Genomic DNA, 115,343 nt, shown 5'->3' with positions numbered 1-115,343 from the left:
AAAGCACCAAAGCTAATTAAGTTGACAATATGTTCAAGGTCAAGAAAACCTGCTGATAACGCAACAACACCGACAATCAAAATATTATAAGTCGGGGTATGTAATTTTGGACTAATATGACCAAAAATCTTTTTGTTAATGACACCATCACGACCCATTACATACATCAAACGGGATACCCCAGCGTGTGCAGAAATACCAGAAGCCAGTACAGCAATGACTGCAAAATACAACACTAACTTTTTAAATGCGATGCCTGTAATTGCCGTTAGAATGGTTGCATTGCCAAGTGCTTCAAGCATCACAGGTTGAGATTCATCCAGCGGATTAAAGTAAAGATTGGCATTACTTGGGAAAAATAACTGAATAAAATAGGTACTAAAAATAAAGATAATACCCGCGATCAACGCTGTAGAGAAAATTGCTTTTGGTAAGGTTTTTTCAGCATCTTTGGTTTCTTCTGCAAGGGATGATAACGCATCAAACCCTGTGAAAGAGAAACAAAGAATCGTTGCACCACCGATTAACGCACCAATTGCAGTCATTTCACTCCAGAATGGAGCAAGTGACCATAATTCAGCTTTATCTGGGTTTAAGGTGCCATCTGCGTAAATACCCTGAGTTAATAGTAAGTAAACTTCATAAACAAAGTAGAAGATGATCGCAAGTTGCACCACTACAATGGTACTGTTAAATCGAGCAACAAAACGTGAACCAAACAAGTTGATCACAGTCATAATTGCCGTCAGTGCAATGACCCAGATCCAGTTATTCACATCTGGGAATAAGGCTCTTAAGTAAATATCAGCCAAAATGATGTTGACGAGTGGCGATAATAAATAATCTAACCAAGAAGACCAGCCAACCATAAAGCCGACATTCGGGTGAATCGATTTTTGCGCATAGGTATAAGCAGACCCTGACGAAGGGTAGCGCTTGATCATATGACCATAACTGATAGAGGTCAGGAGAATGGCAACAAGCGCAAAAATATAAGAAGTTGGAACATGTCCATGGCTTCCGTCTGACACTAAACCAAAGGTATCAAATAAGGTAAGTGGCTGAATATACGCTAGACCAATAATGATAATATGCCACAGCACAAGATTTTTTTTCAGTTTTGCTGTGGATTGAGTCCCAGAGATATCTGTCAACGGCGTTATCCTCTTAATCGTTGATCAAGGATCAGTCATATTTATAAGGATCGTTTGAGACGAACGATCCCCCCTAAGAATAAAACAAAAGTGCGCCAATCTACTCTAAAAGGTCACATTTGTCAGTAACTTTGTTGGCTTTTTTAGCAGAAAACGTGCCATCTTGATCAAAAAATAAGTGACTGCCCATTCTGCAAGATAAAAGCCCGATGTTTAGATAAACATCAGGCTATTTACTATCGGGGGCTGTCAACATTTCATCTGTAGACTACATCACTGCAAACATAGACTTAGTGCCAATAGCTCCCTCTATATTGTCGCAATTTTAGACAATTACCAAGCTTTTTCTAAGATTGACTTTAAATCTTTAAAGGTTGCTTCTTTCGGATTGAAAATAATTGAGCCGTCATTGAGCGCTTTTTCGGCAACTTCATCCAGCTGTGCTTGAGTAACTTTACCTGTTTCACTCAAGGTACGTGGAAGCTTAGTCAAATGATAGACACGATCACGCATGGTATTTAACGTCTCTATGGCCTTATCCGCACGCTGGTTTGCAGGGGTCTGTGCGTAAATATCAGCACCAGCAAGTGGCAATAATAGATCGGCAATCTTTTCACCATTCACTTCCTTGTTGTATTCCAAAACATAAGGAAGAAAGAGATTCATACATAAGCCATGAGGCAAATGCGCTACTGCACCTAAAGCATGACCAAGAGAATGTACAATACCAACCATCGAGTTAGAAAATGCAATACCAGCCATTGTTGAGGCTTGAGCAAGTTCTAAGCGACCTGTTGCATCACTAGGATGGTCCAGTACATCAAATAAACTTGTACTGATCTTTTTGATGGCAGCAGTTGCATACGCATCGGAAATTGGATTTGCTGCGATACAGGTATAGGCTTCTACAGCATGTGTCATGGCATCCATCGCTGTCATTGCTGTCAGATGTGGTGGCAAAGTTTGGGTCATACGCGGATCGAGAATCGCCGCATGTGGCATTAGGTAATTTGAGGCAAATGCCATTTTCACATTTTTTTGATTGTCTGATACGACCGCAGCCAAGGTCACTTCTGAGCCTGTACCAGACGTGGTAGGAATCACAAAAAATGGTTTAAGTGGGCGAGGGAGGTTGTGTGCACCTGAATACTTAAGTAAATCATCGCCACCCTCAGAGACTAAAATATTGGCTGTTTTAGAGGTATCAATAACCGAGCCACCACCCACAGCAATAATCGCATCACAGTTATTTTCACGATACGCTTGTGCTGCAGCACGAACTGTTTCAAGGCTTGAATCAGGTGGAACATCATCGAAAATAATGCCAATTTCAATATCAGTAGATTCAAATGCAGCTTCAATAGGTGCTAAAAGGTGATTGGCACGCACACCTTTATCGGTGATGATCATTGGGCGTTTAGCGCCTAATGATGCAAGTTCGAAAGGAATATGTTCGAGTGCAGCATGACCAGCGATCACTTTTACAGGACAGAAAAATTCGTAATATGGTTTAGCCATGTGTTAAGCACTCCCTTTTAAATATGATTGGGCAACTTTAAGATAGATATTTGCAGCGCCCGCTAATTTTTCTTTTAAGCTTAATTCTGATGGATATTCTTTTACCGCGAGTTCAGCAACCAGTTTAGGTAAAATTAATGCTTCCATTTTATTCAGACAACGCACTAAACGGATGGCGTGTGCCACATCTCCATCTGCGATCATACGGTCATTTGCAAAAGCTTGAGCTGTACTTTCCTGAAATGAAAAGACTAAAAAAGCATGATGAACATGTTTGAAAATAATCGATAGATCAGGCTTAGCGTCTAAAGATTTAACCAATTCAAGTTGCTTGTTTTGATTGACTCTGGCAATAAATGAAGCGCCGTTTGGAAAAACTTTCATTGATAATGTAAAACCAACAGGGAGTACAGATACTTCATGTTTAATTTCATCATCAACTTGACTCGCCATGACCAAACCTCTGCCAATCACATCCATCATGAGTTTGACATAGGCTTGTTCTAAAGCGGGTTTGATAGATTTACTTGAAATCACTCGTTAGTCCCTTATATAAAATTGTACTTTTGTTTTAGAGTAATTACTCTAATTTGTTTTCAGATAAAAATAAAGCGATTTATTTGTGAATGACTTCATGGTCATTTGATTTTTTGTCGATGACTTCAATATCATTAAAGTAACCACTCTGTTGAAAATACTCAATCACATCTTTTGATAGTTGCTCGTAATCAGGGTAGTTTTTAATCAAATCGCTGACACGGACCATTTCTAAACCTGCATAACCACATGGGTTAATGGTATGGAAGCCATCTAAGTTACAATCAATATTTAATGCTAACCCGTGATAACTACGTCCTCTGCGGATTTTAAAGCCCAGTGAACCAATTTTACGTTCGTTGACATAAACACCTGGTGCATCAGCTTTGGCATAGGCATCGACATCATATTTCTTGAGCAGATTGATCATTAAGTTCTCTGCATAAGTGACCAATGTACGCACATTCCATTTCAAGCGATTTAAATCAAACATGAAATAAATCACCATTTGACCAGGACCATGCCAGGTAACTTGTCCACCACGATCTGATTGAACAACAGGGATATCACTGTGCATTAAAATATGTTCAGGTTTGCCAGCTTGCCCCTGAGTCAGTACGTCAGGATGTTGCAAGATCCAAAGTTGATCTGGAGAGTTTTCATCACGTTGTTCAGTAAAAGATTTCATTTCCTGAAAACGCTCGGCATAAGGTGTTAAGTCTTGATATTGACGAATAATCAGATGTGGTTTTAGAACAGCATCGTTCACAGACAAGTGCCCTTAAAATATAGAAATCGCTTTAATTATAAAGAAATTTAGTTTGGAAAAGTGAAAGCAATTGCTGATCATTTGCAAATAAGCCAGCAGGGCATATTCTCCGATAAAATCAGGGTGCAAAAAAACACGCCATTGTGGCGTGTTTTTTAATTCATTTCAGCATTACAAGGCAGTACGAATATGTTCGCAAGCAGCAAGGTCAGCATACAAGGCATGCACTTGCTCAAGCTCTTCAAAACGTAATTGAGCCGTAATCGAATGATATTTACCAGTACGTGATGGTTGTACAACAAGTGTCGCTTCATTAAATTCAGGGAAATGTTTTACCAAAATTTCAACTACAGCACCACGTAATTCTTCACCCGCATTACCAATCAATTTAATTGGGTAATCCATTGGAAAAACCCAAAGATATTCTTGTAATTCGCGAGATGGAGTGCGGTCTAACATTTTTTCACCTCTAATTTATCAACAATGCCTGCATAAGTGCAGGCATTGTGTTTCTCTTAAATACTTAATGGGGTTACTCGATTGATTTTCAAGTCCCGAAAGTATTCATAGATTGAACAAATTCAACTTAGTCATTTTCAAGGAACGAACGTAAATGTTCTGAACGAGAAGGATGACGAAGTTTACGTAAAGCTTTGGCTTCAATTTGACGAATACGTTCACGTGTTACATCAAACTGTTTACCTACTTCTTCCAAAGTGTGGTCAGTCGGCATGTCGATACCAAAACGCATTTTTAAGACTTTCGCTTCACGTTCAGTTAAATTTTCAAGTACTTCACGTGTTGCTTCTTTTAAGCCTTCTGAAGTCGCAGCATCTACTGGTGAAGTGATGTTACTATCTTCAATGAAATCACCAAGATGAGAATCTTCATCATCACCGATTGGCGTTTCCATAGAAATTGGCTCTTTAGCAATCTTAAGCACCTTACGCACTTTAACTTCGTCCATTTCTAGACGTTCACCTAATTCTTCAGGAGTCGGTTCACGACCCATTTCTTGAAGTAATTGGCGAGATACACGGTTGATCTTGTTAATCGTTTCGATCATATGTACAGGGATACGAATCGTACGTGCTTGGTCCGCGATTGAACGCGTAATCGCCTGACGAATCCACCATGTTGCATAGGTCGAGAACTTATAACCACGACGGTATTCAAACTTGTCTACCGCTTTCATCAAACCAATGTTACCTTCTTGAATTAAATCCAAGAATTGTAAACCACGATTTGTGTATTTTTTCGCAATTGAAATTACCAAACGTAAGTTGGCTTCAACCATTTCTTTCTTGGCACGACGAGCTTTGGCTTCACCAATCGCCATACGTTTAGAAATGTCTTTAATTTCTTTTACGTTTAGATCTAGGTCTTTTTCAATATCAGCAATCTTTTGTTGGAATGCCAATACATCTGGACGAACTTTTTCTAAATAGCCTTTTAGTTCAGCAGGTGCTTTTGCAATTTGTTCATCTAACCAAGCAGGATTTGATTCTTGACCTGGGAATGATGTACGGAATTGTGTACGATCCATACGACCACGACGAACTGCATAACGCATCACTTCACGTTCAGAGGTACGAATTTGTTCGTGCGTACCACGAATCATTTCTGAAATGATGTCAAATAAACGCGGTGTAAATTTAAACATCATAAACACAGTAGCCAGTGCTTCCATTGCCTCAGTACCTTGAGTACTGTTACGGCCATGTTGCGCAATTGCGACTTTTGCACTGTTCCAAACTGCTTCTAGCTCTTCAAAACGCGCTTTCGCAATTTCAGGATCTGGACCAGATTCACCTTCAGAATCGTCATCACTTTCAGACTCTTCTTCTTCGTCTTCATCATCCAGCTTCACTTCTTTAGTTGGTTTTGCAGAAGTATCTTCTTCTTCAACGATAACTTCAGCTTCGTCTTCTAAAACTTCTGGAATCACTTCGTCAGATTCAGGATCTAAATAGCCTGATAAAATATCGGCAAGGCGACGTTCGCCAGTTTCATAATCTTTATATTCTTGTAAAACAACTTCTACAGCATTTGGCCAGTAAGCAATTGAATGTAAAACGTCACGAATACCTTCTTCAATACGTTTGGCAATACTAATTTCGCCTTCACGTGTTAAAAGTTCAACGGTACCCATTTCACGCATATACATACGTACTGGGTCAGTGGTACGACCTGGCTCATTTTCTACAGAGGCAAGTACTGCAGCAGCTTCTTCTTCTGCAACTTCATCGCCAGCTTCGCTATTCCCTTCGAACATTGCATCGTCAGTTTCAGGTGCACGTTCATGAACTGGAATACCAACGTCTTGAAGCATTTGGATAATGTCTTCAATCTGTTCGCTTTCGGTGATCGAGTCTGGGAGATGATCGTTAACCTCAGCGTAGGTTAAGTAACCTTGTTCTTTGCCTCGGCTAATAAGAGCCGCTACTTGGGAAGTAGGGGAATGCATTTCGCTCATCTTTACTCTCTTCTCGTTGAATCTGTGGCAATGAAAAACCGTGCGTAATCGCACAATCTGTTAAAATATATCTTTGAATAGCTCGCATATTCCATCGGAAGAAATCAGCATAAAACTGTCCGATAAAATATTCAGAATTTAAATTCAATCAAATAGGTGGGGGTGAAATTGTTATTTTCAAGATCATCCCGTGCGATTTCTATTCAGAAAATGTCATAAAATAGTAAGACGCAGGGTGGATTATATCATTACATAAAATAGGGCTCGAAAAAAGCCCAAATTCGCATTTAAATGTAAAAAAAACGGAAAAAACTTGACAAGTTTTCTGAAGACAGATAAATAGCGCCTAGACCCATTCACTTTTTTTCATTATGAGGTAGTTTTAGTGTCTTCTACAGATTTTGAACTAGATGATAACTACGGTGATGATGATGTTAGTTTCGATGAGTCATCAAGCAAAATTAGCGCCAAAGAATCTTTAGAAAAGCGACGTTTGATCGATGATTTACTTGCTCAACGTCGTTTAGAAAAAGATTTAAAAGATTTTGATTATGACATTGATGATGACGATGATTTTGATGACGAAGATTAAAAATTCATTGGGCATGGCGTGGGAAAATGCTATGCTTAAATCTGATACAAATTTACTGGAAACAAAATGAGTGCTTTAGATTTAGACCTACTGAGTGATTATCTAGATGGTGACCAAAATGAATTTGGTCTAGATTTCGCAGCGACTCATGGTTTCTTATGCGCAATTGCGGTTGGTCCTACTTTTGATAAATGGCTTGATGAGCTATTTGATAATAATCAAAAGAAAGTTCCAGCAGAAATCATTGTACAAATCAAAGCATGGCTTGAAGCGATTCGTCAAAACTTAGCCAATGAAGAAGGAATTACATTTCCTTTTGAAATTGAAGAAGCTGATGTTGAATCAAGCTTAGGCGACTGGAGTGTTGGCTTTGTCGATGCAATGTTCCTGAATGAAGAAGCTTGGTTTGCACCAGAATATGAAGATCAAGTTGTTGATCTCACACTACCAATGATGGTGTTCAGTGGTATTGATGATGAAGATCCTCAAATGGAATCTTTCCGCCGCAACGGCCAGTTAATGGACGAGATTGCTGAAGAAATTCCTGAAAATCTAAATGAAATTTATTTGATGTACCACACACCAAATTAATTTGCGCGTATAAAAAAAGCATGCTCACTGAAAAGTGGCATGCTTTTTTTGTTGGTGATTTACGCCAATAGTTAAAACCGTGCAAATAATAGGCTACAACCTAAAATAAACAGTAAAAGGCCAATCACACGATTGATCACCATTTGGCGATCTAAAATTTTATTTCGTATGCGGGGATGTGCACAAAATAAGGCAATCAAACCAAACAAAATGACTCAATGAAATAAAGGCACCATAAGCAAAAAGCTGAATGGTCGAATTTCCTGTAGAAGTCATCAGCTGAGCAAATAAACTGATTACAAATAAAGTTGTTTTGGGATTTAGGCTATTGGTTAAAAAACCATGTTTAAACGCTTGCCAGCTACTGATACCAACACCAATTTCATCCAGTTTTATTTTTGCCTGCGTGAATGTTTTATAGCCAAGATAAATTAAATAAGCAGCGCCAATATATTGAATTGTTTGTAAAAGATAGGGCATATGATTTTTTAAAAAACCCAGGCCAAGTAGGCTATAACCCACATGTATCCAAACACCGCAAGCAATACCTAAAGCAGTGCTTAATCCAATATTTCGACCATATAAATAACTGTTTCGTGTCACGATAGCAAAATCAGCGCCAGGACTTATTACTGCCAAGCAGGTGATTAAGATCACAGCAATCATTTCATTCACTCATGTATCCTTTTTTACACAGTTTTAATTATTTTTATATTTTTCATATATTTGTATTGGGTTAAAGCGATAATATTTTGATGAAATGCATGATTTTTTGGAATGTATAGTGCTTGCCGTTGAATTCACTCAAATTTCTCAATCGCTCGGAAGTTTTGCTCACATCGAATGTGTGGTGATTTTTTACGATAGCAGTACTGTATTGATTACGATTGGATGATTTCTATACAGTTATGCTGTTTATATATGGTGATCGTGTTTCAATTGGTCGGCATTGGTGAAACGGGGGAGTATAAGAAAATATAAACAATAGGTTTCTTTTATAAAGCCTGTTAAAACTCATAAATCAACAGATAGTGCCTCTCATCCTAGCTTTTCCTAAGCGAGAAGAAACTATCAGGCTTCATTTCGCATGATCATTTTGATTTATGAACGCTCTAATGTCTTTGTGGTTATTTTGGGAATTCGCTGATTATTTGTCAGACAGCTAATCTTAAGAGCTAATGTTAAGAACACAGAGCTCGGCCAAGCAAACACAAATTTGTCTGCTTGACTCAATCCACACAAATCTCAATGTACAAAAATAGTGAGTTTTAACTGAATGCTGGGTGCACAATAATTTTTAGCGTGCTTTTGATTTTTTATAGAAAAAATAAGCAACTAAAATTAATACAATGACAATGATCACATAGCCAACACGACTAAAAATTTGTTGCATGAGTTCTATATTGTTTCCAAAATAATAACCAACACATGCAAGAAAAGTGGTCCAGATGATTGTCCCTACGCTGCTATACAGCATAAATTTCCAAAAGGGCATATGACTCATGCCTGCAGGGATACTAATCAAAGAACGAACTGCGGGAACCATTCGCCCAAAGAAAACCACGCGATGTCCATATTTTTCAAACCAATCTAAAGCTTTTTTGACATCTTCAGATTTGATAAAAAGGTATTTACCGTAGCGGTCAACCCAATTAAAAATGCTTTGATTTGGGATTTTTCGACCCACCCAATACAACAACGCGGCAGCAAGCAGTGAACCGAAGCTTCCTGCGATAATTACACCCGATAATAATAATTGACCTTTAGATGCAGCAAACCCAGCTGATGGCATAATCACTTCTGAGGGAATCGGCGGGAAAACATTGTCTAAAAACATCAAAAGAGCTATACCGAAGTAACCAAGTTGCTCCATGATCGAAATAATCCAATCAGTCATTTTATATATAAAAATAGGGCGTTATGAACATGGTATGGTTTTCATTTATCAAAATATAGTGAGAATTTGTTGTGTTGTTAAAATATCTAAATAAAAACCGCAGCCAATAAGCTGCGGTTGAGTGAAGCATTTTAAAATTGATTGAGATTAAAGACGTTTGCGTTTTGCAGCAGTAATTTGTGATTGACGCATACGGAAACCTTCTTTTTGTTTCTCAGATGTTTTATCAATACAATATTTGCAAGAAACACCATGTTCATAACTTGGTAAATCAGCTTCTTCAGGAACAAGTGGCCAACCACATGCATGACATTTAATATTTTCGCCTTCTTCCATACCATGCGTCACCGCAGTACGACCATCAAATACGAAACATTCACCTTCCCACATACTTTCATCAGCAGGGGTTTCTTCAAGGTATTTTAAAATACCGCCTTTAAGGTGATACACCTCGTTAAAACCTTCTTGAAGCAGTAGCGATGTTGATTTTTCACAACGAATACCGCCTGTACAGAACATCGCAATTTTCTTATCTTTATGCTGTTCAAGTTCTTTTTTTACGTATTCTGGAAATTCACGAAAGGTTTCTGTTTTAGGATCAATCGCGCCTTTAAAAGTACCCGCTTTATATTCATAATCATTACGTGTATCAATCAAAATCACGTCATCACGTGCAATCAGTTCGTTCCATTGTTTTGGATCAAGATAATGTCCAACAAGATCACGAGGTTTCACCTCTACACCTAAAGTTACGATTTCGTTCTTTAGCTTAATCTTCATTTTACGGAATGGCTTTTCATCACTATGTGATTCTTTATATTCCATACTATTAAAGCCTTCATTCAATAAGAATTGATGAATGACATCAATTGCTTGACGATCGCCAGCAACAGTTCCGTTAATTCCTTCACCTGCAATAATGAGAGTACCGCAAAGATTGATGGTTTTTACCAAGTCTAAAAGACGTTGTTGAAGATCAGCAGGATCTTGAACTTCTTTGAATTGATAAAGTGCTGCAACAACCCAACCAGAGGTCGCTTGCTGTTCTACAGGTGCAAGCTGTTCTACAGTAGCGTTCATGGAGTACTCCAAATATTTAAGATAGAATAAAATTTAAGGCGCATATTTTAGCGTGATTTACATGAATATGCGAGAAAACCCTAGTCTTTGTAGTGTTTTTTTATTCCCTGAAAAAAATATGGGTTTTTATACTAAATATAGTGCTTTAAAATATTTTATATACCATATATAGTATTGCGAAATGATTATTTCGTGCCGAAAAAGTGTGTCACATCGTTGATGTAAGGAGTAAATTTTGAGTAACGAACGTCGGATACCCACCTTAACGCCATGCGCTGGTCGTTGTTCAACGGTATTTGGTGATTCTGTTTGTCGTGGTTGCCGTCGTTTTAATCATGAAGTGATCCAATGGAATACATATGATTCAGCGCAACGTTTAGCCGTTTGGAAGAGGCTGGATGCACAGCTCGATCAAATTTTAATTCCGATGCTGCCTTTTGCCGATTTAAGACATATTGAAGGTTTTATTTTGGGTAAACGTATACGAGTGATGGATTCTGCTTCTAAAGGGCGCAAGTTGTATCATGCATTAAAAATTTGTGAAAAAAATAAACATCTCGCAGAAGAGAGTGGTTTGGGAATTCAAGCGAAACAGGTAAAACCGCTTTGGGATGAGTTTGAACGTCGTGTATTGGCCTTGGCCAATGCAAGTTATGATTTCGCATGGTTACGTGCAGACGGTATTCGTCAAAGTATTTTACATTTGGAAGATGTTTAAACTTATTTCTTCAATGATTTATTATTCATCAGCTTGATATTTTGGCTATTTAATTTTAATCAGTGCCACTTATAAAAAATTAAAACTAAAACTGGCGCTGTTATTTCATGGCACTTTAACCAAGATTACCTAATCAATATTAAAAAGCCAGTCCAAAGATTTGAACTGGCTTTTTTACTCTGTCTAAATGTGATGACTTAAAATATTTTCTTAGACATTGTGTTTTAAACGATACTGAACCAATTCTTCAATGGTAATAAGCGTTAAATGATGCGTTTGAGCATATGCTAAAACTTGAATGCCTGAAGCCATTGTTCCATCAGGGTTGGTCACTTCACATAACACACCAGCGGGTTTTAACCCGGCTAAACGTGCCAAATCAATAGAACCTTCTGTATGTCCACGACGGGTTAATACACCACCATTACGACCACGCAATGGAAAAACATGACCAGGGCGATTCAAATCGCTTGCGACAGCACCTGTTTTAATTGCAGCATGAATAGTAGTGGTACGGTCTTTTGCAGAAACGCCTGTTGTTACACCTTGTGCTGCTTCAATGGTAATGGTAAAAGCCGTTTTAAATTGACTTGAATTGTCCTGAACCATCGGTGGGAGTTCAAGGTGATCTGCTAGATCATCGGTAATGGTTAAGCAGACAATACCTGAACCATCACGAATCATACGTGCCATGGTTTCAACATTGAGGGTTTCTGCTGCAACAATTAAATCTGCTTCATTTTCACGATCAAAATCGTCCATGACCAAAACAGGTTTGCCTTGGCGCATATCTTCGATTGCTTGTTCGATACGTTGGTCTGCAGGGGATAGTGCAGAAAAGAAAATTTCGGGTTGAATTAAACTAGACATTGAAACGCTCTCGTAAAGTTAAAATACGGTTGAACATTTCAGGACATTTGAAATAGTGGCGTTACAAAACCTTTTCCAATAGCGAATATTGAAATTTTTAAGCTGTGACGTCGTCTTCTTTCATCCGGACTATACCGTCGGCTTTGGCATTTCACCAAATCTGCGAATCACGATTAAGCGTGATAAGCTCGTGGGCTGTTGGCTCAGGATTGAAAATCCGTCCAATTTACCACCGGTGGGGAATTACACCCCGCCCTGAAGCGATGTGCATTTATTATAGACACTTTTTTACTAAATGGATGCTTTTTTTTAGAATGATCAGTACTATAGATAGAACAATAGTTGCTATAGAAAATAATTAAACTTATACATTTAAAAGAATATTTGTGGTCATAGTGATCAACAAATAGCAAAGCATAAAATAAGGAGACTCAGCTTGATCACGATTCAGCAAGATGTCTATTCATGGCGTAATGATGATTTTGTTAAACACTTACAGGTTTTGGGATTTGCTCTAATTGCAGTCAGTATTTTATATTTGACCGCTGCAAATTGGTTTATGTTGCCTCAGTCTTTTCAATTGGCAATTCCACAAATATTCTTGTTACTCAGTGCTGTAGCCAGTATTTTTTTAGTTCAGCATGATTATTTAGCCCAGTGTTTGCATACAATAAGTGGCTTGATGATTGGTTTAAGTTTGGCTGTCATTGGTCAAATTTATCAAATAGGGGCAGATAGTTATTTACTATTTTTAATCTGGTCTATTTTATTACTGCCGTGGTTGTATCGTCCAAATATTGGTGTTTTTACATTGCTCTGTATTGTCAGCCAACTCACCTTATTTTTGTTTTTTAAACAAACATTTTGGGCTGATGAATATCCTGTCACATTTTTATTTAGCTTAAATCTCCTTTCATTATTTCAGTTTTATTTTTGTCTTCGTTGTTATCAAAAGCTGCGTTATCTCTTTGTCTTATGGTTTGGCATTCTTTCAATTTGGCATATGGGGCTATTTTTATATGGTGACAGTAATTTAGCATTCGTAACAGCCATGGTTTTTACATGGATAGACCTTAAGATCGCTTATTTAATATCATCATTTTTTCTACTTTCTGTCGCATTAACTTATTTTTATCGAAAAAGAGATCAGTTATGTAGTGTGCTTTCAGCAGTAGGTTTAGGGATTACGTTTACGCTGGTGATTTTCAAATGGATGAATAGTCTGTTTCGTGAATCCGAAGTGCTCGAATTATTTTCAATTGCACTGGTGGTTTTTGCTTGGTTTGCGCTGATTACTTTTTTATTGATTAAGCTTATCCCTCAAAACAAATTTAACAATATTCCTATCGCAGTGGGTGCATGGATTGCAGGTGTTTTATTGGCATCATTGATGCTGACATTTTGGGGCAATTTTTCCTTGATCATGGGGGCCATTTTTGTGGTATTGGCTGCCTTTATTTTAAGAAGCAAACAAGCTTTATTTTTAAGGCAGTTTGCTTATTGTATATGGGTCGCAGGGCAAAATGCTGTGATTTTCCACACGTTTGAATTAACTGACCAATTCTTTCCAATTTTCTTTATTCAATTTGCCATGCTGTGTCTCAGTTATTTTATTCGCAGCCATTGGTTCTTTATTTTTATCCAACTATTTGCCTTATATTTATCAGGTATTGCGTTGATTTGGGATTTAAACGTTCTGCTTGGATTTAATCGTTTTGTTGAAAACTTTTCATTTCTGCTCTTGCTGAGTTATGGATTTTATCTGGTAATGATTTGGGTGCATCGTATTCAACCCAGTCAATATCAACGCAGTTTAGCATTGGCGAATTTATTGATTATTCTATCATCTTTGGGTTTTTATACACTATTTGGACAATATGAATTAGAGAAAATTAGATACCTTCCTATTCTCAGCTTGGGGCTACCTATTTTGTGGTTGGCTTTGTTTATGGTGTTGAGGATTCGCAATCAATTTAGCTTGATTGCTCAATTGATTTTATTGGCTTTTGCTGCAGTACTGATATTTTATGGTTATTTTGAAATTTTTATTTGTATCGCCATACTTTCATGGGCATTGTCACAGCACGATAAGATTGTCTATGGTTTTGCTTTAGTGACTTTGGCGTTAACCCTATGGTTTATTTACTACGCGTTGAATGTCAGCTTCCTTGTTAAAAGTCTAAGTATGTTTAGCTCAGGATTAATTTTGTTGATACTGACTTGGGTGCTGCATAAATTCCAAGCAAAAGAGGGAGTAAATACATGAAAAAATTCATTCCTCTTTGTCTTGCTTTAATCTGTATTGTTCTTTTTCTAGGCATCATTTTTAAGAATGAACAGCATCTGAAGAATAGTCAGAGTATATATGTCCACTTACAACCTGTTGATCCACGTTCGTTAATACAAGGTGATTATATGGTGCTGAGTTATCAACTTTACTTTGCACCTCAAAAGCTAAATCAGGGCGATCAGAACAATGTAGATCCAAGTGATAGTGATGAAAATCATATCTTTTCAGGGCATTATTTTGATCAAGTGATTGAAAATAAGCCTTCGGTTACGGCTTATGTTGAATTGGATCAACATAAAAAGGTGGCACATACTTATTTTGAAAAGCCTAAAGATGCGCAAACTGTAAAATTGATTTTGAAAAACCCTGATAATCGGCATAGATCACTTTATCCTGCATCCAATAGCTTTTTATTTGCAGAAGGCTTAGCTGAATGTTATCAGCAAGCAACGTATGCTGAGTTTAAGGTGGATCAGCAGGGCAATGCGATTCTTGCATCTTTACGAGGAGAGCATTTACAAGATTTAGAGTGTGAGAATAAACAACGCTGGCGTGATGGATTTCGTTCTGAAAGAACTGAATAATTGAAGTCTAAATTATTCACTATAACGGATACTTGCTAAGGCAACATCGAATAATATGCATGAAATAAGTGCTTTGAATAAATGGTGGATTAAGTCAGTTTGAATTTAGTCTTATTGGTTTTCATAGCCATAATATGTATGGATAGTCGTTGTGAAAAATAACCAGATCAAATTTTCCCATATGATTATTTTTCTAATACTATTTATTTTTGTTTTATCTACATTTTATTCAGGTCGCTTGAATAAGTCATATTCAAATAGTCCAGAAATAATCAATTTTAGAGGAATTAAAAATAAGTATTTTATCCAATATTCTCCAGAATTTATTCCATCATTGATTAGGCCTGGTAACGCATCTGCTTCAATACGGATACATCGAGATAATTTGTCTAGTGAAGAAATGACACGGATACAACAACAACTTGTTTCTGATGGCTGGAGAAGAATAAAGGATGAAGGTAGGTATTTTCAATATTGTTTAAATAAGACACAAATATTAAATATTGGATCTCCTGTCACTTTGAAAAAGAGAAGTGGTGAAATTATTCAGAATGATAAGGTTAACTCATGGATTATTAGTCTGTATTATAATGATAATGGTATAAATAGCTGTTATTGAAAATAATTAAGTGAAATAGACATAAAAAACCCGCATCATTGCGGGTCTTTAATCATCTGTGTGCAATTATGCAACTTGAACAGGGATACAGTTTGCTGTGTGATTTACTGTATTGTCTGGATTTGCATATACAAGACGTGGTTTATGCGCATCTGCTTCAGCATTGGTAAAATCACCAAATGTGGCAATAATCATTAAATCACCAACATCAGCTTGAAGTGCAGCGCCACCATTGACTGAAATGATGCCTGAACCTTCTTCGCCACGAATCGCATAGGTTGTAAAGCGCTTACCATTAGTCACGTTCCACATATGAATTTCTTCATATTCACGGATACCAGCTAAATCCAAAAGAATACCGTCGATTGCACAAGAACCTTCATAATGTAATTCTGCTTGTGTAACAACACAACGATGGATTTTTGCTTTTAATAAACGAGATAGCATGATTTGCGTCTCCAGAGTAGCCCTTACAATTGTTATCTTGTGTTGAATCAACAATTTTCAATGGGGGGATGCATTTGAAAGCGCATTTTGCTCTTAAAAATGAATCATGGCAAGAAAAATTGTTGAACAAAGAACATAAAATTTAGGTTGAAATTATGCTTTATAAGCATTGATTTGATTCATTGCTTGCTGAATCTCACCATTAACCAATAATTTTGTTTTGCCTAAAGCATGGTGTATTGCATCATCCATTAAAGTCTGTTCACTGCTTGGTGCTTTACCAAGTACATGTCCTGAAACTTTTTCTTTAGCGCCGGGATGACCAATGCCAATACGTAAGCGATGAAAATTAGAACCAATATGAGGAACAATGTCACGTAGACCATTGTGACCACCATGTCCACCGCCAGTTTTTAAACGAATGACGCCCGGATTCATATCCAGTTCATCATGAGCGATGAGAATTTCTTCTGGTTTAATTTGGTAGAATTTTGCAAAGGGAACAACACTTTGACCAGAAAGGTTCATAAATGTTGTGGGCAATAGTAGACGAACATCTTGTCCTTCAATATTACCACGACCACTGATTCCTTTATATTTTGAATCAGTTTTTAATGTAATACCATATTGTTCTGCAAGGCGTTCGACGAACCAAAAGCCTGCATTATGGCGGGTTTGGGCATATTCAGAACCTGGATTACCCAAACCAATAATCAGTGAAAGTTTACTCACTCATTTACACCATTTAACACTTATGCGCGTTTAAAGTCAGCGTGCATTGGAGTGTTTTTAGCTGGGTGACGTTGTAAAGCTTGGATTTTAACGCTTTCAACTTTACCTTCGATGTTAAGATCAATAACTTCTTCAAAGAAAGAGTTATTTTCTAAAGCTTTAACAAGCTCGCGAAGTTCTAAAGTAACCGCTACAGGTTCAGCAGAACCACCATAGATGATTGCTGGAACTTTATTTTGAAGACGAAGGCGGCGGCTCGAACCTTTCCCTTGAACTGCTTCTTCACGTGCTACTGCATTTAATACGAAGTTTGCCATGATGACATTTCCTCATTGAGTGTAATTGACTGAACTTTCGACCAGCCCAGTGATATAAAGCCCTACCAAAGAGTAGGGCTTTGAAAATTTGGCGCTATTATAGATAAGAATCGAACATTGCGCTAATAGATTCTTCGTTGTTAATACGACGAATTGTTTCAGCAACCATACTTGCTACTGAAACTTGGCGAATCTTACCAAGTTTTAATGCTTCATCTGAAAGTGGAATTGTGTCAGTAACAACCAATTCATCAATTACAGATTTGCTTAAATTTTCGAGTGCTTTACCTGAAAGTACAGGATGCGTTGCATAAGCAACCACTTTACGTGCACCAAAAGTTTTTAGTGCATCGGCAGCTTTACACAAAGTACCAGCTGTATCAACCATGTCATCAACAATCACACAGTCACGATCACGTACATCACCAATCAAATGCATCACTTGTGATTCATTGGCTTTTTGACGACGTTTATCAATGATTGCAAGGTCGATATCACCCATTTGTTTTGCAACAGCACGTGCACGAACTACACCACCAACGTCAGGTGAAACCACCATCAAGTTATGATGTTGTTGTTGACGTAAGTCAGCAAGCAAAGCAGGTGTACCGTAGATGTTATCTACAGGAATATCAAAGAAACCTTGGATTTGGTCAGCATGCAAGTCGATCATTACAACACGGTCAATACCCACAGTGGTGAGCATGTCTGCTACAACTTTTGCAGTAATTGGAACACGAGTTGAACGAGGACGACGGTCTTGGCGTGCATAACCGAAGTATGGAATTACAGCAGTAATACGACCAGCACTTGCACGACGCAAAGCATCTGCCATTACTAAGATTTCCATAAGGTTATCATTCGTAGGGGCACAAGTGGGCTGTACGATAAACACGTCTTTACCACGCACATTTTCAGTAATTTCGACAGTGATTTCACCATCAGAAAATTTACCTACAGCAGCAGCTCCCAGAGGGATGTGCAAATGGCTAACGACTTTTTGGGCGAATTGTGGATGCGCAGTTCCACTAAAAACGACAAGATTGGGCATGAAGCACCCTTGGCGGTTGGCAGATTTGAATTAGATGGCAGGGGCGGCTGGATTCGAACCAACGGATGCCGAGATCAAAACCCGGTGCCTTACCACTTGGCGACGCCCCTAATGCGGCAGAATTTTAGTGTTTTTGCATGTCTCTGTCAAGGTAAATCAACATTAAATACAAATTACTACGTTCTGTCTTTTTTGAGAAAATGGCAGGGGCGGCTGGATTCGAACCAACGGATGCCGAGATCAAAACCCGGTGCCTTACCACTTGGCGACGCCCCTAATTTGATGTTGTATTTAATGGCAGGGGCGGCTGGATTCGAACCAACGGATGCCGAGATCAAAACCCGGTGCCTTACCACTTGGCGACGCCCCTAAAATACAACGATCTACAGATGAAAAATGATGGCAGGGGCGGCTGGATTCGAACCAACGGATGCCGAGATCAAAACCCGGTGCCTTACCACTTGGCGACGCCCCTATCATTACACTGTAAAATGAGTGAGTGGTGATTCATTCAAACTGTTGACCAAATAGGCTTTGCAGGGTGAATGATTTAAAACATCATCAATCTTCATTTGTTCAGTGACTTCAACAAAAACACAAGCACCTGTACCTGTAAGCTTTGCTGTACCGAACTGATCTAAATACTGCATTGCTTCATCAACTTCAGGATATAAATTTCTTGCCAGTGGCTCAAAATCATTTCTAAAATTGGATGGCTTTAGCTGATAGGCGCAAAATTTAGTAGGCTTCGTATCTCTTGTCAATGTTTTTTGCGAAAAAAGTCGTTGAGTGCTGATAAAACAATCAGGTTTTAACACAATGTATTGTTTTTGATCTAAGTCTATGAATGTTAAGTGTTCACCTATACCTTCTGCCCAAGCATTACGACCATGAACAAAGATTGGAACATCTGCACCCAATTTAACCCCAAGCTCAGCCAGTTGTTCAGTATTTAAACCGCACTGCCAAAGTTGATTGACCACAATCAATGTGGTGGCAGCATTGGAAGAACCACCACCTAGACCTGCACCCATTGGAATATTCTTTTCGATACGAATTTTTAAACCAGTCGGCTGTGTAGCATAAGGTTTTAAAATTTGAATCGCTTTATAGATCAGATTATGTTCCAAATCGACGTTACTCAAACCTTCAAGACTGATTTCTGCTTGAGAATGTTCTGTTTGGATGAATTCTAACCAGTCATACAAATCAATCAGCTGAAAAATACTTTGCAACTCGTGATAGCCATTTTCACGACGACCTGTGATATGCAAAAACAAATTTAATTTTGCTGGAGAGGGAACACGAATCATAGATTTCATTGTCTAAGGTATAGATTTAGCGGTTTTGAATCACCATTGTAATACGATTTTCCTGACCAGATTCAAGTTGTTGTTTTAAAATCAGCTTATTGGGCAAGCTCGCTTGATTGTTATAACTAAAATCTACAGTCCAGCCATCTTCAATGATTTGAGCAATACGTTGAGTATTATCTCGGGTGATTTGTGCATTTTCAGTGGCAGGGTAAGCTTGAACCCAATCGACAATATGCGTAATAGGTGCAGTCCAGCCTGTGGCTTTTTCAAGCAGCTCTTCTGGTGTTTCAGCCGAAATCGAACCTGTTTTAGCGCTATTGAGGGTAACTTCTCCAGATTTTCCTTCAATAATAGTTTTGCCAATACCTAAGATCCCATTCAACTGGATGTTAAAATCTTGTTGGTCTTGTGTCCATGTGTAGAACGCACTGCCAGACTGTTTCGGTGTTTTTACCCCAATTTTCCCTTCAAGATTAAATTGATTTGACGGTTTTTGCAGGGACGTTGTGGTATCAGTGGGTGCTGTAAGCGTTGGTGTGGTTTGTGCTGGCTTTACGACTTGTTGACAACCTGTGAGTGTAAAAGCGGTTACAGCAGTTAGGGTGCAAAAGATCTGTGGAATGTGACGCATACAAGTCATTAACTCTTTTTAATATGTTGCGGTAATATTAATGAATCTAGTTGATTTAATTGAGGATCATTTGGATGATTTTGTTTGAGTTGTTGTAACACTTCATTAAATTGAGCTAAGGCACCTTGCATATACAAAGATTTTGCATACCGAATACCAATGTTTACACTATGACTCAAATTATAAGCTTTCGATAAAATGTTTGAGGCAGCATCAAAATCATTTTGCAAGAATGTGATATATCCCAGCGTATCTAAAATCGAGGCCTGATCTGGCGCAGAATCTAAGGCATGTTCTGCATACTTTCGCGCTTCATCTAAACGTCTATTTTGTAGTGCAAGCGTATAGGCATAAGCATTTAAATAAGCAGGATTATTTGGCTCTAAAGTTAAGAGTTGTTTCAATGCTTTATCAAGTAAATCACGATCCTCGAATGGATCAAGAAGCAATATTTCTGAATAGAGAATTTCAGGATCATCAGGCAAGTTTTTCACTGCTTCAGTGAGTAATCTCAGCGCTGCTTTTTTATTGCCCATGCGTTTTAAAATCTCGGCTTGAGCTTGATATAAGAAACTTGCATGTTGTGGATAATTGACGCGCTCTTGGGTTAAAAACCGTAAAGCATCATTCATCTTGTCCTGTCTTTCAAAAATCGAGACCAGATTACGGCGTGAAACCGTATATAAGTTTCCATCAACCAAACGATAATAGGCTTTTGCCGTTTCATCATTTTGTTTTCGTTCAGCATTTACTGCCAAATAAAAATATGCTTCGTTTTGATAACGTGACGAGTAGCGTAACTCCACTAAATACTGTTCAGCTTGATCCAGCTTTTTTAAATCAATCGCAGTTAACCCTGCAATAAATAGAGCCTCTTCAGCATCTGGCCAGGCTTGGATAATCGATTCTAATTTGCTTAAGGCCAATTCAGATTGATGAATCTTGATCAGATATTTGACTTCTGCCAGACGGATATCATAGTTGTACTTGTTTTTACGACTGCTTCGATCATACCAATTTAAAGTCGCTTCTTGGTCACCCAAAGCCTCTAATAAGTTGGCTTTCATCAGAATAAAGCCAGTCACTTTTGAACGTTTTTTTAACGCTTTATTGACGGTTTTTAAGGCTTGTTCGATCTCATCGTTTTGTGCTTCCAAACCCGCAATTAGAATTAAAACAGAAGGATTATTTTTTTCTTTACTTGCTCTCAGTGTACTGAGCAGATTTTGACGATCTACTTCTGATTCTGGTGCAATTCCTTCTAAAATCTTTTCTAAATCAGCGTTGGGGTCAATATTGAGAATACTGTCCAGAGTCTCCGCTGCAAGTTCATATTCATGTGATTTGAGCGCGATATGTGCCAAATAAAATTTTGCAGGAACGTCCTCAGGTTCTTGTACAACCCAATGGGTGGCAATGTCTAAAGCTGCTTTTAAATCGTTTTGTTCAATTGCAACATTCAAGGCACGTTGCTTAATGGTGGTTGAATTACTACGAATTGCGAGCACAGTATAATTGTGTAAAGCAGTTGCAGTATCATTATAAGCCAATGAAAATTCAGCAATAATACTTTGTTTTAATGCATTAGTATTATATTTAGCATGATAAAATTCTCCAGATGCTCTAATATGAGCACTAGAAGCCATGCTACCAACCAGTAAGAATGTGGTAGAATATTGCTTAATTGTCATGCCGCTTAAGCGGTTGTTTATTTGACGCAATTTTTCCGAATCCAAGTATGCTTTTTATGACACCGTTATTGCACAATAGCACAAATTTAGCGAAATGATGATCTGATATGTCTTTCTTTGCATTGGGTGTCAACCATCAAACTGCTTCTGTTGAGCTACGTGAGCAAATCGCTTTTAATCCAGAACGATTAAAAGATTTATTTGCCGTAGAAAGCCTTCGCCAAAATTTGAATGATATGGTGGTGGTGTCAACATGTAACCGCACTGAAGTCTATGCCATGGCTGAAAATGCCGATATGGTATTAAATTGGCTCGCCCAAACCAATGGTATTGATGTAAAGCAATTGTCAAATCATGTATATCGTTATGAAAATACTGATGCAGTTTCGCACTTAATGCGGGTTGCGAGTGGTTTAGATTCGTTGATGCTGGGTGAACCGCAAATTCTTGGGCAGGTTAAAACAGCACTATCAATCGCAAAAGATGCTGAAATCGTCTCGCAAAACCTGAATCAAATATTTGAATATGCTTTTTATGCAGCCAAACGTGTACGTTCTGAAACGGCAGTCGGCAGTCATGCTGTCTCAATGGGATATGCTGTTGCTCAACTCGCATTGCAAGTGTTTAGTAAGCCTGAACAGCTTACAGTCATGGTGGTTGCCGCAGGTGAAATGAACAGCTTGGTGGCAAAACATTTGGCTGAAATGGGCGTTGCAAAAATCCTGATTTGTAATCGAAGCCGTGAACGGGCAGAGAAATTAGCACAAGAAATAGCGCATCGTGTTGAAGTGGAGATTATTCCATTTGATGAACTCACTACTCAGCTTTATCGTGCGGATGTAATTTCCAGTTGTACAGGCAGTTTGCATCAAGTCATTGCTTATGCAGATGTGAAATTCGCTTTAAAAAAACGTCGTTATCAACAAATGCTTATGGTCGATTTAGCTGTACCTCGTGATATAGATCCAAAAGTTGAAAGTTTGGATGGTGTGTATTTATACGGTGTGGATGATCTACAAAGTGTAATTGATGAAAATTTAGCACAACGACGTCAAGCTGCGGTCGAAGCAGAGGTTATGGTCAATCAACTGGTGACTCAGTTGGTGACACAGCAAAAAGTAAAAGAAGCAGGTGGGACGATTCAACAGTTTCGTGAGCACGGTGAAGAACAACGCCAGATGGAGTTGTCGCATGCCTTAGAGCGTATTCAGGCAGGTGAGGATACGCAACATGTACTTGAGGATTTTGCACATCGTTTGACGCAAAAGTTATTGCACCCATCTTCAATTTTGTTACGTCAAGCAGCGCAGGATGAAGATCCTTCACATTTTGAATGGATGAAAGAAAATATTCAGGATATTTTTGAACAAGAAAGAAAACCAAAAACGAAGTGATTATTTTTTAAAACGAATGTGATTTAATATTTTTGCTTCACCAGCTATTATTGATGTATATACTAGTGCGATCAAATTAGAATAATGAAATTAAGGCAATTAAAATCCTTAAAACTTTATATATATTCATATCATTGTGTTTGTCAGTAGAATGCTTTGCAAAGCCTGTAAAAGACAGTGATGTATTATTGAACCAAGCAATCAAGGATCTACATAGCCTCTCTACTCAGGGTGGAATTATGGGGGTAATTGATTCAGTTGATCGATGCTATAAGAATCCCAAAAAACCTAAACTATATTGCTTTTATCTAGATTACTCAGGGCGGATATTTGATGCACTTATGGTCGAGAGTATAAATGCACACTCAGATTCTAATTACCCTACCAACGCGTTTTTTAGTGATGAAAACTTTCAAAAACGTATATTTATAAACCTATATAAGCCTTATGGCTCCTCAATGGAAGAGGCCAATAGCCATATGAATTTTTTGTATTACAAAATACTTGATAAGCTCAATGAAGCGGTTATAGAAAATTAATGATGTACTAACTTTAAACTAATTTGTTTAGTCAGTTCATTGAGTTGTTTACGTAAATTACGTGATTCACTCAATGAGGTTGGTGCTTTAAGCTTTAATTTTAAATATTTCTCTTGTAAGGCCAAAGAGTAATCTGAAGCCAATTTATCTGCCATTTCAGGCGCCTCAGCCAAAGCCTGAATATTGGTGCGTTGTATGATTTCAGAGAGTTCCAAATGATAAGCACCACATGCACCTAAAATATAATAGGTTGCAAGTTCTTGATCATCTGGTAGATCGTCAAAGACACGGTCAAATACTGCTAAGATTTGCGCCAATAATTCATCTGGATGAATCAATGCACGTAATACTTCAAAGTGAATATATAAAAATGGATGTTGCATCAAAATCGCAACAGCAAAGTCTTCATCTTTGGTGCGAATATTAAATGACAACGAGGCATCTAAGCTGACTTGAGGTTGCCATTTTCGATTAAAACCTAACTTTTCTTTAAAAAACTGTCTTAATAAATAGCGGTAAGAACCTTGTTTAGGTAATAATTCAGTCAGTTGATTGAGTTCAGCCATCACCTGACTTTTACCTTCAGGTGTAGCAACATCATAGTTTTGACTCAATAAAGCAAAGACAAAATCCGATAATAAAGGGGATTGTTGCCATATCCGTTGAAACGTTTCAAAACCTTCCTTACGAATCAATGAATCTGGGTCATGTTCTTTGGGTAGAACAAAAAATTTAAGTTCACGACCATCATTCAATAACGGTAGCGCAATTTCTAAGGTTCGACGTGCTGCTTTTTGTCCAGCGGCATCACCATCAAATGCAATCGTAATTTGATTGTTCTGCTTAAATAAAATAGTCAAATGATCTGCATTACTGGCCGTACCTAATGTTGCTGTCGCACCAGAAATCCCGTTTTGTTGTAAGGCGATCACATCCATATAGCCTTCAACCATGAGCCAATTTTGCGCACGGTCTTTCCGACCTTCATACAAGCCGTAAAGCAGCTGATTTTTATGAAAGACTTCAGAATCAGGTGAGTTAATATATTTCGGTTTGATTTCGTCATTCAATGCGCGACCACCGAAACCGACGACACGACCTTTGTTGTCTCGAATCGGGAAAATCACCCGATCACGCAACAAATCGAAGTCACGTCCACTATCACTGGTACGAATCAGACCCAGCAGTTTTAAACCTTCAATATCTTGGGGGAAGGCTTTTTCTAAATGTTGCCAATCTTCTGGTGCATAGCCTAAACGCCAATATTGGATCGTTTCAGTACTTAAACCACGATGTTTAAAATAATTCTGTGCCACTTTACTGTTTGGTAATTGGCGTTCATAAAACTGCGCAATATTTTCTAACAGATCATAAAGATTGCCATCTTGTGGAATCTGGTTAAAACCTGCTGAGTCAAACTGGGTTGGATCGAAATGCTCAGGATCTGGATATTGGCTAAAGGCTTCAAAAGGATCAATTTCAAGTGGCTGAACAGAATCTGTTTTTTTATCAGCGGGTTTAGAATCGACTACTTTATCTTCTACAGCCTTCACTGCAGGTTTTGGTTTGGATACTTCGCGTTTATACGACAGTTTTTTATTGTCATGATTGTCTTTGGGAAGTTCGACACCTGCATGGCTGGAGAGTTCTTTCATGACATCGACAAAATTTCGATTATCAATATCCATTAAGAAGCGAATGGCATTGCCATTTGCCTGACAGCCAAAGCAGTGATAATACTGTTTATCACGGTAGACATGAAAAGAGGGTGACTTTTCCTGATGAAAAGGGCAACAGCCTGAATAGGTGCGACCAGTTTTTTTCAATTTCACACGTTGACCAATCAAATCGACAATATCTGTGCGATCCAAAATTTGATCTATCGTGTGCTGAGGAATAGCCATAAATTTAATGTCATGTATCGTTTAAACCAATTTAAAGTTTAACGTAGTTTTGAGTCTAAAAATATCTATGAATAAAAAAGACGGGTAAAAACCCGTCTTGATTTGTCGCAATCAATATTTATTTACGTTGTCCATCATACAAACTTTCATCTGCACGTGCTGGTTCTTTAGACACTTCACGATTTGGACGATCAAGTAAGCCAAAACTCACTTTATTTAACAAGCTTGATTTTTGTTCTGCTTGATCAGACGTATCAGAACTCGCTTCTTGTGATACTTCTGCTTTATCACCACGACCTAAAATACCTAATGTTGCACGGTTCCACCAGCTCGCTTCTTTACGTGCTGCGCGTATATTCACTTCACCATTAGATTTAACAAGGTTCGGGTAGTTTTGCTTAAGCACGCCAATGTACTGTTGTGAAGTTTCTTTATCGCCCAACTTGTCATAACCATATGCCATTGTTGCTAAGGCTTCAGGAACTTGAGGCGTTTGAGGATAGTGTTCAATCACCCATTGTGAACGTTCAATCGCAGCCAAATATGCTTTACGTTTAATATTGAAACGTGCAGTATTCATTTCACTTTCAGCCAGTTCTTGGCCGATGTATTTCATTCGTTGTGCAGCATCAACTGAATATTGACTTGAAGGATAGCGACGAATTAAGTCGACAAAATTTTGATAGGCAATTTTTAAATAACCTACATCACGATGTGCTTGTTTTAGTGAGGTATAGCGAAGCAAGCTGTCATAATTTTGCTCCATATTGGCTACACCACGGACATAGTAAGCATAATCTAAATTCGGATGTTGAGGATTTAAACGAATAAAACGATCTGCCAGTGCAATTGTGCCTTCATAATCTTTTTGCTTAAATTTTGTGTAAAGCAATTCAAGCTGAGCTTGTTGTGCGTATTGCCCAGTCGGGAAATAAGTATCCATTGCTTCTAACGCTTTTGCAGCATCGCCATATTGCCCACGGTCTAATGATTTTATCGCATTATTGTAATAAGTCTGCTCATTTGATTTCGGGCCTGTATCAACAACATCCTTCTTCGGATTGCTGCTACAGCCGACAAATGCAGTTGCTAAGCCTACAGTTAAAGCAAGCATTGTGACTTTATAACGTGGTAGCGACATAAAAATTCCTCTGTTTATACGGGCAATAGGCTACAATTGCGCTATTAAACCACTTTTGTCCGAATGAGCAAATGACTTCAGCACACTCTTCTAATTCTAATTTCCCAGAAAATGATTTCAATTTACTTGAAGATTCTGAGGATGCAGATAATCATAATTCTGCGCCGACTGCAACACGTTTATCGTTGCAATTTCAACTGGATGAAAGCTATTTAGGGCAACGTATTGACCAAGTCGCAGCACTGGTTTGGAACGAGTTTTCTCGTGAAAAACTCAAGCAGTGGATGAAAGAAGGTCATTTGTTGGTAAATGGTAACATTGTCAAGCCTAAGTATAAATGCGAAGGCAATGAACTTCTATGTTTAGATGTTGAATTGGAAGCACAAACGTCGGCACAACCTGAAAATATCCCTTTAAACATTGTTTATGAAGATGACGATATCATGGTCATCAATAAACCTGTTGGTATGGTTGTTCATCCTGGTGCGGGTAATCCAAATGGTACTTTGGTGAACGCCTTGCTTTATCATTACCCAAAATCTGCCGAATTAACTCGTGCAGGTTTAGTGCATCGTATTGATAAAGACACCAGCGGTTTATTGGTTGTTGCTAAAAATTTGGAAGCGCAATTTTCTTTAAGTAAACAATTGGCTAAAAAAACAGTTTACCGTGTATATGACTTGATTTGTTATGGTCATATTATTGCGGGTGGAACGATTGATGAACCGATTAAGCGCCATCCTGTAGATCGTGTAAAAATGGCTATTTTACCGGGTGGTCGTGATGCGGTGACGCATTATAATGTTAAAGAACGTTTTCAACATTTCACCCGAGTACAGGCACAACTTGAAACAGGGCGTACTCATCAAATTCGGATTCATTTCACCTATATTGGTTATCCATTGGTGGGTGATCCAGTCTATGTTAGCCGTGTTAAAGTTCCAGCAGGTGCTTCTGAAAAACTGAGTAGTGCATTGCGTAACTTTAAACGCCAAGCTTTACATGCCTCTAAATTGGGCCTAGTTCACCCGCGTACACAAGAAGAAATGATGTTTGAAGCACCATGGTCAGACGACTTCGTTGAGTTGGTTGAAGTTTTACGCTCTGAAAATAAAGCATATTGATTGATTTGCATGATAAAACTGCTCAATGCGAGCAGTTTTATAAAATGATTTAGTTACCACAAACATCTTTTGTACCTGTAGGAAATGTATTGGTAAATTTTGATTTATCCGTGACCAATTCTAATGACATGGTTTTATTTAGGTATGGAGAGTCCGCTTCAAAACCACTGAATAGTGCTTGAGGTTGAAAAGTGAGTGACTTAATTTTTGAATTAATCGTAGCTACATAACCTAAATTTTGTTTATTTAAAATAAATCCAATTTGATTAGCGTTTTGATTGATATACACCCCTACATTTTGGTTAGCTGATGCGTCGTAAGGTTGTAGATAGGCATAGGTAATATCATTTTGATTTGAGATGGGATTCTTTTGCATCACCCAAATCAATAAAGGTTTTTTATAGTTCTGTATTGCTGAATTATTTCCATACATAATGGCTATAACACCTATGGTTTGATTATTTTGATCAAACATTAATAAATTCATACCTTTGCCGATATTATTGGTCCCTGTTAATTCATTTGAAATCGTAGCAATATTAAATTCAAATCCAAAAATACCCGTATTTGCAATCGGGAGTGTTCCTGTCGCAATATTATTGCTGGAGCTGAAATTGCTATGGGTTGCTGAATATGTGATTTGATTGGGTGCATTCAGTATCTTATAAGAAACTTTTTGACCAGATGCTGTAGGAAATTTTTGTGCTGCTGGATTGGCTGGCTCAGGCAAAAAACCTTCTAAATCATAACGACAGAGTGCAAATCCTTGCGTGCTGATAACACTCAGACTCAATAAAACAGCAAGCTTTAATTTTTTCATGGTTTATCCTTATTTTTAAGTTTTAATTAATATTATTGGATTTGATTAAAAAAACAACACTATATTAAGTTGAAATGTTTAGTTTTGTTAATCAACAAAATGGACAAGAAGATTGGTTTTGGATTGAGTAAATTTGTTATAGTTATTGAGTCGTGAAAATGATTTGAAGAGGAAATGAGTCACATGCAATTTGTTCAAGGATTACCTCAAGGTGTATATGCAGGCCAGACACATATACATCATGTAAAGGCTTTGCCATCTGTACAGCCTGAGCTTGAAGGTTTTAATTTGGCATTGCATGTAAATGACGATCCTCAACGGATACAACAGCACCGTATGATTTTATTGAATGAATTTGCAGAATTGGGTGTTAGTAAAATCACATGGATGACGCAAACCCACAGCACAATATGTCATACCATTAATGAAGAAATGACTTTTAGCGCATTGGAGGGGGATGGTTTGGTCACACAGACTCAGGGGCATGCCTTGATGATGATGACCGCTGATTGTTTACCCGTTGTTTTAGGTAATGCTGCAGGTACTGAGGTTGCAAACTTACATGCAGGTTGGCGTGGTTTAGCAGGGGGAATTATTGAAAATACCATTGCCAATATGAAATCCCCACCTACTTGGGCTTGGTTGGGTGCTGCAATCAGCCAACCTTGTTTTGAAATTGGCGCAGAGGTGAAAGCTGCTTTCTGTTCTAAATATGCTGAACTAGACACTGCATTTATAGAGAGTGAGCAAGCGGGTAAGCACTATGCGGATTTGTATGCGATTGCGCGTTATATTCTTAAACAGCATGGGGTGAATGTGATTACTGGGGGAGATCAGTGTTCTTATCGTCAAAATCAAGATTTCTATTCTTATCGTCGCCATGCAAAAACAGGGCGTATGGCTACTTTTGTATTTATTCGGAATTAAATCTATATTTTTAAATAGATTTATCGTTGTTTTAAGCACTTTGTCATAGGTTTTCTGAACATTACAAGAATTGTTTAAAAATGAATTGATGTTAAACTTGACCAAATTTGTTTGTTTTCAATTGATATGTCTTTATCTGCTAAATCTATCGCGATCGTTTACCACAGTCCATTTGGTCATACTGCCAAAGTTGCGGATTATATTGCACAAGGTGTAGAAAAGATCGGTGTAACCGTTCATAAAATGGATATTGAGCATATTGATTGGGATATTTTAGATCAAGCGAATGCCATTATTTTTGGTTCACCGACTTATATGGGAAGTGTTACAGGTCCATTTAAAATGTTTATGGATTCAACATCTCAACGTTGGAAAAATCGTGATTGGCAGGGCAAACTTGCTGCCGCATTTACCAACTCAGGTGGTTTAAGTGGGGATAAGTTATCTGTACTACAACAGATTAATATCTTTGCAATGCAGCATGGCATGTTATGGTCTGGACTCCCTTTAATGCCTACAGGTGTTAAACCTACAGATTTAAATCGTATGGCGGGTTATTTAGGGTTAATGACACAATCAGATAATGCACCTGTTGAAATTACACCACCCTCTGGTGACTTGCTAACCGCAACATGGTTTGGAGAGTATATTGCCTTACTCATAAATAAAATTACGTCATAGTTGTTTGATGTAATTACATAAAAAAACAAAAAATATCATAAATAAAAAGCCTTTAGAATCATTGTAAAAGTTGAATTATTGAGTGAAATATTTTGTTAATTGGAGGCTAAACTGAGTTTTGCCTTTTTTTTATTGTCGTTTTCATATAATTTTTACCAATAAGAAAAAATCTGAGAAGATGATATGGATATTAAGGATGGAAAAATAATTAAAATCATAGGGATGTTTTTAACTTATGGTCTGTTGTTTTCTCCAGTTTATTGTTTTGCAAACTCTTTTCAGTCTGAGGGATTAACTGAATTAAATGACACTGAGCTTTCTAAGGTTAGTGGTCAAGCCCTGATGAGTTTGAGTTATATTGCACCTAATGATTCAGTCAATAAAATGCAAGGGCAAGGTGTCGGTTTTTATAAACTTGGACTTGAAGCTGATCTTGAACTAAATGCCAATATTAAAAAATTACAGCTCGGTTGTGGTGGGGTAAATGGTGCAGGTGGCTGTGACATTGATATTGATAATTTAAGTCTTTCAGGTATAGCGGATACACGTGAAGGACGTGTAGGTTCAAGTGCAAAATTGACCAATCCATTTATAGAGTTTGCGATAAAAAATCCCAATTCTGCGTCTACAAGAGAAGTAGTCGGTCTACGATTAAGTGCTGAAAAAGCATTAGGTTTGTTAACGGCAGGTACTGAAAACTCTGATTTGCCAAATGGTATTAATAGTCTTAGCGGTGCTTTAAAAATTAAAGCAACAACAGGTAGTGCTAATACGACTGCACGGAATTTACAATATGCTGATACAGATATGTCTATTAAAGGAAACATTAAATTAGGTATTCTTCCAACAGCAAGTTTTCAGACAAATGATTATAATCTCGGACTGCAATCGACTGGTGCTACATTGGCTGTTAATGGGAAAACTTTATACGGTAATCGTATGAATAGTGCCCTTTTGACTGGAACAGCTAAAATTGATGAACTATTTTTTAGCGGTACAATTAAGCCAATTCTTGCTGGTATTGATTTATCATTTTTAACATTGAATGCAAGTGGCAGTATATCGGGTTTAACTGCAAATTTAGATATTAATCAAAGCTTAGGGTATATTCATAAGTTGCAATTGAATAATCCATTCTCTTTATCATTACAACAACAGTCTGTGTGGTGGCCAAATGCTGAAATTGCTGCTCAAAGAGGATGGTGGTTAGCGATTGAAGATGAGATTGATATTGGTAAAGTAACGCCATCGAATACGATTGATGTAACAAATGATGTTTTAAAACAAGTTGTACCTAGTTTAAATGCCTATCTTGCTAAATCAGAGAATACTGTGGAATGCCCTGGTTTAATTGGTTTGTCTTGTATTGCGAGTGAGGTAGCGATAGGGCAAATTAATTTATCAGGTTCAAATCCACTATATTTCCCGATTAAAGATTTGAAATTGGCGACTCAAGATTTTGCGCCTAACTGTTATGGGAATCTAAAATTCTGTTAAATCTTTGAGATTAAAGAAAGCCTCCAGATGGAGGTTTTTTTATTTGGTATAGTTGGGATGCCTTACATCGTCACAGTCAATAATTCACTTATTGGAAATGCATTATGCTCTATTGACTTATGATCTGCTTTGAAAACTTATTGCGATATTATTAAGTATAAATATACAATTATTAAAATTAGTTACATAAATTAATATAAGTAAAAACCCTTTAGAATCATTGTGAAAATGATATGAATTTGTATAAAAATTATAAAATATAAATATTTGCGACGAAGTGTTATTTGCTTTAGTTAGTACTTAGTATATTTTTTATCCATAATAAGATCTGAGAAGATGATATGGATATTAAAAGAAATAGAAGGATTGATAAGAAAATCATTAAAATTACAAAGTTGGCTCTAATTTGTATTGGTTTATTTTCTTCAATCTATTGTTTTGCAAGCACTCTACATTCTGAGAGCTTAATCCAATTAAATGATTCTGAGCTTTCGGATGTGAGTGGGCAGGCACTAATGAGTTTGAGTTATATTGCGCCTAATGACTCAATCAATAACATGCAAGGGCAAGGTGTTGGTTTTTATAAACTTGGACTAGAGGCAGAGCTTGAATTGAATGCCAACATTAAAAAGTTACAGCTCGGTTGTGGAGGGGTAAATGGAGCAGGCGGTTGCGACATTGATATTGATAATTTAAGTCTTTCAGGTATAGCAGATACGCGTGAAGGGCGTGTGGGTTCAAGTGCAAAATTAACCAATCCGTTTATAGAGTTTGCGATAAAAAACCCCAATTCTGCATCAACACGAGAAGTGGTTGGCCTACGTTTAAGTGCTGAAAAAGTCTTAGGCTTATTAACAACAGGAATAGAGAACTCTGATCTCCCCAATGGAATAAATAGTTTAAGTGGGGCAATAAAAATTAAGGCTACGACAGGAACGGGATTCACAGCTCCAAGAGCAATGACATTTAATGATACAGGAATGGTTATGAGTGGCAGAATTAGAATAGCTTTTTTTGAACCGAGTTTTAATACAAATGACTATAATTTACAGTTGCAATCAACTAAAGCGAATTTATTGATCAATGGTACAACATTAACAGGAACGCGTTTAACTTCTGCGAAACTAACAGGAACTGCATTTATTGATAATTTAAACTTTGGTGGAAATATTAATGCAAGGGTAAGCCTACCATTAATTTCATTGTTTACATTGCCTATCAGGGCAACTGGATTTATATCAGGTTTACAGGCTGATTTGGATATCGATGAAAATCTGGGTTATATTCATAAACTCCCTTTAAATAACCCTTTCTCTTTATCACTACAGTCAACTCAGGTTCACTGGCCTAAAGCTGAATATGCTGCGAATCGTGGATGGTGGTTAGCCATAGAAGATGAAATTGATATTGGAAAAGTTATACCTAAAAATCAGATTGATATAACGAATGATATCCTTAAACAAGTTGTACCAAGTATTAATATTGCTTTGGATAAGACGCCACCAACCTGCCAGGCTGTTATCGGATGTTTGTTTGCTGGTTTGAATATTGGTGAAGTAAATTTATCGTCGGCAACCCCCCTGTATTTCCCAATTAAGGATTTACCATTAGCAACTCAAGACTTTGCTCCAAACTGTTATGGTTCTTTAAAATTCTGTTAAAAGATTGCTAAAAGAAAAACCTCCATTTCGGAGGTTTTTCGTATATCAAACAGATTATTTATGCATGATTCGTGATTTATCACGTTGCCAATCGCGATCTTTTTCAGTGGCACGTTTGTCATGTAACTGCTTACCTTTTACCAAAGCAATCTCAAGTTTAGCCAAATGACCTTTCCAGTAACACGCCAAAGGTACGCAGGTATAACCTTTTTGATTGACAGCACCCAGTAGTTTTTCAAGCTCACGGCGTGAGAGCAACAGTTTACGAGTACGTGTCGCTTCAGGGACTACGTGAGTAGATGCTGAAAGTAAAGGTTGAATTTGAGCACCGAAGAGAAATGCTTCATTATTTTTAAAGGTGATATAGCTTTCAGTAATGGTCATTCGCCCAGCACGTAATGACTTGACTTCCCAACCTTGTAACGAAAGCCCAGCTTCAAATTTTTCTTCAATAAAATAATCGTGGCGTGCACGTTTATTTTGTGCAATCGTCCCACTATTATTTTTTTTAACGACAATGTTTTTCGACATAATACAAATATTCCAAGAATAGCCTTATTTTGCCTCAAACTTGGCTTCAGGTGAAGTCATTTCACAATTAAAGCCAAAGCTAAATCAAAAGAGGTTATTCGCTAATATTTAAGTTTTTGTTAAACTATAGCCCTACATAACAAACTAGAGTACAAATGGATGTCTAAAACTCGTGTCATCTATCCAGGAACTTTTGATCCAATTACCAATGGCCATGTTGATTTAGTCGCACGTGCTTCACGAATGTTTGATGAAGTTGTGGTCGCAATTGCTATTGGGCATCATAAAAATCCAGTCTTTAGTTTGGAAGAACGTGTAGAGTTAGCAAAGATATCACTCAAACATTTACCCAATGTTGAGTTTGTCGGTTTTGATGGGTTATTGGTAAATTTTGCACGTGAACAACATGCTACAGCAGTGTTACGTGGCTTAAGAGCTGTTTCAGATTTTGAATATGAATTTCAGCTTGCGAATATGAATCGTCAGCTTGATCATGATTTTGAAACAGTATTTTTAACACCATCAGAGCAATTTTCATTTATTTCTTCGACGATGGTTCGAGAAATAGCACGATTGAAAGGCGATGTGGCAAAGTTTGTTCCTCAATGCGTTGTCGAAGCCTTCCATCGTAAACATCAACAAGGTTGGTAGCGTGTCTTTAATTATCACTGATGAATGTATCAATTGTGATGTATGCGAGCCTGTATGTCCAAATGATGCCATTTTTATGGGGGAGGAGATTTATGAAATCCATCCAAACCTATGTACAGAATGCGTCGGGCATTTTGATCAGCCACAGTGTGCGCTTTTCTGTCCAGTCGACTGTATTCCGCTCGATCCGAACCATGTAGAGAGCCAAGACGACTTGATGGAAAAGTATAAAAAACTAATTGCTCAAAAAAGCGCAAGCAATTAGCCGAGAAATTTGTTAGGATACGCCCCGAAGTGAGCCAGACGATCGCTGCTGTGGAGATCTCCGTGATTGAAGCAGGGGAGGAAAGTCCGGGCTTCATAGGGCAAGGTGCCAGGTAACGCCTGGGCGGTGTGAACCGACGGAAAGTGCAGCAGAGAGTAGACCGCCTTCAATATCGTTTCTTTTCGGAGAAATGGAAGGTAAGGGTGAAAGGGTGCGGTAAGAGCGCACCGCATGGCTGGTAACAGTTCATGGCATGGTAAACCCCACCGGAAGCAAGACCAAATAGGGATCCTATAGGCATGGCCCATGCTGGATCCGGGTAGGTCGCTTGAGCGTATGAGTGATCATGCGCCTAGAGGAATGATCGTTCTAGACAGAACCCGGCTTATCGGCTCACTTCGATGAATTTTATTTTAATTAGTGCTTGACGTAACATTGTTTACAGCAGATAATGCGCGCACAGTTTTAGGCTATGTAGCTCAGTTGGTTAGAGCACCGCACTCATAATGCGGGGGTCACAGGTTCAAGTCCCGTCATAGCCACCATTTTTATAGACCACGTTTCCAAAAACGTGGTCTTTTTTTATCTACAAGATTTAAACTTTAACAGCGAGACTTGGTCTTGTTTAAAAACCAAGGTTCATCCCTGTACTATCCCCAATATAACTTAAGCTAATTTTAGGCGTCTTTTTATAATCATAAAGCGTTGTTTTTGATAATTTAGCCAAGCCAAATTGATAAGAAAAGTTAAATTGCACCTGATTGATGTTGTATTGCGTTAACACCTCAGCGTGTTGTTGATTAATCTTTTCTAGCAATGTTTCAGCACGATCAAGGTCATCGAGATAATCTGGCTCATTCACATTTAAAATTAAAACCTGATTTGTGGATTCAGCCTCTCCAATGAAGGTATGGCGACTTTCAACTTGAGCATTTTTAATGTCATCAGAGATCAAACTAAAATTATTGGCTGACATTGTTTTGCTTTGGGAATAACTCCATAAATTGACAGAAAAAATCACAATGGTTAACAGCGCAATGATGTAGTAATGAATGTTCCATACAGATTGGCGTGGAATATTGGATTGAGCGTTTCTGAGGATTTGAGTTTCACTGAGTAGATCGTGCAGAGATTGTTGGCTATTTCCATTAAAAATTGCCAAGTAGAAACAGGCAAAAACAATACTTTGAAAAAATGCCACAAGCAGACTGAGTAAAAGATGCTGAGTTGAATATGTTTGTAAATAACCTGCAAAGCAAAATGGAATGATAAAGATACTTGATCTAACCAGAGAATGCATAAATGGAATTGAAGTACCATTTAAGTCTTTTACCTTAATTTTACCCAGAATTTTCCCAATGGTTTTACCATTACCTATCTGGCTGTTAAAAGCAGCAAAATAAAATAGACAGAGGAGCGTACCTATACATTGGAAAATAAAAGGAGAATTTTCAAAATATGGGTAGAGTATTTTGCCCGTCACTAAACAGGCTACGCCGACGGTAATACAGTCGATGATAAATGCGAATATTCGAGGAAATATAGGGGCGGCTTTTTGAGTTTCAGTAGTAATTTCAGACATGGTGTTGGTTTAATTAAGTTTATGAAAATATTAATAATTAATGTAAATTTATTATATTATAAGTTTTTTAATGAAAAATAACCAGAAAAATATAGTTGAGCTATCAAGCTTTTTAGCAAGATGTATTGAACTTTGAGTTATTTGTAAATGGGCGATTTATAGATGATTTATAAATTTTAGGCATAAAAAAACCAGCTTATCGCTGGGTTCTTTATTGCACCATTTTAATAAGACTTAAAATGGTGCCCGAGGCCAGACTCGAACTGGCACGCTTTGTGGGCGGGGGATTTTAAATCCCCTGTGTCTACCGATTTCACCACTCGGGCATGTGCGCAATAATAAAGGACAGTTTTTCTCTTGGCAAGCGTATTTATGTCGATTTGCTTTCTTTTCAATCAATTCATGTGCTTATGTTTGAAAATAAAGCATTTTAAGCAGTTGAATGGGTATTTTGTCATGATTTTTTCATCAATTTGAGATTAAAGCGAAATATTAAGCCTTTAAATTGATTGGATAAAAAAACTTAGAGGAAACCAACTTCAATGCCAAACTCAATTTCACGCCGTGAACTTATTCAAAAGTCATTAGCCAGTTTTGGGGCATTATCTATACCAGTGTCGTTGACTGCTTGTGGGAGTGATAACAACGACTCAACATCTCCTACTACAAAAGTTGAATTTTTGCATGGTGTTGCCAGTGGCGACCCATTAAAAGATCGTGTGATTTTGTGGACACGTATTACGCCGCAGGATACGTCTTTGCGTTTAGAAGTGGTTTGGGAAATTGCCACAGACGATAAATTTACGCAAGTGATCAATACTGGAAAAGTACAAACAGCATCAGCTCAGGATTTTACCGTTAAAGTCGATGCAGACAAGCTTAAGTCTGGGCAAGCTTATTATTATCGTTTTAAATTCGGTTCGGTGATTTCGCCAGCAGGGCGTACCAAAACATTACCTGAAACCACCAGTTCGGTGCAGTTTGCGGTGTGTTCATGTTCAAACTATCCTGCTGGCTATTTCTATGTGTATAAGGAAATGGCAAAACAAGAGGTCGATGCGATCATCCATTTGGGGGATTACATCTATGAATATGGTAAAGATGGATATGCCACAGAAGAGGCGGTAAAGCTGGGTCGTACACTCGCTGCTGACAATGATAAAGAAATTATCAAGTTGGATGATTACCGTAAGCGTTATGCACTTTACCATACTGACAGTGATTTACAGGCTGCACATGCACGTCATCCTTTTATCGTGATTTGGGACGACCATGAACTGGCAAATGATGCATGGAAAGACGGTGCAGAAAACCATCAAGCCAATGAAGGAAATTTCTTAGACCGTAAATTGGCAGCTTTACAGGCCTATTTTGAATGGATGCCGATTCGTCCTGTATCTGCAACAGATCATTTGAATATTTATCGCCAATTTGACTTTGGTTCATTGGTACAATTGACCATGTTAGATACGCGTATTTTGGCTCGTGACAAGCAACTTGATTATGCCAATTATATGACGGCTTCTGGTTTAGATATCGCTAAGTTCCAGACAGATTTAACCAGTACTACGCGCACACTGATGGGTTATACCCAGCGTGAGTGGTTACAAAAGAAGCTGGCACAATCTACAGCGACTTGGAATGTGTTGGGACAGCAAGTTTTGATGGCAAAAATGTTAATCCCTGCTGAATTGCTATTGTCTTTATCTGCAATTACCAGTGGAAATGTTACCGCCGAAACTTTGGCAAAAATGAATCAGCAGATCATTGAGTTAGTTACTTTAAAAGTTCGCTTGAAAAGTGGTGATCCAACATTAACCGCCACAGAAAAAGCCCGTGTAACCACAGTTGCACCCTATAATTTGGATGCTTGGGATGGCTACTATGCAGAACGTGAAATTTTATATGGCACATTCAAAGCATTAAATAAGAAAGTTGTGGTGTTGGCGGGGGATACCCATAATGCATGGTCTGCTGACTTGCATACTCAAGCGGGTGATTTTGTTGGGGTTGAATTGGCAACCAGTTCGGTCTCTTCACCAGGGATGGAAAAGTATTTAAGTATTCCTTTGGCACAGTTACAACAGTTTGAAATGGCCTTCACCACGCTCATTGATGAATTGAATTACACCAATTTAAATCAACGAGGCTACTTAAAAGTCAGCTTTACAGCACAACAGGTACAAGCGGATTGGATTTTCTTAAATAGCATTAAGGAAAAAACCTATATGGTGGATACGGCTCGTGCTCATCAAGTGGTTTTAAATAACAATTTGGTTGATGTGAAGACTGTTCAGAAAAGTGCATAAATTTTCAAGCCTAAAAAAGCCGAGTTTAGATCACTCGGCTTTTTTAATGCTATAGATGGATTACATCATACTGTCCATATAGGCATCTAAATCTTCATATTTATAGGTTTTACACATTTCATTTTCATATTTTAATAGTTCTAAATGTAATTCTAAAAAGGTGACTAAGCGCTTTTGATAAAATTGATATTTCTCAGAATCTTTGGCTAAGAATCGCATTTTGAATTTGGCTTTCTTGGCTTGTTTATAAGCCCATAAACAGCTTTTTCGAATCTGTTGTAATTGGTAATATTCAGTGTCTTTGGTGCTATCTCTAAATAAATTTTCTTTATAAAATTTAACAAAACCAAAGCTCATTGCAAAGAAAAATAACAGACCTTGCAGTAGGGTGCTTTCTATAAAATAAAGATTGAGGGCTTGCAGGACGATCAGTACCGCAAGCTTAAGCGGAATATTATTGAGTTGTTGGTATAAATGCGTCGAACTGTGTTTTATTTGTTTGATAATGATCGGAACAATAATCATAAAAAATAACATAATCGCTAAAGCGGCAATGCCATTGGCTTGAAAGCTATCGAATTGAGGAAAATGATTTGCAATATACTGACCTAAACTAAAATAGATGCTGCAAAAAATCATAATCGACAAAATCCAAGGAATAAATTCCTTTGCTTCATCTAAAAGCCCTTTGGTTTTAATTTGACTATAAAATAGAAAGTTGCGCTTAAATGCTTGTGGGTATTGTTGTTGTAATTGATTTAAATAGAGGGAAACTTGTTTGTTTTGAATCATATAGGCTTCGCTTATCTAAATTTCACTTTGGATATTAACATAAAAAACAATATAAAATTTTAGGCATAAAAAAACCAGCTTATCGCTGGGTTCTTTATTGCACCATTTTAACAAGAATTAAAATGGTGCCCGAGGCCAGACTCGAACTGGCACGCTTTGTGGGCGGGGGATTTTAAATCCCCTGTGTCTACCGATTTCACCACTCGGGCTTTACAAGATTGGAGGCGGAGGTCGGAATCGAACCGGCGTACACGGAGTTGCAGTCCGCTGCATGACCACTCTGCCACCCCGCCATGTCTTGGTGATGCACATATTAGCAATCTTTGAAAAAAAAACAATACTATAATTCATGCATATGCACATAAATTCAGCATATGAAAGAAAATTGTCTAAATAATCATGTATTATTTGCAAAATTGATTCATATCTACTTTGGAGATGTGCCGTGGCATTGGTATTGGATGGTCGCGCATTAGCGAAACAAATTGAAGCAGACTTGTTGACTCGTGTTGAAGCTATAAAAGCAAAAACAGGTCGTACCCCAATTTTAGCGACTATTTTAGTGGGTGATGATGGTGCATCTGCGACGTATGTACGCATGAAAGGAAATGCTTGCCGTCGTGTCGGTATGGATTCTTTAAAAGTAGAGTTAGGTAAGGAAACCACAACTGAACAATTATTGGCTGAAATTGAAAAATTAAATGCCAATCCTGATGTTCACGGTATTTTGCTCCAACATCCTGTGCCTGAACAAATTGATGAACGTGCTTGCTTTGATGCCATTTCACTTGAAAAGGATGTAGATGGGGTAACTTGCTTGGGTTTTGGTCGTATGGCAATGGGTGAGGCTGCTTATGGTTCGGCAACACCTGCAGGTATCATGACGATTCTTCAAGAAAACAAGATTGAAATCGCTGGCAAGCATGCAGTTGTGGTGGGGCGTTCGGCTATTTTAGGTAAGCCGATGGCAATGATGCTACTTCAAGCCAATGCAACAGTGACAATCTGTCATTCTCGTACACAAAATCTTGCTGAATTGGTAAAACAGGCTGATATTGTTGTTGGTGCAGTCGGTAAAGCTGAATTAATCCAAAAAGACTGGATTAAGCAAGGTGCTGTTGTGGTTGATGCTGGATTCCATCCTCGTGACGGTGGTGGTGTGGGTGATATCCAATTGGTCGGTATTGAAGATGTCGCTTCAGCTTATACACCAGTTCCAGGTGGCGTAGGTCCGATGACGATCACAACGTTGATTCGTCAAACTGTGGAAGCTGCTGAAAAAGCGTTAGTTTAAGTCCTGTTTTATTCTGGGCACAGTGAAAGCCATGCATTCACTGTGCTTAAATTCAGCCTACATTTACATAGCAATGTTTATTTTTCAGTAAAAGTAGGCAATATTGTCATTAGTTTAATGGTCATTGGCTTAACGCGTTTAAGATCTACTTTTAAGTAGCAGTATCTGAGACTTAACAAGAAGTATCTTCTCGAACCTTAGCAGATGATGTTACTGTCTATCGAATATGAGGAAGAAGCTGTATTTCCTCAATATCAAAATAATAATTTTGGTCATATTTTGCATGAGCTGTACTTATCAATTTCCTAAAGCCCCACAACATTTACTTGATGCTTTGCATGAAGTAATTCCTCAATGCGAATTATTGGCACAGCAGTTGCCTGAAAGCCCAATTTCGTTATGGTTGATTCCACCTGTTTTTCCAACAGATCGTTTGGATGATGAGGTCATTCGCCGTATTTGGAATGATACACCGTATTGGATTTTTTGCTGGGCTTCAGGTTTAGCAATGGCACAATGGCTGATTGCAGAGCCACAGCATGTAAAAGATAAAGTGGTGCTGGATTTTGGTGCGGGATCAGGCGTCGTTGCAATTGCTGCCAAAATGGCAGGTGCAAAACGTGTCATCTGTTGTGATATCGACCCAATAAGTTTGGATGCTTGTCGTGAAAATGCCTTGCTCAATGATGTAGAGCTTGAATATCTTGATGATTTATATAAAGCCGAACAGGTTGATGTCTTATTGGCTGCAGATGTTTTATATGATCAATCTAACAGGTTCTTCTTGGATGAATTTTTAAAATTTGCACCAGAAGTATGGGTGGCAGATAGCCGAGTGAAAAACTTTAGTCATCCGAATTACCAAAAATTGGATGAACGAAGTGCAACTACTTGGCCTGATTTAGATGAAGCCAAAGAATTTAGAAATGTGAGTTTTTATAAGACGCTATGACAGCGTCTTATTTTATTCTGTAATACAAATCTCTTAAATCAAGAACAGGTATAACGTACTACATGTAAAGTGCTTGGGCGGGTATCTAAGGCTTGGCGTGTTGCATAATCTTCACTGTTATTTAGACTTGGCGTGTTGGAAAGCCCAAAAGATGTACGGCTATGCCCAAGTTGAACGCCAGCCTGATCTTTTGCTGTTTGCGGATTGATAATTTCATTGGTACTTAATACAGAAATTTTATAGTTTTTGTTTGCACCCAACACTTTTTGACATGCGCGCTGTAATTTATCCGCATCCAAATCGCGATCTGCACGACCTGAAAGGGTATACGCAAGGGTTGCACTATCTGCTGTTTGATTTTCAATTTGATAACCTGTTACGCCATTGTATTGACGAGGGGTTGTTTGACATGCAGATAAAGCTAAAACGATTAATCCTAAACCTGCATAAGTGATTTTTTTCATCTTTTAAAGTCCTAGCTTTTTGAATTATTTTTAGTATGCCATAGCTTTGCAATTTTCACGATAAGTGAATTGCTTAAATAAAACAGCTTTTTCATGTGAATAAAAAAGCTGTTTTAAATGAATTAGATTGCAAAGTTTATTGTGAATTAATCATCTGTAATCAGGCTATGTTTTTTCGTATCTTTCATAAATACATAGGTGATTAGAGATAAACCGATCATGAAGGTAATGTAATAGAAGAAATAGTTTTCATGCCCGGCATTTTTAAAACTTAGTGCAACTAATTCAGCCGTACCGCCAAATACAGTGTTGGCAAGTGCATAAGGTAAGGCTACACCTAAAGCGCGAATATGCGGTGGAAATAATTCAGCTTTTACAACCGCATTAATGGCTGTATATCCAGTCACAATGACCATACCACTCATACATAAGAAGAAAGCCGTTTTAGGGTCCGTTGTCGAGCCTAAACCATTGAAAATAGGAATGGTAAATAGCACACCGAGTACACCAAAAGTGATCATAATCGGTTTACGACCAATTTTGTCTGAAAGTGCACCGACTGCAGGTTGAATCAACATAAAAATAAAGATTGCGGCTGTGGTAATTTCAGTTGCGGTGGTTTTTTCAAAGCCCGAAGTGTTGACTAAGTATTTTTGTAAATAAGTCGTAAATGTATTGAAGGCTAAGGTACCGCCTGCTGTTAGCATAATGACTGTAAATGCTTGTTTAGGATACTTGGTGAATAAGGCCAAAGCACCAGATGTTTCACCACCATTTTTAGCTTGTTGTTGCGCTTGTTTAGATGATTCTGTTTCAACCAGACCACGACGAATCCAGAACACTACAATTGCAAGCAACGCACCGATAAAGAAGGGAACACGCCATCCCCATGCATGTAAGGCTTCTTCAGAAAGATTATGTTGCAGGATAATTAGCACACAGAGTGCAAGTAATTGACCTGAAATCAGGGTGACATATTGGAAACTTGAGAAAAAGCCGCGGTGATTTTTACCCGCCATTTCAGTTAAATAGGTGGCACTTGAGCCATACTCACCACCAACACTTAAACCTTGTAATAAGCGTGCAAATAAAAGTAGTGCAGGAGCAAACATTCCGACTGAATCATAAGATGGCGCACAAGCAATGATTAATGAGCCAATACACATCAATGAAACAGAAAGTGTTAAACCCGCTTTACGGCCTTTACGGTCAGCATAAACGCCCATGATCCATGCGCCGATTGGACGCATTAAAAAGCCTAAAGCAAAAACTGCAGCAGCTTGGAGAAGTTTGACCGTTTCATTACCTTCAGGAAAGAACACAGGTGCAAAATAGAGGGTAAATGCGGCATAGACATACCAATCATACCATTCGACTAAATTACCAGCTGAACCACCAAGTATAGATTTGAAACGAGTTTTTCTATCAAGTTGCGAAGTGGCAACTTGAGGAGATGAATTGGACAAGGCAATTCTCCAAAAGAATATGCAAAATACAGCCTGTTTAACTTTCATTTTGGATGAAAATCAAAGCAGAAAAATCAAACAGAGAGAATTTCAGTCAGTATGACGAGGGAGATACAAATAATTACAATGCTCGTTATACGCTTGAATGAAAGCAGACCTTATTAGACTTTGGTCTTGGCTGTGTTGAGGGTTTATTGTTGATCTAGAATGAGAAATGCTAGAAATAAATGAATATTTTTTTTAAAACAGGCATTTAATTTGAAATATTTTATAAATTATAAGAATTTAGCTTAAAGTTAAAGCATATTTGCTTGCATCTAAATGTATGAAATGTACACAATTTGATAAGCTGAGTTGGGAGAATTTAAAAATTTAATCTAGTCGTAAGCTAAGCAGTCATGCTATTTATAGCAACTAAATGTTCATTTTTGAAAATAAAACAATAAGGTTTCACATCTATGGACTTGATGATTCGACAACAGCAAACATTAGCATTGGTTAAGGCTCGGGGCTATGTCAGTATTGATGAGATTGCACAGCATTTTGCAGTTACCCCACAAACTGTACGGCGGGATATCAATCAATTGGCAGATGCCGGACTATTACGTCGTTATCATGGCGGCGCTGCGGTAGACTCAAGCGTCACCAATACCGCGTATAGCCAACGGATCAGCCATAATTTAGCGGCAAAACAGCGCATTGCAACAGCTGTTGCAAACGCAGTTCCAGACCATGCATCTTTGTTTATCAATATTGGTACAACAACCGAAGCTATTGCCCATGCTTTATTACAACATCGCGGCTTAAAAGTGATCACCAATAACTTAAATGTGGCGAAAATTTTAAGTATGAATGATGATTTTGAAGTACTGATTGCCAGCGGAAAAGTACGCCCCGATGGTGGTGTGATAGGACAAGCCACCTCTGAATTTTTTAAACAGTTTAAAGTTGATTATGCCCTGATTGGTATCAGTGGGATTGATGAAGATGGAACGATGCTCGATTTCGATTTTCAAGAAGTGTCTGTCTCGCAAGAAATTATTTTAGGTGCTCGGCAGGTATTTTTAGCAGCAGATGAGAGCAAGTTTGGTCGTCATGCAATGATGCGCTTAGGCCATCTTTCTGAAATAGATCGGCTTTTTACCAATAAAGTGCCCACTGAAAATTATTTAAAACAAATTCATGCAGCAGAAGTGGCTTTAACTGTGGTTTAAGCTAATTTTAAAATCCATAGTGAAAATATGATAAACGTGAAATTGATCATTTTTTGATAGACATCGATTAAAAAACTATCTATTATTTTCTTAAATGAAAACAAACGAAAATATATTTTCAAAAATGATTGTGAATATATGCAAATGATCAAAGGTGGTGGCGTTTATGACACAAATCAATGAGCAACAAACTTATTATGATATTGCTGTAATTGGTGGTGGAATAAATGGTGTTGGTATTGCCAATGATGCTGCTGGGCGCGGTTTATCTGTGTTCTTGTGTGAAAAAGATGATCTAGCTAGTCATACCTCGTCTGCAAGCAGTAAGTTGATCCATGGTGGTCTGCGTTATTTGGAACATAAAGAATTTCGTTTAGTGCGAGAAGCGTTGGCTGAGCGAGAAGTCTTACTGGCAAAAGCACCGCATATCATTCGTCCTATGCGTTTTATCATGCCACATCAACCTCATTTGCGTCCTGCTTGGTTGATTCGTACGGGGCTGTTTTTATATGACCATTTGGGCAAAAGAGAGAAGCTTGCAGGTTCACATTTGGTTGAATTTGATCCTTATACTAGCCCACTAAAAACAGAGATCACTCGCGGATTTGAATACTCAGATTGTGCTGTAGATGATTCACGCTTAGTGATTTTAAATGCGATGCAAGCACGTGAAAAAAATGCCACTGTGGTTACGCAAACACGCTGTATTTCAGCACAACGTGAACATGGTTTATGGAATATCCAGTTTGAAAATGAGCAGGGCATTTATCACATACAAGCGAAGGCTTTGGTTAATGCTGCGGGGCCTTGGGTTGCACAATTCATTAAGCAAGAGCTTCAGTTAAAATCGCAATATGGAATTCGCCTCATTCAAGGTAGTCATATTATTGTGCCGAAAATATATGACGGTGATAAAGCCTTTATTATGCAAAATGATGATCAACGTATTGTATTTGCAATTCCTTATCTCAATCAATACACCATGATTGGTACAACAGACCGTGAATATTTAGCAGATCCGAATAATGTTGAAATTAGTCAGCAAGAGATTGATTATCTGCTTGATGTATCCAATGGTCATTTTAAAGTGCAACTGACTCAAGCTGATATTATTCAGACATTCTCAGGGGTGCGCCCATTGTGTGATGATGAGTCTGATAATCCAGCCGCAATCACCCGTGACTATACTTTGGCTTTATCACAAGACCATGAGAATGATGCGCCCTTACTTTCTGTGTTTGGTGGGAAGTTAACCACCTATCGACGCTTGGCTGAGTCTGCCATGGAGCATTTGCAGAAATTTTTCCCTAATGCTGGGAAAGCTTGGACTGAAAAATCCTTACTGCCAGGTGCTGAGAATTTGGTTTCTGTTGATGGATTGGTTTTAGAAATTCAAAATAAAATCAAAGGGCTTGATCATGAAACTGCAATCCGTTGGGCACATGCCTATGGAACCTATACATGGAAATTTTTAAATCATTCGACATCTGTTCATGAACTTGGTCAAGACTTTGGCCATGGTTTATATGCCCAAGAGGTCGATTATTTGGTTGACCAAGAGTGGGCGGTCACCAGTCAGGATATTTTAAAGCGGCGTAGCAAGTTATATTTAAAATTTACTAAAGCTGAAATTCAAGCATTGGATGAATATTTGCTTGAATTGCATGAACGCCGCTTACAGAAAGATGTTGCCTAAGCAAAAGTGGAAATATATACCTTTGCACAAGGTACGTTATGACCAATCAAAGGTATATAAAACGCGTTGGGTTTCAGGTTGGTAATACATTAAAATCCAATCTGCCCCATGTGAACAATATTCCCAGCCAGCAACAGCTGCAATAAAATAATAACGCTTGCCATCACGGTCATAAATATGAACCTCTTGATCATCACGGTCTGCGTTGATGTAGCGTAAATCAAAATGTTCATCAATCGGATAAGTCCAGTTTCCACCGCCACATTCACCCCCTAATTGGTCAAGCAGGGTTGTTGCAGAATCATTTTGATATTCAATGCGTGATGTTGAAATGACTTTTCCAGTTTCAGCAAAGCGCTGTTTAAGCTGCACGTAATCTTCATACATTTCTTTATGATGGGTTTTTAGATAGGCCTCGCAATCAGGATTCTCTAAAGCAAAATATCTTTTGTTTGCTAACCATTCATATTGATTTTGTTGATTTAATTGCATAATAAACCAATTTTCATTGGCAAATGCATCAGAAAATTCTGTGGTATTACTTCCGATATAACCTTCATAAGGTTCAATCGGATTGAGCAAATGAATTTTTCCTTGCCATGCTGGATTGATTGCGGATAAATCAATTGAAACAAGTGGAAGTAAATGTTGAGCTAGAAATAGACTTGAAGGGGCGAAGACGACTTCGTGGTCAGGTAACAGGGTTAGATAAGGTTGAATTGTGGTAATGTTTTTAATTGGTGTCATTGCGCTTATTTTTAGATATTGAATGATTGCATTAAATCACAAAAAAGACCGAACGCGTCGGTCTTTTTGCTCGGCTTAATCAGTCAGCCATAAAGCGCCTAACTTTTCATCCCACTCACTTGGGGTGATGACCATACGACCTGCATTGGGGGTTAAGGTAATCTCACTAAAGAAAACATCGTCTTGAGATAATAAGAAATCGATTCGACTATAACCATATTTAAAACAAAGATCTTCTGACAGTTGAAGCATTTTATTTAATTTTTGCGGTCGTGCTAAACAGCTTGGCGTATTACTTTTTAGATCAACGGTAAAGGGTTGCAGCACCCAAGATGTGTCATACATATTTGAATAATCCACGCCTTGGCTGTCTTGTACATCGACTTCAATATATCGAGGCTGACCTTCAAAACAATGAACACGGCATGTTGTAATGGTCAGCTTATTGTCTTGATCAACAAACAAATCAATATGTTGTTCGGCCAAAATTAGAGGAACAATATCTTTGTAATGCCATTCTCGTTTTCTAAAATACATATTTTGTTTAAGGTGGTGATTGAGTTTGTGCTGCGCTTTTTTGATATCAAATTGCGCTTTATCATTACAGACAATTGCACTGCCACTGTCATGATTGCATTTTAAAACAAACTTGTTAGGAAGTTGATTAAAGTCAATTTCCTCAAAGCACTTATATACACCAATCAGTGGAACAAAATGGGAATAACAAATTTTCTCTGCAAGCATTTCGCGTACAGCAAATTTATCTGCTAATTTCGTATGTAAAGGTGCTCTTTCATAGATCATTCTGGCGGTGACTTTTTCATTGAAACTTTTAGGCTGATCAAAGTTTGGGGTATAACCCAATTTAGCAATAAATCTTTTGGTGAGATAACGTCTATCTGAGACAAATTTGGCTCTAATAACTTTTGCCGAATAAATAATATTTTCTAACATGATTAAAAAAATCAATAAAATAAAGTAATGTTTGAATTATAGAGAAAATATGAATTTTGTACATGGAAACAGTAATCATTTGTATTTTTATTACATAATTGTAATGAATACCAAAGCAATAAAGTGAAATGTATCACACTAAGCAAAAAAGACCGCTATGTAGCGGTCTTTTTGTATGACTTAATTTTTAGCGATTAAGCAGATTTTTTAACAGCCTCTAAAAGCTCATTTTGACGAGTTTTAAGTGCAGCTGGTAAGCGCTCACCAAGTATATCAAATAACTCAGTGTGGCTCTCAATCTCTTTGATCCATTGATCTTTGTTTTGAGAAGTCACAAGATTAAATTGATCTTTAGTGAAGTCAGAACCTGTCCAGTTCAATTGCTCATAAGTTGGAACAAAACCAATCGGTGTTTCCACTGCTTCAGCACGACCTTCACAACGGTCAATGATCCACTCAAGCACACGCATGTTTTGACCAAAACCAGGCCATACAAAGTTGCCTTCAGCATCGCGACGGAACCAGTTTACGTTATAAATGCCAGGAAGTTTATTGCCTGCAGCTTTCGCTTTAGCACCAACTTCTTCACCCATTTCTAACCAATGAGAGAAATAGTCAGCCATGTTATAGCCAGCAAATGGAAGCATTGCAAATGGGTCACGGCGTACAACACCTTGTTGACCTACTGCAGCTGCAGTTGTTTCAGAACCCATTGTTGCTGCTTTATAAACACCATCAACCCAGTCAAAAGCTTCTGAGATTAAAGGTACTGTATCTGCACGACGACCACCGAAGATGAACGCAGAAATTGGTACGCCAGCTGGATTTTCCCAGTCAGCATCAATAGAAGGGCATTGACCCGCTGCAACGGTGAAACGCGCATTTGGATGTGCTGCTTTTTCACCAGCAACATGCGGTTGGCCTTTCCAGTTGGTCAAGTTAGCAGGCGCTTCTTTGGTTAAACCTTCCCACCATACGTCGCCATCTTCTGTTACAGCAACGTTTGTATAGATGACATCTTTGTGAAGTGTCGCCATACAGTTTGGATTTGTTTTGATGTTTGTACCAGGTGCGACACCAAAGAAACCAGCTTCAGGGTTGATTGCATATAAGCGACCATCTTCACCTGGTTTGATCCAAGCAATATCGTCACCTACAGTTTCAATTTTCCAACCTTCATAACCTGCAGGTGGAATCAACATCGCAAAGTTGGTTTTACCACATGCAGATGGGAATGCCGCAGCAATATAGTGTTTCTCACCTTGTGGATTGGTCACGCCAAGGATCAACATGTGTTCAGCTAACCAGCCTTGTTGACGACCCATAGATGATGCAATACGTAAAGCAAGGCATTTTTTACCCAATAATGCGTTACCGCCGTATCCTGAACCGTAAGACCAGATCTCACGCGTTTCTGGATAATGCACGATATATTTTTCTGGGTTACAAGGCCATGCAACATCTTTTTGACCTTCAGCCAGCGGAGCGCCAACAGTATGTACGCAAGGAACATAGTCGCCATCAGTGCCTAGTACGTCATAAACAGCTTTACCCATACGAGCCATTTTACGCATACTTACAGCAACATAAGGAGAATCTGTAATTTCGATACCGATGTGAGCAATGTGAGAACCTAATGGACCCATAGAGAATGGAACCACGTACATGGTACGTCCTTGCATTGCACCATCAAACAAACCGTTAAGGCGAGTACGCATCTCAGCAGGAGCTTCCCAGTTGTTTGTCGCACCAGCATCTTCTTGTTTTTCAGAGCAGATGTATGTACGACCTTCAACACGCGCTACGTCAGACGGATCAGAATTCGCTAAATAAGAACCAGGATGTTTTTCTTGGTTCAACGCTTGCATAGTGCCGTTAGCGATCATCAAGTCGATATAACGTTGATTCTCTTCTTCGCTTCCGTCACACCATTCAATTTTTGCAGGTTTAGTTAATTTAGCAATTTCTTCAACCCATGCAATGAGCTTGGGATGACGAACGAATTCTGGTGCGTTCACTTGGGTCATGGTGAGGCCTATCTAAAATATGTACAATTTTGTGTACAAATAATAATCTGAATGAAGGGATACTACATTCAAATTTAAGTATGAAAAAAAGTGGTGGTATTAAAACATATATTCATAAAAAAAATAAGACTAAAGGCTTAAAAGATACCAATGCTCGAATTTTCACTAAGTGTTTGATTTGTATTATCTAACATGGATTATTGTTTGATTTTTATTGGTATTTTTAAATAGAATGTAGGGTATTTTAATTGTAAATAATAATAGTTTACAATAAGTTGAAATTATAAGATTTACTAAATTAATTATTGATTTAATAAATGGGCATAATTCGAATTTTACATAAAGGTGCTTTTATTTGTTTAGAAAATCGACGAAATTAGTGCAAATACTTCAAAATAATCAAGCTTATGGACACAGAACTCAAGCCTCTTTCAATGATTTACAATGAAAAGTCAGGTTTTCATGCCAATCAGAAAGATGATATTTATGAAAAACTCATGACCATCTGGACCTCACATGGTTTTGAAATTCAAGTTTTTGATATTGGTTCAGAGCCTGATATAAAAACCTTGATGCAAAAAATCTTTCAACGTCATGAACAATACTCAGATTGTGGTGTCATTGTCGCTGCTGGTGGTGATGGTACGTTGAATGCAGTCGCCTCGCAAATGTTAAAGCAAAAAATTCCTATGGGAATACTACCTTTGGGTACTTTTAATTATGTGGCGCGTGTTCTACATATCCCCTTGAATATTTTAGAAGCAGCCAATGTGATTGCCACTGGGGAGCCGCGTGCCTCACATGTGGCCTGTATCAATGATCAAATTTATTTAAATAATGCCAGTTTAGGTTTATATCCTTTGTTTATTAAAAAACGCGAAGAATATAATCGTCGGTTTGGACGCTTTCCTTTAAATGCTTACACGTCTGGTTTGGATGTACTGATTCGTGATCGTAAAGAACTCAAATTAGAGATCGAAGTAGATGGGCAAAAGTATCCTGTAAAAACACCACTGATTTTTTTTGGTAATAATCAACTGCAATTAAAAGAATTGAATTTAAAAATTTCGAAATGTGCAGAGGTGGGGGAAATTGCCGGTGTGGTGATCGCCAAAGGGGATAAAGCCACTTTATTTAAAACCTTGTTTCAAACCATTCGTGGAAAATTGGAAAACGCTTCCGATGTGTATAGTTTTGGTGCACAAAAAGTCATTGTCTATTCAAAAAAGCCTAAACTGACCGTTGCTGTCGATGGAGAAATTGTTTCAATGACGACCCCATTAACCTTACACGTAGAAAAAAATGCTTTAAAAATTATGGTGCCGCATGTTATTGCATCTGTCTGATCTACATTTTGGTACTGAGCGTCCAGAGTGTATACGGGCGATTCAAAAGTTTTGTGCTGTGCATAAACCAGAAGTGGTTGTGGTGAGCGGTGATTTAACTCAACGTGCTAAATTTAAAGAATTCTATGCATGTAAGCAGTTTTTAGAATCACTAAACATCCCTTATTTTGTGGTGCCCGGCAACCATGATATTCCTTTGTATCATGTCTGGAATCGTGCCTTTAGACCATTTGGCTTATATCAACTGTTCTTTGGCAGTTTAGAACATAGCTTATTTACAGAGCATTTTTATTTAATTGGCATGAACAGTATTCGTCGCCGTTATCATACACGCGGACATATTTCATTTGAGCAAATTCAAAATGTAAATCAGTTGTTGGCAAAAGCACCAAAAAATAAATTAAAAATAATCGTTAGTCATCAACCTTTTTATACCTCAAATGAAGACCATCACTTAAAGGATTGTCCAGCTTTAGGGCAGTTTGCCATTAAAGAATGGGGACAACATCAACTGTATGCTTTATTGCACGGTCATTTACATTTAGTTGCGGTCTATGATCTGAATCAAGCCTTTGCGCTAAATTTAAAACAACCGGTTTATGAGGTTCATGCGGGTACAGCAGTTTCTCGACGTTTGCATAAAAATATACCTAATAGCTTTAATGTGATTCACCAAGATGGGCGCTTTGAACATTATTTTTTTGATGAACAATTACAGGAATTTATTGCCAAAACTGCGGTAAAAAATTCTGAATTAGACATGATTTGATACAAAAGAAGAAAAAACATACAAATTAAATAAATTTTTTTTCGTTTTCCCCTTGAAGCGTTTATTTCCATCCCCACAAATGTGACATACAAATATTTTGTCGATGACCTAGGAATAAGAAGTCATCTTCGCTGAGTAATCAATGACATTTTAAAATGTCTATGGAGTTAGAAATGAGCAAGATTCGTCCTTTACATGACAACGTTGTGATCCGCCGTGTTGAAAAAGAAACTAAAACAGCAGGTGGTTTGATTTTAAGTACTTCTGCAGCTGAACAGCCTGCTCAAGGTGAAATTCTTGCTGTAGGTAATGGCAAAATCACTGATAACGGTGTACGCGCTTTAGACGTTAAAGTTGGCGATAACGTACTGTTTGGTGCTTATGCAGGTACTAAAGTTAAAGTTGATGGTGAAGAACTTCTTGTGATGAAAGAATCTGACATTTTAGCGGTATTGGAAGGTTAATCTTCTGCTGTTGAGATGGGTTTTCATCCAAAAATATTGGTCAAAATTTAAAATTTATAAAGATATCTGGAGTTTAGTATGTCAGCTAAAGACGTAAAATTTGGTGATTCAGCGCGTTCAAAAATGATCGCGGGTGTAAACGTACTTGCAGATGCAGTAAAAGTAACTTTAGGCCCTAAAGGTCGTAACGTTGTTATTGATCGTTCTTTCGGTGCACCACACATCACTAAAGATGGTGTAACTGTTGCTAAAGAAATTTCTTTAAAAGACAAATTCGAAAACATGGGTGCACAATTGGTTCGTGAAGTTTCTTCAAAAACCAATGATATCGCAGGTGACGGTACAACAACTGCAACTGTACTTGCTCAAGCGATTTTAAATGAAGGGATCAAATCAGTCACTGCGGGTATGAACCCAATGGATTTGAAACGTGGTATCGACCTTGCGGTTAGAGCTGTTGTTGAAAATATCAAAGCAACTGCTAAACCAGCTTCTGATACCAAAGCAATTGAACAAGTCGGTTCGATTTCTGCAAACTCTGATGAAACTGTAGGTAAGTTGATTGCGCAAGCAATGGAACGCGTTGGTAAAGAAGGCGTGATTACTGTTGAAGAAGGTTCAGGCTTTGAAGATGCGCTTGATGTTGTAGAAGGTATGCAGTTTGATCGTGGTTATATCAGCCCGTACTTTGCAAACAAGCAAGATACTTTGACTGCTGAACTTGAAAATCCATTCATTCTTCTTGTTGATAAGAAAATTGGTAATATCCGTGAATTGATTACAGTTTTAGAAGCTGTTGCAAAAACAGGTAAACCATTACTCATCATCGCTGAAGATGTTGAAGGTGAAGCTCTTGCAACACTGGTTGTAAACAACATGCGCGGTATTATCAAAGTATGTGCGGTTAAAGCACCTGGTTTTGGTGATCGTCGTAAAGCAATGCTTCAAGATATCGCGATCTTGACAGGTGCTACTGTGATTTCTGAAGAAGTAGGCATGTCTTTAGAGCAAGCAACGCTTCAAGATTTAGGTACTGCACATAAAATCACGATTTCTAAAGAAAATACTGTGATTGTTGATGGTGCTGGTGATGCAAATCAAATTGCTGAACGTGTAACTCAAATTCGTGCTCAAATCGAAGAATCAACATCTGAATACGATAAAGAAAAACTTCAAGAGCGCGTAGCTAAACTCGCTGGCGGTGTTGCTGTAATCAAAATTGGTGCTGCAACTGAAGTTGAAATGAAAGAGAAGAAAGACCGTGTAGATGATGCGCTTCATGCAACGCGTGCTGCGGTTGAAGAAGGTGTTGTTGCAGGTGGTGGTGTTGCGTTGGTACGTGCAGCTAAAGTACTTGACGGTCTTGTTGGTGCAAATGATGACCAAACTGTAGGTGTGAACATCCTTCGTCGTGCGATCGAAGCGCCACTTCGTCAAATCGTGTCTAACGCGGGCGATGAGCCATCAGTTGTGATCAATGCAGTGAAGAGCGGTGAAGGTAACTTTGGTTACAATGCTGCAACTTCACAATATGGCGATATGTTAGAAATGGGTATCCTTGACCCTGCTAAAGTAACGCGTTCTGCACTTGAGCATGCTGCATCTGTTGCTGGTTTGATGTTAACGACTGAATGTATGATTACTGATATCCCGGAAGACAAACCTGCTATGCCTGATATGGGCGGTATGGGTGGTATGGGCGGAATGATGTAATATCGTTTCGATCTTAGATCATAAAAAATCCTCGCTTTATGCGGGGATTTTTTATGCAAGTTGTTTCATCCTTGTCTTTTTGTATATTTTTTATTATGCTTTTGTACTGTTCGGTAAATATAAATACAACACGAAAACTGAGGAGAACTAAAATGAAAAGATTAATCTTCATTATTGCAATCACCCAGATGCTAACGGGATGTTTAAGTATCATGGGACAAAGACCCGAAACAAGAAATGATTTGATGCAGTCTTGGGTGGGGAGTACAGAAGAAAAACTGATCAGTAAATGGGGACCACCGTATAGAAGCTATGCACTCCCAAATGGTGCAAAAATTATTTCATATAACGATGGCTGGAATGCTTGTACAAGGAAATTTATGCTTGAACAAGGTAAGGTCACCAAATGGGGATATAGTAATTGTTCTATGCATCTCAATCGACCTGACAAAATTGACAAGAATATCCCAATTCCACAACCATCAATTTAATCCATTGTTTACAGAGATAACTTTAAACTGAAAGTCGCTGTTCGAGTTAAAATGTCGTGGTGCTTAGACTGGAGTAGCGCAGTAAAGCAAAATTAAGCTGTTATAAATTTTTATGAATTGACATTTTACCTGCGGTGGAATGTCACTATGCTGTCTAATTTTTTAAAAGAATAACTTAGATAAAAAGGTTATTTGATCTAGAAACAATACTTACCTAAAAAGAATAATGATCCAGGTAAAGAAAATAATTGCTTGAGCTACGAACTGTGCGGCACTTCCCATATCTTTGGCATTTTTAGACAGTGGATGACGTTCTAAAGAAACACGATCAACTACAGCTTCTAATGCTGAATTAAACAATTCTACAATGATTGCCAATAAGCAGACACCTATCATCACTGCTTGTTCAACAGAAGAGACATCAACAAAGAATGTAATCGGAATTAAAACGATATTAATCCAAACAATTTGACGGAAAGCAGCTTCATTTTGGTATGCAGCTTTAAATCCTGCTAAAGAATAGCCTGTTGCATTGAGAATGCGTTTGAAACCCGTCGTACCCTTAAATGGAGAATAATCACTCATAAATCAAAGCAGCTAAAGTTTTTAAGAAGTGTATTATTCTAAACTTAAATTGGGATTAATTTTAAACAAAAAACACCAAGTTTAGAAAAAATTAAGCAAACAGTTGAATCGTTTGCTTAATTTTTTTGAATAAATCAGCTGTTACTTGATATTTGGATTGGCTTTTAAGTACGCATCTAAAGCTTTACGACCTAAACCAGGATCATCGGTAAATACACCATCCACACCAGCTTTAAAATACATCTCATATTCTTTGTTCGCTCCAGCTTCACAACGCTTGGCTGCATCTGCTTCAGCTGTACTACATTTTAAATTGTTGGCAAGGAAGTTATTTTCAGGACGGAAAGTATACGGATGGACTTTTAAGTTCACAGCATGTGCATCTGTAACGAAAGAAGAGGGTGCAGTATAGCTATCATTAAAAATATACGGTTTCCATGGACCTACACCATCAGAATATTTGGCGACGTCTTTTAAACCTTGTGCTGTTGCCATATCGCCATAAGTGGTTTTAATCCCTTGTGCAGCATAATCTGCTGGACTGATTTTCTTATCATCATAAAGCTGAATAATTTTGGCATGCTTTAAGCTTTTATGTGCTGTCAATTGGTCTTTAAAGTACTTTAAATTATTGACTTCAAATGATTGTAGATAAATTGGCGCAATTTCACGGCTATATTGGTACTTTGCCAAAGTTTTAAGCAATGGATCTTCCATGGCTAAATTTAATTTTTGAAAATATGTTGGGTGCTTGGTTTCAATATAGAGCCCAACCACTTTACCGGTTTTTTTATAATTCTTTTCCGCCAGTTCAATAATCTGCTCAAGGGTAGGGATATTCAATTGATCATTGTATTGGGTATTGTTCGGGCGTAAAGCTGGAATACGCTCGCGTGCTTTAAGTTGATTTAATTCACTTAAAGTAAAGTCTTCTGTAAACCATCCTGTTAATGATGTCCCATCGATGATTTTTGTTTTCTTACGATCTGCAAATTGGCTGAATGTGCTGACATTGGTTGTACCACCAATTTCATTTTCATGGCGTGCAACCAATACGCCATCTTTGGTCGATACCAAATCTGGTTCAATAAAATCAGCACCATCATCAATGGCTTTTTGATAACTTTCAAGGGTATGTTCAGGGCGTAAAGCACTTGCCCCTCGGTGACCAACAATAATGATTTTAGGTTCTTTGTATTCTGGTGTGACGTTTTCTGATTTTTTATCGTCATCATTACAAGCGGTTAATAACGCCATAATACTGATCATTAACCCAGTATTTTTAATCATATTTTTCTCAAATTCTTATATGGAAACTGGCTGTAGTCTAAGTGGTTAAATTGACACTGTGATGACATCAAGATGAAAAATTGATGAAATGCTTTTGGTTGATTTATGTCTAGAAGAAAAAAATTCTTCATAGTTTCTTCATATTTAAACTTATCATTCGCTTTTCTGTTATTTTTCCTTGAGTTTTTAGTTTAAGTCACAGAATATCCATATAAAGTCGATTTAATTGCTACAACAACTTTACCTCAATCCTTTGACGCAGAACCTACTCTGATGCTCTCAAAATTTTTTATTCAACGTCCTATTTTTGCCTGTGTACTTGCAATTATTGTCATGGCTTTAGGCGTATTTTCAGTCTTGAATTTACCGATAGAGCGATATCCAGATATTGCTCCGCCAAGGATTAGTGTTTCTACAACCTATACAGGTGCAGATGCTGAAACTGTTGAAGAGAGTGTTACTGAGGTTTTAGAGCAGCAAATTAAAGGGATCGACAATCTGCTGTATTTTAGTTCGAGTAGTGACTCATCGGGTCGTGCCAGAATTAGTATCAGCTTTGAAAATGGAACGGATCCAGATACCGCACAAGTCCAAGTACAAAATAGTATCAATGGTGTACTGAACCGCTTGCCAGATGATGTACAGCGTCAAGGTGTAACGGTGAATAAATCACTTGGCGATACCTTTATGGTGGTGGGCTTGTATGATGAAACAGGTAAAAGTAACAATATCGAATTAGGTGATTACTTATCTGATCATATAGAACAAGAATTGTCACGGATTGAGGGGATTGGTGAAGTTGATGTTTTCGGCTCTCAATACGCCATGCGAATTTGGCTGAATCCGAATTTACTGCGTCAATATCAATTGATGCCGAGTGATATTCGGTCAGCAATAGAAGCACAGAATACACAGGTTGCAGCTGGTGGCGTCGGTGATTTACCAGTAGCTGCTGACCAATATTTAAATGCCAAAGTCACGGCTGGTTCACGTTTAAGAACAGTCGACGAATTTAAAAATATTATTGTTAAATCCAATACAGATGGTAGCTATATCTATTTAAAAGATGTGGCGCGTATTGAGTTGGGTGCAGAAAATTATCAGTCTTTTAATACCATTAATGGTTACCCTTCATCGGGCATGGGGATTTCTTTATCCTCTGGTGCAAACGCTTTAGCAACATCTGCACTCATCAAAGCTGAATTGGCGAAGATTTCTGAAAAATTACCACAAGGTTATAAGATTGTTTATCCACGTGATAACACGCCGTTTGTGCAAGAATCGATTAAAGAGGTGGTCAAAACCTTATTAGAAGCCATCGTATTGGTGGTTCTGGTCATGTTTATTTTCCTACAAAGTTGGCGTGCAACGCTGGTTCCAACCATTACTGTACCGATTGTGATTTTAGGTACTTTTGCGGTACTTAATGTGCTGGGCATGAGTATTAACACATTGACTTTATTTGCCTTGGTGTTGGCAATTGGTCTGTTGGTCGATGACGCCATTGTGGTGGTGGAAAATGTTGAACGCTTGATGCATGAGCAGGGCTTAACTGCAAAACAGGCATCTATCGAGTCTATGCAGGAAATGACAGGAGCTTTGATTGGGATTACCGTGGTTTTGACCGCAGTATTTATTCCGATGGCATTCTTTACCGGTTCAACAGGCGTGATTTATCGTCAATTCTCCATCACCTTAGTGGCGGCAATGGCCTTGTCATTGTTGGTTGCATTGATCCTAACCCCCGCACTCTGTGCCATTATTTTAAAACCCAATCCTAAACCCATGCGTTGGGCCACATGGTTTAATCGCAAACTTGAAAATCTAAGACAAGGTTATATTCACCTGATTCAAAAGACCTTAAATTTGAAATGGGTGATTTTGACGATTTTTGTGGCTTTGATTGCTGTATTTTCACTGATCTATCGGGCTTTACCCACCAGTTTTATTCCAAGTGAAGATCAGGGCATGCTGAGTGTGCAGTTCCGCTTAGCTGATGGCGCACCGATGTCGAGTAGTCAGGTGGTTGGGGAAAATATCCGAAAATATTTCCTTGAACATGAAAAACAGAATGTTGATATTGTGTTGATTCGTTATGGGCGTAATTTTTCGGGTACAGGACAAAATTTAGGAACAGGCTTTGTGGCTTTAAAGCATTGGGACGATCGCTCAGGTACACAAAATTCTGCGCAAGCAATTCGTGAACGTGCGACAAAGTATTTTAGTCAAGATCGCAATGCTCGGATTACAGTCAGTTTGCCTGCTTCTGTAAATGGCTTGGGGGATAGTGATAGCTTAGAATTCTGGATTCAGGATATTAACGGTCAAGGCAGGAAATATTTAGACCAACAATTCACTACATTGCAGACACAAGCCAAACAGTTCCAATCCTTTGAAAATCTGGATAAAAAATCCAATCCTGATAAATCTAAGTTAAAAGTTGATGTCAATCAAAAATTGGCATTGGCAAATGGGCTGAGTCAAACTGCGATAAACAACACCTTGTCAGCGGCATGGGGTGGCTCTTATGTAAATGACTTTATTGATCGTGGACGAATTAAACGGGTGATGATGCAGGGCGATGCAGAGTTTCGTTCCAAGCCTGAAGATCTACAAGTATGGACAGTGCGTAATGCACAGAACCAGATGGTGCCATTTAGCAATTTCGCAACGACGCGCTGGGAAGGTGGTCCCGACGTTGTGAATCGTTTCCAAGGTTATACCGCCTTACAAATGGAAGCCAATGCAGCGGCGCATACCAGTTCAGGTCAAGCCATGAAAGATATTCAGACCTTGATTAGTCAACAAGATGGAATAGATGTTGCGTGGAGTGGCTTGTCATTTGAAGAACAAAAATCAAGTAGCCAAGCATGGTTACTGTATTTGATTTCGATCGGCTTTATTTTCCTTTGCCTAGCAGCCTTATATGAAAGCTGGTCGATTCCAACTGCTGTAATAGCAGCAATTCCTTTGGGGATTGGAGGCAATATTATTTTTAGTAAATTGGCAGGTTTTCCAAACGATATTTACTTTCAAATTGCATTGCTGACCACAATTGGTTTGTCGTGTAAAAATGCGATTTTGATTGTTGAGTTTGCTGCCTTGTCACAGGAAAAAGGTAAAACAGCGATTGCTGCTGCATTAGAAGGCGCAGGATTGCGGTTACGTCCAATTCTGATGACATCCTTGGCCTTTGGTGCAGGGATTATCCCCTTGGTTGTTGCATTTGGTGCAGGTGCTGCCAGTCGTCAAGAAATAGGGGTAAGCGTATTGGGTGGGGTGATCTTTGGAACAGTTTTAGTTTTGCTGTTTATCCCATTTATGTATGTGCTGGTTCGTTCAATTTTTAAATCAAAAGTACCCTCTGAGTAAGGGTGTTGATTGATGAGCTTCGCTTGCTCAATGGTCTTTGATGATCATTGATCAAGCTTAAAATCATACAGAACCTTTAAAATATGTTTCACAACAAAAAACATCTTTATTTTCGTGGGATTGCAGTCCAACATGTGGCAAAAGTTTGATGGAATTTGGATCATCCTATGCAATTTTCTTTGGCACTCGTTTCAGAAATAGAAAAAGCCATTCAAAACCATCAATTTGATCTCATTGAAAAACAATTTGAACAAATCAATGATGCCGATATCGCAAAAATTTTGGCAGACTTATCTTTAAATGAACAGCTGACATTGGTGGAGTATTTGCCCAATGCTGCCTATATTCTTGAGTTTTTATCACTCGAACAACAACTTAAAATTTCTGAACATTTACCGAAACAGATACTGGTCAATATCATTTCTGAGATGCACTCGGACGATCGTACTGATTTATTTAAGTACTTGCCTTATGCATTACAACAATCTGTTTATGCCGATTTAAGCCCTGAAATACAACAGCAGATCCAACATTTAGCCAGATATCCAGAAGAGTCTGCTGGTGCAATTATGAGTTCAGATTATGTGACATTGTCACCTGATTTGAACATGGCACAAGCCATCAAGCAGATCAGAGCAATTGCCACAGATCGTGAAACGGTCTATTTGATTTATGTGGTCAATGCACAAGGCAAGTTACTCGGGGTTGTGTCCTTACGTGAAATTATTCTTGCTGAGCCTGAGCAAACCATTGCTGAAGTTATGAGTACGGATTTGATTGTTGGGGACGTTAATGAAGACCAAGAGAGCATTGCAGAGAAGCTGCATTATTATGACTTTATTGCGCTGCCAATTGTTGATGAGCAACAACGTCTTTTAGGTATTGTTACTTATGATGATGCCATGGATGTCGTTACTGAAGAAGCCACAGAAGACTTTTTAAAATCCAGTGCAGTCTCATCGTCTCCTAAAATGAGTATTAAGACAGCACCGATTCATTACCTCTATAAAAAACGGGTATTTTGGTTGGTGATTTTGGTTTTTGGCAGCTTATTGTCTGGATTCGGGATTGCGCATTTTGAAGATATTATCGCAAAGAATATTGTGCTGGTATTCTTTTTGCCGCTTTTGGTCGGGAGTGGCGGGAATGCTGGCTCACAATCGGCCACGTTAATGGTACGGGCATTGGCAACGGGTGATGTACATTTAAAAGATTGGATATATCTGATTGGGCGTGAAAGCTTGGTCGGTTTATGTTTGGGCGGAACAATGGCAATTGCTGTGTCCATTCTTGGCTACTTTAGAGGCGATGCAATGGTCGCTTTGGTTTTAGCTTTAAGTATGATGGGTATCGTATTGATGGGTTGCTTAATAGGAATGAGTCTGCCATTTATACTGAATCGTTTAAAACTGGATCCAGCAAGTGCTTCGGCACCCTTAGTAACTTCGATTTGCGATGCAACAGGCGTTATCGTTTACTTATGTATTGCATCGATTATTTTATAAGACATGGCTGAATGGTAAGCTTTAAAAATGCTTGGCTGATCATGTTTAATCAGCAATGTCTTTTCTTAAATCTCGACAACTGGGAATATCGGTATAGCGATATACCTGATAACCTGCTTGTTCTAACATCTCGTCACGTTGTGCATCGATATGTTCTTTGCCAAGGTGACTGGGATCATCGAGTTCAATAATAGCAATCACTTCAAGCTGTTTGTCGAGTAGGACAAAGTCGGTCACTTTACGATTGAATTTGGAACGCAATTTAAATTGATTGCAATCAATTAATGCGCTAAACGCGACTTGTGCAAGTACATGATGTTGTGGAAAGGCTTCATTTAAACGGAAAAACATTTTCTGTTCAAAAGGGGTGATCACACGTTTTGCATAATAATGTTTATTTCGAAATAAATACTGACCAAAGCAGGCAAGCAATAAAGCAAAGGTTGCGATACTGCCAATCAATAAAAATAAAATTTGATGTAAATCGAGAGACATAAGGGATCGGTATCGTATAGACAAGAAAAAACCCACTCAATCATGAGTGGGTTTTTAAAATCTGGCTCTCCAACCTGGGCTCGAACCAGGGACCTGCGGATTAACAGTCCGTCGCTCTACCGACTGAGCTATTGGAGAATCTGGAACGCATTTTAGGGATGAAATGGGAATGGGTCAAGGAAAAATTGTTAAATTCATCATAAAAAAGCATTATTTGCTAAATATTTGATCATTCTGAATAAAAGTAAATCTGAATAAAAGCAAAGTTGTTTTAAACGTTCTGAAATTGAGAGTGAAATCAATTATAGTCAACCTGTCAAAAAACTCAGGCACAAGAATATAATTTCTCTTAATTAATATTTTTAATTAAATCAATTATATGGAAAAAATAAATTGTTTGATTATAAAAAGCTAGCAATGCCACACCTTACATTCAAAGTTTAAATACCATTGCGTAGGCGATGCCTCACTTTTCAGAGATGAAAAGATGACAAAAATCTTCTGCTGGGCGAGGGGTACGTCCTGTACCCCCGCCCAACGGCGACATCCATGTCGCCCCACGATAGGATAACCATCTAGGATTCAAAAGTACAAAAATGAATTGATAACCAACAGTTTCTAAAATTTCATACAAAAACATAAGCTTTAGTTATGATCAATGACTTGTATGAATAATTAAGTGATTTGACCGTACATCTTTTATTTATAGAAAATAAAGATATAAAAAAGCCCACTTCATTATGAGTGGGCTTTTTAGAATCTGGCTCTTCCACCTGGGCTCGAACCAGGGACCTGCGGATTAACAGTCCGTCGCTCTACCGACTGAGCTATGGAAGAATAGATGGCTCTCCAACCTGGGCTCGAACCAGGGACCTGCGGATTAACAGTCCGTCGCTCTACCGACTGAGCTATTGGAGAATCTGATGCGCATTTTATGGATGAAAGCCAAAGTGGTCAAGTGAAATGATAAGAAAAAAGTCTTAAATGTTTTTTTATTGTCCGAATTTAAAGAGTTTGTATATATATTGATTATTTTTAAAGTTTTCCAGTTCTTTATTCGAGATTAAATGATCATAAGTGATTAAATTTTGTTGCAGCTGAAGAAGGGTTTGTATTCGTTGTGATGTTTTCATTCGGACTAAAGCGCTAAAAATAATCGCGATTTCTAAGATTTGAATATTTTTAAAAAGCAAGTTTGATGAAATCACTATATTTTTAACCCTATAGGCTTTTTTCCACAAAAAATGTTGTTGCATAATGTGATCAATAAACATTAAGTCAAGTTCGTAACACATACCAAAAGAAAAGCCTCGATGTTCTTGCTGTATTTTACGCATGCTGAAAGCAGAAATTTGTGCATAATTAATGGTGATTTTTATTGCATACATTTGAATTTGGCAAAACTCGGAATGAAAACATATCTGTGGTCGTCCATGTTTGATCAGCAAAGACAATGAAATAAGTTCAAACAACACAATAAACAGCCAAAATAGGACCACAAAAATAAAAGTGAAGCTGATATCGTCCGTGTCGGTAATATAGAGATAACAGGGGATCTGAATAGCGCTAAGCATTGCATAACTATAAAAGATTTTTATTGGATCTGCTTTTACCGTGTAATTAGGATTGATCATATTTGAATTGAAAAAATTGAATCGCATAAAAAGGCCATTCTAATCAGAATGGCCTTTTTACAAAAATAAAATGCTGAGATCTTATTTTTCAACACCAGCTTCTTGGCCCGCATATTTCGCGTTTGCATAGTCCCAGTTTACAAGGCTTTCTAAGAAAGTCGAAATGTATTTAGGACGAGCATTACGGAAGTCGATGTAATAAGCATGTTCCCAAACATCAATTGTAAGTACCGCTACTTTGCCATGTGCAAGTGGAGTATCTGCATTTGAAGTTTTAAGAATAGAAAGCTCGCCATTCACTTTATCAGCAACTAACCAAGCCCAACCTGAACCGAATTGAGTTGTTGCAGCAGCTGCGAACTCTTCAGCGAATTTTTCGTAAGAACCGAAAGCTTCATCAATTTTAGCAGCTAAAGCGCCAGTAGCTTTACCGCCACCATTTTTAGCCATACAGTTCCAGTAGAATGTGTGGTTCCAAACTTGTGCAGCATTGTTAAATACACCTGCTTTAGATGCATCGCCAGCAACAGCAACAATGATCTCTTCTAAAGTTTTACCTTCAAGATCAGTACCCTTGATTAAGTTGTTTAAGTTTACAACATAAGTATTGTGGTGCTTGTCATGATGGAATTCTAAAGTTTCTTTGCTGATGTGCGGCGCAAGATCTTCATAGCCGTATGGTAAAGCAGGTAAAGTAATGGTTGTCATGTTTTAAATTCCTTGCATTTAGCTGGGTTTTAACATTAAGTGGCTTTATTGTAATGGATTCTTTCAACAATTGTGCAAGATGTTAAATAACAATACACAATTTATTTCGATTTAATACGTATATAGAAAATCTAAAAAGTACATCGCATTTTTATGGAAAAGTGTCTAATCGGCAGAGCAATATTTGCCAAAAAATGCGTTACATTTTTTAGGATAGCGCTTAAATCGGGTTGTTGAGTTCGAAATAACTAGCGTCAATATTGAACTGTTCAGCGATCGCTTGAGCAAGTTGTTGAACACCATAGCGCTCTGTTGCATGGTGTCCACATGCATAGTAATGCACATCTAACTCTTTGGCTTCATAAAAAGTACGTTCGCTGACTTCACCTGAAATATAGGCATCACAATTCATCGCTGCCGCTTTGCCTATAAAATCCTGTGCTCCACCTGTACAAAATCCGACTTTTTGAATCAATGATTTTTCTGCATTGAGATGGATGGTATCAAAGCCTAATTTTTCAGTGAGAAGGTGTTTAAAATCTTCTGGTGAGATCGGGTTTTTTAAATAACCAATATTACCAATCGGATTGCGTTCGCTTGGGTCTAAAGCTTCAATGTTTTCCAGCTCAAGGATTTTGGCAATCATTGCATTATTCCCCAATATTGGATGCGAATCTAAGGGGAGGTGGTATCCAACAAGTGAAATATCATTTTGAATTAATGCTTTGATTCGTTTGCCACGCATGCCAGTGATTGGATAGGGTTCACCTTTCCAGAAATAACCATGATGGACCAAGAGAAGGTCTGCTTGTTGTGCAATCGCTGCATCAATCGCATCCTGCGACGCGGTGACTGCACACAGGATTTTTTTTACTTCAGATCGTCCTTCGATTTGTAATCCATTGGGCGCGTAATCTTTAAATTCATGTGATTTTAAGGTTTGATCACACCACTGGATGATATCTTTGAGTAAAGCCATGAATAACCTTTATTTAAATGAAGTGTGTTAAGACCATCAAAACATATTTTAAATTGTAACTAAAGCTGAACAAAACTCTTTGTGTTTTTTATGTTTCTTGATTGAATTGCTTTACAATATACAAATTGCTTTTGCATCAACGAATTAAAAAATTCTTAGAGGAATAAAAACGTGCGGCGTTCATTTACTTGGCTCCCTTGGGTTTTACTGATACTGGTTATTATTTGTTTTGTGGTTTGGCAAAAACTTCAACAGCCCAAAGCACCCATTGCTGCTGATGGTGTGAAGATGCCAGCTGAGAAAGTTGAGCCTTTGGTCAATACATCTCGAACGGGTGGTGTGGTGTCCTATAGTGCTGCCGTTAAGGTTGCTGCACCTGCAGTGGTGAATATTTTTACCACTCAAAAAGTAAAACAAAATCATCCATTGCTCAATGATCCTGCGTTTAGAGAGTTCTTTGGAAATCAGATCCCTGAACAAAATCAAAACCAGAATGAAAACAGTTTAGGTTCTGGAGTGATTGTGCGTCCAGATGGTTATATTTTGACAAATAACCATGTGATTGCTCAAGCAGATCAAATCGTTGTTGCCTTGCAAGATGGTCGCCGTGCAGAAGCGACTGTAATCGGGACAGACCCTGATACAGATTTGGCTGTGATTAAAATAGAGTTGAAAGAATTACCTGTCTTGCCATTTAAATTGAGTGGCAATGAAGTCGGTGATGTTGTGTTGGCAATAGGCAATCCATTTGGTGTAGGGCAAACGGTAACGCAGGGGATTATCTCTGCGACGGGTCGTTCTGATCTCGGTATCAATACTTACGAAGACTTTATTCAGACCGATGCAGCCATTAACCCGGGTAATTCTGGTGGTGCATTGATTGATGTGGCTGGGAATTTGATTGGGGTTAATACTGCAATCTTCTCACAGTCAGGTGGTTCGTTGGGGATTGGCTTTGCCATTCCTGCCAAAATCTGTCAGCAAATTTTAAATTCAATTTTAAAAGATGGTCGTGTGATTCGTGGATGGATGGGCATTAGTTTAGTTCCGCCAACGCAAGCAGATGTTTTACAACCGCGTCAGCCAGGTGTTGTGGTTGCTGATGTCTTGAAAAAAGGTCCTGCGGCAGAAGCTGGGATTAAAGTAGGCGATCGTATTATTAAAGTGAATAATGAAGATATTACTTCAACCTCACATTTAATTAATTATGTTGCACTCCAAGCACCGAATACCGATATTCAAGTTGAAGTCATTCGTGGCGAACAAACCGTAAATCTCACGGTTAAAGTGGGTGAGCGTAAAGTTCAAAGTGCTGACTCACAATTTATCCCTTTACCACGACGTTAAGTCTTACGAAAATTTTAGCCCTGATGAATCAGGGCTTTTTTATTTCTGAGATGCAGATTTTTCTTAGCTCATAAGACTATTTAGTGAGGCCAATTGGCACAGGGATTAGGTAATAGGCTATGGATTGCACCAACTTCTTCATCTGAGAGCTTTGCATCTTTATTTTTATCTAAGAATTTAAATAATTTAATGTTTTTATCTTTGCCTTGAAACTGTCTGTCATCTGGCCACGGTAGTGGATCAAAGTCTTTGACTTTTAAGAACTCATTGAGTTCAAAGGTATCATTCTTATTTAAATCATAGGTCTTATGAAACTTCTCCCAGTCTAAAGAAGCCGGATCACAGGCAAAGCTAAAGCTTGAAAGTGCGCTACAACTGAGAATTAGACTATAGATTATTTTATTCATCTGTTTTATCCCATTTTTTTAATTAGCTTTGATTATAAAGACAAAGTGATTTTAAACGAATGGTTGCATCTCAACAAAACTATTTCCGTCTTGATTCAATCTATTCGATAGAAAATACTATATTTTTTAAAACAAAAAAACAGTGCCGAAGCACTGTTTTTATTGCAATAAAATGGTATTCAATTAACTTTCTTGTTGAATCCCAGCAACTAACCAATCTTGCGTAGACCCTGCTGGTTTAACAAAGTGCCATACTTCTGAGAACGGTACAGGTTGACTATTTAAGTCTTCGCTGACAGTTCCAGTAAAACGAACACTCACCACGTATTGTCCATTTTCTGTCGCGCTATCCAATACCAACGCATTTAAGTTTGAAAACTCAGCCACATCTTGATCTTGGTTTGCCATGATATCGCTGTACATTGACTGATAAAGATCAGCTGTTAAATAGCGTTGAATTTCAGCAATATTGCTCACTGAGTTCATTGACTGAATATGGTTAAAGCGTTGACGAGCAACACGTAAGAAAGCAGCAGGTTCAGTTCCATCCGGAAGTTGATTGCCGCTTTGCATAGAGGCTGCGCCAAACGGTGCTTGTGTTGCAGTACCACCATTGACAGACTGACCAAAAATATTGGTCGTGTCGTTTGAACTACGTGCCGTATTGTTTTGACCAAATGGCGCAGATGTTGGACCTGTGCTATTTGGTGCATACGGATTATTGCTGGCTAATTTTTTTTTTGCACCGAATTTACGGAACAAGAAGAATGCAGCACCTGCGATCAGGATTAACCAGATCCAGCTTGGAATTCCACCTTTTTTCTCTTCTTGTTGAGCAGCTGCTTGTTGTTTCGCTAATTCAGCATCATTGGTCTGTGCTTGGGCATTACCATTATGATCATCAGCCATTGCATTTGCCGCAATCGCACCTACTGCTGCACCTGCAACACCAGCAGCAACCATTTTACCTACACCAGAACCTGATTTTTGTTGACCAGGTTGAGCAGGCGTTGGTTGTTGAGCAGGCGTAACTTGTCGAGGTTGAGAATAAGACTGACTTGAACTCGAAGAACGGCTCATGCCATGGCTTTTACCACCACCTGCACGTTTTGCTTCAGCTAAAGGTGCTACAGCCAAAGTTGCCATTAAAATACCTGCGACCAAGCCGCGCTGTCGAACTTCCATTGAATCTACCTATATTAAAAATATGTTGATGAATATGAGTGTAAGCACATTACTGTAATTGCTTTTCATAGTTCTCTTTATGCAGTCTTTTTAAGAGAATTTCAATGTTTTTAAGATTTATTTGCACATATATTCACATAAACATAACGAATATATTGCTGGGCTTTTAAAGCCCAATACGGATTTTCTAATCTATTGAAATAATTAAAACTATCAATTTAAAAAGGCTTTTATCATATCGGTGGAATTGTGCTGTGATATACAAATTTAGTGCAGCAATTTATGATAAAAATTCTCATGATTTAATGGATAATTTATAGCGTGTAGTATCCAGCCTTTACCTTTAAATTATTTGAATAAATATCGATCGATCAATCCGTTATAAAAATGATTAAAGCAAAACTGTTGTTTCAACTTTAGTCAGAGATTTAATTTTTATTGGATCTATGATGGTTCATTTAATGAGGGATAAGAAGCAAATTTTTATTTAAGCTAATTATCAAAGCAAGCTTACTTCCTTGTAAGGCTTGGTCCTATTTTATAAATGGGATGCTTAGACTTCATCACTCAATTGCATGGCTTCTGTTAATGCTTCATGCAGTCGAGCCACTGCAATGATTTGTACACCTGCAATAGGCTTTTGTGGTGCATTGCCTCTAGGTACGATGATGTATTTAAAACCATGTTTTATGGCTTCTTTTAAGCGTTCTTGTCCATTGGGAACAGGGCGTATTTCACCCGATAATCCCACTTCACCAAATACAGCCAATTGTTGTGGTAAAGCTTTAGAGCGTAAACTTGAAGCACAGGCCAAAAGTACCGCAAGATCAGAGCCTGTTTCGGTAATTTTCAAGCCACCCACGACATTGACATAAACGTCTTGTCCAGAGGTTTGTACACCACCATGGCGATGCATAACCGCAAGCAACATATTTAAGCGGTTTTGTTCTAAGCCCAGTGCGACCCGACGCGGTTGTCCATGCGCGTCATCAACCAGTGCTTGAACTTCAACCAATAATGGCCGTGTCCCTTCACGACTGATCATCACCACTGAACCGGGAATCGCTTCATCATAACGACTTAAAAAGATGGCAGACGGATTGGCGACTTCTTTTAAGCCCTTATCTGTCATGCCAAATACACCAAGTTCATTGACCGCACCAAAACGGTTTTTAACAGCACGAATCATACGATAGCGGGAGTCAGATTGCCCTTCAAAATACAGTACACAATCGACCATATGTTCAAGCACACGTGGACCTGCCAAGGCACCTTCTTTGGTGACGTGACCAACAAGAAATAACGCTGTACCACTGTTTTTTGCAAATCGAGTCAATAGTGCAGCTGACTCACGAATTTGCGAAACACCGCCGGGAGCAGATTGTAAGGTTTCGGTATATAAGGTTTGGATTGAGTCAAGGATGGCAACAGCAGGGCGCAATTGTGCGAGGGTGTCACAAATTCGTTCTACACACGTCTCTGCCATGACTTGTAATTTATCAGTAGCTAAGTCAAGACGATTGGCACGTAAAGCCACTTGTGAAAGTGATTCTTCCCCTGTGACATAGAGCGCTGAATTCTTCGCAGCAGCCATGTGCGTTGCGGTTTGCAACAGAATCGTTGATTTACCAATACCAGGGTCACCCCCGATCAGGACGACAGAACCTGTGACTAAACCACCACCAAGTACTCGGTCAAACTCACCTATACCTGTAGCTAAACGTGTTTCATTGGACACGGTAATCTGGTTAAGTAAGGTGACATTGGCTGCTTGTCCAGCATACCCACCGCCCATAGGTTTGGCACGATGTGATACGACAGGTTCAATGCGCACTTCAGTCAGAGAATTCCATTCACCACAGTCTGAACATTGACCTGCCCATTTTGGATGGTCTGTACCACATTGTTCACAACGATAAACAGTTTTGACTTTGCCCATTTTGAGTGCGTTCACCTTTTGAATGATGTGCTGAATGTACCAATAGCGCCATTGAAATACAATTTTTTGCTTAACATCTCGCCAAAAACTATTTTGGCACGTAAACTGCAAATCGAAGGAACGGTAAAAATAAGAAAGGTAAGGGATAGTCGTTTGACTATTAAATAAGCTAAAAGATGAAAAAACTTAGATATTTTAAGTATTCATTGAAAAAGGCTTTTTTATTTTTTTTGTTTTAAGCTACTTTTGTACAACGAAATCTGAGAGAAGAATATAACAATGTCAAATGAAAACCTCAGTTCTTCTGCGGAAACAGGTGAACTAGCAAGAAGTTTATCAAATCGTCATCTACAATTAATTGCAATTGGTGGTGCGATTGGTACAGGCTTATTTATGGGTTCAGGGAAGACGATCAGTCTTGCGGGACCATCCATATTATTTATTTACATGATCATTGGTTTGATGGTTTTTTTCGTCATGCGTGCGCTTGGTGAACTGTTACTTTCGAACTTGCAATACAAGTCATTTATTGATTTTTCTACAGATTTGATCGGACCATGGGCAGGCTATTTTGTCGGATGGACCTATTGGCTGTGCTGGATCACGATTGGTATTGCAGATCTATCTGCAATTATCTATTACTTACAGTTCTTCAATAATGGGGTGCCCTTTACCCCAACTGAAGGGGCAATGATTAGTGTTGCTGCAATCTTCTTTATTTTAGGATTGAACCTAGTCACAGTAAAACTGTTTGGTGAATTGGAATTCTGGTTTGCGTTGATCAAAATTATTGCCATTGTGGTGTTAATTTTGGTGGGTTTCTGGATGATTTTTACCGGCTTTACTTCTGCAGCAACAGGTCAAGTGGCGTCATTTACTCATCTTTGGGATCATGGGGGAATGTTCCCGAAAGGCTTTGAAGGCTTCTTAGCAGGCTTCCAAATTGCCATCTTTGCTTTTGTCGGTGTTGAACTTGTTGGTACCACAGCAGCAGAAACCAAAGATCCAGAGAAGAACTTACCTAAAGCAGTTAACTCAATTCCAATCCGTATTATTTTCTTCTATGTATTGGCATTGGTGATTGTTATGTCAGTTACACCATGGAATATGATTGATCCTAAAGTTAGCCCATTTGTGAACTTGTTTAGTCAAGCGGGAATTGCTGCGGCTGCAATCATTATGAACTTGGTGGTCCTTTCTTCTGTAATGTCTTCAATGAACAGTGGTGTATTCTCAACAAGTCGTATGCTATTTGGTCTTTCTCGTGAAGATCAAGGTCCTAAAGCATTTGGTCTGTTAAATAAACGCGCAGTTCCAGCGAATGCTTTATATTTCTCTGGTGTATGTCTATTGGGTGGTGCGGCATTACAATACTTCGTTCCTAATACTGTCGAAGCATTTACTTTAGCAACCACACTGTCAACGATCTTGTTTATCTTGGTATGGATCATTATTTTGTGGAGTTACTTGGTGTACTACAAAACACGCCCAGAACTTCATGCAAAATCAGTGTTTAAATTACCAGGCGGACCGATTACTTGTTATATCGTGATCATTTTCTTTGTCGGTACGATTGGTATTCTTGCATTAGAACCAGATACAATGAAATCATTGATGGTCAGTCCGATCTGGCTCATTATTCTTGCGATTGGTTATTTCTGTTTTTATAAGAAAAAATAGTCATTAACGATTTCAATGATATTGATAAGAAAACGTCAGTAATTTACTGGCGTTTTTTTTATTCTCATTTTAAGCTTTAAGGCTTCCGCTTTGGTCTATATTTTAGATTCAAGGTATAAGGTATACTGACGAAAATTTTGGAAATAGGTGAACAAATGCGTTTTGCAATTTGTGGCATCGGTTTAGTTTTAGCAAGTGCGGTGTTGGTGGGTTGTGGTCAATCAGGCAATTTGCAGTTGGCAAACAGTCAAGACTATGACAAACGTGCCAAATATTTGCTTTATTCAAAAGATGCCAATAAAGCTGCCCAAAGCAAGGCAAAAGTGCAAGATCAGACAGCCATTGCAGATCAATCTGTGCCAGCGTCTCAAGCCACTTCAAACTAAACCTAATTACACTTTCATTGAAAGGATAGATTCATGAGTTTCTCCCGCATTCATGGGGTATTGCATGCAGAGCAATGTTCTTTAGATCAACTCGCGCAGCAATATGGCACACCGCTTTATGTTTATTCAAAGGCAACTTTTGAAAAGCATTATTTGGATATGGATCAGGCATTTAGCTTTATCGATCATCAAATTTGTTTTGCGGTGAAGTCAAACTCAAATCTTGCGGTATTGAATGTATTGGCAAAATTAGGCTCAGGCTTTGATATTGTCACAGGTGGTGAGCTTGCGCGAGTCCTTGCCGCAGGTGGAGATGCTACAAAAATCGTATTCTCAGGTTTAGGCAAACAAGAAGCAGATATTCAAAAAGCCCTAGAAGTAGGGATTGCGTGCTTTAATGTGGAATCCCATGCTGAACTTGATCGTATCCAAAAAGTTGCGGCAGGTTTAGGCAAAAAAGCTCCGATTTCGTTACGGGTAAACCCAGATGTAGATGCAAAAACACATCCTTATATTTCGACAGGTTTAAAAGAAAATAAATTTGGTATTCCATCAGATTCAGTTTTTGAAACCTATCAATATGCAGCGTCTTTACCCAACCTTGATGTGATTGGGATCGATTGTCACATTGGTTCGCAATTAACTGAAACACAACCTTTCGTAGATGCGCTTGACCGCGTCATTATGATGATTGCAAAATTGAAAGAATTGGGCATCCAGCTTAAACACATCGATATTGGTGGTGGTTTAGGGGTGACCTATAAAGATGAAACACCGCCAAGTGTTGCTGAATATGCCAATGCAATGCGTCCAGCTTTAGAGAAATTAGGCTTAAAAGTCTATATGGAACCGGGGCGGAGTATTTCAGCAAATGCTGGGGTATTGGTGACGAAAGTTGATTTGTTAAAACCAACCAATCATCGTAATTTCGCAATTATTGATGCTGCAATGAATGACTTGATTCGTCCATCGCTTTACCAAGCGTGGATGGACATTCAAGCTGTGGTATCGCGTATAGATGTTGAAGCAAAGACTTGGGATATCGTGGGCGCCATTTGTGAAACGGGCGATTTCCTTGGGAAAGAACGTGAACTTGCCATTCAGGAAAATGACAATCTTGCTGTTTTAGGTGCAGGTGCGTATGGTTTTGTCATGAGTTCAAATTATAACAGCCGTGGTCGTGCTGCTGAAGTCATGGTCGATGCTGACCAATCGTATGTGATTCGTAAGCGAGAAACGATTGAATCACTTTGGGAAAATGAAAGCTTATTGCCTTAAGGAGCCATTTTAAATGTTATTAGAATTTACCAAAATGCATGGTCTGGGCAATGACTTTATGGTGGTTGATTTAATCAGCCAGCGTGCATTTTTTGATGCAATGACCATTCGCCGTTTGGCTGATCGCCATTTCGGGATTGGTTTTGATCAACTGTTAATTGTTGAACCACCAGATTTTCCCAATGTTGATTTCAAATATCGTATTTTCAATGCTGATGGTTCAGAAGTAGAGCAATGCGGCAATGGGGTGCGTTGTTTTGCACGGTTTGTTTATGAACGTCAGTTGACCAATAAAAAGCGTTTTAAAGTTCAAACCAGCGCTGGTATTGTCGAACCTGAGTTGGGTGAAAATGGTTGGGTGCGCGTCAACATGGGCTATCCAAAATTTTTACCCAATGAGATTCCATTTCTTGCAGAAGAGCCAGATGCATTGTATGACATCGCATTGCAAGATAATGAATTGCTGACTATTGATGTGGTCAATATGGGCAATCCACATGCAGTGACAATCGTTCCCGATGTTTTAACTGCAGATGTTGCCAAAATTGGTCCTCAAGTGGAAGCACATGCACGTTTTCCGCAACGAGTAAATGCAGGCTTTATGCAAATTGTTGATGAAAAGCATGCGCGCTTACGTGTGTTTGAACGTGGTGTGGGCGAAACGATGGCATGTGGTACAGGCGCTTGTGCAGCCGCAGTCTCTGGAATGCGTCGTGGCTTACTTGCCAATAATGTCGAAATTGAGTTGGCTGGTGGTAAATTACAAATCGAATGGAAAGAAGGCGATGTGGTTTGGATGACAGGGCCGACGGCAACCGTTTATGAAGGTCGTTTAGATTTACGTTATTTCCAAGGTTGATCTGCTTTTCTTTTTACAGCTTAGAGCAAAGCCCTGAATTAATTTCAGGGCTTTTTTATCTCTAACTGCTTAGTTTTTGGATTAAAAAAGACCAGATAAATGTTTATACTGTTTAGAGATCTAAATAAATAATCACAAGGAAAAATAAACAATGGCAATAGATCGTATTGATTGGCATGGCGAATCCGCAGAGCAAGCAGGCTTTCCATATGAAAATGGTGGAACACATATTGGAATTTATTTGGCCTGGATTATCAATAACCAATTGGAAGGTGAGTTTCACCAAGAAGAAAGTGCCGATGAATTAGAACAAGTACGCACACGTCAAATGACTGGACGACAGTTTTTGATCAATATGTGTGATGAAAAATTTTGGGAAGAAGATTTAAATGAACAAGGCTTTGAGTTTACCCAAGCCTATTATGAGAGCCATCAATATTTTAAAGATTATGATGAAACCTTAGTTGATGCTAGAGGTTTGACAGATACTTATGCTGTGGATGATACATGGGACAATTATGATTTGATGGCAGTCGTGATTAGTCAAAAATATGCACAATGGCAGCAGAACCGTTCATAACTCTATGCGCTTTAAGCCAATAAATACTTTCTCTAAGATAAGCTTTTGTATCAGTCTCGAATTTACCCATAAAAAAACACAGTCCAAAATGGGTAGGACTGTGTTTTAACGTAGATCTGTCTGGAGACCAAATCAACGTTAAGTAACCACACTTACAGCGCGCATACTTGTATAATTTATATATGAGGATACTTGTGTATTTTTCAACCAGTCTAGTTGCCAATTTTAAATTAGCAACAGTCGTTATGTTCACTCACCATTAATTCATTGAATGAATACCAAACATATTGCCTTCAGTATCAATGGCTAAAACAATATGCCCATGAGGCCCAATCGACATTTTTGTTTGATGAACTTGACCACCAGCGGCTGCTACTCGGGCTTCTTCAATGGCACAATCTTCACTACTGAAATAGACAATTGTACTGTTTCCACCAGCAGAAATGCCTTCCATTTTAACCAATGAGCCTGTTGCGCCGTATTGGCTCATATCCGATGGAAATGTCCACATTTCCACCGATGAATCGTTTGGATCACTAAGTAAACTCAGCTCAGAACCAATCACCGTTTGATAAAATAATTTTGACCGTGCCATATCATTGACATAGATTTCGAACCAACACACTGGATTTGACATAAACGTGTCCTTTTATTTTGCTGTTATCGGTTTTATAACCATACATGGCTGTATTTATAAGCTTAAGGGCAGTTGAGCCTTTAAACTCTATTTTTAGACTTTATTGTGATTAGCTTATGACAAACTTAACTCAAGCGTAGCTGTATTTTGTAAATAAGTTTATTTTTTAATCAATATTCTAAGAAAATAAAGAAACAATAGATTATAAACACAAAAAAAGAACGCCGAAGCGTTCTCTTTTTCGGTCATTGGATCAATGACGTGCAGCTTTTTTGCCTTCATCAACAGCTTTAACGATTGGTGCTTTGACCAATGGCGTAGGTTGCTCAACCAAAGCAAGTGGAAGAATCTCATCGATACTTTTCACAGCTTTAATTTCCAAACCATCTTTCACGTTCTGAGGAATTTCAGCTAAGTCACGAACGTTTTCTTGTGGGATAAACACCAGTTTAACGCCACCACGATGTGCTGCTAAAAGTTTCTCTTTTAAGCCACCAATACGCATTGCTCGGCCACCTAAGCTGGTTTCACCTGTCATTGCAATATCAGGACGAATTGCAATCCCAGTGAATGCCGAAACCAGAGCAGTGGTTAATGCTAAACCTGCAGATGGTCCATCTTTCGGTGTCGCACCTTCAGGTAAGTGAACGTGTACGTCAGTTTCTTCAAAACGAGAAGCTTCAATACCCAATTCATCAGCACGTGTACGAACCACAGTCATTGCCGCAGTAATCGACTCTTTCATTACATCGCCGAGTGAACCCGTGGTAATAAATTTACCTTTACCTTTTACTGCTGCAACTTCGATGGTCAATAACTCACCACCGACAGAAGTCCATGCCAAGCCATTTACACGACCCACTTGAGCTTCTTCTTCCGCCATACCGTAATCAAATTTATGCACACCTAAATATTCAGGTAAGTTTTCAGCAGTGACATCAATATGTAAGTTTTTCGCTTTCTTACTGACTGATTCTTTCACCACTTTACGTGCAATCTTCGATACTTCACGTTCAAGGCTACGTACACCAGCTTCACGGGTATAACGACGTACGATGTCACGAATCGCTTCTTCATGAACAGTCAATTCTTTGCCACGTAAACCATTGTTCTTGATTGCTTTTGGAACAAGGTAACGATCAGCAATATTGACTTTTTCGTCTTCGGTATAACCCGGCAAACGAATTACTTCCATACGGTCTAATAAAGCCTCAGGAATATTCATGCTGTTTGCAGTACAGATAAACATTACTTCAGACAAGTCAAGATCAAGATCTAAGTAGTGATCGTTAAACTTGTTGTTCTGTGATGGATCAAGTACTTCAAGGAGGGCAGAAGCTGGATCACCACGATAATCCTGTGCCATTTTGTCAACTTCGTCGAGCAAGAACAGAGGGTTCTTAACGCCAACTTTGGTCAATGACTGCACAATTTTACCCGGCATCGCACCAATATAGGTACGACGATGACCACGAATTTCTGCTTCGTCACGGACACCACCGAGTGCCATACGAACGAATTCACGACCAGTTGCTTTGGCAATTGATTCCCCGAGTGAGGTTTTACCAACACCAGGAGGACCTACTAAACAAAGGATTGGACCTCGAAGTTTTTTCACGCGTGATTGCACCGCAAGGTATTCAACAATACGTTCTTTAACTTCATCCAAACCATAGTGGTCTGTATCTAAAATTTCCTGAGCTTTGGCTAAGTTAATGCTGACTTTGCTGGCTTTATTCCAAGGCGTATCTAAAATAGCCTCGATATAGTTGCGTACCACAGCAGCTTCACTTGACGCAGGTTGCATTGCTTTAAGTTTACGGAATTCGTTTTCAGCTTTTTTACGCACATGTTCAGGTAAATCAGCTTCCGCTAAACGTTTTTCAATTTCAGCAACATCATCTTCCGCACCACCATTCATATCGGAAAGTTCACGCTGAATGACTTTCATCTTTTCATTGAGGAAGTATTCGCGTTGGTTCTTTTCCATTTGGCGTTTTACAGAGTCATGCAATGTTTGCTCAATCTGTTGTTCTTCAGATTGTTGCAATAAATAAGTCATTAGCTCTTGTAAGTGTGCTTCAAACTCATCGTGCTCTAGGAATTTTTGTTTTACATCGATATTTAAAGGTACACGGGTTGCAACAAAGAACAACAATTGTAATAAATCGTCGATTTTATTTGCTGCTGCAATCAATTCACGTGCATTACGTAATTTGGCTTCTGCATACTGTGAAAACAGTGCACGTAATTCTTCTACACGTGTTGCTTGAGTATCTTTATCTACAGATATCGTCATTGGGCTTAATGCATGTTCAGCCGATAAGTATTCATCATTGTCGATGATTTCAACCAACTTAGAACGATGTAAGCCTTCAATCAGTACCTTGATACAGTTTTCATCATTTTCATGATTCACAACTTGTACAATCTTCGCGACGGTACCATATTGATATAAGTTGTCGTGATCAATTTCTTCTGTAAGCGAATCTTTTTGCGCAACTACAAATACTAAATTGTCACTGTTACGAGCCACATCAACTGCATTGATCGATTTTTCACGACCCACAAATAGCGCAATTTGCATATGTGGGTACACAACCACGTCACGCAACGCTAAAAGCGGTAATACACTTGGAACCTGTGGCTCTAAGTTTTCTTGATTCATAATAATCTCAGACATGGGCACTCCTAATGAGTGACAACGGTGTTGCCATGTTTTTTATAGTGATGTGTATTTCAAAAATTACAAGGGCTTTGCCAAATAAAAAGTTTAAAAAATCGCAAGTATCTGATTAACAATTAAACCTATTTGCATTTATTGGTCAATTTAACGGCGAAAATAATAGGTTTTTGCTGGGGTAATTAAGCTATCTAAGGGCTGATCCCATGGATTTCTTTTTAGCTCGTGGGTGAGTAACTGAAAATTATGCGCTAAACCGAGTCGATGTGGGCGGTGTGCGGCTGATGCAAGCGTTCGATCATAGAAACCGCCTCCCATGCCCATACGGCTACCTTTTAAATCACAAGCCAATAAAGGCATAACCACCAGATCGAGTATTGAAATATGTTTAGCACGACTTGCCATGGGCTCTAACATCCCAAGACGATGTAAAGAAAAGCGTCGATTGCGAAACTGCCGATTTGATATTTTGACCCAAACCAGTTTTTTGTTCATATTACAGATCATGGGCAAATACACGGTTTTTCCAATCGCACAGCAATATTCGATAAGCAATTTGGTTTGAATTTCACCAAAAGCATCTAAATATAATCCGATTTTCTGCGCATTGAAAAAATGGCGATGGCGTAGCATCTGTTTAAAGCATTGCAATTCAATGACCATTTGTTGATTGCGGGTCAGCTTTTGTCGTTGTTGTCTTAAAGATCTACGCAGTTGTGAATTTTGATCCATGTTTTGAATGCTAAAACTAAACTGTTGCCAGTATACAATGAATTGATAAACAGCATTTATAACGAAATGATCAAGATGTTATTTTGATTATCTTTTATTCACTAGAGTTTGCGATAAATGGGCAGTTTTAAGCTATTATGCTAATCGTTTGATAAAACAAGATTAAATATTGATGTTCTACATTTTAAGTCCGGAGTATCTATTCTGACAAATGTAGGATTTTGCTCAGTCAATTGCAAATGAAAGCACTTCAATTAGGCTGAGAAGAAATTCACGTGAGTGATAATTATGGATAAGCACGAAAATAAACAGGAAAACACCATGCAAAGTCAGCTAAAACAACAATCTCATACCTTGTCACGACGGTTTGTTATCTCAATGCTTGCATTGGCAAGCAGTTTACCGCTGATGAGCTATGCCGCTCCAGCAGCGCCAAAACTGGATCTTGAGTTATCTGCACATTCAAAGAATAAAATTAAAACCTTAATGAATGATCCAAAAGTTTGGCAACAGATTCCCAAAACAGTCACGCTGTGTGTGTATTCTCCTGATGGCGCCAATAGTGAAGCTTTTGAACAAGCGACCAGTTATATCAGTGAACTGCCACGAATTACACAGATTGCTAAGGAATTTGGGGTGGATATGAAAATTACCCGTCCAACCAAATTGTCGATGCATATTGATTTAAATTATCCAAAATTAAAGAAAACCGCTTCTACGGATATTAATTTAAGAGTTTATACCGATGAACGTGTATTGACTGAGGATTTCCGCAGTAAACGCTGTGATGGTGCTGGAATCAGTAACATTCGTGCACGTCAGTTTAATCCGTTTGTCGGCAGTATTGATGCTATTGGGGCAGTACAAAACTATAAGCAATTAACCACCGTGATCCAGTTACTTGCACGACCTGAGTACGATGCAAAAATGGTCAATCGTGATTATGAAGTGGTGGGGATTGTTCCTTTAGGTGCTGCGTATATCATGGTTAATGATCGCAGTATTGATACCTTATCAAAAGCAGCAGGGAAAAAAGTGGCGGTCATGAACTTTGACGGTACTCAAAAGAAGTTGGTGCAAAATGTTGGTGCACAACCTGTTTCAGTTGATCTATTAACTGTGGGTGGAAAGTTTAATAACAAAGAAGTCGATATTATGGCGGGGCCTGCTTTGTTATTTAAGCCTTTAGAATTGAAAAAGGGTATGACTGATAAAAATGGCAATGTGGTCGGTGGTATTATTCGCTTTCCTTTGATACAGGTCACAGGCACATTAATCATGCATCGGAATAAGTTCCCTGCAGGTATGGGACCAATCGCACGGGAAATGATTTCTAAACAACTCAGCCCAGCATTTCAGTTTGTCGATAAACTGGAGCGAGAAGTTCCAGATAAATATTGGTTTGATATTCGTGAAGCGGATAAACCGGGCTATATTAAGATTATGCGTGAAGCACGTATTCAGATGACCAAAGAAGGCTTCTATGACCCAACAATGATGAAAATTTTGAAAAAGGTTCGATGTGGTCAAACCCCAAGTAGTTTTGAATGTGCTTTAAATGATGAATGATTGGGTTTTGCTCTTGTCTTGATGAGGTATATAAGTCAAAAGCAAAATCACAAACAGCTGATGTTTTTGATTTGAATTAAAAGCTAAAGGAGCAAAATGAAAGTTTATTTTGCTCCTTTTTTATTGCAAAGTTTAGGCAATGCTTTACTACTCTGTTAGATTAAATCCAAGATAAAGAAGATCAAAATTAAGATTTAAATGATGTTAAGAAAACCGTTCAAACTCTTGTTGCTGACAGTGTTGTTTTACGTTAACTCGATATATGCCGCACAGTATCAGACAGGGGATATTATTTTTCATAGCTCTAAATCTGCACAAAGTCTTGTGATTCAAAAAGCCACCCATTCGCCATATAGCCACATGGGAATGATTGTGATGAAACAAGGTCAAGCTTTGGTTTTGGAGGGGATTCAGCCTGTGAAATATACACCGCTTCAACAATGGATCAATCGTGGTGTAAATAAAGCCTATGTCGTGAAGCGTTATCAACCTCAATTAACTGCAGAGCAACAGCACAAGTTAGTCAAACAGGCCGAGACTTATTTAAATAAACCCTATGATGTTTATTTTGAATGGAATGATGACGCAATTTATTGCTCTGAAATTGTATGGAAAGTTTATCAATACGCTTTAGGAATAGAATTGGCGCCCTTGGAAAAATTACAAAGTTTTGATCTCACAGATCGAAGTGTTAAAGCACTTATGCAACAACGCTATGGACAGCATATTCCATTGCAAGAAACTGTGATTGCGCCAAGTGCAATTTTTAATTCAAAGAAACTGAAAATGGTTGACTCGGTTGCTGGCTTGAATTGATTGGAAATATAGCAGGCATAAAAAAACCTGAGTCATGATGCTCAGGCTTTTTATAAGAAGCGGTATATACATACATTCTTGAATGTGGCGACCCTACGGGGATTCGAACCCCGGTTACCGCCGTGAAAGGGCGATGTCCTAGGCCTCTAGACGATAGGGTCAATAAATTGAGGCAGACACTTGAAACTAAACCATTAAATTAATGGCGACCCTACGGGGATTCGAACCCCGGTTACCGCCGTGAAAGGGCGATGTCCTAGGCCTCTAGACGATAGGGTCGTTTCAGAGGTGGGCGTATATTAGGGCGAATAGTGGCAGGTGTCAAACTTTTTTCCACAATAAAAACTGAAATTGCGTTTATATGGATAAAAACAAAGCAATATGAGCAAAGTGGTTAAAATTAAGACCATTATTACGGCTTGGGGTACAGAATGGGATCTAAAATATTTTTAATCACCGCAGGATGTTGTAAGTAGCCTGCGATTTGATGAGGAGTATGAATAAACGTTGAAATCGCGGTATTTAAAATCGCGGGTTGAAAGTCAAAGGGCGCGTTGATCAAAGGAAAAGCAGTTAAAAAATCATCTGGTGAATAGAAATTATGCCAATCACCATTTAGACAATTTGGTCTTTTGATTGGTGGTGCCAGTTTAGACTGAATCACTTTAAAGGCGAGTGGTGAGCCTAAGGTAATAAAGCGTTGTATCTGGTAGTTTGTTTGCAGCTGTTGTAAAAGATTATAGGCAATCACGGTTCCTAATGAATGCGCAACGATAATATGCGGTTGATCGGGTTCTAAGCTAGCGAGTATTCGTTGATGGACTTCATCCATAAACTGAGGATTGGCGAGGTATAAATAAGTTTCGATCAGGAATTTATGAATCAGACTTTCATGAAGTTTTGGAAAATTATTTAAAATTAAAGAGAACTCTTTGAGCGCTTTATCTTTTAACAATTGCGAAGCCAAATACAAGCGTTTGGACAGTTTTAAGTCATGCTCAGGCATGAAGTAGGGCAATATTGGAATTGCGGGAGGGACATTTAAAGTTGTCGTGGGTGACGTTGTTGTATGTTTATGAAAGTGAAAGTTTACCCATGATTTAGGCAGAAAGCTTTCTAAGTCAAAGCGATTGCTTAATTGGTGTTTACTGATTAAATCGCCATAAAAAGCCAAGCGAATATCTAATTGTGCTGTTGAAATAGGCAGTTTAAGTTCATCGATTCCCTGTTGAAGAATATCAATCCAATGTTGCTTTAAACTCTCAGCATTATAATTCTGCTGGTTCATACCATGAATAAAAATAATCTTCATTGGGGTTTTTATAGATTGTTATGTTTAACTATTAAATTACGAGCTTAAACTGATTTTGACTATCTATGAATGTACAAAAAGTGTAGCCAATGGCTACACTTTTTGCTTAGGCATGATCAGTAAGATTTTGTTTAGGATTGTGATTGATCTTTATATAAGAATGCGTAGCTGATATAGCAAATCGCAATAAAGATTAAACAACAAATAAAGCCAACTACCATCTCAGGGTCAAATACCATACTGATACAGGTAATTAAACAGAAGATAAAACCTAAGATCGGCACAATTGGAAACAATGGTGCAGCAAAGCCTAATTCAGCTTTGGTATGACCTTGTTTGTACCATTGACGTCTAAAATTAAATTGGCTCAGACAAATACTCATCCACACCACAACCATGGTAAACGCAGCCACACCCAACAAGTTTTTAAAAATAGTCTCAGGTGCAAATTGTTCTGAAAGCAGACCAGGTAACGCACCGAACATGGTGACAATCACCGCAATATATGGAATACCGCGTGCATTGACTCTAGAAAACAGTGCTGGAAGCTGTTTCTTGGCTGAGAGCGACCACATCATACGTGATGCCGCAAATAGCCCTGAGTTGGCCGCAGACAACAACGCAGTGATGATCACAAAACGGATAATGTCTTCTGCGTATGGAATACCAATATGATCAAATACGGTAACAAATGGGCTGCTACTGACCCCTTCAGCATGTAATCCTGCCATTTGGTGAGGCAGCAGTGCACTAATTACGATGATAGTACCGACAAAGAAAATCAATAAACGCCAAATAGCAGTATTGATGGCTTTAGGCACATTTTTCGCGGGATCTTCAGTTTCACCCGCAGCAACGCCAATCAACTCAGTGCCAGAGAAAGCAAAGTTCACGATTAACATGGTGGTGAAGATTGGGAAAAGGCCTTGTGGGAACCAGCCTTCATCGGTCAAATTACTAAATAACGGTGCTGAAGTATGTCCCTGATAATTTAAAATACCAAAAATTGCCAAAAGGCCAAAAAGAATAAAGGCAATTACCGTGATGACTTTGACCAAAGAGAGCCAGAACTCAGATTCGGCAAACCATTTGGTTGAACTCATATTTAAGCCAAACACGATTGCTGCAAAAATCAGCGTCCATAACCACATTGAGATATGCGGAAACCATTCTTGCATCAACAAAGCCGCAGCAGTAAATTCAGTGCCTAGTGTTGCTGACCATGTTAGCCAATACAGCCAAGTAACGGTGTATCCGGTACCTGGACCAATGTATCGTTGCGCATAAGTACCAAATGAACCAGACTCAGGCATATGAACAGCAAGTTCACCTAAGCACAACATCACCATATAGGCAATTACACCGCCGAGGATGTAAGAGATAATGGCACCAATCGGACCGGTTTGTGAGATCACCTCACCAGAACCTAAAAAAAGCCCTGTACCGATTGCACCACCAAGCGAAATCATCACCAAGTGACGAGTACTCATTGCTCGTTTGAGTGGTGAAGAATTAGATGATACCTGAGCATCATTTTGATTTGGTGATGACTGCATAAGCTTCAGATGGAAATAAAACGAGAAGCGCGCTATTTTAGCCCAATTCATAAATAGTGCAATGATTGAGTGTTGCTAATGCTCAATAAGCAATACTATAAATCACCGCGATTTTATGGTTTTTATAAATAAATATTTAAATCAATTATTTATATTTAACTCTGCACTGATTATTTTAAATTAAAAATCCAGATTATTGATGAAAAAACAATCTTTTAAATATGATGGGATGGTGGTTTTTAACTGCTTTAAATACGATAGATATAAAAAAGCCTGAGTCGTATTGCTCAGGCTTTTTTACAAGAAAGTTTTATTTTAACAACCTTCTCAAATATGGCGACCCTACGGGGATTCGAACCCCGGTTACCGCCGTGAAAGGGCGATGTCCTAGGCCTCTAGACGATAGGGTCGTAATGAGGTGATGCGTATATTAAGGATAAAAGACATTTTTGTCAAAATGGATTTATCGAAAAAGCGTTTAACTGATGAATCTATAAGCGAATCATCATGTATTTGTTTTTAATTTAGCCAGAAAGCTATTTTTTGCTTTTTAGAAGAATCCAAATCAAATAAAAACGGCTTGATTCATATATGGATCACTGAAAAATTATGCTACGGATTAAAAGCCTAAAATAGAAAAGCCCGTATGAATACGGGCTGATCAGTGATTTACAATGCGACTTAATTTTTCTGATGATAAAGCCAGTAATAAGTTGCATAACATGCTGCCATAAACACTAAACAACCAATAAAGCCAGAAAGCATTTCCGGATCTGCTGCCATACTTAAACCAGTTGCGGTACAAGTGATAAAGCCAAGAATTGGTACAACGGGATACCACGGCGTTTTAAATTTTAAATCAGCCAGTGTTTTACCGCTGGCTAACCATTTACGACGGAAATTAAACTGACTCCAGCAAATACTCATCCACACGATAACCATGGTAAATGCTGCCACACCGAGTAAGTTTTTAAAGATCACATCTGCGCCAAATTGCTCCGACAGTAAACCGGGTAAACCCCCAATCATGGTCACAAAAATTGCAACAACAGGGGTGCCTGATTTGGTCAGTTTGGAAAAAACTCGAGGTAATTGTTTTTGAATTGAAAGCGCCCACATCATACGAGATGCCGCATATAGTCCTGAATTAGCAGTGGACAAAAGCGCTGTAATGATCACAAAACGCATGATGTCTTCTGCGTAAGGAATTCCAATCAAGTTAAATACAGAAACAAAGGGACTATTACTGATCCCTTCACCATGCGCGGCTAGGCCAGCATCTTGATAGGGCAATAATGAACTGATGACAATAATGGTACCAACAAAGAAAATCATTAACCGCCAAACCGCAGCATGAATCGCTTTTGGGACATTTTTTTCAGGATTTTCAGTTTCACCAGCAGCAATCCCAATCATCTCAGTACCATTAAAGGCAAAATTTACAATCAGCATGGTGGCAAAAATAGGAAATAAACCATTGGGTAACCAGCCATGTGCGGTTAAATTACTGAATAAAGGTACAGTTTCATGACCATGGAAGGGAATTAATCCAAATATTGCGGTTAGGCCGAGTAAGATAAATACCAGTACCGTTGCAACTTTAACAAAAGACAACCAAAACTCGGACTCTGCAAAAAAGCGTGTTGAGGTTAGATTGGAAATCAAGACGGCAATAATAAAGACCAAGGTCCATAACCAGATGGAGGTTGTTGGAAACCATTCCTGCATCAGCATGGCTGCCGCAGTAAATTCAGTCCCCAAGGTGGCAGACCAGCCAAGCCAGTACATCCATGACACCATGTAACCTGTGCCTGGTCCAATATTTTTAGCTGCAAAAGCACCAAAAGATCCGGTCACAGGTTGATTGACCGCAAGTTCGCCTAAGCACAGCATCACCATATAGGCAATTAAACCACCGATAATATAGGCAATCACTGCACCAATTGGCCCAGCTTGTGCAATCACTTCACCTGAACTTAAAAATAAGCCTGTACCAATCGCACCGCCTAATGACAACATAATCAGATGGCGTTTGGTCATGGATCTTTTTAAGACAATAGCTTGCCCATCAGCGACAGTGTGCTGATTCGATTGATCAGGTGATTGCATATTTGATGTCATTGAACTTTAAAGAGATATTTTAGATTAAAATGCCAAAATTGACAAAATAAAATAAGCCATCAACTTCTAAAGTCTAAAGAACGAGGGATGAAATAAAATAACGGAGTCAAGAAAATCAAAAAAGAGAGAAAGAAATTATAAAAATAATTAGATGGCGACCCTACGGGGATTCGAACCCCGGTTACCGCCGTGAAAGGGCGATGTCCTAGGCCTCTAGACGATAGGGTCGTTTAGAAGATGGCGATATCTTATTGATCCGCCACCAAATTGTCAAGTAAGTGAGGTGCGAGTTTGTTCAAAATATAGCAAAACAGTTCAGCCGTCTTTTGAGTATCGTACAAGGCAGAGTGAGCCTCTTTACCATCGAACTCAATTCCAGCTTGAATACATGATTTAGCCAAAACAGTTTGACCAAACATGACCGCACTTAAAGTCACAGTATCAAATACAGAAAAACTATGAAAAGGGTTTTGATTTTTACTGCCAGTTCGCGCAATTGCAGCTCTTAGGAAACCTAAATCAAAGTGGGCATTGTGTCCGACCAAGACCGCATGGGTACAATGTTGCTGACGACGTACTTCATTAACCGCCTTAAAAATACGCTTTAATGCTGTTTTCTCGTCTTCAGCCATTGCCATACGCATTGGATTAAATGGATCTACACCAATAAAGTCCAAAGAGCGACGATCTAAATTTGCACCTTCAAAAGGATTGATGTGCGCATGATGTGCTTCACCTGGAACAAATTTTCCTTCAGCATCATACACAATCGGGATGCATGCGATTTCAAGCAATGCATCGGTATCTGCATTAAAACCTGCTGTTTCAACGTCAACTACAACGGGTAAAAAACCACGAAAGCGTTGTCCAATCACAGGTAATGTTTCAGTTGTCACACCTTTCTCCATTGGATGGTTTTTCCAGCATAAAGTGGAATAATGTGTTCACCATCCAAATAATCTAAACTTTCAGGGATTACCTGATCTTCTTTGACAAGGGTAATCTTATTTGTGTTGCGAGGCAAACCATAGAAGTCTGCACCAAACATACTGGCAAAACCTTCTAGGCGTTCGATTTTGTTGACTTGATCAAAAGCCTGAGCATAAAGCTCAATTGCTGTAGGTGCGCTGTAGCAACCTGCACAACCACATGCATTTTCTTTGGCATTTTTAGAATGTGGCGCACTGTCAGTACCTAAGAAAAATTTAGGACTGCCGCTAGTGGCAACTTCAAGTAAAGTTTGTTGATGGGTTTGACGCTTTAAAATCGGTAAACAATAAAAGTGCGGTTTTATGCCACCGACCAACATATCATTACGGTTAAACAGTAAATGTTGTGGTGTGATCGTCGCAGCAACATTACGATCTTGTTCAAGCACAAAATGCGCAGCTTCACTGGTGGTAATATGTTCTAACACCAATTTTAATTTCGGAAATTGTTTAAGTAACGGTGAAAGTACTTCGTCTAAAAAGCGTTTTTCACGGTCAAAAATATCCACATGCTGATGGGTAACTTCACCATGTAACAATAATGGTACTTGATGTTCTTCAAGTTGTTCAATTACTGCATAGACTTTACGAATGTCACTGACACCATTATCCGAGTTGGTTGTTGCACCAGCAGGATAGAGTTTAATTGCATTGACGAATTGAGACTCTTTGATTTTGCGAACTTCATCTGGAGAAGTATGGTCGGTAAAATACAGTACCATCCGTGGGTCAAAATCAACCCCTTCAGGAACATGTGCCATAATACGGTCACGATAAGCATTCGCTTCATCTACAGTTTTCACAGGTGGAACGAGGTTCGGCATACAAATCGCACGGGCAAATTGTTTGGCTAGATCTGGAACTGTACGTTTTAAGGCAAGACCATCACGCAGATGGGCATGCCAGTCATCTGGCTGAAGCAAAGTGATCGTATTCAAGGCAATTCTTACTAACAAAATAAATGAGATGATAATCTATAACACTTTAAAATGATAACAGCTATTTCTAATCAATAATTCAAATTAAATGATTAAAAACAAATCTAAAGCTTATATTTTGTTCGGATTGGTCATGTATGTGTCATGATTGGGTGTTAATGCTGAGTAGAAAATCTACAACTGTATAACATGGCAATGATTTTCAATTGCTTAATTTGAATTTATTTTAAAATTACCGTTTTTAAATGATTAAATAGTCAAAATGTACTATTGCATATTTTTCTTAAAAAATGATAATAAAGTCATACAAAGATAAACTTCGAACATACATAATTATTCATTTTATGAATAAACACGCTATTGACCTTATACAATTGTGTTTAAAGCCTTGAGAATATAAATGATCGGCTCAAGGTGTGTGTGACGTCGCTTTTATTGTTCGAGATCAGTATACTATGTATCTGTAATACAATAGTTTATTAGATAAGTATATCAATTATAATATTGAGTTAATAGAGAGCTTTATATGGGCAAGTTTCTGCCAAACCTGATTTGCATCATGTGTCTTGTGGGTTTAAATATTCAAAGTCAAATTTTTGCCAAACAAAATGTTAAAGCTGATAAAAGTCAAGAAGCGATAAAAGCGGACTTAAAACAAGATTGGTCAGTCAATAGTATCAATACAGCCAATTGGTCAGAAAATATTGGCAGAGGACAATTCCCCGTTTATGCCCGTGCACAAGTGATGCTCAATAATTTACATGCTTCGCCTGGGCCAATCGACGGTAAAAGTGGCAAGAACTTTTTAAAAGCACTTGCCGCGTATCAACAGATTAAAAGTTTACCAATTAGTGGTGAACTGGATAAACAGACTTGGGACAGTTTGTTAAAAAATCAAAAAACTGCAGCGTTTGGAACTTATCAAATTACTGCCGCGGATATTAAAGGACCTTATGCCAAAGCAATTCCGCGAAATTATGCCCAACAAGCAAAAATGCCGGGTTTGTATTACACCCGTGTGAGTGAAATGTTAGGTGAAAAGTTTCATATTGATGAAGACTTTCTTAAACAACTCAATCCAAAAGCTAACTTTAAAAAAGTAGGCGAAACTATCAATGTACCGATCGTACGTAATGATTTGCCTGAAGGTGTGGCCTTAATTATTGCGCATAAGCCTGCTCGACAACTTTATTTATATAATAGTACAAATCAAATGATTGCATCTTTTCCTGCCACAATTGGGGGTTCTGGTACACCATCCCCGAAAGGGACGCATAAGGTCATTAAAGTTGCACCAAACCCTGTCTATGGTTATAACCCGAAAAACTTTGTTCAAGGGAGCAACCGTCAAAAGCTGGCATTACCGCCTGGCCCAAATGGTCCTGTTGGTAATATGTGGATTGCTTTAAGTAAACCGACATTTGGTATTCATGGTACGCCGAATCCTTCATTAATTTCAAAGACCGCTTCTCATGGTTGTATTCGTTTGACCAATTGGGATGCCAATGATTTAGGTCGCAAGGTTCAACCGGGGACCGTGGTTAAGTTCTTAGATTAATCCCGTTGTATATCCGAAAAGGCTGAGTACTTTAAAAGAGGGCTCAGCTTTTTTTATTGCGTAGATAAAATTTTGCTGCTGTAAATATTAAACTTATACACAACATACTGAATTTATTGGGTATGATCAATTTAACTTAACCATGTCAAAAAAATTGAAATCTTTATGGGTACAGAAAAAAAATTATCTACTCAAGAAGTCATTAAACTTGAACGAGATTTGGCTAAATTTGCCAATATGATGGATTCGGTGGTGCGTATTCCATTTACCAAGCAAGGGGTTGGGGCTGATGCTGCACTCAGTACCATACCGATTGCTGGTGATGTCGCGGGTTTTGTGCTGACTTGCTATGCAGTTTATAAAGCCAAACAGATTGGCGTGCCTCAAGCTAAACTCAATGGAGTATTAAAACTGGCTGTGATGGATGGGGTTGTGGGATGTATACCGATCGCTGGAACCTTATTCGATATTTTTATTCGGCCCAGTCGTAGAGCTTTAGACGTTGTACATGACCATATTCAAGAAGAATATCAGATTTATAGCGATGATCATGTGGTTCACCCATTTTTACATGAGAAGCTAGAACAAAAGCAACAGTATTCCGCATTTTGGCGTAACCCTGTCATTGCTTGGATTTGGATTCATATTCCCGATATTTTAGGCTTGATTGTTTTAATCCTGATTGGACTTGCGATGTGGTTTGGCGTAAATATGTTGTGGGATTGGTATCAAAGCTATCGTGCTTAAATTCCAACATTGAATTGATTTGAAAATGTAGATATTAAAATACAGAGGTGATCATGCAAGATTATATTTCGGCAAACCTTCCTGCTATTGATTTTGATCATACTCGTAAATTTTATGCATTCTTAGGTTTTCAGTGTGATTATCAGTCCACAGAATGGATGATCTTAAGTAAAGACAGTTTGTTGGTTGAGTTTTTCCATCACCCCAATTTAAATCCAAAAGAATCATGGTTTAGTGCTTGCTTAAGAACACATGTCTTGAAAGATCTGTTTCATTTTTGGCAAGGTTTAGATTGGGCACAATTCCCAGAAGCACGAATAACTGAAATTCAGTATCTCGAAGAAATTGATATGTTTTGTGTGATTGATCCGAATGGAAGTTTAATTCGTTGTATTCAGTTAGATTAATCCCCCAAATTGGTATTGGTATTGGTATTGGTATTGGTATTGGTATTGGTATTGGTATTGGTATTGGTATTGGTATTGAAAGAAAGTAAGAAAGTAAGAAAGATAGAAATTGCGCGGTAAATATTGGATAAAGCAAAAACTAAAATATGATCTACCCATAAACAAAGCCTCCATATTGGAGGCTTTGTTTTTCTATGAGATCACTACGATTGAGCGAGCGTGTATAGATTAAGGTAAATTGAGTTGGCGTAAAGCGGCAACACGTTGCTCGATGCTTGGGTGAGTTTGGAATAAAGCAGCCAAACTAAAACCTTGCTCTTTACCTTCTGCGATCGCAAAAGCTTTCATTTCTTTCGGCATTTGATCTGGCATTTCAGATTCAGCCTGTAGACGCAATAAAGCGGAAATCATGGCTTCTTTACCTGCAAGTTGAGCACCAGCTTCATCTGCACGGTATTCACGATAGCGAGAGAACCACATTACGATTGCCGAAGCCAATATACCGAAGACGATATCAAGCACGATGGTAATCGCAAAATAAGCCAGTCCAGGCGCTTCACCATCTTGACGGCCAAAGACATTACGGTCAATAAAATCACCAACCACACGGGCAAAGAACATTACAAAGGCGTTCACTACACCTTGAATAAGGGATAATGTGACCATGTCACCATTAGCAACGTGACCAATCTCATGCGCAAGCACGGCACGCAATTCATCTTTGTTCATGCGTTCAAGCAAACCTGTTGAAACCGATACAAGTGCATCGTTTTTATTCCAACCTGTGGCAAACGCATTCGACTGATAAGATGGGAAAATACCAACATCTGGCATTTGAATACCAGCACGTTGGGAAAGTTGAGCAACCTCTTGTAATAACCAAACTTCGGCTTGGTTACGAGGAGCATTCGGGTCAATTAATTCAGTACCTGTGGTTTTTAGCGCCATCCATTTGGACATAAATAGGGAGATTAAAGAACCTACCATACCAAACACTAAACAGATGACCATCAGGTTGCCTAATTTAAGACCGCCAGCGCCGTAGTAACTACCAACACCTAATAATGATAGGATAATGCCAGCTACAACCAGTACCGCGAGGTTGGTTAGCAAAAACAAACCAATCCGCATCATGGAGAGAACCCTCTTATAAATAATAAATAATATGATGTATTAAAATAAATCATGAAATTCAATATGAGGTTTACATGATTAAAATTCAAGAATAAGAGGGAAAAATCTAGCTAGCAAAAAATGACAAATTCAATTGAAAGGGATAGTGGATAAAGAATTTATTTAAAAAAATAGGCAAGTTAAAAAAAGATTCTCTGTATTAGAGAAAACATTATTTTTTTCAGCAATTTGTTGAAAATATGTAATTGCACAAATTACGTGCTTTATTTTCTATTTCAATAGGGCTATTAATTGGATTCTAAGTGCAGATAAGCATTAGTTGCCAATGGTGATTTGTGCTGTCGCACTGGCATGTGCTGTTGAATAAGAACCCGCAGGTGCATCTGTGTAAGTCCCATCAGAAGCAATAATAATTGGTCGAGAACTATATTTTACTGGTTGAATATTTGAACTGTTGCTGATTTGTGGTGTCGGCTCTACTTGATTGGAGAAATCATTTTGATTTGATTGGGCAATGATTTGTCCAGTACTGGTTGAAGTGCCAATATTATTTGCAGATAAATTTAAACCACCAGCATAGAGGTTGTTTAAACGACTGGTGACACGTTTGACATAGTCTTGGGTTTCACGGAAGGGAGGAATACCGCCGTATTTGTCCACATTCCCTTCACCAGCATTATAAGCCGCTAAAGCTAAACTGGTATTGCCATTAAAGCGTTTCATTAACCAACTGAGATATTTGGCACCACCAAAAATATTCTGCTGTGGATCATACGAGTTGGACACATTGAAGCGACGAGCCGTTGCAGGCATCAGTTGCATTAAACCTTGCGCACCAACAGGAGAACGGGCATTGGTATTAAAGCCAGACTCGGTATGCATCACTGCTTTGATTAAGCCTTCAGACACACCATGCGTCTGCGCAGCTTGACGGATAATACTATCAAAGGAATTTTTACTTTTACTATAACTCGGCAGTACTGCAGATTCTGAGCTGCCCCAATTGCTATAACTATGAATATTACTGTCTTTATAATAAGTCACTTTGACTTTTTGCAGTGAACGATCCGAATTTTTCCGATTGGTCAGTAAGGTTGTACCATTTTGGTCTTTGTAGAAATAAATTTGACCTGCAAACGTTTGCGATGTAAATGAAGCAAAGCTCATACATCCTAAAATAGACACTAGCGAACCCGTAATTAATTTTTTCATTTTGTAGTAATTAAAATATTTCCCCAATTTTTGGGAGTTTAACAAAGTTATTGAACAAGAAAAACTATGAATTGAGTTTTAACAATACAATCGCAAAAAAGCAAGTGCTATTTGTTGGCATATTAATCAAAAAAAATTTTATATTTTTTTTTAAATATATTTATTGACTATGCTAAACAATTGAAAAATATATATAAAATATAATGGTTAAAAAATGATCAATCTAAAGAGAATGCCCATCATTGCGTGAGAAAACTTTGTCAAGCCCCGAACAATCCACAATTTTATCCACAGGTTTTGTGGAAAACTGTGGAAAAGTCCAAAAGATAAGCACTTCGGCTAAAAAATGAACTGAGCCGTCTATTTTAAATGTGGAAATACGACAGGAAGATGACCAGATAAAAATTGATGCAAAATAAAAAAATCTTTAGATGCGATTAATGTTCAAATCAGATAAAATTGCCCAGTATTTTTTTATGGGTTTATCTCGTCTATGTACTCGCCAGTTGAGTCCGAACAAGGATTTAATTTTAAACCAGAGCTTCCAACAAGTTCAGCTTATTATCGTCTTTTGAAAAAACTTCGTCGTCAAGTCGGCCATGCAATTCGTGACTTTAAAATGATTGAGGAAGGCGATAAGGTAATGGTCTGTGTTTCTGGTGGGAAAGACAGTTACACCTTGCTTGATATTTTGTTGCAATTTAAACGTATTGCACCGATCAACTTTGATGTTGTCGCAGTGAACTTGGATCAAAAGCAACCTGGTTTTCCTGAAGATGTGTTACCGAAATATTTGGAAGAAAACAATATTCCTTATTATATTTTGGAAAAAGATACTTATAGCATCACCAAGCGTTTGACACCTGAAGGGAAAACTTACTGTGCAGTGTGTTCACGTTTACGTCGTGGTTCACTCTACGGTTTTGCGCAAGAGATTGGTGCGACCAAAGTGGCATTGGGTCATCATCGCGATGATATCATTGCAACCTTCTTCTTGAATCTATTCCATGGTGGTAGCTTAAAAGCGATGCCACCAAAACTATTGTCTTCGGATAAAAAGAACATTTTGATTCGTCCTTTGGCTTATGTCGAAGAAAAAGACATCATCAAATATGCTGAAATTCGTAAATTCCCGATTATTCCATGTAACTTATGTGGTTCTCAGGAAAACTTACAACGTGCCATGTTAAATGACATGCTACGTGGTTGGGATAAACAATATCCAAAACGTTTGCATAGCATTTTTGGTGCATTGCAGAATGTTTCACCGTCTCAATTGGCTGACCGTGATTTATTTGATTTTGAAAAATTGGATGAAGAACGTGAATTCGATATGAAATGTGATACGGAAGAAATGAAAAAGCGTTTAGATGTTGTAAATCTTAGTTTTGCAGCAGATTGATCTTTTTTGCCAATTAAATGAACGAATCGGGCATTCATATTGAGATGAGTGCCTGATTTAAAAAAATAAAACGATAAAACCGATAAAACATGAACAGTCCGTACAAAAAACTTTAGCCCAAATTGAAATTATCATGCTATAACATTGGGCAAGCAAAACTGCTTCAACCTGATGTTGTCTGGATAGATAACACAATAAATTGAATAAATAATTTGAGGAATGAACATGCCTGCATTTTTAACTGATGATTGGTTTGCAAATGTTGAAAAATTAACTGCTGAAGCAGGTGATTTAAACTTACCACCAGCACTTTCAGGTTTAGCAATTAATTTGGTTGTTGCAGATGCAGATGGCAACACAGAGCTTGCTTTAGACGGCGGAAAAATCGTCAAAGGTAGTTCTGCAAATGCGAAAACAACATTGAACATGGATGCTGAAACACTTCGTAAAGTATTCTTAGAATTTGATATGGCTGCTGCTATGCAAGCATTTATGACAGGCAAAATCAAAGTTCAAGGTGATATGTCTCAATTGATGGCTTTACAAACAGCCAAGCCAAGCCAAGAGCAAAAAGATTTATTTAAGAAAGTATTAGAGCAAACTGCTTAATCTTTTTACAATAAAAAAGCTTACCCGAGAGTAAGCTTTTTTATTGCCTGATTTTTACAAATCCAATCGATTTAAAATACAGATTAAATTTCTAGTAATCGAGGTGTGGTCTTAATGTGTTCTAAATAAGCCCGAATACGTGTGACATACTGTACCGCTTGTTTATAACGACCATTACTTGCTTGATTACGTGTCAAATAATTATAAAGATTCATCCAGTCATTGGGATCTTTACCTTGTGCTTTGATGCGCTTTTGAATACCTTCAACTGCACCAGGACCCATATTGTATGCAACCAAAGCATACCAATGACGATCTGGATTACGAATATAAGAATAACGACTCAACATCATATCAAAATATTTTGCGCCGCCTTGGATACTCTGAGCGGGGTCACTTCGATTACTGACACCCATTTCTTTGGCTGTGGTATTGGTCAACATCATCAAACCACGGACACCTGTGGGAGAAACAGAGTCTGGTTTTAAATATGATTCTTGATAACCAATTGCAGCAAGTAGGTGCCAATCTAAGCCATATTGCTGTGCAGAGCGCTTAAAGCTGGCTTTATAAATCGGTAGACGAGAACTTAAGTCACGTTGAATCACGTTCCAATCGTCTTTCTTGACGACATTACGATTATAAAATGAGGCAAGTTGCTGGGTTGAGCCATTTTGTTTGCTTTGGCAAATGAAACCACTTGCTGTTGCTGTTAATGGATCTTCAGCTTGTTTAAATACCCAATTTAATTCTGGGTTTAAACCATTACTTTTTAAACTGTTGAAATCACCACAGCTTGCTGAAAATGAGGTTAAGCGTTCTGCTTCGATGCTTTGCATATTTGCGGTGGTAATCGCAAAATTCGCCTTACCTTGAGCAACCATTTTCAATGCTGTTGCATTGTCAGAAACAGTTTTAAGCTCAAGTTTAACGTTTAAACTTTCAGCATAGTTATGGGCTAAGTCATAGCCGAAGCCATGCTTGTAGTCTCCATCCTTAAACACGATGCTTGGATTGGAAACCGCAACTACAGTCAATTTACTCGAATTAACTACAGCATTGTATTGATTGTTCTTACTCGCATTAATACTAAAAGGAATTAATGCAGTGGATAAAACTAAAGTTTTGATTGGCAGCGCACGAAAAAATGAGTTAAGGCTAAGCCTCGACCCAGAGGTTGAACTACTGTGCATGTTGTCTCCGCTACAAGTAATTTATTGCCCTAAAAAGTAATAAGCACAAAAACGCTTAAAAACTTCTTATAGTTGGTAAATTCAATAAGGGTGGGCAGTCATGAACGTCATTCAAAAAATGACATGTGGAATAGAAAGATTTTGCAGAAAAACTACAAAATTAAAAAAATAAACTCATAAAACATGTGCGCATAATATAGGCGGTTTTTAGATCTGTCAAACTTTGTATGAAAAATGATCAATTTTAAATATTTAAGGTGATGATTTTTAAAGAAATATTTTTTAAAAAATTGCAGGGATTTTAAAACTGAAATACGCTGCCAAAAACTGTAAGCAAATGTTCCAAATGTAAGTTAAGAATTACCACTTTTAAAAGGTTTTCTGATTGAATTTTCTGTCTGAATTTAAATAGGAAAAAAACGATTTTATTGCTTTTTAAAACTTAAAATGCGCTATTTTTGAGCTGACATCTTTACGCTATTGGCTGTAGACTGTAGCAACTTTTTTTAAAAAATAAGTATCAAGTGCATATGTATTTTAAATGGTTTTAAATCATGAAATCTAATTTAATTACCCGTTCAGGGCATGATCTGTTGGTTGCAGAGTTACAACATCTCTGGCGCGAAGAGCGACCTGAAATTACCAAGAAAGTGACATGGGCTGCCAGTCTGGGTGATCGTTCTGAAAATGCTGATTACCAGTATAATAAGCAGCTGCTTCGAAAAATCGATCGTCGTGTACGTTATTTGGGGAAGCGTTTAGAAGAATTACGAATTATCGATTTTTCTCCAGAACAAGCAGGTAAAGTGTATTTTGGTGCTTGGGTTGAAATAGAAAATGACGAAGGTGAACAAAAAACCATACGTCTGGTCGGGGTAGATGAAATTTATGATCATCATCCGCAACATGTCTCAATTGATTCACCGATGGCAAGAGCTTTACTGTCTAAACAAGTCGATGATGAGGCAGAAGTGGATACACCATCAGGTAAAAAACGTTGGTATATCAATTCAATTCGTTATGAATAGCTTGAATATTCATCAAATTAGCGAGATTTGATTTTATTTTGTACATTTGATTGAAGAAATACTGAAAAAGATTTGCCAAGTTGCAATTTTATTTATATGATAGCCGCCATTGGAAGCGTGGCAGAGCGGTTTAATGCACCGGTCTTGAAAACCGACGAGGGTGTGAGTCCTCCGTGAGTTCGAATCTCACCGCTTCCGCCAAATATTAAATTAAGCCCTTGTTTTTACAAGGGCTTTTTTCTTGAATATGCTTTTGTCCCACATTGTAACCCACATAAAACTTTGGATTGGATTAATCACAATAAGAATAATTCAGATAGCGTTAGATTATTGGTAAATTGAGTTTAAGTGTAGTAGCTCAAACCTGATCTGACAGTTACCGATATTTGATTGAGACTGTCAGGTTAAATTTGAGCTAAATTCTTTTTAGCCCAAATATGTTTTCCATCAAGTAATGTTTCAAATGGCGTTCTGCCATTACATACTTTACCCTGATGTGTTCGTTCAGTATTATAGAATTTCAGCCAACTGTCTAGATCAAGCTGTAACTCTTCTAATGAGCTATAGAGTTTCTTTCGAAAAGTAATCTGATAAAACTCTTGCAATATCATTTTATGGAAACGCTCACAAATTCCATTCGTTTGAGGTGATGCTGCTTTGGTCTTGGTGTGATCAATATCATTCAGCGCTAAATAAAGCTCATAATCGTGATGTTCGACCTTACCGCAATATTCCGTGCCTCTGTCTGTCAGAATACGAAGCATTGGTAATCCATGGGACTCATAGAATGGCAACACTCGGTCATTCAATAAATCTGCGGCTGTGATAGGTGTCTTGGTTGTATACAGCTTGCAGTGAACTACTTTGCTATAGGTGTCAATAAAGGTTTGCTGATAAATACGCCCAACGCCTTTTAGATTGCCAACATAGAAAGTATCTTGTGCTCCAAGGTAGCCTGGATGATGTGTTTCAATTTCACCACAAGCAACATCATCTTCATGTTTTTGTTCTAATGCTGCAATCTGCTGATCATTCAACTGAATGCCTTCTTGAGCAACTTTCATTTCAAGCGCCTTTAATCGTTTTTTGAAATTCTCAAGATTGTGCCTAAGCCAAATGGAACGTACACCACTGCCAGATACGAAGATGCCAATCTGACGTAACTCATTACTGGTTCTATGCTGACCATAAGCTGGATATTGGATTGCAAAATCAATAACAGCTTGTTCTGTTTGTTCATCCACTCGATTTTTAAAATTTGGAGTTCTGCGACTTTGGTTAATGAGTGCATCCATATTGCCTGTACTGGCAAGTTCTTGATAGCGATAGAAGGTATCTCTAGATACTCCCATAACTTTACAAGCTTTGGATACGTTCTGAAGTTCTTCTACCAAATTCAGCAGGCCGACTTTGTGTTTGATGATTTGATTGTTAGTATGCAACATGAGAAGTTACCTTTATTGATTGAGATTCGACACCTTTAATCAAAATCGGTAACTTCTTCTTTTTCAAGACCTGTGTCAGATCAAGTCGGAACTAATACAGTTTAAGTTATCTATTACAGGACAAACCTAAACATAAAGGTTCAGCATACCTACTTTTAGTATCTGTTCTCATTGTTTCGAGTTGTGATGATATTCTTTTTGAGGTCATCTTGATCTGCAATCGTTTCATTTGTTGGTTTACGGTTAGGATTACGAGCGGTAAGTGGTATTGAAACTTTTTTTGCTGTCACTATTGCTACTTGGGCTGTAGATTTTATTTGTCTTTTTAGATTTAGTAATTGTTCTCTTTCATCTTGGTTTGGTAAACGTGTGCCAATGAGTGCATTAGGATTTTGCTCAACCATTTCTTTTGTTTGTTTGATGCATCCAGTATCCCCACTTTCTGATTCGGGCGAGGTCATTGCATTGTAGATAGATTCTGTATAGTTAGAGTGGCTTTCAACCTCATTTACAGAGCTCGTTTCTCTATTGATGTTTTGACATGACTCTAAATGCACCTGATTTTCGTTCTCAAATTGCATTAGTTTTTGAGCGTCTTTATTCCTATCAGTTAAATTTTTTTTTTGCTTTGCTTGAATTTCACTTTCATTTTTGTGTGTGTTGAGATTGGTTTTCGAGAGCAAATGCTGTCGATAGCTTGCAAGCTCAGCAAGATAGTTTTTTTCACGCTCATAAGTTAAATCTAGCTGTTTTTGTAGAGCAATATTTTGCAAATGAAGAATGTTTAAAATATGTCTAAAATTTTTATCATCAGTTATCTTTAATTTCTTGATCTTTGATGCCGTAATAATTCGTAAGCCATCTTCTAAATTTATTTTTCCATCTAAATTTATAAAGTTATACTTTTTGTTTAGATAGTAAATCTGCGACCTGGTGAGACCAGTTTGTTCACTTAGCTCAATAACTGTCACTAATTTCATAATAAAATAATGTCTAAAATATGTTTAATTAGACATAATTATATCAATGAATATCCTTAACTTTTATCAAAAAAATGTTAGATAGTGTACTTCAATTAATTTTTGTTAATTATAATAAATTTTCATGGTTATAATATTAAATTTAATTGTGATTAATATAAGGTATTGGTTTTGGTGTATTCTTTATCTATGCCACGTAATATATAGCTTTCAGGTTTAAATTTTTATGAATGATAAGGTATCTCTTCAATTCATTAGTAATGACGATCTCTTTAAACTTTTGATTCATAGAGTTCCAAACTTCTATTTGGAAGCGGACAGGTGTAAAGTTGAAAATGGGCAGCAAATATATAAGCCAATTAGCATGTATAAAGAGAGCGTTAATGTACTCGAAGCCTTGGAAAGATTTGTTATTGACTTAAAAGAAGGAGCACTTCCTTCTGTAGATAAGGTTATATTGAAATCAAAACATGTTCCTTCGAATAACGAGTATTTAAAATATTTTGATGATCTGAAATTTCTAGACGATATGTTTGATACAACTTATATTCAATTGAGTCAAAACTGGCAAAGATATATCGATTTTTTAACAGGTGATTGGGAGGGAATCGGACGTTATCAAAACAGCGAGTTTATCAAGAATGTGCCATACATCAACTTTATCGGTCAGCCAGACTATACTCAACAATGGGATCCATGGAGGTTTTCAAGAGAAAAAGCAATTAGACTTCAACATGCTTTTTTAAAAAATATTGATGTGGACTCTGAAAGCTTAGATTATAAGCAGAAATTACAGGAAGCATGTCAGCAGTTTGATGAGTTGCTTAATAAACACCAAAAACTTTATACATTTGCAGTTGATTTAAGATTCATACGATCCCTGAATATGGAAAATAAAGAACCATTAGGAATGTTATTAGAAAAAGTGATGAAAGATAGGGAGGCTATACAGTTTTTTTTAACACAGCAAGTTTCAGATGTATTTCAAATTTATACTAAGCTTGAACATGATTTCCAAAATGGCTTAAAGCTTTCATGTATCTTCATTTGTAAATCTAATGTGGAAAGTAATCACAACACGTTGATCAGTGAATTGAATGAGTGTTTGGCCCAAGCCTTTCAACAGTATCGTATTGAGGTAATCAATGGTAATAAAATAATTAAGAAACATGCGCATGAACAGGCTATTGGGTTAATAAAACGAAAAGATAAAGAACAGATAAAACTATTTAAATATTGGGTGCTTAGTTATTTTTATCGAATCGATTCATTTGTCAAACTTTTCCATCCTACTAAAGACTTTGAAATAAATAACATACTTATCAATTCAATTAAGGGCTTGTGTGAAGAAGCACCAGCATTCGGAAATGCAAAGAAGAAGAAAATAGATTCTTTTGCTGATGTATTATACAGCTGGAAATCACCTGCGAGTATCTGGAAACTAAGCTATGTGCCTCAACGATTAAACGTGAGTCAGATTTTTTACAAAGAACTTTGCGCTGAATTTGGTGCTCCTCAATACGGTGCATTGCTATTCCAGATTCAAGTCCTTATAGAAACGATGCTGAAAAAAAATGACATAGCTTTTAATACGTATCACAAAGATGGAGATGCAATCATAAATAAAAATGATTTGAAGGATATGTCTACACGAGTCGGTCAGCAATTTCTTTTCATTATAAAGTACCTATCTAACTATCCACATGCTTTCATAGAGTTGGATAATTTATTTCAGAGAATGGGGAGAGGGCTTGGCCTAGCAGAGATACGAATATTTATATCCAATGTTTTTTACATATTTCATCAATCCTATATAAGCCAGCCTTTAAGAGTTAGTTTTTTAGAGCAGCTCAATCAAAATCTTTTAATGATTAAGAAACAAGTCATTTGTAATCGAGCAAGTCGTGAAATTAATAAAGATGAATATCAGCATGCTTACGATCTTTGCGCTCATCGACAAAATGAAGCGACCAGATATATCAGTTCCGTATTAAAGCAAGATTGTTTATCTTACCGAGTCACTATTCAGGCGCGTATCTGTAGTAGTGATTTTAAACAGAAAGAGTTCTCTAAACTTTTTACAGATTTTATGCGCTCAGCAAAAAGAGCCAAGCCTTGTAGTTGGTTGCGAGGGTATATGGGGATTTGGCAGGAGGTTGTAAAGCTGTCAGAATTTGAAATTGATCTAGTCATATTTTTTAGTGAAAAATGCCAACCCGAAAAAGAAAGGGTGGTTGAGATGTTGAATATTAGATGGCAGAATTTTTTAAGAGAAAAAGCAAAAATGATTTTAGGATGGGAAAATCTAGAAGAAAAAACCGAGCTTGAGTTTTACGGGGCTATAAGTTCAAAAAATATGATGTGTTCGGTAGATGTATTTAATAGAAAGCAACATCATACACAAGGTATTTATCTTGAAGCTTCGAATGTAAAGATGCAAAATTTATTTCTAGCACAGGTAATCCCATTTTTTGCATATCGTGACTTTTTTCGACCTGCTTTAACTCAGAAAGTCCCTAAAGTCTTTATTAAGGGGGCAATGCTAAAAACATAGAAGTCTTTAGCGTTGAGCAAGTTTAGATTCAATCCATTCATTAATTTCAAAAGCGGACCAACCAACCCGATTTGTGGTTAAGCGAACCTGTTTGGGAAAGGTGGAGTCATAGTAATCTGATTTAGGGTCTAACAAACTGTAGATTGTGGCGCGGCTTAGACCTGTAAACTCTGTCACTTGTTTAATGTTGATGATTTTGTTCATTACGAGAGTTGTTTGAGTTAAAGACGCATTCATGGTTTATTCCTTTCGAGAAATGCGTGCGTTATTTGCACATACCATGGGCGACTTAATAAAAAATAAATGCTTGTGATTTTTAATGGAAATAAGGTTGGGAGATGCCATATCAGACTGTTTGTATTGCCCTAGTAATGTGTTGCTTATATGGTTGATAAATCAAAATTTGAAATCTAATTTTTTTAGAAATTTGTACTTTAACTTCCGCTTGAACCTCTAACAATTATGGCTAGGGAATGCCGATAGGTTTGAAATTATGCTCTCGGTAAAGTTAGGGTGCTCAACTCTTTAATATAGTGGGTATATGATATTATTAATATTACTTATCTATACTATTAGATATAATTACCCATACTAGGTATATGACTTATACTCATATATCTATATATATATCTTAGAGTAGTAATACTCAATGTATATTGAACTATACTTATAGAAATATATTTGTAATATCTTTCTAGTTTATCCATTATCATATTACAGATATTGATTATAACCGATCTCATTCCAGTCCATTAGTTCATCTATCCTCGATACTGGAATTCAGACACATTCTAATTTTCTCTTATACTAGTTCGAGTAGTGGAACAAACTACTCGAATAGATTACTTTCCTAATCAAAATTTCGTTTAAAAAATAATTGAATTGTTCTACCTATGATATTCAAATAGGTAGACTCTGATGACAAATGAAATATTAACAGTAATGGCGATTGAACAACTCCAGCAAGACGTCGCTCGTATTCATGACCAAACACGGTGTGCGGTCTGGAAGAAAGAGCAATTACTTAAAGAATGCGTACAACGTTGTTGTGAGCTGATTCCTGCGTTTCTAGAACTAGACGCATTAGGATTCCAGCTTCAGTTTCCAATATCGAATTTTAGACGGGTAGTATCTGTAATACAGACTCTTTGTCAGACACATCAGCTAAGGCCACAAGCAGTTCATTCTAGTCCTTATTGGTTTGATGTCATTAAGGTACTTTATATCGGGCAATGGGAGTGGAAATTAGATCACAAGGCATTCTATGCACAAGAGGTCAATAACAGTTTGAGTATGGAGTCTTATCTCAGAGAGGTCTTACAACGCAATTGTAAGTCATTGATTGTTCGAGTAGACCTGAAGTACAAGCAAGCGATTAAGGCTACTATTTCTATCGCTGAGGTCCATTTACACCTATCGAAACTATTAAAGCGGATATCAGATCGAGATACTTGTTTTAAAGACTTAATTGGTTATGCATGGGCTTTGGAGCAAGGTGGGAAGTGTGGTGGGTATCATATTCACTTACTTCTGGTCTATAAGGGTTCAAAGCATCAAAACGGTTGGTATTTTGCTGATCAAGTTTCGCAGCTGTGGAATAAAATTACTGAAGGTAAGGGCTGTCACTTTAATTTGCATGATAAGGAATACCGTAAAAGTTTTCTTGAAAATGGGATGGATGGCTTGGATAAGTTGGTCAGAGGGGATGAGTCCAAATTACAGAACGTACTCCGTATAGGACGGTATTTCACTTGCCCTAAAAAATATGAACAGCGTTTGCGTATTAAAAAGAAGCGAATGAAAACCTTTGATCATGGGCAACGATGGTTATCCATTGAAGTGTGTTAGTTAAGGCAATCGCTTAAACTTTTTTCAAAAAAATTAAAAATAATTGCATTGGTCTTCCTATGAATTTAACTATAGGAAGATCGTCATGCAACCAATGAATTTCACCTCTCTCGAACACCTAATTGCTCCACGTCTAGAACGTGATGTTCATGAACTATTCTTGAGCATACGAAGTAAACGCGGTGAATATGATGTTAATCACTGGCATAAACGGCTGTTAGAAGATATCCAAAATTGGCACTTGCTATTTGCAACCAATGACTACCGTTATGGATTTTGGTTAGAGACCTTGATGAATTGTTATCGAGCCAGCCAATTTGAATCAGGAATACGCTGTGTGAGTGATTAAGATCAAGCGAGTCAGCTTGTAGTCTTAACTCTAGCAAAATTAGAACGTATATTCCAAAGTGCAGATATTTTGGAAATAATTAAAGAACAAAATGAAAGACATGTTAAGCAAGTTCAACGCTATCAGGATGAGTATGACAAAGTCACTCAGTACTGTTTTGATCTGAATAAAATTAATCTGATTTGCGCATATCAACCTGAACTTGCGGGCACAATTTCTATTTTAGAGATGAATAAACATATTCAACACTTTAATAAACATATTAAGCTACAGGAATATTTTCCAGTAAATTATTTGTATTGGTATCGACGAGTAGTCCGTATTCCAGAAAAAAATCAATACGTCATGCTCTTATCTATCACGGTCAATGCAAGAATTTATTCAGATACTTCTTATTATGTAGATCGATTGAAAGCGTTATGGAGTTTCTCAACAGGTTTTAAGGGAATGGTGATTGACCTAAATGATGATATTAACCAAAGCCATGAGCTGGTCAGTCAATTGTTTACAGAGTTTGATGATCAGGAGGATCTAGATGGTTTGCTCAAGCGTGATATTGTCAATACCAGCAAAGACTCAATGGGTGTTCGAGTATGGCCTATAGGTTTTAAACACTTTATTGGAACATCAGGTAAATGATATTGAAATTAAAGGATGGAATCAATCCGCCATCCTTTAATTTTTACTCAGGTATTGTGAGTGCAATACTTGTAAAGCGAGTTGATATGCAAAATTACGGGAAATGGATTCAGCCACAAAAAAATCTTGAGGTGGTTTAAAGTCTAAAGTGTGTTTGCGGTATAGAATCTTTTTGCCTGAGTGCTGATCAAGAAAGGTGAATTCATTATATGGGTGGGAATATTCTTGCCCATAGAGTGGACCACCAATACATTTGAGTCGCAACATTTATCTCCGTCAAGCTTTGCTACCAGTACATTATAGATCAGAACAAAACACTAAGATTCTAGATATAACAAATTTATTGTTCATTCAAAATGACAAATATAATCTACGACTTCACTGGTTTTAATCTTGAATTGACTATGGGCTGGGATTTGAAACGATTCACCAGATTTATAGATTCTTATTTCAGGTGCATGACCAATTTGCACACTACATTCTCCAGAGATAATTTCAATACGTTCAGCTAGATGAGTTTTAAATGTTAGGGGATCCTCGGATGGCAGAATTACACCTAAAGTTTTTTTAGTTCCATCTTTTAAAACAATAACATGGCTGATCGATGCGCCATTAAAATGAACATTGGCTTTCTTTTTTATTGAAATAAAATCAAATTGCTCTGTCACAGATTACTTCCTAAATGTTTATAATCGATTGAGCCTATTTTAATAAATAGCATTCACTCATTTCAATATTTTAAAACTAGTTAAATTTAAAACAGTTTAAAGTTGATCTGCACTTTCATTGTGGCGTGTAGAATAGCCTATCTATATCTAAACGTATTGACACCATTTACATCGCTGATTATCCTTAGCTTACTGGCCTACATTTGCCAGACGGTCGTCGCGGACCGTATACGACCGCATCAGAATTATTCCTTTCTGAGGGATAGTTTTATGTGTACCTCTCGTTCCCTCCCGTTGCGGTAGGACGGGAGAGGGACACCTATGGTGTGCTGGTTGTCGTACCAGTCCGCGAACCCTCTTTCGTTCTGCCACCATAAATCTCAAATGCTTTGGCAGAATTCCGACAGATCAAGGAGTTTGCTATGCGCACTATTGTCTTTTTATTATTCCCTCACTTCATTTAAGTGTTGCTGATGTCTTGTGCTGAGCAGGATATAGCAACGAACAAATTAAATAAAAAACTTAAATTGAAGTGAGGTGATCATGATTCATGGCCGTATTTTAACGACATGTTTACTGCTGCCTTTGTGTATCAGTGCATGCTCGAAACAAGATTCCAAACTTTATATCCCCGATAAAGAAGATCAACTGTCAAAGCGTATAGATGTAACTGCTCATCTAAGGCCAGTTGTTATTGCTGGGCAAAAGATCACAGCTTTGCATTTAGATAAAATGAGTGACGAAAGTTTTTTACAAAATTTTCAAAACTATATTGTGGATACAAAGGGCGCAAAAAAATCATTTATTGCGTTAAGACAGCAATTAAAACTCCGCCCTGATCAGATCCTTTTATTTGGGGTACGAAAAAAAGATTCCATTGGAATCCCTATTGTCGATCTGGCCAGCCCTGATTTGTTTAGTCGCGCGAATAGCTTAGCCATCCAGCATTTGGCTTTGCTTAAACGTAGTTCTATTCCAGAAAAAGATCCCTATGAAACAACAGATATTTATCAACAGCGTGTCAAAGCCAAACAGCAGCAAACTGAGAAGTTGACAGCAAAAGCCAATATTGATTTAGGTCGTATTGAAGATGCTTTGAACTTTAGCAATCGCTGGATTGAGATTCCTGATTATTTCGACCAGTTGAATCGAATTGATTATGATGCTGATCAAGCATTATTAACCATCCAAACCACAGCACCTGTAATTCATGAAGATGATTTGAGGATGGCATCTGAAGATGGACTTATCCGGCGAATACGCTTTCAAGTTAAGACATCAGTAGAGCAAGCTAAAAGTTTAATTAGCGCATGGGATAATCGAGAAAAAGCCTCAGTCTATATGGCCTTTGTATTGGATTATCAAGCTCAGGGATTAACGATCAATCGCATTGTACTGATGGAGTATTTGGGGATGGATCAACAGTTTCGAGTGATTGAGCAACTCAAACCTCAACAGATTTATGTAGAGGATGTAAGACCTGATTTAACCTTGGTACAACAACAGGTGATACCACTGCAACAGATCAGACCCTTCCAATTTGGAATGTCCACATACGCTGAAACCCAAGGAAAAGCACCATGAAAATAAAGGGTTCCTTAATTAGTTTGATGTTGATGGCAATGATTTGTTCAGGCTGTGGCTTATCTGGAGAAGAGATAGTCCCACCCAAAGCCGATGATGTTTTAGAGGCATTAAGACAGCAAGATGAATCAGTTGTGCAAATTCAACTCAAGCAATGTCAGCGCTCTAATATGTATGAGGGGCAAGAGCGTGCACACCCTTATTTTGATTTATATCACTGTGCAGTCAAGGTTGAGCGTTATGACCCGATCCTCAATCAAAGTTTTATAAAAAATGAAATCTATATATTGAATTTAACCACATCAAATGGCTGGACTGTTGGTTCGCGCTGATGTCTTCTGGATTGATTTCCTCAATGCTCAATTGAATATAAAGAAATTTCAAATACACATTACCTCAGTGAAGCCATAACGCTCTAAGAGTAGGCATTAAAAACATAAGTATATATGAGAGGATAGAATGAAATTAAAACTCATTTTTTCATTGTCAGGCAGCGTATTGTTAACCGCCTGTAGCAGTTCATTTGAATCTGAATTTAAGGATGGTTGCCGTAACTTTGGTGGCAATCGTAGTTTCTGTTCATGTAGCTATAACAACGTAGAACAACATTATGGTGAAGATCGACTTAAGCAGATCAAGAACCCCATGCAATTTCCTGAAGATTGGGAAGATCAAGTACAAGAAGCAGGTTTAGCCTGTATGTCTGAATTGAACTAGGAGGGGTTAAACATGAGAAATATATTGATCACTTATCTACTGATCATGTTGGGCTACTGGTTCAAATTGATCTGGAGCTTTCCTGCGGGTTATTCCAAGGCCTATCTCTTGGGCAGAGCATTTGTCTGGCCTTTTATCTTTTTAGAATGGCTATTTTCTTAAAACTCATCAAGAAGCATAACAATGAAAAATACAACTCAAAGTCCCACACCAAAACCTTACTGGAAAATCATCGGCGTAGTTTTGGTTTTAGTAATCATCGGTGCTTATCTATTGAACCAGCATCTACAACGTAAAGCAGAGCTACAGTTAGCACAGTTGGCAGTAGAACAGACCAAAGCCCAAAAAACTCAAACTGCTGACGTAGCCCAAGTTTCATCTGAATCAGCCGATCAAACTTTACCTGAAGATGCAACAACACAAACTGAGCATTTAGGCCCTAGTGAAGATGACGTTGCTGGTGCTTTAGCAGTGGTTGAAGAGGCGAAATCCTCACAAAACTCTGCGACTGAGCATTTAACCATGCAAATCGATTCTGAATACCATGACGGAAAAACCTTAAGTTCGAATGCTGCCAAGTACGGTTTAAAGCCAATCAAAACTGCACCAGCTGATCTTAAGGCAACCGTTTCAAGTATTGATCAAATGTTAGCGTCACATCTCATGGAGGTTTGGGGACGATCTAGCCCAGATCAGGTGGCTAAGCGTGTTGAAGGTTGGAGTCAGCAGGGCAACAGCATTACTTACCGTGCAGCATGGGACTCAGATCGTTATCAATGTACATGGTATGTGGTGCGTTGGAACCAAAATAACAATCAAGTTTTAAGCGAAGGCTATAAACCTTGTTTTTAAACAATTAACTTTTTTAGAAATTGAATTTTAAAACACCTTTATATCTATTTAGAAACAGGAATATCACGATGAAAAATATTAAAATCATCAGCTGTGCTTTATTCAGTTTATGGATGACAACTGCTGTTATGGCAAAGACAGAACAAATCGTTTTAAAAAAAGATCTGGGATTTGGTGAGGAAGCAGTGATTTTTCCAACCAACAAAGGTGAGGTGATCCTTAATCGTTATGCACTTTCTGCAACAGTTGTCAAACAAATCAAACCTTATAAAAAAGGGCAATGTTTAGAAGTTCAATCTCAACATGGATTCTTTAAAGATACTGGTGATGGGCAATATATCCAGAGTATCCGACCATGTAAAAGTCCATCAAGTTTGGCCATACCTAAAGTCAATCGATAAGCTATACACGTTTAAATCTAAATCAAATCAACCCTAAAAACCACGAGCTGATGCTCGTGGTTTTTTTATGTCTATTTCTTCATAAATCAAGGAAAAAAACCATGCAGCAATGCCCCTATTGCCATTCACCGCATGTGCAATTGCTCAGGCAAAGTCAACAATCACAATCCAAAACTAAGTTCACGTTCTCATCGTGCTCACCAATGTCACTGGCAACGGTAGGTATGCAAATCTCTAAACGGCTGGGGATTAATCCCTTTGTAGGTGGTTTTATTGGTTTAGCCGCTGGAGGGATGTTTTTACTCTATATCCAACAGCAAGACAATTTGATCACCCTGCATTACCAGTGTGAGCAATGTCAGGAACACTTCGAAATTCAACACGCTGAATGAATCTAACAGTCAACAAAAATCTCACTCTGAAATATTCACATTCAATTGATTAAATTCATTATTCACTTAAAAAGAAGGAAAAACCTTATGGCACATCAACTTGAACAAATGGCTTATGTCGGTCAAACCCCTTGGCATGGTCTAGGTAATCAACTCAGCCCAAATCAATCGATTGAAGTCTGGGCGCACAAGCAGGCATGGATTGGCAGATTGAAAGCTCCAATGTCAGCTATATGGCAGAAAATCACAAAGGGCAAAATCTTATTCTTCCTCACGATGAGCAACGGGTTTTATATCGCTCAGATACCAATGCACCTTTATCGGTGGTCAGTCAGCGTTATCAAGAAGTGCAGCCTAAACAGATATTAGAGTTTTATCGTGACCTCACTGAGCAATCCGGCTTTGAATTAGAAACTGCGGGGGTACTCAAAGGTGGTAAGAAATTCTGGGCATTGGCGAGAACAGGGCAAAGTACTGCACTCAAAGGCAAAGATGTCAGCAATGGCTATATTCTGTTAGCCACGGCTTGTGATGGTACGCTCGCCACAACAGCACAATTTACTTCAATCCGAGTGGTGTGTAATAACACCTTAGCTATTGCACTAAAAGGTCAAGATGCAAATCGAGGTGTGGTCAAAGTCCCTCACAGTACCAAGTTTGATGCAGACAAGATCAAACAACAGTTGGGTATTTCTGTACGGGCATGGGATGAACACATGTATCAAATGAAACAGTTGAGTCAACGTAAAGTCACACAGCAAGAAGCGGCTGCTTATTTTGATGCCGTGTTTAATAACAGCAGTTTGAGTATCGCTGAACAAGATGAACGTTTTATTCAATATTACAGACAAGGTGCCAATAGCACAGAAGCCAATAAAACAGAACCGAATGGACGAGCCATGTCTAAAGTCATGACCATGTTTAACGGACATGGGAGAGGTGCGGAACTATCCTCAACCAAAGATACTGCCTATGGTCTGTTATGTAGTATCACAGAGTTTTGTGACCATGAACGTCGAGCCATGAGTCAAGATCATCGTCTGGACTCAGCATGGTTTGGTGCAGGGGCAGGCTTAAAACAACGTGGGCTGGAACAAGCCTTAAGGATGATTGCTTAAAACAGGTATCGAGGTTTTATTTAGACAATATCGCCATCACGCAGAGAATTTGATGACAGATGATAGTCTTGAGTACAAATTTAAGATTGGGGATTTAGTGGTTTTAATCTACCCCATTCAGGATGTGCAGGTGAGGACAGTAGATGAAATACCACACCCTCAATATCTGGTCTTAGATAGATATCGGCATATCTACCATACTGACTTTATCCGTCTTGCAAGGTTTGACGATATTAAGCTGAGTTATCGTATCGACTGAATGCCGTTTAAACATACAGATTTCAATCTTAATCCCATGCCAAAAAAGCATGGGATTTTTTTATGTCTTTCATACTAGAAGTTAGAGGAATACATCATGAGACAACATAGCGCAAATTTATCCCAACCCAGCATAGGTCCTGTTGTAGGATCAAAAATTTATTCATTACCTTCAAAACGAAAAAAGCAACCCAAACGCCTAGCTGAAACCAAAACCATGTCACAAGCCGAATGGCTCAAAGTGCGAAAACAAGGCATTGGCAGTAGTGATTGTGCCGCAGCCTGTGGACTGAATCCCTATATGTCGATGTTGGAACTGTGGATGATTAAAACAGGACGGATTCAACAAAATATTGAAGATGAAAGTGAAGGGCATGCGCCCTTATATTGGGGCAAACGGCTTGAACCTTTGGTCGCTGAATACTATAGCCTGCATACCAATTATAAAGTACGTCGAGTCAATGCGGTATTGCAACACCCTGAACCTGATAAACACTTTATGTTAGCCAACGTGGATTACTCCGTGGTCGGTGATGCAGATGTACAAATTCTCGAATGTAAAACCGCAGGGGAACATGGTGCCAAGCTTTGGCGAGATGGTGTACCTCTATATGTACTTTGCCAAGTACAGCACCAATTGGCAGTCACAGGCAAGAAAGCAGCACATATTTGTGTACTGATCTGTGGGCATGAAACCCGAATCTTTAAAGTGACTCGTTCGGAATCAGTGATTCAACACATCATCCATGCTGAACGACATTTCTGGGAGTGCGTGGAAAAAGATACCCCACCTGATGCCGATGCATCTGAATCAGCAGCCAAAGCCTTACAGCAGCTTTATCCAGAACATGTGCCACTCAGTACTACTGACCTATCCGAAGATGAACAAGCCAATCAACAATTTGAACAATTAATTCAGGCACGTCATCAAATTGAAAAGCACCAAGAGCAATTTGACTTACTCAAACATCAACTCCAAGCCAAGATGCAACAGGCTGAACGTGCAACATTCAGCAATGGTTCAGTGACATGGAAGAAATCTAAAGACTCAATCAGCTTAGACAGTAAGGCATTACTCAAACAGCATCCTGAATACCTCAGCCAATTTCCACAAAACAAACAAGGTTCTAGACGCTTCAACATATATACAAACGATGATTGAAAGGAATTTAGCCTAAGTAATTTGAAACGAAATAAACATTTAAAAGTCCCATACCAGAGCGTATGGGGTTTTTTTATGTCTCATTAATTTATTCAAAAGAGAGAAATACCATGATTAAAGGTTTAGCGATTACACCACCCATACTCGGTAAAATCAGTATAGGTAAAGTCGTCGAAAAGAATGGAAAGCGACTGCCTGAACGGGATGATCAATTTACCATTACCAGTCAAATCCAAGGCAAAGATGGATGGGTGAAACATCCACTCGATGAACAGCTTCGTGCCAAAGCACCGAATCAAAAACTTCGTACCATTCCAGTACGGATGATTTTTAATGATCCCGAACTTAACCTTCGAGCGGAATACACCTTATTTGATCGCCAAACAGGACGACCTGTATGTATTGGCAATGGAGAGACTTGTCAAAGGCAAACCAACCAAGGCGTAGAACAATACCCATGCCCATCACCAGATTTATGTCCACTAGCACAAGGCGGTAACTGCAAACCCTTCGGCCGCTTACATGTGAATCTAGATGAGTCGGATGAACTTGGTACATTTATTTTTAGAACGACTGGATTTAACAGTATTAGGACTTTGGCAGCGAGACTCAGTTATTACCACGCAGCATCGAATGGTTTACTTTCATGTTTGCCTTTGCAATTGACACTGAGAGGTAAGAGCACAACACAAAGCTATCGAACGCCTGTGTATTACGTCGATTTAACTTTAAGAGATGGTGTCAATCTTCAACAAGCCATTCAAACGGCTACGGAGATTGATCAACAAAGCAAAGCTTCAGGGTTTAACCAAACAGCCTTAGATCAAATAGCATGTCAGGGTTATGGCAATGCGCGATTTGAAGTAAATTCTGAGGAGGGACTGAATTTAATCGAGGAGTTTTATACTGATGAAAATTGTGAATCTGGACAACAGTCTACAGACTCAAAAACTAAAATAAAGTCTAAATTGAATCAGGTCGAATGTTCTGTTCAAGATATTCAGCAGGGGCTACAGCAATCGGTAAGGTCTGTAAACTAAATTGAAGGAGACTTTAAAGGTTCCCCTGTACTTTATTATTATTCTTTTATTAAACTTAAAATAAGTGTTGTAATTGTGATTTATTATGCTTAATATTTAATTATTGTTAGATATATCAAGTTTTATGTGCTCATGGTTTCCCCAAAACATGAGCATCTTTTTAATCCCTTTTATATACCCTGTACTATAATCCATGGGTATTTTTTTATTTAAAGAGCAGGATCCTAATTTTTTTAAATATAAAATGCACAAAACAAGTTCATTTTGCATTTTAAACGAACTAAAAAGATACAATTATTTATGTGGTTTAAATAATAAAAAAGATTTAAATACTATTAAATAATTTAAAACAGGTTTTAATTGAATAAATTTATTGTTTATAAGTCACTTAAGTTGATATTATTTGTGAATTGCAAAAGAATAATTATGAACATATTGTGAATTATTAGTAAATAGTTGTATGTTTGTGTAGTTCATCTAACAATAAATTTATTCATGATTACTATGAAACCGCTTAAAATTAAAAAGTTATTTTTTTACCATTGGTTTACGCTTACCCAAGTTTATTATACGCTGCAGATATTTCTTCAACTTCTGGTATCGTGGATTTAACACCAGAAATCATTCGTCAAGATCAGCGTTTAAATGAACTCGAAAAAAAGTTAAGCAATGAACATATATTAGTAGCCCCACAACAAAAGATTGAAAAACTCAGTCGTGATCATGTTGTTGTTGCTGAAACACCATGTTTTGAAATAAAACAGCTCCAATTCATCATTAATGATCCCTTACAAAGTAAGAATCAAAATATTTTCAATGGTTTGTTCTATGACTTAAATCAGCCTAAGTTTGTTATCGGGCAATGTATTGGCACTCAAAGCCTGCAAAATCTGGTGAAATATGCTCAAAACGAGCTGATCAAACAAGGATTAATTACCACGCAAATTGTGGTCAATCCACAAGATTTGACTCAAGGAAATTTGGTTTTAAATATACATGTAGGGCGTATTCACCAAATTATCTCTAAGGATAAATCTGTAAATAAAATTGAGATATTCACAGCTTTACCAATAAAAAATAATGAAATCTTAAATCTTAAAAATATTGATCAGGGCCTAGAAAATCTAAAACGCACTTCAAATAGAGAAGTGGATATCAAGATAGAACCG

Annotated in this window: 108 protein-coding genes, 16 tRNA genes, 1 other RNA gene, 2 pseudogenes and 1 riboswitch (1 of these 128 running past the window's edge); of the genes and pseudogenes, 59 read left to right on the top strand and 68 right to left on the bottom strand. The window is 38.1% G+C overall.

Annotated elements, in window-relative coordinates; all coding sequences use genetic code 11:
• From FY049_RS03495 to rpoD, 6 genes are all read right to left on the bottom strand, one after another.
• Positions 1-1,154, bottom strand: the 5' portion of a protein-coding gene (locus FY049_RS03495; protein WP_004722537.1) for an APC family permease. 259 nt of this gene lie to the left of the window's left edge; only the first 1,154 of its 1,413 coding nucleotides appear in the window; its start codon is at positions 1,152-1,154; the stop codon falls past the left edge of the window.
• A 333-nt stretch (positions 1,155-1,487) separates the two neighbouring features.
• On the bottom strand, positions 1,488-2,672 hold the full coding sequence (locus tag FY049_RS03490) for an iron-containing alcohol dehydrogenase (RefSeq protein ID WP_335955154.1): 1,185 nt from the start codon (positions 2,670-2,672) through the stop codon (positions 1,488-1,490).
• Positions 2,673-2,675: 3 nt separating this feature from the next.
• Positions 2,676-3,209 (bottom strand): hypothetical protein, encoded by a 534-nt coding sequence (locus FY049_RS03485; protein ID WP_004722534.1) that lies wholly within the window; start codon positions 3,207-3,209, stop codon positions 2,676-2,678.
• A gap of 79 nt (positions 3,210-3,288) precedes the next feature.
• Positions 3,289-3,978 carry a lipoyl(octanoyl) transferase LipB gene (gene lipB / locus FY049_RS03480; RefSeq protein WP_224964922.1) on the bottom strand — a complete coding sequence of 230 codons (690 nt, stop codon included), beginning with the start codon at positions 3,976-3,978 and terminating at the stop codon, positions 3,289-3,291.
• 171 nt (positions 3,979-4,149) lie between these two features.
• Positions 4,150-4,437 (bottom strand): YbeD family protein, encoded by a 288-nt coding sequence (locus FY049_RS03475; protein ID WP_446083196.1) that lies wholly within the window; start codon positions 4,435-4,437, stop codon positions 4,150-4,152.
• Between the two features lie 127 nt (positions 4,438-4,564).
• A complete protein-coding gene (gene rpoD, locus FY049_RS03470) occupies positions 4,565-6,508 on the bottom strand; it encodes an RNA polymerase sigma factor RpoD (RefSeq protein ID WP_259191535.1) in 1,944 nt (647 codons plus the stop codon).
• A 331-nt stretch (positions 6,509-6,839) separates the two neighbouring features.
• Between rpoD and FY049_RS03465 the strand changes: the two genes are divergently transcribed.
• Both FY049_RS03465 and FY049_RS03460 read left to right on the top strand, forming a co-directional pair.
• Complete coding sequence (locus FY049_RS03465) at positions 6,840-7,046, top strand: PA3496 family putative envelope integrity protein (protein ID WP_004722524.1); 207 nt, start codon at positions 6,840-6,842, stop codon at positions 7,044-7,046.
• A gap of 66 nt (positions 7,047-7,112) precedes the next feature.
• A complete protein-coding gene (locus FY049_RS03460) occupies positions 7,113-7,637 on the top strand; it encodes a YecA/YgfB family protein (RefSeq protein WP_004722523.1) in 525 nt (174 codons plus the stop codon).
• A gap of 71 nt (positions 7,638-7,708) precedes the next feature.
• On the opposite strand, the pseudogene FY049_RS03455 reads toward FY049_RS03460, so the two are convergent.
• The 3 genes and pseudogenes from FY049_RS03455 to trhO all read right to left on the bottom strand — a co-directional run bounded on the left by FY049_RS03455 (position 7,709) and on the right by trhO (position 10,614).
• Positions 7,709-8,312: pseudogene (locus FY049_RS03455) on the bottom strand (LysE family translocator).
• Between the two features lie 622 nt (positions 8,313-8,934).
• Positions 8,935-9,510: a DedA family protein gene (locus FY049_RS03450; RefSeq protein WP_004722518.1), complete on the bottom strand. Its 576-nt coding sequence runs from the start codon at positions 9,508-9,510 to the stop codon at positions 8,935-8,937.
• Positions 9,511-9,681: 171 nt separating this feature from the next.
• Positions 9,682-10,614: an oxygen-dependent tRNA uridine(34) hydroxylase TrhO gene (trhO, locus tag FY049_RS03445; protein ID WP_034618212.1), complete on the bottom strand. Its 933-nt coding sequence runs from the start codon at positions 10,612-10,614 to the stop codon at positions 9,682-9,684.
• A gap of 235 nt (positions 10,615-10,849) precedes the next feature.
• Here trhO and FY049_RS03440 point away from each other — a divergent pair, with 235 nt between their 5' ends.
• Positions 10,850-11,332 (top strand): DUF1289 domain-containing protein, encoded by a 483-nt coding sequence (locus FY049_RS03440; RefSeq protein ID WP_004722515.1) that lies wholly within the window; start codon positions 10,850-10,852, stop codon positions 11,330-11,332.
• Positions 11,333-11,542: 210 nt separating this feature from the next.
• Here the strand turns inward: FY049_RS03440 and ribB are convergent, their stop codons facing one another.
• Entirely contained in the window at positions 11,543-12,202 is a 660-nt protein-coding gene (gene ribB / locus FY049_RS03435) for a 3,4-dihydroxy-2-butanone-4-phosphate synthase (RefSeq protein WP_004819596.1), read from the bottom strand.
• 108 nt (positions 12,203-12,310) lie between these two features.
• A riboswitch (FMN riboswitch) is annotated at positions 12,311-12,468 on the bottom strand.
• 170 nt (positions 12,469-12,638) lie between these two features.
• On the opposite strand from ribB, the gene FY049_RS03430 reads away from it, so the two are divergent.
• From FY049_RS03430 to FY049_RS03420, 3 genes are all read left to right on the top strand, one after another.
• Positions 12,639-14,468, top strand: coding sequence for a DUF2157 domain-containing protein (locus FY049_RS03430; RefSeq protein WP_446083195.1), 1,830 nt, complete (start codon positions 12,639-12,641; stop codon positions 14,466-14,468).
• On the top strand, positions 14,465-15,076 hold the full coding sequence (locus FY049_RS03425) for a GDYXXLXY domain-containing protein (RefSeq protein WP_446083194.1): 612 nt from the start codon (positions 14,465-14,467) through the stop codon (positions 15,074-15,076). Before FY049_RS03430 ends, FY049_RS03425 begins: the two co-directional genes overlap by 4 nt.
• 151 nt (positions 15,077-15,227) lie before the next feature.
• Complete coding sequence (locus FY049_RS03420; RefSeq protein ID WP_446083193.1) at positions 15,228-15,695, top strand: hypothetical protein; 468 nt, start codon at positions 15,228-15,230, stop codon at positions 15,693-15,695.
• A 66-nt stretch (positions 15,696-15,761) separates the two neighbouring features.
• Here FY049_RS03420 and panD read toward each other — a convergent pair whose 3' ends face one another.
• The 11 genes from panD to FY049_RS03365 form a co-directional block, all read right to left on the bottom strand.
• Entirely contained in the window at positions 15,762-16,142 is a 381-nt protein-coding gene (gene panD, locus FY049_RS03415; RefSeq protein WP_004722504.1) for an aspartate 1-decarboxylase, read from the bottom strand.
• Positions 16,143-16,295: 153 nt separating this feature from the next.
• Complete coding sequence (gene pth / locus FY049_RS03410) at positions 16,296-16,874, bottom strand: aminoacyl-tRNA hydrolase (RefSeq protein ID WP_004722502.1); 579 nt, start codon at positions 16,872-16,874, stop codon at positions 16,296-16,298.
• A gap of 20 nt (positions 16,875-16,894) precedes the next feature.
• Positions 16,895-17,191, bottom strand: a complete 297-nt coding sequence (gene rplY, locus FY049_RS03405) for a 50S ribosomal protein L25 (protein ID WP_004722499.1) — start codon at positions 17,189-17,191, stop codon at positions 16,895-16,897.
• A gap of 97 nt (positions 17,192-17,288) precedes the next feature.
• Positions 17,289-18,242, bottom strand: a complete 954-nt coding sequence (locus tag FY049_RS03400; protein WP_004722497.1) for a ribose-phosphate pyrophosphokinase — start codon at positions 18,240-18,242, stop codon at positions 17,289-17,291.
• Between the two features lie 35 nt (positions 18,243-18,277).
• Positions 18,278-18,352: transfer RNA gene (locus FY049_RS03395), tRNA-Gln, on the bottom strand.
• 91 nt (positions 18,353-18,443) lie between these two features.
• Positions 18,444-18,518, bottom strand: a tRNA-Gln gene (locus FY049_RS03390).
• Between the two features lie 19 nt (positions 18,519-18,537).
• Positions 18,538-18,612: transfer RNA gene (locus tag FY049_RS03385), tRNA-Gln, on the bottom strand.
• A gap of 30 nt (positions 18,613-18,642) precedes the next feature.
• Positions 18,643-18,717, bottom strand: a tRNA-Gln gene (locus FY049_RS03380).
• Positions 18,718-18,721: 4 nt separating this feature from the next.
• Entirely contained in the window at positions 18,722-19,555 is an 834-nt protein-coding gene (ispE, locus tag FY049_RS03375) for a 4-(cytidine 5'-diphospho)-2-C-methyl-D-erythritol kinase (protein ID WP_016539189.1), read from the bottom strand.
• A gap of 25 nt (positions 19,556-19,580) precedes the next feature.
• Entirely contained in the window at positions 19,581-20,189 is a 609-nt protein-coding gene (gene lolB, locus FY049_RS03370; RefSeq protein WP_224964928.1) for a lipoprotein insertase outer membrane protein LolB, read from the bottom strand.
• Positions 20,190-20,197: 8 nt separating this feature from the next.
• A complete protein-coding gene (locus tag FY049_RS03365) occupies positions 20,198-21,880 on the bottom strand; it encodes a tetratricopeptide repeat protein (protein WP_004722489.1) in 1,683 nt (560 codons plus the stop codon).
• Between the two features lie 107 nt (positions 21,881-21,987).
• Here FY049_RS03365 and hemA point away from each other — a divergent pair, with 107 nt between their 5' ends.
• Positions 21,988-23,274: a glutamyl-tRNA reductase gene (gene hemA, locus FY049_RS03360; RefSeq protein WP_154129494.1), complete on the top strand. Its 1,287-nt coding sequence runs from the start codon at positions 21,988-21,990 to the stop codon at positions 23,272-23,274.
• 535 nt (positions 23,275-23,809) lie between these two features.
• Here hemA and FY049_RS03355 read toward each other — a convergent pair.
• Together FY049_RS03355 and FY049_RS03350 are read right to left on the bottom strand one after the other, a co-directional pair.
• Complete coding sequence (locus tag FY049_RS03355) at positions 23,810-25,717, bottom strand: DNA primase (protein ID WP_333666609.1); 1,908 nt, start codon at positions 25,715-25,717, stop codon at positions 23,810-23,812.
• 118 nt (positions 25,718-25,835) lie between these two features.
• On the bottom strand, positions 25,836-26,858 hold the full coding sequence (locus FY049_RS03350; RefSeq protein ID WP_262781935.1) for an outer membrane protein assembly factor BamD: 1,023 nt from the start codon (positions 26,856-26,858) through the stop codon (positions 25,836-25,838).
• A gap of 71 nt (positions 26,859-26,929) precedes the next feature.
• On the opposite strand from FY049_RS03350, the gene rluD reads away from it, so the two are divergent.
• Positions 26,930-27,982, top strand: coding sequence for a 23S rRNA pseudouridine(1911/1915/1917) synthase RluD (rluD, locus tag FY049_RS03345; protein ID WP_004722483.1), 1,053 nt, complete (start codon positions 26,930-26,932; stop codon positions 27,980-27,982).
• Between the two features lie 49 nt (positions 27,983-28,031).
• Here the strand turns inward: rluD and FY049_RS03340 are convergent, their stop codons facing one another.
• On the bottom strand, positions 28,032-28,802 hold the full coding sequence (locus tag FY049_RS03340; protein WP_056514345.1) for a DUF4882 family protein: 771 nt from the start codon (positions 28,800-28,802) through the stop codon (positions 28,032-28,034).
• Between the two features lie 183 nt (positions 28,803-28,985).
• On the opposite strand from FY049_RS03340, the gene pgeF reads away from it, so the two are divergent.
• The 4 genes from pgeF (at position 28,986) to FY049_RS03320 (ending at position 33,568) form a co-directional block, all read left to right on the top strand.
• Positions 28,986-29,729 (top strand): peptidoglycan editing factor PgeF, encoded by a 744-nt coding sequence (pgeF, locus tag FY049_RS03335; protein ID WP_446083192.1) that lies wholly within the window; start codon positions 28,986-28,988, stop codon positions 29,727-29,729.
• A gap of 126 nt (positions 29,730-29,855) precedes the next feature.
• Entirely contained in the window at positions 29,856-30,410 is a 555-nt protein-coding gene (locus FY049_RS03330; protein ID WP_327858259.1) for a flavodoxin family protein, read from the top strand.
• A gap of 183 nt (positions 30,411-30,593) precedes the next feature.
• Positions 30,594-31,907 (top strand): hypothetical protein, encoded by a 1,314-nt coding sequence (locus FY049_RS03325; protein WP_446083191.1) that lies wholly within the window; start codon positions 30,594-30,596, stop codon positions 31,905-31,907.
• A 341-nt stretch (positions 31,908-32,248) separates the two neighbouring features.
• Positions 32,249-33,568 (top strand): hypothetical protein, encoded by a 1,320-nt coding sequence (locus tag FY049_RS03320; RefSeq protein ID WP_446083190.1) that lies wholly within the window; start codon positions 32,249-32,251, stop codon positions 33,566-33,568.
• A gap of 54 nt (positions 33,569-33,622) precedes the next feature.
• Here the strand turns inward: FY049_RS03320 and smpB are convergent, their stop codons facing one another.
• On the bottom strand, positions 33,623-34,099 hold the full coding sequence (gene smpB / locus FY049_RS03315) for an SsrA-binding protein SmpB (RefSeq protein WP_004722477.1): 477 nt from the start codon (positions 34,097-34,099) through the stop codon (positions 33,623-33,625).
• A gap of 159 nt (positions 34,100-34,258) precedes the next feature.
• Between smpB and coaD the strand changes: the two genes are divergently transcribed.
• From coaD to FY049_RS03295, 4 genes are all read left to right on the top strand, one after another.
• Positions 34,259-34,750 carry a pantetheine-phosphate adenylyltransferase gene (coaD, locus tag FY049_RS03310; RefSeq protein WP_004722475.1) on the top strand — a complete coding sequence of 164 codons (492 nt, stop codon included), beginning with the start codon at positions 34,259-34,261 and terminating at the stop codon, positions 34,748-34,750.
• A 1-nt stretch (position 34,751) separates the two neighbouring features.
• Positions 34,752-35,015, top strand: a complete 264-nt coding sequence (locus FY049_RS03305; protein ID WP_004722473.1) for a YfhL family 4Fe-4S dicluster ferredoxin — start codon at positions 34,752-34,754, stop codon at positions 35,013-35,015.
• Between the two features lie 26 nt (positions 35,016-35,041).
• An RNA gene (gene rnpB, locus FY049_RS03300) (RNase P RNA component class A) lies at positions 35,042-35,419 on the top strand.
• Between the two features lie 64 nt (positions 35,420-35,483).
• Positions 35,484-35,560 (top strand) — tRNA-Met (locus FY049_RS03295).
• Positions 35,561-35,640: 80 nt separating this feature from the next.
• Here FY049_RS03295 and FY049_RS03290 read toward each other — a convergent pair.
• Positions 35,641-36,597 (bottom strand): RDD family protein, encoded by a 957-nt coding sequence (locus FY049_RS03290; protein WP_446083189.1) that lies wholly within the window; start codon positions 36,595-36,597, stop codon positions 35,641-35,643.
• Between the two features lie 240 nt (positions 36,598-36,837).
• Positions 36,838-36,923, bottom strand: a tRNA-Leu gene (locus FY049_RS03285).
• A 216-nt stretch (positions 36,924-37,139) separates the two neighbouring features.
• Here FY049_RS03285 and FY049_RS03280 point away from each other — a divergent pair.
• Positions 37,140-38,906, top strand: a complete 1,767-nt coding sequence (locus FY049_RS03280) for an alkaline phosphatase D family protein (protein ID WP_446083188.1) — start codon at positions 37,140-37,142, stop codon at positions 38,904-38,906.
• 60 nt (positions 38,907-38,966) lie between these two features.
• On the opposite strand, the gene FY049_RS03275 is transcribed toward FY049_RS03280, so the two are convergent.
• From FY049_RS03275 to FY049_RS03265, 3 genes are all read right to left on the bottom strand, one after another.
• Positions 38,967-39,698 (bottom strand): hypothetical protein, encoded by a 732-nt coding sequence (locus FY049_RS03275; RefSeq protein WP_004722467.1) that lies wholly within the window; start codon positions 39,696-39,698, stop codon positions 38,967-38,969.
• 123 nt (positions 39,699-39,821) lie between these two features.
• Positions 39,822-39,907 (bottom strand) — tRNA-Leu (locus tag FY049_RS03270).
• Between the two features lie 10 nt (positions 39,908-39,917).
• A tRNA-Cys gene (locus tag FY049_RS03265) sits at positions 39,918-39,991 on the bottom strand.
• A 152-nt stretch (positions 39,992-40,143) separates the two neighbouring features.
• Between FY049_RS03265 and folD the strand changes: the two genes are divergently transcribed.
• Together folD and FY049_RS03255 are read left to right on the top strand one after the other, a co-directional pair.
• Entirely contained in the window at positions 40,144-40,992 is an 849-nt protein-coding gene (gene folD, locus FY049_RS03260) for a bifunctional methylenetetrahydrofolate dehydrogenase/methenyltetrahydrofolate cyclohydrolase FolD (RefSeq protein ID WP_004722464.1), read from the top strand.
• Between the two features lie 283 nt (positions 40,993-41,275).
• The gene (locus FY049_RS03255) at positions 41,276-41,944 is read left to right on the top strand and encodes a class I SAM-dependent methyltransferase (protein WP_004819654.1); all 669 of its coding nucleotides are present in this window, start codon (positions 41,276-41,278) and stop codon (positions 41,942-41,944) included.
• Between the two features lie 38 nt (positions 41,945-41,982).
• Here FY049_RS03255 and FY049_RS03250 read toward each other — a convergent pair whose 3' ends face one another.
• Positions 41,983-42,408, bottom strand: a complete 426-nt coding sequence (locus FY049_RS03250) for a hypothetical protein (RefSeq protein ID WP_004722461.1) — start codon at positions 42,406-42,408, stop codon at positions 41,983-41,985.
• Between the two features lie 146 nt (positions 42,409-42,554).
• Positions 42,555-43,874 (bottom strand): MFS transporter, encoded by a 1,320-nt coding sequence (locus tag FY049_RS03245; RefSeq protein ID WP_056514318.1) that lies wholly within the window; start codon positions 43,872-43,874, stop codon positions 42,555-42,557.
• 458 nt (positions 43,875-44,332) lie between these two features.
• On the opposite strand from FY049_RS03245, the gene FY049_RS03240 reads away from it, so the two are divergent.
• Positions 44,333-45,088 (top strand): DeoR/GlpR family DNA-binding transcription regulator, encoded by a 756-nt coding sequence (locus tag FY049_RS03240; protein WP_056514315.1) that lies wholly within the window; start codon positions 44,333-44,335, stop codon positions 45,086-45,088.
• 166 nt (positions 45,089-45,254) lie between these two features.
• On the top strand, positions 45,255-46,784 hold the full coding sequence (gene glpD, locus FY049_RS03235) for a glycerol-3-phosphate dehydrogenase (RefSeq protein ID WP_262781944.1): 1,530 nt from the start codon (positions 45,255-45,257) through the stop codon (positions 46,782-46,784).
• 36 nt (positions 46,785-46,820) lie between these two features.
• Here glpD and FY049_RS03230 read toward each other — a convergent pair whose 3' ends face one another.
• The 3 genes from FY049_RS03230 to FY049_RS03220 form a co-directional block, all read right to left on the bottom strand.
• On the bottom strand, positions 46,821-47,531 hold the full coding sequence (locus FY049_RS03230; protein WP_446083187.1) for a hypothetical protein: 711 nt from the start codon (positions 47,529-47,531) through the stop codon (positions 46,821-46,823).
• A 75-nt stretch (positions 47,532-47,606) separates the two neighbouring features.
• Positions 47,607-48,485 (bottom strand): ATP-grasp fold amidoligase family protein, encoded by an 879-nt coding sequence (locus FY049_RS03225; protein WP_327858265.1) that lies wholly within the window; start codon positions 48,483-48,485, stop codon positions 47,607-47,609.
• Between the two features lie 194 nt (positions 48,486-48,679).
• Positions 48,680-50,512, bottom strand: a complete 1,833-nt coding sequence (locus FY049_RS03220) for a phosphoenolpyruvate carboxykinase (GTP) (RefSeq protein ID WP_446083186.1) — start codon at positions 50,510-50,512, stop codon at positions 48,680-48,682.
• A gap of 407 nt (positions 50,513-50,919) precedes the next feature.
• On the opposite strand from FY049_RS03220, the gene FY049_RS03215 reads away from it, so the two are divergent.
• The 5 genes from FY049_RS03215 (at position 50,920) to FY049_RS03195 (ending at position 55,295) form a co-directional block, all read left to right on the top strand.
• Positions 50,920-51,858 (top strand): diacylglycerol/lipid kinase family protein, encoded by a 939-nt coding sequence (locus FY049_RS03215; protein ID WP_419305466.1) that lies wholly within the window; start codon positions 50,920-50,922, stop codon positions 51,856-51,858.
• Complete coding sequence (locus FY049_RS03210) at positions 51,839-52,627, top strand: metallophosphoesterase family protein (protein ID WP_327858267.1); 789 nt, start codon at positions 51,839-51,841, stop codon at positions 52,625-52,627. The genes FY049_RS03215 and FY049_RS03210 overlap by 20 nt, the downstream gene beginning before the upstream one ends.
• 173 nt (positions 52,628-52,800) lie before the next feature.
• Positions 52,801-53,091 (top strand): co-chaperone GroES, encoded by a 291-nt coding sequence (locus tag FY049_RS03205; protein ID WP_004722444.1) that lies wholly within the window; start codon positions 52,801-52,803, stop codon positions 53,089-53,091.
• 78 nt (positions 53,092-53,169) lie between these two features.
• Positions 53,170-54,804, top strand: a complete 1,635-nt coding sequence (gene groL / locus FY049_RS03200; protein WP_004819670.1) for a chaperonin GroEL — start codon at positions 53,170-53,172, stop codon at positions 54,802-54,804.
• A 152-nt stretch (positions 54,805-54,956) separates the two neighbouring features.
• Positions 54,957-55,295, top strand: a complete 339-nt coding sequence (locus tag FY049_RS03195) for a hypothetical protein (RefSeq protein WP_446083185.1) — start codon at positions 54,957-54,959, stop codon at positions 55,293-55,295.
• A gap of 210 nt (positions 55,296-55,505) precedes the next feature.
• Here the strand turns inward: FY049_RS03195 and FY049_RS03190 are convergent, their stop codons facing one another.
• A complete protein-coding gene (locus FY049_RS03190) occupies positions 55,506-55,880 on the bottom strand; it encodes a diacylglycerol kinase (protein WP_004722437.1) in 375 nt (124 codons plus the stop codon).
• Between the two features lie 141 nt (positions 55,881-56,021).
• Entirely contained in the window at positions 56,022-57,170 is a 1,149-nt protein-coding gene (locus tag FY049_RS03185; RefSeq protein WP_446083184.1) for a glycerophosphodiester phosphodiesterase, read from the bottom strand.
• Between the two features lie 273 nt (positions 57,171-57,443).
• Between FY049_RS03185 and FY049_RS03180 the strand changes: the two genes are divergently transcribed.
• Both FY049_RS03180 and mgtE read left to right on the top strand, forming a co-directional pair.
• Complete coding sequence (locus tag FY049_RS03180) at positions 57,444-60,542, top strand: multidrug efflux RND transporter permease subunit (RefSeq protein ID WP_446083183.1); 3,099 nt, start codon at positions 57,444-57,446, stop codon at positions 60,540-60,542.
• Positions 60,543-60,709: 167 nt separating this feature from the next.
• Positions 60,710-62,047 carry a magnesium transporter gene (gene mgtE / locus FY049_RS03175; RefSeq protein ID WP_446083182.1) on the top strand — a complete coding sequence of 446 codons (1,338 nt, stop codon included), beginning with the start codon at positions 60,710-60,712 and terminating at the stop codon, positions 62,045-62,047.
• 45 nt (positions 62,048-62,092) lie between these two features.
• On the opposite strand, the gene FY049_RS03170 is transcribed toward mgtE, so the two are convergent.
• The 8 genes from FY049_RS03170 to FY049_RS03135 all read right to left on the bottom strand — a co-directional run bounded on the left by FY049_RS03170 (position 62,093) and on the right by FY049_RS03135 (position 65,863).
• On the bottom strand, positions 62,093-62,542 hold the full coding sequence (locus tag FY049_RS03170; RefSeq protein WP_056514285.1) for a DUF2726 domain-containing protein: 450 nt from the start codon (positions 62,540-62,542) through the stop codon (positions 62,093-62,095).
• A gap of 62 nt (positions 62,543-62,604) precedes the next feature.
• Positions 62,605-62,680, bottom strand: a tRNA-Asn gene (locus tag FY049_RS03165).
• 328 nt (positions 62,681-63,008) lie between these two features.
• The gene (locus FY049_RS03160; protein ID WP_224964950.1) at positions 63,009-63,182 is read right to left on the bottom strand and encodes a hypothetical protein; all 174 of its coding nucleotides are present in this window, start codon (positions 63,180-63,182) and stop codon (positions 63,009-63,011) included.
• A gap of 121 nt (positions 63,183-63,303) precedes the next feature.
• Positions 63,304-63,379 (bottom strand) — tRNA-Asn (locus FY049_RS03155).
• A 5-nt stretch (positions 63,380-63,384) separates the two neighbouring features.
• A tRNA-Asn gene (locus tag FY049_RS03150) sits at positions 63,385-63,460 on the bottom strand.
• A gap of 74 nt (positions 63,461-63,534) precedes the next feature.
• Positions 63,535-63,930 carry a hypothetical protein gene (locus FY049_RS03145; protein ID WP_224964951.1) on the bottom strand — a complete coding sequence of 132 codons (396 nt, stop codon included), beginning with the start codon at positions 63,928-63,930 and terminating at the stop codon, positions 63,535-63,537.
• Between the two features lie 327 nt (positions 63,931-64,257).
• Positions 64,258-64,884: a superoxide dismutase gene (locus FY049_RS03140; protein WP_004722425.1), complete on the bottom strand. Its 627-nt coding sequence runs from the start codon at positions 64,882-64,884 to the stop codon at positions 64,258-64,260.
• 220 nt (positions 64,885-65,104) lie between these two features.
• Positions 65,105-65,863: a Nif3-like dinuclear metal center hexameric protein gene (locus FY049_RS03135; RefSeq protein ID WP_056514277.1), complete on the bottom strand. Its 759-nt coding sequence runs from the start codon at positions 65,861-65,863 to the stop codon at positions 65,105-65,107.
• 171 nt (positions 65,864-66,034) lie between these two features.
• On the opposite strand from FY049_RS03135, the gene FY049_RS03130 reads away from it, so the two are divergent.
• Positions 66,035-67,210, top strand: a complete 1,176-nt coding sequence (locus FY049_RS03130) for a S1C family serine protease (RefSeq protein ID WP_446083181.1) — start codon at positions 66,035-66,037, stop codon at positions 67,208-67,210.
• Positions 67,211-67,290: 80 nt separating this feature from the next.
• Here FY049_RS03130 and FY049_RS03125 read toward each other — a convergent pair whose 3' ends face one another.
• From FY049_RS03125 to radA, 3 genes are all read right to left on the bottom strand, one after another.
• A complete protein-coding gene (locus FY049_RS03125; protein ID WP_056514274.1) occupies positions 67,291-67,617 on the bottom strand; it encodes a hypothetical protein in 327 nt (108 codons plus the stop codon).
• A 183-nt stretch (positions 67,618-67,800) separates the two neighbouring features.
• Positions 67,801-68,802: a Tim44 domain-containing protein gene (locus tag FY049_RS03120; protein ID WP_004722417.1), complete on the bottom strand. Its 1,002-nt coding sequence runs from the start codon at positions 68,800-68,802 to the stop codon at positions 67,801-67,803.
• A 553-nt stretch (positions 68,803-69,355) separates the two neighbouring features.
• Positions 69,356-70,741: a DNA repair protein RadA gene (radA, locus tag FY049_RS03115; RefSeq protein WP_004722416.1), complete on the bottom strand. Its 1,386-nt coding sequence runs from the start codon at positions 70,739-70,741 to the stop codon at positions 69,356-69,358.
• Between the two features lie 279 nt (positions 70,742-71,020).
• On the opposite strand from radA, the gene FY049_RS03110 reads away from it, so the two are divergent.
• The 5 genes from FY049_RS03110 to FY049_RS03090 all read left to right on the top strand — a co-directional run bounded on the left by FY049_RS03110 (position 71,021) and on the right by FY049_RS03090 (position 75,524).
• The gene (locus FY049_RS03110) at positions 71,021-72,421 is read left to right on the top strand and encodes an amino acid permease (protein ID WP_004819689.1); all 1,401 of its coding nucleotides are present in this window, start codon (positions 71,021-71,023) and stop codon (positions 72,419-72,421) included.
• Positions 72,422-72,576: 155 nt separating this feature from the next.
• Entirely contained in the window at positions 72,577-72,807 is a 231-nt protein-coding gene (locus FY049_RS03105; RefSeq protein ID WP_004819690.1) for a hypothetical protein, read from the top strand.
• A gap of 33 nt (positions 72,808-72,840) precedes the next feature.
• Complete coding sequence (gene lysA, locus FY049_RS03100; protein WP_224964953.1) at positions 72,841-74,085, top strand: diaminopimelate decarboxylase; 1,245 nt, start codon at positions 72,841-72,843, stop codon at positions 74,083-74,085.
• 13 nt (positions 74,086-74,098) lie between these two features.
• Positions 74,099-74,944 (top strand): diaminopimelate epimerase, encoded by an 846-nt coding sequence (gene dapF, locus FY049_RS03095; RefSeq protein WP_004722412.1) that lies wholly within the window; start codon positions 74,099-74,101, stop codon positions 74,942-74,944.
• 151 nt (positions 74,945-75,095) lie between these two features.
• Positions 75,096-75,524, top strand: coding sequence for a DUF7832 domain-containing protein (locus FY049_RS03090; RefSeq protein ID WP_151956181.1), 429 nt, complete (start codon positions 75,096-75,098; stop codon positions 75,522-75,524).
• Positions 75,525-75,783: 259 nt separating this feature from the next.
• Here FY049_RS03090 and FY049_RS03085 read toward each other — a convergent pair whose 3' ends face one another.
• The 3 genes from FY049_RS03085 to FY049_RS03075 all read right to left on the bottom strand — a co-directional run bounded on the left by FY049_RS03085 (position 75,784) and on the right by FY049_RS03075 (position 79,576).
• A complete protein-coding gene (locus FY049_RS03085; protein WP_446083180.1) occupies positions 75,784-76,161 on the bottom strand; it encodes a VOC family protein in 378 nt (125 codons plus the stop codon).
• 253 nt (positions 76,162-76,414) lie between these two features.
• A complete protein-coding gene (lon, locus tag FY049_RS03080) occupies positions 76,415-78,844 on the bottom strand; it encodes an endopeptidase La (protein ID WP_004722406.1) in 2,430 nt (809 codons plus the stop codon).
• Between the two features lie 147 nt (positions 78,845-78,991).
• A complete protein-coding gene (locus FY049_RS03075) occupies positions 78,992-79,576 on the bottom strand; it encodes a 5-formyltetrahydrofolate cyclo-ligase (protein ID WP_056514265.1) in 585 nt (194 codons plus the stop codon).
• A gap of 378 nt (positions 79,577-79,954) precedes the next feature.
• Between FY049_RS03075 and FY049_RS03070 the strand changes: the two genes are divergently transcribed.
• A complete protein-coding gene (locus FY049_RS03070) occupies positions 79,955-81,145 on the top strand; it encodes a putative solute-binding protein (protein ID WP_446083319.1) in 1,191 nt (396 codons plus the stop codon).
• A 198-nt stretch (positions 81,146-81,343) separates the two neighbouring features.
• Positions 81,344-81,961: a YiiX family permuted papain-like enzyme gene (locus FY049_RS03065; protein ID WP_446083179.1), complete on the top strand. Its 618-nt coding sequence runs from the start codon at positions 81,344-81,346 to the stop codon at positions 81,959-81,961.
• An 85-nt stretch (positions 81,962-82,046) separates the two neighbouring features.
• On the opposite strand, the gene FY049_RS03060 is transcribed toward FY049_RS03065, so the two are convergent.
• The 9 genes from FY049_RS03060 to pyrC all read right to left on the bottom strand — a co-directional run bounded on the left by FY049_RS03060 (position 82,047) and on the right by pyrC (position 88,877).
• Positions 82,047-82,122: transfer RNA gene (locus FY049_RS03060), tRNA-Glu, on the bottom strand.
• Between the two features lie 42 nt (positions 82,123-82,164).
• Positions 82,165-82,240: transfer RNA gene (locus FY049_RS03055), tRNA-Glu, on the bottom strand.
• Between the two features lie 133 nt (positions 82,241-82,373).
• A complete protein-coding gene (locus tag FY049_RS03050) occupies positions 82,374-83,273 on the bottom strand; it encodes a hypothetical protein (RefSeq protein ID WP_446083178.1) in 900 nt (299 codons plus the stop codon).
• A gap of 131 nt (positions 83,274-83,404) precedes the next feature.
• Positions 83,405-84,829 (bottom strand): amino acid permease, encoded by a 1,425-nt coding sequence (locus FY049_RS03045; protein WP_056514257.1) that lies wholly within the window; start codon positions 84,827-84,829, stop codon positions 83,405-83,407.
• 334 nt (positions 84,830-85,163) lie between these two features.
• Positions 85,164-85,239 (bottom strand) — tRNA-Glu (locus FY049_RS03040).
• A gap of 271 nt (positions 85,240-85,510) precedes the next feature.
• Complete coding sequence (locus FY049_RS03035; RefSeq protein ID WP_327858272.1) at positions 85,511-86,938, bottom strand: amino acid permease; 1,428 nt, start codon at positions 86,936-86,938, stop codon at positions 85,511-85,513.
• A 164-nt stretch (positions 86,939-87,102) separates the two neighbouring features.
• Positions 87,103-87,178, bottom strand: a tRNA-Glu gene (locus FY049_RS03030).
• A gap of 20 nt (positions 87,179-87,198) precedes the next feature.
• A complete protein-coding gene (gene rnt, locus FY049_RS03025; protein WP_004722393.1) occupies positions 87,199-87,858 on the bottom strand; it encodes a ribonuclease T in 660 nt (219 codons plus the stop codon).
• A complete protein-coding gene (gene pyrC, locus FY049_RS03020) occupies positions 87,843-88,877 on the bottom strand; it encodes a dihydroorotase (RefSeq protein WP_056514255.1) in 1,035 nt (344 codons plus the stop codon). The genes rnt and pyrC overlap by 16 nt, the downstream gene beginning before the upstream one ends.
• 526 nt (positions 88,878-89,403) lie before the next feature.
• Here pyrC and FY049_RS03015 point away from each other — a divergent pair.
• From FY049_RS03015 to FY049_RS03005, 3 genes are all read left to right on the top strand, one after another.
• Positions 89,404-90,435, top strand: coding sequence for a L,D-transpeptidase family protein (locus FY049_RS03015; protein ID WP_004722390.1), 1,032 nt, complete (start codon positions 89,404-89,406; stop codon positions 90,433-90,435).
• Positions 90,436-90,600: 165 nt separating this feature from the next.
• A complete protein-coding gene (locus FY049_RS03010) occupies positions 90,601-91,182 on the top strand; it encodes a DUF4112 domain-containing protein (protein ID WP_056514249.1) in 582 nt (193 codons plus the stop codon).
• A 53-nt stretch (positions 91,183-91,235) separates the two neighbouring features.
• Positions 91,236-91,589 carry a hypothetical protein gene (locus FY049_RS03005; RefSeq protein ID WP_004722385.1) on the top strand — a complete coding sequence of 118 codons (354 nt, stop codon included), beginning with the start codon at positions 91,236-91,238 and terminating at the stop codon, positions 91,587-91,589.
• 228 nt (positions 91,590-91,817) lie between these two features.
• Here the strand turns inward: FY049_RS03005 and htpX are convergent, their stop codons facing one another.
• Positions 91,818-92,723: a protease HtpX gene (htpX, locus tag FY049_RS03000; RefSeq protein ID WP_004819720.1), complete on the bottom strand. Its 906-nt coding sequence runs from the start codon at positions 92,721-92,723 to the stop codon at positions 91,818-91,820.
• Between the two features lie 315 nt (positions 92,724-93,038).
• Positions 93,039-93,890 (bottom strand): lytic transglycosylase domain-containing protein, encoded by an 852-nt coding sequence (locus FY049_RS02995; protein WP_374759594.1) that lies wholly within the window; start codon positions 93,888-93,890, stop codon positions 93,039-93,041.
• A 538-nt stretch (positions 93,891-94,428) separates the two neighbouring features.
• Here FY049_RS02995 and ttcA point away from each other — a divergent pair.
• A complete protein-coding gene (ttcA, locus tag FY049_RS02990; protein ID WP_004722379.1) occupies positions 94,429-95,337 on the top strand; it encodes a tRNA 2-thiocytidine(32) synthetase TtcA in 909 nt (302 codons plus the stop codon).
• 225 nt (positions 95,338-95,562) lie between these two features.
• On the top strand, positions 95,563-95,946 hold the full coding sequence (locus FY049_RS02985; RefSeq protein WP_004722377.1) for an SCP2 sterol-binding domain-containing protein: 384 nt from the start codon (positions 95,563-95,565) through the stop codon (positions 95,944-95,946).
• An 83-nt stretch (positions 95,947-96,029) separates the two neighbouring features.
• Here FY049_RS02985 and FY049_RS02980 read toward each other — a convergent pair whose 3' ends face one another.
• On the bottom strand, positions 96,030-97,139 hold the full coding sequence (locus tag FY049_RS02980) for a transglycosylase SLT domain-containing protein (RefSeq protein ID WP_004722376.1): 1,110 nt from the start codon (positions 97,137-97,139) through the stop codon (positions 96,030-96,032).
• Between the two features lie 554 nt (positions 97,140-97,693).
• On the opposite strand from FY049_RS02980, the gene greB reads away from it, so the two are divergent.
• Entirely contained in the window at positions 97,694-98,167 is a 474-nt protein-coding gene (greB, locus tag FY049_RS02975; protein ID WP_004722375.1) for a transcription elongation factor GreB, read from the top strand.
• Positions 98,168-98,278: 111 nt separating this feature from the next.
• Positions 98,279-98,368, top strand: a tRNA-Ser gene (locus FY049_RS02970).
• A gap of 203 nt (positions 98,369-98,571) precedes the next feature.
• Here FY049_RS02970 and FY049_RS02965 read toward each other — a convergent pair.
• Together FY049_RS02965 and FY049_RS02960 are read right to left on the bottom strand one after the other, a co-directional pair.
• Complete coding sequence (locus tag FY049_RS02965) at positions 98,572-99,612, bottom strand: IS481 family transposase (RefSeq protein WP_446083177.1); 1,041 nt, start codon at positions 99,610-99,612, stop codon at positions 98,572-98,574.
• Positions 99,613-99,767: 155 nt separating this feature from the next.
• Positions 99,768-100,592: a hypothetical protein gene (locus tag FY049_RS02960; RefSeq protein ID WP_446083176.1), complete on the bottom strand. Its 825-nt coding sequence runs from the start codon at positions 100,590-100,592 to the stop codon at positions 99,768-99,770.
• A gap of 226 nt (positions 100,593-100,818) precedes the next feature.
• Between FY049_RS02960 and FY049_RS02955 the strand changes: the two genes are divergently transcribed.
• Positions 100,819-103,146 (top strand): hypothetical protein, encoded by a 2,328-nt coding sequence (locus FY049_RS02955; RefSeq protein WP_446083175.1) that lies wholly within the window; start codon positions 100,819-100,821, stop codon positions 103,144-103,146.
• Between the two features lie 6 nt (positions 103,147-103,152).
• On the opposite strand, the gene FY049_RS02950 is transcribed toward FY049_RS02955, so the two are convergent.
• Positions 103,153-103,383: a helix-turn-helix transcriptional regulator gene (locus tag FY049_RS02950; protein WP_335954509.1), complete on the bottom strand. Its 231-nt coding sequence runs from the start codon at positions 103,381-103,383 to the stop codon at positions 103,153-103,155.
• A 681-nt stretch (positions 103,384-104,064) separates the two neighbouring features.
• On the opposite strand from FY049_RS02950, the gene FY049_RS02945 reads away from it, so the two are divergent.
• The 3 genes from FY049_RS02945 (at position 104,065) to FY049_RS02935 (ending at position 105,982) form a co-directional block, all read left to right on the top strand.
• The gene (locus FY049_RS02945; RefSeq protein WP_446083174.1) at positions 104,065-104,994 is read left to right on the top strand and encodes a YagK/YfjJ domain-containing protein; all 930 of its coding nucleotides are present in this window, start codon (positions 104,065-104,067) and stop codon (positions 104,992-104,994) included.
• Between the two features lie 85 nt (positions 104,995-105,079).
• Positions 105,080-105,343, top strand: a complete 264-nt coding sequence (locus FY049_RS02940) for a hypothetical protein (RefSeq protein ID WP_446083173.1) — start codon at positions 105,080-105,082, stop codon at positions 105,341-105,343.
• Between the two features lie 69 nt (positions 105,344-105,412).
• The gene (locus FY049_RS02935) at positions 105,413-105,982 is read left to right on the top strand and encodes a hypothetical protein (RefSeq protein ID WP_446083172.1); all 570 of its coding nucleotides are present in this window, start codon (positions 105,413-105,415) and stop codon (positions 105,980-105,982) included.
• Positions 105,983-106,018: 36 nt separating this feature from the next.
• On the opposite strand, the gene FY049_RS02930 is transcribed toward FY049_RS02935, so the two are convergent.
• The gene (locus FY049_RS02930) at positions 106,019-106,249 is read right to left on the bottom strand and encodes a hypothetical protein (protein ID WP_446083171.1); all 231 of its coding nucleotides are present in this window, start codon (positions 106,247-106,249) and stop codon (positions 106,019-106,021) included.
• An 80-nt stretch (positions 106,250-106,329) separates the two neighbouring features.
• A complete protein-coding gene (locus tag FY049_RS02925; protein WP_446083170.1) occupies positions 106,330-106,650 on the bottom strand; it encodes a pyrimidine/purine nucleoside phosphorylase in 321 nt (106 codons plus the stop codon).
• Between the two features lie 543 nt (positions 106,651-107,193).
• On the opposite strand from FY049_RS02925, the gene FY049_RS02920 reads away from it, so the two are divergent.
• From FY049_RS02920 to FY049_RS02865, 12 genes and pseudogenes are all read left to right on the top strand, one after another.
• Complete coding sequence (locus FY049_RS02920) at positions 107,194-108,234, top strand: hypothetical protein (RefSeq protein WP_446083169.1); 1,041 nt, start codon at positions 107,194-107,196, stop codon at positions 108,232-108,234.
• Positions 108,231-108,566, top strand: a complete 336-nt coding sequence (locus tag FY049_RS02915) for a hypothetical protein (protein WP_166783502.1) — start codon at positions 108,231-108,233, stop codon at positions 108,564-108,566. Before FY049_RS02920 ends, FY049_RS02915 begins: the two co-directional genes overlap by 4 nt.
• A gap of 127 nt (positions 108,567-108,693) precedes the next feature.
• The gene (locus FY049_RS02910) at positions 108,694-108,951 is read left to right on the top strand and encodes a hypothetical protein (RefSeq protein WP_446083168.1); all 258 of its coding nucleotides are present in this window, start codon (positions 108,694-108,696) and stop codon (positions 108,949-108,951) included.
• A 12-nt stretch (positions 108,952-108,963) separates the two neighbouring features.
• On the top strand, positions 108,964-109,113 hold the full coding sequence (locus FY049_RS02905) for a hypothetical protein (protein ID WP_446083167.1): 150 nt from the start codon (positions 108,964-108,966) through the stop codon (positions 109,111-109,113).
• 21 nt (positions 109,114-109,134) lie between these two features.
• A complete protein-coding gene (locus FY049_RS02900) occupies positions 109,135-109,803 on the top strand; it encodes a hypothetical protein (RefSeq protein WP_446083166.1) in 669 nt (222 codons plus the stop codon).
• A gap of 68 nt (positions 109,804-109,871) precedes the next feature.
• Positions 109,872-110,204 (top strand): hypothetical protein, encoded by a 333-nt coding sequence (locus tag FY049_RS02895; RefSeq protein WP_446083165.1) that lies wholly within the window; start codon positions 109,872-109,874, stop codon positions 110,202-110,204.
• Positions 110,205-110,305: 101 nt separating this feature from the next.
• Positions 110,306-110,596, top strand: a complete 291-nt coding sequence (locus FY049_RS02890) for a hypothetical protein (protein ID WP_446083164.1) — start codon at positions 110,306-110,308, stop codon at positions 110,594-110,596.
• 87 nt (positions 110,597-110,683) lie between these two features.
• Positions 110,684-111,714: pseudogene (locus FY049_RS02885) on the top strand (DUF932 domain-containing protein).
• A 130-nt stretch (positions 111,715-111,844) separates the two neighbouring features.
• Positions 111,845-111,973: a hypothetical protein gene (locus FY049_RS02880; protein ID WP_446083163.1), complete on the top strand. Its 129-nt coding sequence runs from the start codon at positions 111,845-111,847 to the stop codon at positions 111,971-111,973.
• Between the two features lie 96 nt (positions 111,974-112,069).
• Positions 112,070-113,134 carry a YqaJ viral recombinase family nuclease gene (locus FY049_RS02875; protein ID WP_446083162.1) on the top strand — a complete coding sequence of 355 codons (1,065 nt, stop codon included), beginning with the start codon at positions 112,070-112,072 and terminating at the stop codon, positions 113,132-113,134.
• 110 nt (positions 113,135-113,244) lie between these two features.
• On the top strand, positions 113,245-114,174 hold the full coding sequence (locus FY049_RS02870) for a recombination directionality factor (RefSeq protein ID WP_446083161.1): 930 nt from the start codon (positions 113,245-113,247) through the stop codon (positions 114,172-114,174).
• A gap of 542 nt (positions 114,175-114,716) precedes the next feature.
• Positions 114,717-115,343 (top strand): POTRA domain-containing protein (locus tag FY049_RS02865; protein ID WP_446083160.1); only part of this gene is annotated, 627 nt, incomplete at its 3' end.

Source organism: Acinetobacter sp. 1125_18A (assembly GCF_052824985.1).
This window is presented reverse-complemented; position numbering and strand designations above follow the sequence as displayed.

Excerpts from the sequence above, each read along its gene's own strand:
- FY049_RS03490 (WP_335955154.1), bottom strand. The coding sequence starts at position 2,672 with ATGGCTAAACCATATTACGAATTTTTCTGTCCTGTAAAAGTGATCGCT.
- FY049_RS03475 (WP_446083196.1), bottom strand. The coding sequence starts at position 4,437 with ATGTTAGACCGCACTCCATCTCGCGAATTACAAGAATATCTTTGGGTT.
- FY049_RS03460 (WP_004722523.1), top strand. The coding sequence starts at position 7,113 with ATGAGTGCTTTAGATTTAGACCTACTGAGTGATTATCTAGATGGTGAC.
- FY049_RS03450 (WP_004722518.1), bottom strand. The coding sequence starts at position 9,510 with ATGGAGCAACTTGGTTACTTCGGTATAGCTCTTTTGATGTTTTTAGAC.
- trhO (WP_034618212.1), bottom strand. The coding sequence starts at position 10,614 with ATGAACGCTACTGTAGAACAGCTTGCACCTGTAGAACAGCAAGCGACC.
- ribB (WP_004819596.1), bottom strand. The coding sequence starts at position 12,202 with ATGTCTAGTTTAATTCAACCCGAAATTTTCTTTTCTGCACTATCCCCT.
- FY049_RS03425 (WP_446083194.1), top strand. The coding sequence starts at position 14,465 with ATGAAAAAATTCATTCCTCTTTGTCTTGCTTTAATCTGTATTGTTCTT.
- panD (WP_004722504.1), bottom strand. The coding sequence starts at position 16,142 with ATGCTATCTCGTTTATTAAAAGCAAAAATCCATCGTTGTGTTGTTACA.
- rplY (WP_004722499.1), bottom strand. The coding sequence starts at position 17,191 with ATGGCAAACTTCGTATTAAATGCAGTAGCACGTGAAGAAGCAGTTCAA.
- FY049_RS03400 (WP_004722497.1), bottom strand. The coding sequence starts at position 18,242 with ATGCCCAATCTTGTCGTTTTTAGTGGAACTGCGCATCCACAATTCGCC.
- ispE (WP_016539189.1), bottom strand. The coding sequence starts at position 19,555 with ATGATTCGTGTTCCCTCTCCAGCAAAATTAAATTTGTTTTTGCATATC.
- lolB (WP_224964928.1), bottom strand. The coding sequence starts at position 20,189 with ATGCGTCACATTCCACAGATCTTTTGCACCCTAACTGCTGTAACCGCT.
- FY049_RS03365 (WP_004722489.1), bottom strand. The coding sequence starts at position 21,880 with ATGACAATTAAGCAATATTCTACCACATTCTTACTGGTTGGTAGCATG.
- hemA (WP_154129494.1), top strand. The coding sequence starts at position 21,988 with ATGTCTTTCTTTGCATTGGGTGTCAACCATCAAACTGCTTCTGTTGAG.
- FY049_RS03355 (WP_333666609.1), bottom strand. The coding sequence starts at position 25,717 with ATGGCTATTCCTCAGCACACGATAGATCAAATTTTGGATCGCACAGAT.
- FY049_RS03350 (WP_262781935.1), bottom strand. The coding sequence starts at position 26,858 with ATGTCGCTACCACGTTATAAAGTCACAATGCTTGCTTTAACTGTAGGC.
- rluD (WP_004722483.1), top strand. The coding sequence starts at position 26,930 with ATGACTTCAGCACACTCTTCTAATTCTAATTTCCCAGAAAATGATTTC.
- FY049_RS03340 (WP_056514345.1), bottom strand. The coding sequence starts at position 28,802 with ATGAAAAAATTAAAGCTTGCTGTTTTATTGAGTCTGAGTGTTATCAGC.
- pgeF (WP_446083192.1), top strand. The coding sequence starts at position 28,986 with ATGCAATTTGTTCAAGGATTACCTCAAGGTGTATATGCAGGCCAGACA.
- FY049_RS03330 (WP_327858259.1), top strand. The coding sequence starts at position 29,856 with ATGTCTTTATCTGCTAAATCTATCGCGATCGTTTACCACAGTCCATTT.
- FY049_RS03325 (WP_446083191.1), top strand. The coding sequence starts at position 30,594 with ATGGATATTAAGGATGGAAAAATAATTAAAATCATAGGGATGTTTTTA.
- FY049_RS03320 (WP_446083190.1), top strand. The coding sequence starts at position 32,249 with ATGGATATTAAAAGAAATAGAAGGATTGATAAGAAAATCATTAAAATT.
- smpB (WP_004722477.1), bottom strand. The coding sequence starts at position 34,099 with ATGTCGAAAAACATTGTCGTTAAAAAAAATAATAGTGGGACGATTGCA.
- coaD (WP_004722475.1), top strand. The coding sequence starts at position 34,259 with ATGTCTAAAACTCGTGTCATCTATCCAGGAACTTTTGATCCAATTACC.
- FY049_RS03290 (WP_446083189.1), bottom strand. The coding sequence starts at position 36,597 with ATGTCTGAAATTACTACTGAAACTCAAAAAGCCGCCCCTATATTTCCT.
- FY049_RS03280 (WP_446083188.1), top strand. The coding sequence starts at position 37,140 with ATGCCAAACTCAATTTCACGCCGTGAACTTATTCAAAAGTCATTAGCC.
- FY049_RS03275 (WP_004722467.1), bottom strand. The coding sequence starts at position 39,698 with ATGATTCAAAACAAACAAGTTTCCCTCTATTTAAATCAATTACAACAA.
- FY049_RS03255 (WP_004819654.1), top strand. The coding sequence starts at position 41,276 with ATGAGCTGTACTTATCAATTTCCTAAAGCCCCACAACATTTACTTGAT.
- FY049_RS03250 (WP_004722461.1), bottom strand. The coding sequence starts at position 42,408 with ATGAAAAAAATCACTTATGCAGGTTTAGGATTAATCGTTTTAGCTTTA.
- FY049_RS03240 (WP_056514315.1), top strand. The coding sequence starts at position 44,333 with ATGGACTTGATGATTCGACAACAGCAAACATTAGCATTGGTTAAGGCT.
- glpD (WP_262781944.1), top strand. The coding sequence starts at position 45,255 with ATGACACAAATCAATGAGCAACAAACTTATTATGATATTGCTGTAATT.
- FY049_RS03230 (WP_446083187.1), bottom strand. The coding sequence starts at position 47,531 with ATGACACCAATTAAAAACATTACCACAATTCAACCTTATCTAACCCTG.
- FY049_RS03225 (WP_327858265.1), bottom strand. The coding sequence starts at position 48,485 with ATGTTAGAAAATATTATTTATTCGGCAAAAGTTATTAGAGCCAAATTT.
- FY049_RS03220 (WP_446083186.1), bottom strand. The coding sequence starts at position 50,512 with ATGACCCAAGTGAACGCACCAGAATTCGTTCGTCATCCCAAGCTCATT.
- FY049_RS03215 (WP_419305466.1), top strand. The coding sequence starts at position 50,920 with ATGGACACAGAACTCAAGCCTCTTTCAATGATTTACAATGAAAAGTCA.
- FY049_RS03210 (WP_327858267.1), top strand. The coding sequence starts at position 51,839 with ATGTTATTGCATCTGTCTGATCTACATTTTGGTACTGAGCGTCCAGAG.
- FY049_RS03205 (WP_004722444.1), top strand. The coding sequence starts at position 52,801 with ATGAGCAAGATTCGTCCTTTACATGACAACGTTGTGATCCGCCGTGTT.
- groL (WP_004819670.1), top strand. The coding sequence starts at position 53,170 with ATGTCAGCTAAAGACGTAAAATTTGGTGATTCAGCGCGTTCAAAAATG.
- FY049_RS03195 (WP_446083185.1), top strand. The coding sequence starts at position 54,957 with ATGAAAAGATTAATCTTCATTATTGCAATCACCCAGATGCTAACGGGA.
- FY049_RS03190 (WP_004722437.1), bottom strand. The coding sequence starts at position 55,880 with ATGAGTGATTATTCTCCATTTAAGGGTACGACGGGTTTCAAACGCATT.
- FY049_RS03185 (WP_446083184.1), bottom strand. The coding sequence starts at position 57,170 with ATGATTAAAAATACTGGGTTAATGATCAGTATTATGGCGTTATTAACC.
- FY049_RS03180 (WP_446083183.1), top strand. The coding sequence starts at position 57,444 with ATGCTCTCAAAATTTTTTATTCAACGTCCTATTTTTGCCTGTGTACTT.
- mgtE (WP_446083182.1), top strand. The coding sequence starts at position 60,710 with ATGCAATTTTCTTTGGCACTCGTTTCAGAAATAGAAAAAGCCATTCAA.
- FY049_RS03170 (WP_056514285.1), bottom strand. The coding sequence starts at position 62,542 with ATGTCTCTCGATTTACATCAAATTTTATTTTTATTGATTGGCAGTATC.
- FY049_RS03160 (WP_224964950.1), bottom strand. The coding sequence starts at position 63,182 with ATGTTTTTGTATGAAATTTTAGAAACTGTTGGTTATCAATTCATTTTT.
- FY049_RS03145 (WP_224964951.1), bottom strand. The coding sequence starts at position 63,930 with ATGTATGCAATAAAAATCACCATTAATTATGCACAAATTTCTGCTTTC.
- FY049_RS03140 (WP_004722425.1), bottom strand. The coding sequence starts at position 64,884 with ATGACAACCATTACTTTACCTGCTTTACCATACGGCTATGAAGATCTT.
- FY049_RS03135 (WP_056514277.1), bottom strand. The coding sequence starts at position 65,863 with ATGGCTTTACTCAAAGATATCATCCAGTGGTGTGATCAAACCTTAAAA.
- FY049_RS03125 (WP_056514274.1), bottom strand. The coding sequence starts at position 67,617 with ATGAATAAAATAATCTATAGTCTAATTCTCAGTTGTAGCGCACTTTCA.
- FY049_RS03120 (WP_004722417.1), bottom strand. The coding sequence starts at position 68,802 with ATGGAAGTTCGACAGCGCGGCTTGGTCGCAGGTATTTTAATGGCAACT.
- radA (WP_004722416.1), bottom strand. The coding sequence starts at position 70,741 with ATGGGCAAAGTCAAAACTGTTTATCGTTGTGAACAATGTGGTACAGAC.
- FY049_RS03110 (WP_004819689.1), top strand. The coding sequence starts at position 71,021 with ATGTCAAATGAAAACCTCAGTTCTTCTGCGGAAACAGGTGAACTAGCA.
- FY049_RS03105 (WP_004819690.1), top strand. The coding sequence starts at position 72,577 with ATGCGTTTTGCAATTTGTGGCATCGGTTTAGTTTTAGCAAGTGCGGTG.
- lysA (WP_224964953.1), top strand. The coding sequence starts at position 72,841 with ATGAGTTTCTCCCGCATTCATGGGGTATTGCATGCAGAGCAATGTTCT.
- dapF (WP_004722412.1), top strand. The coding sequence starts at position 74,099 with ATGTTATTAGAATTTACCAAAATGCATGGTCTGGGCAATGACTTTATG.
- FY049_RS03090 (WP_151956181.1), top strand. The coding sequence starts at position 75,096 with ATGGCAATAGATCGTATTGATTGGCATGGCGAATCCGCAGAGCAAGCA.
- FY049_RS03085 (WP_446083180.1), bottom strand. The coding sequence starts at position 76,161 with ATGTCAAATCCAGTGTGTTGGTTCGAAATCTATGTCAATGATATGGCA.
- lon (WP_004722406.1), bottom strand. The coding sequence starts at position 78,844 with ATGTCTGAGATTATTATGAATCAAGAAAACTTAGAGCCACAGGTTCCA.
- FY049_RS03075 (WP_056514265.1), bottom strand. The coding sequence starts at position 79,576 with ATGGATCAAAATTCACAACTGCGTAGATCTTTAAGACAACAACGACAA.
- FY049_RS03070 (WP_446083319.1), top strand. The coding sequence starts at position 79,955 with ATGCTTGCATTGGCAAGCAGTTTACCGCTGATGAGCTATGCCGCTCCA.
- FY049_RS03065 (WP_446083179.1), top strand. The coding sequence starts at position 81,344 with ATGATGTTAAGAAAACCGTTCAAACTCTTGTTGCTGACAGTGTTGTTT.
- FY049_RS03050 (WP_446083178.1), bottom strand. The coding sequence starts at position 83,273 with ATGAAGATTATTTTTATTCATGGTATGAACCAGCAGAATTATAATGCT.
- FY049_RS03045 (WP_056514257.1), bottom strand. The coding sequence starts at position 84,829 with ATGCAGTCATCACCAAATCAAAATGATGCTCAGGTATCATCTAATTCT.
- FY049_RS03035 (WP_327858272.1), bottom strand. The coding sequence starts at position 86,938 with ATGCAATCACCTGATCAATCGAATCAGCACACTGTCGCTGATGGGCAA.
- rnt (WP_004722393.1), bottom strand. The coding sequence starts at position 87,858 with ATGGAGAAAGGTGTGACAACTGAAACATTACCTGTGATTGGACAACGC.
- FY049_RS03015 (WP_004722390.1), top strand. The coding sequence starts at position 89,404 with ATGGGCAAGTTTCTGCCAAACCTGATTTGCATCATGTGTCTTGTGGGT.
- FY049_RS03010 (WP_056514249.1), top strand. The coding sequence starts at position 90,601 with ATGGGTACAGAAAAAAAATTATCTACTCAAGAAGTCATTAAACTTGAA.
- FY049_RS03005 (WP_004722385.1), top strand. The coding sequence starts at position 91,236 with ATGCAAGATTATATTTCGGCAAACCTTCCTGCTATTGATTTTGATCAT.
- htpX (WP_004819720.1), bottom strand. The coding sequence starts at position 92,723 with ATGATGCGGATTGGTTTGTTTTTGCTAACCAACCTCGCGGTACTGGTT.
- FY049_RS02995 (WP_374759594.1), bottom strand. The coding sequence starts at position 93,890 with ATGAGCTTTGCTTCATTTACATCGCAAACGTTTGCAGGTCAAATTTAT.
- ttcA (WP_004722379.1), top strand. The coding sequence starts at position 94,429 with ATGTACTCGCCAGTTGAGTCCGAACAAGGATTTAATTTTAAACCAGAG.
- FY049_RS02985 (WP_004722377.1), top strand. The coding sequence starts at position 95,563 with ATGCCTGCATTTTTAACTGATGATTGGTTTGCAAATGTTGAAAAATTA.
- FY049_RS02980 (WP_004722376.1), bottom strand. The coding sequence starts at position 97,139 with ATGCACAGTAGTTCAACCTCTGGGTCGAGGCTTAGCCTTAACTCATTT.
- greB (WP_004722375.1), top strand. The coding sequence starts at position 97,694 with ATGAAATCTAATTTAATTACCCGTTCAGGGCATGATCTGTTGGTTGCA.
- FY049_RS02965 (WP_446083177.1), bottom strand. The coding sequence starts at position 99,612 with ATGTTGCATACTAACAATCAAATCATCAAACACAAAGTCGGCCTGCTG.
- FY049_RS02960 (WP_446083176.1), bottom strand. The coding sequence starts at position 100,592 with ATGAAATTAGTGACAGTTATTGAGCTAAGTGAACAAACTGGTCTCACC.
- FY049_RS02955 (WP_446083175.1), top strand. The coding sequence starts at position 100,819 with ATGAATGATAAGGTATCTCTTCAATTCATTAGTAATGACGATCTCTTT.
- FY049_RS02950 (WP_335954509.1), bottom strand. The coding sequence starts at position 103,383 with ATGAATGCGTCTTTAACTCAAACAACTCTCGTAATGAACAAAATCATC.
- FY049_RS02945 (WP_446083174.1), top strand. The coding sequence starts at position 104,065 with ATGACAAATGAAATATTAACAGTAATGGCGATTGAACAACTCCAGCAA.
- FY049_RS02940 (WP_446083173.1), top strand. The coding sequence starts at position 105,080 with ATGCAACCAATGAATTTCACCTCTCTCGAACACCTAATTGCTCCACGT.
- FY049_RS02930 (WP_446083171.1), bottom strand. The coding sequence starts at position 106,249 with ATGTTGCGACTCAAATGTATTGGTGGTCCACTCTATGGGCAAGAATAT.
- FY049_RS02920 (WP_446083169.1), top strand. The coding sequence starts at position 107,194 with ATGATTCATGGCCGTATTTTAACGACATGTTTACTGCTGCCTTTGTGT.
- FY049_RS02915 (WP_166783502.1), top strand. The coding sequence starts at position 108,231 with ATGAAAATAAAGGGTTCCTTAATTAGTTTGATGTTGATGGCAATGATT.
- FY049_RS02910 (WP_446083168.1), top strand. The coding sequence starts at position 108,694 with ATGAAATTAAAACTCATTTTTTCATTGTCAGGCAGCGTATTGTTAACC.
- FY049_RS02905 (WP_446083167.1), top strand. The coding sequence starts at position 108,964 with ATGAGAAATATATTGATCACTTATCTACTGATCATGTTGGGCTACTGG.
- FY049_RS02900 (WP_446083166.1), top strand. The coding sequence starts at position 109,135 with ATGAAAAATACAACTCAAAGTCCCACACCAAAACCTTACTGGAAAATC.
- FY049_RS02895 (WP_446083165.1), top strand. The coding sequence starts at position 109,872 with ATGAAAAATATTAAAATCATCAGCTGTGCTTTATTCAGTTTATGGATG.
- FY049_RS02890 (WP_446083164.1), top strand. The coding sequence starts at position 110,306 with ATGCAGCAATGCCCCTATTGCCATTCACCGCATGTGCAATTGCTCAGG.
- FY049_RS02875 (WP_446083162.1), top strand. The coding sequence starts at position 112,070 with ATGAGACAACATAGCGCAAATTTATCCCAACCCAGCATAGGTCCTGTT.
- FY049_RS02870 (WP_446083161.1), top strand. The coding sequence starts at position 113,245 with ATGATTAAAGGTTTAGCGATTACACCACCCATACTCGGTAAAATCAGT.